We start from the raw sequence: 115,343 nt of genomic DNA on the forward strand, positions 1-115,343 counted from the left end.
GGATACTTTTTTTGTATCCGTAGAGCGACTCCAAGACCGCAAATTGGAGCATCGTCCTATACTGGTAGGCGGTGTTAGCGACAGGGGGGTTGTTGCCGCATGCAGTTACGAGACCAGGGGATTTGGAGTGCATTCCGGCATGCCCATGAAAATGGCCAAGGCGCTATGTCCGGAAGCTATAATCATCAAAGGAAATGCAGGCACTTACAGTAAGCATTCCGATATTGTTACCGATATTATCAAAGAACAGGTACCCGTCTTTGAGAAGTCGAGTATAGATGAATTTTACGCCGATCTTACGGGAATGGACCGTTTTTTTGGTTGTCATCAATTCTCTTCCGAACTACGCCATAAAATTATCAAGGAAACCGGACTCCCCATTTCTTTCGGCCTATCGGTAAACAAGGTGGTGTCCAAGGTAGCCACCAATGAGGCCAAGCCCAACAACGAATTAAAGATAGATATAGGCACTGAGAAACCTTTTTTAGCGCCCCTATCCATTAAAAAAATCCCCATGGTGGGCGACAAAACCTATCAGACCCTTAGAAATTTGGGGTTGCGGCAAATAAAGACAATTCAAGAAATGCCCATGGATATGATGCAACGGGTATTGGGTGCCAACGGAGCTGTAATTTGGAAACGGGCCAACGGCATAGACAATAGCCCGGTTATCCCTTTTTCGGAACGCAAATCCATTTCCACCGAACGTACTTTTGACCGGGATACCATAGATGTTATAAAACTACGGGGAATCCTTATTGCCATGACCGAGAATCTGGCCTATCAATTACGAAGGGGAAAAAAACTCACCGCATGTATTGCCGTTAAAATTCGGTATTCGGACTTTAATACCTACTCCAAACAACTAAAGGTACCATACACCAGTGCAGACCACATTCTAATTCCCAAGATATTGGAACTGTTCAATACCCTATACAACAAAAGACTGTTGATCCGTCTAATTGGTATTCGCTTCAGTCATTTGGTACAGGGACATTATCAGATAGACCTATTTGATGATACCGAAGAAATCCTAAGCCTGTACAACGCTTTGGATAAGATCAGGGAACGTTATGGGGACAAAAGTGTTATAAGAGCCTCTGGAATGGGAGCCAAGACCATTGGCAGAATGCAAAATCCGTTCAACGGACAGCCTCCCTCTGTATTGGCACATCGGAAACAATGAACAATTAACAGTTAACAATAAACAATTAGCAATAAACAGTGATCAGGTTTCAGTAAACAGTAAACAATAATAAGTGGTCAGTGGACAGGTTTCAGTGAACAGTAATAAGTAATAAGTGAACAGTGAACAGTTTGTTAGTTTAACAATTATAATTAACGTCTTTGCGAGCTTGTCTGCCGTGAGGTAGGCAAAGCGCGGCAATCTGTTTATTGAATGGTGAGATTGCTTCGTCGCAAAAGCTCCCTGCCCGAAGTCAGGCGGGATCGCAATGACGTATCCCCATACCCCATAACAAAAAAGTGAGACCTCTCGTCGTCCCAAAAAAGGACTCTGTCGAGGTGACAAAAGAAGCATGTGGTGTGTACAGGTTTCAGTTGTAAGTGAACAGTAAACAGTAATAAGTGGTCAGTTATCAGTGGACAGGTTTCAGTAAACAGTAATAAGTAATAAGTGAACAGTGAACAGTTTGTTAGTTTAACAATTATAATTAACGTCTTTGCGAGCTTGTCGGCCGTGAGGTAGACAAAGCGCGGCAATCTGTTTATTGAATGGTGAGATTGCTTCTTCGCAAATGCTCCCTACCTTTGGTAGGCAGACCTGCCCTGCCGTCAGGCGGGTGATTTTATGAAGCGCAGCGGAATAAAATTGTATCGAGAAGCAGAAGGGCTGTCAAAGCTCGGCAATCTACTCTCTATAAGTGCATTCAACAAAATGACCACGGCCTTCCCCTAAGGAATATTCAAATATTTATGGGTCTGCAAGGACACCTTCCACTTGGGGTTCTGCATCACATAGTCCACGATCATTGGAGTAACCTTGTCCCTAACACTCCATTCTGGCTGTAGGTACAAAATGCAATCCTTATTGGTCTTGGCCGCCTGCTCCTCGGCAAAGATCAAATCGTGTTTGTTGTAGACAATCATCTTTAGTTCATGTGCCTTGTCATAGATAATCCCTTCCGGTAGTTTATTTTTTTTGGGGGACAAACAGATCCAATCCCAGCTTCCAGACAAGGTATAGGCCCCAGAGGTTTCAATATGCGTCTTTAGGTTCTTAGCCTTCAAGGCCGCCGTAAGTGGCCCCATATCCCAGGTGAGAGGTTCTCCCCCGGTGACAACTATGGTATCCGAATATTTTGCCGCATTGTCCACAATATGCTCTATTCCCGTTGGGGGATGTGTCTCCGCATTCCAACTCTCCTTTACATCGCACCAATGGCATCCCACATCACAACCGCCCACACGAATAAAATAGGCAGCAGTTCCCTTGTGGAACCCCTCGCCCTGAATTGTGTAAAACTCCTCCATCAAGGGTAGCATCAACCCCTGATCTACCAATGCCAAAACTTCTTCTTTTACCATGGGGCAAAGATAGAAAATACCCTGCTCTGCCCCTACTAATTAAGAAAAAGATATTCCGCCTCCCATTATCATAAAAAATTGTAATTTAATCCCTTGTAAATGCAGCTACCCATTTCCCGTTACCCCTACAACAGGGATAGGGAAGTGGAATTTATAAGGAACAGTCCCCCCAAAGTTCCTAGGATAACAACACCAAAACAGTTAAATAGATTTCATAAAAAACCGAGCAACAGCAAATACCTATGCGCAAAAACCACTACCACCCCTCACCAGAAACACATCCCCTAAAATTTACCTGTCCACTTAAGCTTGTCCCCAACTCTATTTTCCTCCTCGTCTTGGGGCTTTGGTTTGGACACAGCTTTGGACAAACCCTTAACAACACTAAAATAGACGGCTATAAGGGCATTTGGTTTGAGTTGAACCAGAAGTACGAATACGGCGATAAATATTCCGGCGCATTGGGCACCTATACCGCCAAGCACCTTCCGTTGGCCATCTATGCGCCTGAGGTAGAAAAAACATTTTTTGTTTATGGGGGCACCACTGCCGTAGACAAAAGACACCTCCTCTGTATGATTGGGGAGTACGACCACCGCAAGGGAATGGTTTCCAAACCCACTGTGGTATATGATAAGAATGGGGTGGACGACCCCCATGACAATCCTTCCCTTATGATAGATGACCAAGGCTATATATGGGTATTTATAAGCGGACGGGGAAGCAGAAGACCGGGCTTTAAGTACAAGAGCAAACTCCCCTACTCCATTGAGCAGTTTGAAGAAATTACCAAAGAGGAAATGACCTATCCACAACCTAGGAACACCAATTTTGGATTCTTTCATTTTTTTACCAAATACACAGGGGTACGCCAACTCTATTTTGAAACCAGCAAGGATGGTATTAATTGGTCCCAAGACCAATTGATGGCCGCCATTGCCGAAAAAAAAGGCGAAAAATCAGGACACTACCAAACCAGTGGCGTTTTTAACGGAAAAGTAATGGGGACATTTTTTAACCGACACCCCAATGGCAATGTGGACAAAAGGACCGACCTGTACTATTTGCAGTCGGCCGACTTTGGCCGCAACTGGACCAACGTAAAGGGGACAGCGGTCAAACTGCCCTTGCTGGAAGTTGCGCATCCTGCCAGGGCGGTTGACTATGCCGCGCTGGACAAGAATGTATACCTAAAGGACATGGGTTTTGATGCCCAGAGAAATCCCGTCTGCCTCTACATACGGAGCAATGGCCACGAGCCGGGGCCAAAAAGTGCCCCCTATGAATGGTGTATTACCAAATGGAACGGCCATGAATGGCAGACCCAACAGATCACCAGCTCGGACCATAACTATGATATGGGCAGCCTTTATATAGAAAAAGACCATTGGAAAGTAGTGGGCCCTACGGAAAAAGGTGCCCAGGCTTGGGGCGTTGGCGGGGAACTGGCCATCTGGGAATCTACAGATAAAGGGGAAACATGGAATAAGCTAAGCACACTTACCCATAACAGCCCCTCAAGCCATTCTTATGTACGCCGACCGCTGAACTATAGCCCTCCATTTTCTTTTTTCTGGGCAGATGGCCATTCACACGAATTTGGCAAATCCCAATTGTATTTTGGAGATTTTGATGGAGCGCTATACCAATTGCCCTATACCATGACAGATGATTATGAAAGACCTATTAGGGTCAAGAAATAATTCCCCAAACCCGTATAAAACCACCCACAATTAAAATAATTGTAGTACTTTTCTCCTTTAAAAATATGCACATAGTATACGTATAATATGCGGTTGTATTAGGAGATGGATGAAGTAAAATTTTTAAATAATAGTGACTATATAGTTATGTTACAGCCAATTTTAAGAAATGAACTGTAAGCAATGAAACATGAATGAAATTGAAAAAATAACAACTGATTTACTACCTGATAAAACCAAACGAAGAGTCTACCTTGAGATTCTTTGCGAAATTATTAGTTATGCCGATTCGTTTGGTTCTGAAAAATGGGGATTAAGCATAAAAAGTGACGGGATAAGGGTTAAAATCGGAAATCTGATTACGACAACAATTCACGAAAATTCACTTTGGCTTGCTTTAGACAAGGAACTAATTGAAAACAACACATCAGAGATTAAAAGGATATTAGAATCTGATTGGGATTCTGGAGAATGGGCTGAATATTCAGCAATAAAAACTCGGAATTATTTCTATCGCGACAATTCAAAAGAAAAATGGAAAAAGATTAAACATCTTCATTTTGGAACGATTAAAAAAGCTTCTAACAAATATTTTCAGCTACGGACCGATAGTCAAAAAAACACGTCTTTTCAACTACTTGAATATTTAACAAAAAACATTTCGAGTAATTTGCCCTTTCCTAAATATAAGGAAACACTAAATTTAGGTGATGCTAAATTTAATTACACAGGTTATTGGATTTTCTTTTGTAACCCCAAATATTGGCAGATTGACGAATTTCTTGAAACTGACGAGATTAATTCAACATGGAGAGTAACTGATTGGCAAAGTGCACATTTCCAAAAAGGACAGTTTGCTGTTATTCGAGTTGGAAAAGATTCAAGAACAAAAAAAGAATTAGCCGGAAAAGAAAAATTGCAAGCAGGGATTTATGGAATAATTGAGATTATGAGTCAAGCACAACCAATGCTTGATTCTGATGGACAATTTTGGTTAAATCAAAATAAATACGGCGAAAAGCGTTTAAGAGTAAAAATTCGATATATAAAAAAACTACTCGACAATCCGATACTTTTAAGAGACTTACAAAATCTGACTGATTTTCAAAATGAGAAAGCCCTACTAAATGGTCGGCAAGCTTCGTCGTGGTCTATTAAGAAAGATACATTTGACAAAATTCTTGAACATGCGGAAAGTAATATTGCAGTGGTAAGCGAAGTAAAAACTACAGAACTAAATGACTATGCTGATTTACAAAAATTCGAAGCAAAATATTTTAATGCAACACCAAGAGTAAAAGCAATAGTCAACAGAAGAATTGAACGTGGTGATATTTCTAAAGCAGTAAAAAAAATCAATAACTATGAATGTCTAGTTTGTAAAACTTTAGGACTAAATCCACATGGATTCAAAAAAAGAAATGGAGAATTTTATGTTGAGACACATCATATAATCCCAGTATCTGAATTACAACAAGGTTCTCTTGGGACTTTAAACCTTCTGACAGTTTGTGCTAATCACCACAGACAATTGCATTATGGAAACGTAAAACTGATTGAAAACAATGATAAATATTTCGAATTTACGATTGATAACCAGCAGATTCGGATTGATAAAATAAAAGTTGACAAAAACTAGGCATAAACACTATATATGGTCCGCTGATAGTACAAGCCTACTTACGAAAATCATTCTTCCCCAAGAAGTGTGGCAGGTCGAATTTTCTATTCAGTTTGTATTTGCTAAATTAGGCGCTTGAACATTGCGATTAATTAGATACAAACAGGTCTGTAAACTAAAAAAATTCACCGCACGTTCATGCACTTCCTCACCACCACCCGAATAAAATAATTGATATTAATTATTGAAACCTCAAAATGTTTTTATAAATTTGGACAATATTTGTCTAAAATAATTTTGACCAATGAAAACATTAGGTGAAACTTTGAAATCTGCAAGAGAGGAAAAAGAATTAATTCTGCGAAAAGTTGCGGCTGAAGTAGATATTGATCAATCTCTGATTAGCAAGTTTGAAAAAAACGAGAGAAAACCTACAATGGAACAACTCGTTAGACTTGCAAAATTTTACGGACTTTCTGAAAAAAAACTAACAATCAATTGGTATTCAGAAAAAATTGCAGAAGAATTGAAATACACAGAATCAACTTCTGAAATACTCAAAGTAGCAGAAGAAAAAATCAAATATTATAAAACCCAAGCAAATGGAAAATAAGACATTAAAAGTAGCAGAGTTATTTGCAGGAGTCGGTGGTTTCCGTCTTGGACTTGAAAAAAGTAATTTTAAAGTTGTGTGGAGCAATCAATGGGAACCTTCAACAAAAATGCAACACGCCTCAATGGTATATGAAGCAAGATTTGGAAAGGAAAACCATTTAAATCAAGACATTGCAACTGTTCCAACAGGTGAAATTCCAGACCATGATTTACTTTGTGGGGGATTTCCTTGTCAAGATTATTCTGTAGCAACAACCTTGAACAATTCAAAAGGCTTAAAAGGAAAAAAAGGAGTTCTCTGGTGGTCAATTCATAGAATTTTAGAGGAGAAAAAAAACAAACCGAAATATCTTTTTCTAGAAAATGTTGATAGACTTTTAAAATCACCAGCAAAGCAAAGAGGTAGAGATTTTGCGGTTATGTTGCAAAGTTTAAACGAACTTGGATATGCTGTAGAATGGCGAGTTATAAATGCTGCTGAATATGGAATGCCTCAAAGGAGAAGAAGAGTATTCTTTATTGGTTATCATAAATCTACAGAAATATACAAACGACTACAAAACTCTGACAAAATTGATTGGTTAACGGAAGAAGGAACAATTGCAAAAGCTTTTCCCGTATCTAAAACAAATTCAATTCAAGAAATTGACTTAAAAGGTGATTTAGTTGAAATAACAAATAATTTTAACAAAACAGGGAAATTATCACCTTTCCAAAATACAGGATTACTTATAAAGGGAAAAGTCTATACTCAAAAAACTGAACCAAATTATGACGGCAAAAGAATTGTTTTAGGAGATATTCTAGAAAATGGTGAAGTAACTCCTGAATATTACATTAACGAAAATGACAAACCAAAATGGGAATACTTAAAAGGTTCTAAAAAAGAAAAAAGAAAATCAAAAGACGGCTTTGAGTACAATTATAGTGAAGGCGGAATGATTTATCCAGATTCTCTTGATAATGCTTCAAGAACAATTATTACAGGTGAAGGCGGAAAATCACCTTCAAGGTTTAAACACGTAGTCCCTTCTGATAGAGGCCTAAGAAGACTAACCCCAATTGAATTGGAGAGATTAAATATGTTTCCAGACAATCATACACAACTTGAAGGAATTACAGATTCAAAACGCGCGTTTTTTATGGGAAATGCTTTGGTTGTTGGTGTAATTGAAAAAATAGGACAAGAACTTTACAAACAAATAGACCAATTTGAATATGTTTGATATTACTTCAGCAGATTCTATAATTAAGTTTGCTAAAAAATTAAAAGGACAAACTTTAAGACTAGCTTGTGGAGAAGAAATAGAAAAACATGGTTATAAAGGAAAAGGAAATTTTGGTCAAATATTAGAAAAGTTCTATTTCGGCTATGAGCCTAATTCAGATTCCGAGCCTGACTTTAAAGAGGCCGGGATTGAATTAAAATCAACTCCGTTAAAAACGTTAAAAAACGGAGAATATCGCTCAAAAGAAAGGCTCGTTTTAAATATTATCAACTATTTAGAAGTTCATCAAGAAGACTTTGAAAATAGTTCATTTTGGAAAAAAAATGCTCATTTACTCTTAGTGTTTTATCTACACGATAAAGATATAGAGATACTTGACTATTTAATAAAATTGGTTGACGCATGGCAATATCCAAGTGAAGATTTAAAAATCATTAAGCACGATTGGGAAAGCATAAACCAAAAAATAAAAGACGGAAAAGCCCACGAATTATCAGAAGGAGACACTTTTTATCTTGGCGCTTGTACTAAAGGATCTACAGCTTTAAAATCATATCGTAATCAACCATTTAATAAAGCAAAAGCAAAGCAAAGAGCATATTCTTTAAAGCAGGGCTATGTTAATCATATAATTGCAAATATAGCTCAAGAAGAAACTGCTGTTTATGGAAAAATAATTGAGCGACCTGAAATTTTAGAACAAGTTCGTACCATTGAAGAAATAGTAATTCTGAAATTTCATCCATTTTATGGAAAATCCGCAGAACAAATCGAACAAGAATTAGGTTTACAACTAAATCAAAATGCTAAAAGTTATTTTGCCAACCTAACAAATGCAATTCTTGGACTTGAACTAGGTCAAAAAATTGAAGAGTTTGAAAAAGCAGATATTCAAGTAAAAACAATTCGACTTAAAGAAAATAATATACCAAAAGAAGACATTTCATTTCCAACATTTGAATATCGAGAACTCATTGAAACAGATTGGGAAGATTCGGATTTTAAAAACATTTTAGAAAGCAAATTTTTCTTTGTATTTTATCAATTTGAGGGTAAGAATTTGATTTTACGAAAAGTGAAGTTTTGGAATATGCCTTATTCAGATATTATTGAAGCAAAGAATGTTTGGGTAGAAATTGTAAAAACAGTTTCAAATGGAAAAATCGTAAAAGAAGTTACTAAAAAAGGTGTAAGAAAAACATATTTCCCAAAGAAAACCGAAAATAGAGTAAGTCACGTTAGACCGCACGCAAAAAATGCAGCAGATACTCATGAATTACCCATTGCTGATAAATTGACTGGATTAACTGAATACACAAAACATTGTTTTTGGTTAAACGCAAGTTATGTGAAAGACGAAATATATTTGAAATAGCAAAGCGAAATGCCATACACATTTGCAATTCGCACCAGCCGACACACAAGCCAAAAATTGCAAAAGAGTATGTCTTTGCCAACGCTGATAAAAACGAGTTGAATGAAAAAAAGCCAGCGTACAACATTGTATCCTATGAAAAGCACTTGTCCAGTTCTCTAAACCTAATATTTTATTCTTTAACTATATCCCTCTCCCCCGAGACCACCTATCCTATCACCTAGGCATCTTGCTCTTGCCACAACTATAACTACTCCACACAGTAGCTATGGAAGGCTGGGCCTTTGTGTTCTGTGCTGATGTTGGTATTATGCCCGTTTTTTTTGAATGCCCTACCCCCCTAAACCCACAGCATGGACACTTTTACGAAGTACGCAAGGATTGCCTACAACTACCCTTCTTTTCTTTCACAAAAGCATTAACTCGTACTCTAGGGCAAACATCAAACTGCCGTCCCAAATACAACCTTGCTGGAAAAAATCAATAAATAATTTGCGAAACCGATTGGTTGCACTTATATTTGCAACCGAATGATTGCGCAATTTGATTTCAGTTTTTATGAAAAGAGATGTTTTTCAGGCCATTGCAGACCCAACAAGACGGGCTATTTTATTGCTAATCGCTACACAGGCCCTAACTCCCAACACGCTGGCCGAAGAATTTGATATTAGCAGACAAGCCGTCTCAAAACATATTAAAATCCTTAACGAGTGCGAATTGTTGGAACAGCAAAAAGTGGGTAGGGAAATATTCTATCAATTAAAAATTGATAAAATGAAAGAAATAGACCAATGGCTGGAACAGTTTAGGCAACTATGGGAGGACCGTTTCAACCAGCTGGATGAACTTTTAATAACCATAAAAAACAAGCAACATGGAAAGTAAGACAAAGACCAACTTTATAGTTGATAAGAAAAAGAACACCCTGACCATTAAAAGAAATTTTAATGCCAAGCGCCAATTGGTTTGGGACTGTTACACCAAGAGTGAATTTCTTGAAAAATGGTTTGCACCAAAACCACTGACCGCCAAAACCAAGGAAATGGATTTTAAAGTAGGTGGACATTGGTTATACGCAATGATAGAACCTAATGGCACCGAACATTGGGGACGAACCGATTTTACTGAAATACAACCAATAGACTATTACAAATCCTTGGACGGATTTTGTGATGAGAACGGTAAACTAAACCCAGATATGCCCAGGGCCAAATGGCATGTAACATTTAAGGACTTAAACCAACAATCACAGGTAGAGACCGTAGTCACCTATAATTCCTTACAAGACTTAGAAACCGTCATTCAAATGGGAATGGAAGCCGGACTCAATTCCACCTTGGAAAGATTGGACGAATTATTGGCTTCACTAACTAAATAATCACCTAAGATGCTCACAAAAACGGGGCACAACAACTGAGACTTGCTGTTTTTGGTACTGTCTGTTCCCGGGCCATAACCATAACTACTACCCAACATTAGGAAGCGAGATAAAAAAACAAGACCCTGTGTTGTCATTTCACCAGATGAGATGAACAAATACCTGAAAACGATTGTCCTTGCCCCTATGACTACAAACCTCAACAATATCCAACAAGGGTAGCAGTTAAACACAATAAGAAAAAGGGAATGATTGCGATTGACCAAATTTGGACAGTAGACATCATTAGGGTTATCCGAGTTTTTAACAGGCTAACCAAATTAGAAATTGAAAAATGTAAAGAAGTTATAAAAGAAACCTTTGTTGATTGAAAAATGAGTGCTCCCCTCCCTCCAGCCTGCCAAGGCTGTTAAGTAGAAATCTTGCTACTACCATAATAATAACTATTTGCCAACAAGCAGCTACCTTATTAACCAATATTGGAATGGCTTAGCATTTGTATCCTGCCAGGTTGCCGGTTTAACTCATTTCTTTTTAAAAGCACCAAAAAATCATCCCTAAACCCACAGCATAGACACTTTTACGAAGTACGCAAGGATTGCCATTAACTACCCTTCTTTTCTTTCACAAGACCCTTGTTTATAAACAATAAATAGAGAAAATCCCAAATTTTTTAAGAATACAAAAAGCTATTATCCCGGGTTTGCTTTCATAAAGCGAAAAGGAAAAAGATGAAAAATTGGTCGCGTCAAAATTTTTATAAACCTTGCGGCCAAATTAAATTATAAATACCTCAATACCAGCATGGCAAAATTATTTTTAGCAATATTATTGTTTACTGTACCAGCTACTTTATTTCCACAAAATACGGTTCAAGTAGATTCTTTAGAGCAGCCATTATACAGGCCATTGATAGAAAGATATATCCTGGATGAGATAAAAAGTTTACGACAGGAGAATCAGAGTTTGAGGGCAGAGGTTACCAAACAGGTTGCTGAGGCCAAATTAGAGTCGTCCGATAGATCAATTGATTATACCACAAGCACCATAAACAACATTTTTTACATCATCACTGCAGCGGCATCACTGTTGGTGCTTTTAGGATGGCGCTCCTTGAACGATATAAAAAAGAGTCTAAAGATTGATATGGCGAAGAAAATACAAACGCTTACGTCCGACTATGAGAATCGTCTACAACAGATAGAGGAGAAAATGACAGAGCGTTCCAAGGTCATCATAGAAACACAAAAAAATATAACAGACACCAATTCCATTCACTCGTTATGGATGCGGGTCGGGCTGGAAAAAAGTGAGGAGGATAAGATTTCGGTATATGATGAAATTTTAGATATAAAACCGGATGATATAGAAGCCATGACCTATAAGGCCGATGCTCTATTGGAAATAGGAGAAGTACGTTGGGCATTGAATCTTTCAAATAATGCTATTGAGCTGGACAATGAGTATTCCCTGGCCTACTGGCAGCGTGCCTGTGCCTATTCCAAACTGGATAAGCAAACGGAAGCATTAAGAGATATAAAAAGGGCACTCGAATTGTCGGACACCCTGGAAGACGAATTGCTGAATGAAAAACATTTTGAAAATTTACATGATAATAAATTATTTAAAATGTTAATTCCCAAGCCAGAATCCTTATAAAATTCAAACGGTCATTCATAAAAAAACCGCATACAATAACATAATCTTGCTATGACCAAAACTGTTGGCTAGCGCGAGCTTACCTATCCTTAGCATGGCAATAAGGTAATTGCCTACTTACGGGTGGACGTTTATGGGAGTAATGTATAGCCTCAAAACCACGCAAAAATCCAAACTAGCTGGCCATACCTTTTTATTTTGGACAATCTCTATTTCTTCTCCATTTGCGTAAATTGATAATAATGAATAAATTGGAAAAGCCGTTTGTTATGGTTTCCTAGCTTTTGTTTATATGCCATGGCTGATATACTGAACCGACTGCCTTTGCAGTGCCTATTACCAATAGCATGGAATTAATTTAAAAACCATGAATTGATTAATTAATAACATAGACGATGAATAAAAGATTGGAAGACATTAATTCTTTTAAGCTCGTAGACACCAAGCCAGATCAAGAACTAGATGAAATTACCCAACTTGCATCGATAATTTGTAATACCCCTATATCCTTAATTACAATACTTGAAGGTAAGCGACAGTGGTTTAAATCCAATAAGGGGCTTCATTTAAATGAAACCAAAATTGAAGATTCATTTTGCCAGCATGCTATGCATAAACCAAATGAAGTCCTAGTAGTGACCGATGCTACAAAAGACCCTAGGTTTATTGATAATAAATTGGTTTTAGGGTATCCAAATATTCGATTTTATGCTGGAGCACCCCTGGTTACCAAAGAAAATAAGGTCTTGGGCACCTTATGTATTATCGATAATAAACCAAGAGAGTTTTCAAAAGACCATGAAAAAGCGCTGCAGATTCTTGCCAAGAAGGCAATGGAAAAAATAGAATCGTCCAAAATGATTAATGGTCTTATCAAAACTATAGAATTTGGTACGGACAGACTGATTAAGCTCACGGAGAATCTTCCTATTGGCCTCTTTGAAATGACAATGGATACGGCAAAGGTTCCCAAGTTTTCTTTTCTCAGTGATGGTATGAAAAAACTTCACCCCAACACTAATATTGAAGAATGGATTGAAAACCCCAACATAGGATTTTCTCTAATACATCCTGATGATGTAAAAGGTCTACAAAGTGCTTTAGACTACTGTGTTGAAAATGAAGAACCACTTTATTTTGAATATCGCGTAAAAAAGGACACAGGGTATAGCTGGCACGCAATAAATGGAAGTCCGGTTAAACTAGAAAGCGGTGAAACTGTGATTTAAGCTCCTTCACAGATGTATCACACCATTTTGAATACCAAGCTGCTTTGGAACAAATCTCATATGATATTTCTCACGTTTTACGACGACCAGTAACAACCATGCTTGGCTTAAACAATTTAATTCAATCTGATAAAGATCTAACCAAAAAGAAATTTATGGAATATGCTGATCTTATAAATTCTATTACGATAGAATTAGAAGCATTCACCCGTAAACTAAACAAGATATATCAAGAAAAAAAACAGAATATAACGGGCCGCAATAGCTATGATTCATAGTTACTTCTCCTGATCTGATATTTTTGTTTTAACCAGGGTTAATTCCTAGGCCACTACATCTAAATGGAATTGTCACTTCAAGATTATATTCCCCGCTGCTGCGAGCCTGCCTATACAGCCAGACAGACACCTTACTGCTACCATAGCAATAAGTACAAAACCTGCTGTGATAGGTACTAACATTCCCCAAAAGATCCTTAATTTTACCCTTATAGAGACACCCATACAAAAACAGCATTAAACCAACAGAAATCCATATTGTTCCCAAACTACCACATCCTATAAGACTCCAAGAGTACGGTGTGGGTATTTTTGATGCCGTTTCTACAAAATCCGCCCTAAAAAAAGCCCTTAAGAAACAGTATATTCGGGTAAATGAGGATGTGGCCAGTTCGGCTACCTATATAAGGGGTGGTGAACGCATAAGTCTATCTATTTTAGAAGAAGTCACTCCCAAGAAAAAACTGCAGCTTACACTTAAAGTATTATTTGAGGACGATTACTTAGCGGCAATTCATAAACCTGCCGGAATATTGGTCAGTGGCAATAGCTTTAAAACCATTGCCAACGCCCTGGCCCAGAACCTACAAAAAAGTCCGCTCCCTGATGCAACCACAGCACATCCTGTTCACCGTTTGGATTATGCTACAACCGGTATTTTATTGATAGGAAAAACCCGCAGTAGCATACGGGCCTTAAATAAAATATTTGAAAACAGGGAGGTTAAAAAAACCTACTATGCCATAACCATTGGTGAAATGAAGGCTGTTGGGCCCATCACCTCCGAAATTGATGGCAAAAAATCCCAGTCCAATTTTACACTTTGCGAATCTGTAACTTCAGAAAGATTTGGAAAGCTCAACCTGGTACAATTAGAGCCCCTAACGGGAAGAAGGCATCAATTGCGCAAACATCTGGCACAAATTGGAAACCCCATATTGGGAGATAAAGATTATGGGATGGAGAACCTAATCCTAAAGGGTAAGGGCCTATACCTACATGCCTATTCTTTACAATTTACACATCCCTTTACCAAGAAAGAAATCTATCTAAAAGATGAACTTCCCAAAAGGTTTAAAAAGATTTTTGATCACCTAAAATAACGTACACAATGCCCTAAATACACTTTGGTCCAAATCTATGTATATGACGATAGTTTATAATGCCAAAATTCCATGGGATTCCTTAGAAACCATAATGATAGGGTTGGACTATAGAAAAATGTTCAAACTTTAAATTTGCCCCTTGGTCGTATGTAAATAACTATTTTACAATCCACAAGGGCACTTCCAGATCCTCATTAAAGAGCTCCTCGGTTACACTGCCTACAAGCAAGGAGGAAAAGGTATTCTTGCCTTTATCCCCAACTATAATAAGATCTACATTGGAGGATTTGGCTTTGACCCTCAATTTTTCTGCAACCCCCGTATCCCTCCCAGGTATTATTTCTGTTGTTAAATCCCCTTTATACCCAATCCTTTTAATGAATTTCCCACTTTTTTCCTTAAGGTGGCCTTCAATCTTAACATCCAGGTGTTCTTTGGGTATATAGGGAGAAAATTGAACAGGAACATTGTAAACGTGTACCGCCTTAACCTTGGCTCCCGTAATTCCCTGTAAAGTTTCCGCCACTGAAAATACCTTTTTGGAAGCAGATGAAAAATCGGTGCCGGCCCAGATATTGGAAATAAGCGGTTGCGCATTTTTAGGAACCGACAGAATATTGCATTTAAGCAACCGTAACAATTTTCCACTGACCACTCCAGTACCTTTCGACCTGTTTTTGTTTCCGATCAACGCAAGCTGTACCTCATATTTATTTACAATATAATTGATGAGCGATTCAGAATAGGGATCTTCTGAAATAAGTACCTCCCATTCGGATGAAGCTGTAAACTTCTCGCTCACTTTTTCATTTAGTTCATCACCAATAATTTCGTCCATGTTTAGATCTCTTAATTGTTCTTCAAATAATTCTGAAATTTCATATTTTTTAATATTGTGCACAAAATACACTTTCTTAACCTTGAGGGACTCGGCGATAAATGAAGCATAATCAATTAAGGTATTATCAATATCGGAAAGGTCCAGGGCCACTAAGATGTTATTAATTTCAGTCATTATAAAGATTATTTAATGTTCTTTTGCTGATTTACATTTCGTTTTTTTACGATAGCGGATATTATTTCCTCGTAATTCTCAAGTTCTTTTTGGGTCTCCCGCTTTTTTAGTTTTTTCAGGTCCTCGCTTAGACCTTTGTATAGCGAGAAGCACATGATAATGAGAATAACGGCAAAGGGCAATCCCGTAACTATGGTAGCCGTTTGCAGCGCTTGGAGTCCCCCGCCCAATAACAGCACTGCTGCAACACTTCCCTCCCCTATGGCCCAAAAGATCCTTTGGCCTACTGGAGCATCTATTTTACCCCCAGAGGTTAAATTATCCACTACCAAAGATCCGGAGTCGGAGGAAGTAACAAAAAAACCTGCAATTAAGACGATGGCAATAATATTCAATACGAAGGCAAATGGATAATCTTCCAGAAACACAAAAAGCGCGGTGGCAACATTATCGTTAACGGCATCCACAATTGTATTATCTCCAAGAAGCGCCTGATGCACCGCAGTACTCCCAAAAGCAGATATCCAAAAAAAAGTGACGATAGAAGGCACTATCAACACCCCTAGAATAAATTCACGAACGGTTCGTCCTTTGGATATACGGGCAATAAACATTCCCACAAAAGAAGACCAGGCAATCCACCATCCCCAATAAAAAATGGTCCAAGTATTTTGCCAATTGGAATCGCTGTAACTTTCTGTCCAGGTGGCAATTTCAAGAAAACCTGATAGGTAATTCCCAGTGTTTTGTACAAAGGATTTAAAAATAAAAATAGTAGGTCCCAATATCAATACCACCAATAGGAACAGTACCGCTATTCTCATATTCCATTCACTCAAAACCCGCACCCCTTTATCCACTCCCAAAACCACGGAAATGGTCGCAACCAAGGTTATTCCAATAATTAATATAATCTGCGTCTGTACCCCGCTATCTATTCCAAAAAGGTGAAACAATCCTGCCGAAATTTGTTGAACGCCCATACCTAAGGATGTTGCAAGACCAAACAAGGTGGCAAGTACGGCAAAGATGTCTATGGCATCGCCAATTTTCCCGTAGATCCTATCCCCTAAAAATGGATAAAATATAGATCTAATGGTGAGTGGAAGACCCCGTGAATAGGTAAAATATGCCAAGGACAAGCCTACCAGTGCATAAATGGCCCAGGCGTGAAAACCCCAGTGTAAAAAAGTAAATTTCATGGCTTCGTTGGCTGCTTCGGCAGTTCCGCCATCTGCCATTGGCGGACTCATAAAATGATAAATAGGTTCCGAAATACTCCAAAACAACAGCCCAATTCCCATACCGGCACTAAACAGCATGGCAAACCAAGAAATCGTTTTAAATTCGGGTTTTGCACTTTGCCCACCAATTCTTAACTGCCCATATTTACTAAAGGCCAGATAAATCATAAATATTAAAAAAACATTAGCGCTCAATACAAAAAACCAACCCGATTTTCTTGCAACATAATCCTGGATGGCGGTAAAATATTGCTCGGCGCTCTCCTTGTACATCAGGGTCAATGTTATAATGATGATGATGGTAATGGCCGAAGTAAAAAATACCGGACCATTCACATCCAATCCAAATATGGATTGTTTCTCATCACTCCTAATAATCTTCTTAGCCATAAAATATGTAGTTTTTAATGTAATTTCTAAATGCGTAAAAAATATGTATAAAAGCTAAAAATAGTAGCCAATATTAATGTTGAACCTTGCTTCCCATTTGGCATCCAGATTGCCTACAGAGAAATCGTCCACAAAATTTCCGCCCAACCAGGAATGATTATATCCTGCGGCATAGTCAAAATAAGTATAAACATTTCCGGCAGAAACCAAAAATCCGGTTACGTTCATATATGAATCGGTGAATCCGGAAGCTTTTTTCTGCATAAAGCCAAAATCATTATAAAACTGTAAATTGGTAATCGGCCCCCATGCTACGCCAACATTTTTAGTAATTGCCAAAGAATACATGTTAAAATCGGAAGCCACTTTATAAGGTGTCCCATAAGCCGCCATGGTAATGGCATCCCTGGACGTCCCCTCTGCATTCTCAGGATTGTGCGAAGCCACTATAAATTGGGCCTTCCCATTCCATGTTCCATGCGTAATTTCATAGTGGGCGGCAAATGCAGCATGATCTCCCATTTCTTGGGTATCTAAGTTATACAGTCCGCCATATTCCAAGGAAAAACCCAATCTACTGGCAGCTTCCTCTCCAAATTTGTAGATAAATTTTCCGTTGAACTGATTTACTTCTTTGTTCCTACCTGTGATATCATAGGAATAGCGGTTGGGGGAAGTTTCAGTATTGTTGCCGAATCTCAATTCCTCCGCATTTTTGAAAAATGCCAGCTGATATTCAAACTTTTCCCCTGTATGCAAGTACTTCACCCCCATATCGTGGTCATCTTCCATTCCTACATAATAGGATAGGTTAAAAAACCAGTTATGGGAATTGTACTGTTGAATTCCAAAAGGAACCTGTGTTAAGCCAATATGAATTTGATCTACTTCATTGAAATTGTATCCTACCCACCCCTGCTTTAGAAATCCCCCTCCAAACCCTTCTGCATATAATCTGTATTCGGCATTAAGAAACACTTCCTTATAAGCTGCTTCAGCATTAATCCGAAACATATCATAACCAAAATCCCCACCGCGATTTTTCTGACCTTCCTTCCATGAAGAGAGATTATAATTAAAACGTAAGGCCCCTCCAATTTTGAGTTCCGGACTGTCCTGCGCCTTTACAGCTGAAGTCAGTAGAAATACCAAGGACACAAGACCAAAAGCCGAAGAAAACCGTAAACAAGTAATTTTTTGAATCATAGATGCAATTTTGACAATCTAATAATTTTTTAATAACACAAAAATCTGCGGTCCTAAAAATATCCTTATACCAAGTCACTGATACCTCCTTGAAAATGCGACGCTCCATTACATCGGAAAAAAATCCATGGAGCAACTAAAAATCACTCCTGTCTCCATTTTGGACGCCCGCCTGATCAGCAAGGGCAGACCTGCCCATGAGGTATAAAATATGAGCAATCCTTTTTGTTGGCGTATAAATACCCCCCACTAAACCCTAGCATTCCAAAAGGTCCCTGACCAAATGCCCAGAACTTTTACAAAGGTGCAGCATAAATATTCTCCATTACAATTTATTAGGACTGCTTTACCACACCTAGCAGTCCTGTGAAACGAATGGACATCGTTAGTTTTACAAACCCCATAAGAAACTGCATACAGCTATAAAAAAATTAATGTAACTTTAGCTTAATTATTCCCCCCATTGTTATTGGCCAAGTATTACACTCTTAGTGCGAGCCCCTAAACGGACATGCCCCAAACAGTACCAATTATTAGAAAATAAGTAAAAATGAGGACATTTATGTATTCGGCAGTATTCTTTTTTGTTTTGGCATCGGTCAGCTGCCAGTCAACTCCCGACTTTATTAAAGTGGAGGAATCTAAATTGGATATGGATAAAATTACATCCATAAAGCAATTGGGCCATGAGATACTCACCGCCCAAAAAAATAATGGTCATTATAGTTTAACAAAAAAACAAGCTACTACCCAAATGGTAGAAGGGCTGAACGAGTCCGTTCAAAAAGCATCCTATAAAAAAATTAAAAGTCTTTTTGGCGACTATAGAGACCTTCAATTTAAATCCCTGCTGCGCGGCCTTAGTGGCGAAAAATATTTGATTTACAGGTTTAAGGGATATTTTGAGACCGATACGGACATTGAAGTGCGAATGGTATTCACTGAAGAGGAAAAATTAGCGGGATTTTTTATAAAACCCTGGAATGAAAGCCTATAAGTATGCACTCCTTAAGCCACCGCATCCTTTTCCGATGTTGGTCTACTCACATAAATGGCAACCCTAAGCATTGGATTAAATGAACTGTTCCCTTTACAAACCACACCTGATTTTTTTACCCAGTATTCCCATTATTCTGACTTATGGAGCGTTACTGGGCAACGAGGTTTGGGACCTTAATATTTACGATACCTATTATGTTATTCGGTATACCGATCTATCCTATATGCTGTCCTTCCTGTTCGGCTGCATTGGACTGGGGTATTGGATCATGGAAAAATACAACAAAAAGCTATCTACATGGCTGAGCATCATTCACACAGCTTTGAGCATTGGCGGAATTTTACTTGTAATGTTTTTGGCTCAATTTTATAGGGGACCTATAAGGGAGTATGAGTTCAACAGCCTGCTTAGCTCACTTATTTCCGTGATTTGCTTTATTATCATTTTAGCCCAAGTTATTTTTCCGATCAATATACTATACGGACTTACCAAAAATAAAAACCATAATAGTAGCTGATAACTGCAGTAGGTACATGACAAATGTAAAGACAATTACATCCCCTAAGAAAAGCAAAAACAGCTCCCGCCCGATTATTGGGGGCATCAACCAAGAACAACAGCCTACAACCTTCCTTAAAATAAAATATAACATTCTTTAATAACGCAAGTCCAAACCCTAATTCCCGTTTGATTGATGAGGGCATTTGAGCTTATGGGATAGAAGAAATTATAAACCCCATTAGGAAACAAGTCAAGTGTTTGGATAAGATGGTCATTGAATTGGCAAAAGACCGAAAAATGGAATAAATTTTAAGGCATACCTAAAAGTCTGTAGGGCAAAAAAGTTAGGAAGCATTTGTACTGCCCGATCATATATTAAACAAAAATACAAGGGTATTGTTTAGCAGCTCCAAGGCCACCTATAAGTGAATTGCCTTATAAAATAACACTTTTCGTTACTTTCAGCCCTCCGATTGCCAAATAATTCTTAAATCATTTTGCCGTTTCAAAGCAACTGCTTAGTTTTGTTGCGTAGTTTAGAAGCAATGGCTAGAAAAAAACAATATAATGAACAAGAAGTAATAGACAAGGCCATGGCCCTTTTCTGGAGAAATGGCTATGAGGCCACTTCTGTTCGTATGTTGGAAAAGGAAATGGGCATTAACCAATTTTCCATCTATGCTAGTTTTGGCAGCAAGCACGGGGTATTTCTAGAAAGCATCAATACCTATAAAAAAAGGATAAAATGCATTACCGATAAATTGCAGGCATCCCAAAACGGGAAAGAAGGAATTAAACAGTACTTCTATGACTTTCTAAAATTTGCCCGTGAAAATAATGTAAACAAAGGCTGTCTGGTTACCAATACCGTAAATGAAATTAAGAAGGAATCAGATCCAGTTTTAATGGAAGAATTATCAAAATTTGCGGATGGCATCAAACAACTGTTCCTTAACAACCTATTGCAGGACCCAAACAAAAACCCCCAATTGGCAAAAAAACAGGCCAACTACCTTATGAACTGCATTTTGGGCATATCGGTAGCCTCCAAGGTTTTTAAGCAAAGTGAGCTAGACGATATAATCGAAATTACCTTTATGAACATCTAACATTTTTTTTAACCCTAAACTAAGCAGTTGCTTAGATATATTTTAAATTAATCCTTAAATACAATAACGATGAGTACATTAACAAATCACAGCATTGAATCTGCACCGGCAGAAAGCAAGCCCCTATTGGAGAGTTCCCTTAAAGCTTGGGGCAGTATCCCTAACCTTCACGGTGTATTGGCCGGATCCCCAGGCCTATTGAAAGCCTATCAGGACTTACACCAACTATTCCAAAATACTTCCTTTGACGCGGAAGAACTTACGGTAGTTTGGCAAACCATTAATGTGGAGCACGAATGCCACTACTGTGTTCCCGCACATACTGCCATTGCCAAAATGATGAAAGTAGACGATAGCATTACAGAGGCCTTGCGCAACAAAAAGCCAATGCCTACAAGCAAATTGCAGGCCTTGCACCAAACTACCCTTTCTATAGTTCGGAACAGGGGCAATATAAAAGAAGAGGACATACAGGCGTTTTACGCCGCTGGATATGGAGAGCGACAATTGCTTGAAATTATCCTAGGACTTTCACAAAAAGTAATAAGCAACTACGTAAACCATATTGCCAAAACCCCTGTGGACAAACCCTTTGAAAAGTACGCCTGGAATGGCCAAGAAGTGGCTGCGCAATAAGCAAAGCTCTAAAGGAACGCTAAAAAACCTCCTGCCGCTTGGCAGGAGGTTTTTTATGGAAAAATATTAAAATCCATCATATATATGGATCAACAGACAACGTAAGCTACGTAAGTACATTACAAATTAAGATGACGTGATAACGGCAACCAGTTACTGAATGGTAAGGCTATCATAGCAACATTCTTATAGCACAATGCCCAAAAAAGTGTAATTGTTATCCCATTACACACTGGACTCCAAAAAAATTAACACTTAACATTCCATTTAGTTAGGATTCCTTACTATATTTGTATGGCAATAGTGCAATAACCTAAAAATATAAACAATGAAAAAATCGGTTTTTTATCACGCTGGCTGTCCTGTTTGTGTCAGTGCAGAACATGACATCCTGGAACTTATCGGAGAACAAAATGTAGAGATTGTACATTTTGGAAACAACAAATCACGAATCCCAGAGGCAGAAAAAGCTGGGGTTAAATCTGTTCCTGCCCTAGTTACCCCAAACGGCAATGTATTGCACATTAATTATGGTGCTTCCATGGCCGATGTAAAAGCTTAACTTTTTTTATTTTATCTTGTTAGGACTCCTAATTTTTAAGGTCCCGGATTACACCAATACACTAAGGCAGGAAAAAATGCCTTACCTATAATTAGGATTACTAACTTTGCCTGTCGGGCAAATCCCGACAGGCTTTTATATGAACAAGAGTATTTTTAACCCAGAACATCAAGAATCGGACATTTCCAGTAAAATTGTTGCAGGTCTCCAACGGATATCGGAAGCGTTCAAGGTATTGTTATGGGACAAAGCAAAAAACCTGGGATTGAGCCCCATCCAGATACAGATCCTACTATTTGTGGCTTATCACAAATCAGATCTTTGTAACGTAAGTCACCTTGCCAAGGAATTTAATGTTACCAAACCTACCATTAGTGATGCCATAAGGGTTATGGACAAAAAAGGCTTGATCAGCAAACAATACTCCTCCAGTGATAGTAGGAGTTATTCCATAGGCCTGTCCCCACAAGGCCAACGTATAATTGATGAAACTGCCGATTTTGCCAATCCCCTACAGACTCAGCTCCAAACCACCAATCAAGAGGAATTGGAACTGCTCTTTGGCACCTTGAGCAAGCTTATCTACCAATTGAACAGAAGTGGTATTCTAAACGTACAACGCAGTTGTTATGGTTGTAAATTCTACAGCAAGCAGGGAGATCAAGACTTTTGCAAGCTGCTCAACAAGGAATTGCTAAATACGGATATTCGATTGGACTGCCCGGAATTTGAAGAAAGGAAAACCAGCTAAGCCAACCCGCTACCACAGCGCTTGCCTAAAAATAATTTTTTACCATACCCTAAAACAGCTGTATCTAATCCTGTATAAGGTTGTGATATTTACACAGAATTAGGATATTTACCCTTTCCTTTCTTTCTTAGAAAACGGGAATACCTAAGGCTATTAGCATATTAATAAAAGAACATGAAGAACATTTGGCTATTGTGCGGCACCATACTATTGTGCCTTACCTCCTCCCTTGCCCAGCAGGGAAACAAATCTAACTTATCTATCAAAGAAATTATGCAGGGTCCCAACTTTGTTGGTCACCTGCCTTCAAATCCCCAATGGTCCTTGGACAGCCAAACCCTATATTTTGATTGGAACCCTGAACAGGCACATAGCGACTCCCTATACGCCTACCCTCTAAAATTGGCCAAGACAATAAAGACCAATTTTAAGACGTCCTATTCCCTACCAAATCCCAACGGAGTATATAACCAGGACAGAACATTAAAAATATATGCCAAAAGGGGAGACATCTATATGGTGAACCTTAAGACCCACCGCATCACCCAGATTACCCATACCGAAGCATACGAAAGTGCCCCCCATTTTACGGACAACGGCAGCAAAGTAGCCTATCAGAAAGACAATAACCTTTATACCTGGGACATTGCCACCGGAAGTACGGTACAGCTCACTAAAATTAAATTGGACAAAACCGATAAGAAAAAAAGTCCCAAAAACGAATGGCTATACCAAGACCAATTAGGTTTATTTAACGTACTGCGTAGCCGAAAAGAAAAAAAAGACGCTACTGCGGAAATGAAGAAACGATTGGAAAATATGGGTCCATTGCCCATTGATCCCAAGGGCACATCTATTTCCAACCTAAGCATTGGCCCCAATGGAAAATACATTACCTACCTAAGTACAAAGTCGCCCAAAGCTAAGGAGGGCACCATTGTACCCCACTACGTTACAAAATCTGGTTATACCGAAAATCAACAAACCCGATCCAAGGTAGGCAACGAACCCAATGAATACAAAATGTTTGTTTATGACGTACATAACAAAAAGGTGTATCCAGTGGTCTTGGACAGTTTGGAAGGCCTGGATTACGTTCCGGAATATACCAAGGACTACCCGGACAAAACCTATGAAAATAAAAACAGACTAGGCTATATTAACGGCCCCATGTGGAGTGAGGACGGGAAATATGCCGTATTGGACATCAATAGCAACGATTACAAGGACCGATGGATAGTACTCTTTGACCCTGAGAGCGGTACGGTTTCTACCTTGGACCGGCAGCATGACGAAGCTTGGATTGCGGGTCCCGGCATTGGCGGTTATAGAGGGGGTGAAATGGGTTGGATGCCCGATGGAAAAAGCATTTGGTACCAATCTGAAAAAACGGGATATTCACATTTGTACCTACAGGATGTAATGACCAAAAAAACCAAAGCACTTACATCTGGTGAATTTGAGATCTACAATCCGCAAATCTCCAAGGATAAGAAACGTTGGTATTTCACGGCCAATAAAAATCATCCTGGTGACCGACAGTTTTATAGTATGCCCCTTGGCGGTGGAAAAATGCAACAGCTGACCCAGATGACAGGGGGTAACGAGGTTACCCTTTCTCCTGACGAACGTAAAATGGCCATACTGCATTCGTACAGTAACAAACCAACAGAGCTTTACCTTCAGGACAATCCCATATGGAAGAAATCCAAAGCCGTTGCGAAGCAAATTACCTATTCCACAACAAAAGAATTTAAGAACTATCCATGGCGCGATCCGGAATATATCACCTTTAAAGCCCAGGATGGCAAAGCGGTACATGCACGACTCTATCAACCCAGTACCGCAGTAAAAAATAAGGCGGCCGTAATATTTGTACATGGTGCCGGATACTTGCAAAATGCCCATAAGTGGTGGAGCACCTATTTTAGGGAATATATGTTTCACAACCTCCTAGTAGACAATGGCTATACCGTACTGGATATAGATTATAGGGGCAGTGCCGGCTACGGAAGGGATTGGCGTACAGGTATCTACAGACATATGGGAGGAAAAGACCTTTCCGATCAGGTAGACGGAGCGGCCTATCTAGTAAAGGAATTGGGAATAAACCCAGATAAAATAGGTATCTATGGGGGCTCCTATGGCGGGTTTATTACCCTCATGGGCATGTTTACGGCACCTGAAACCTTTAAAGCAGGTGCTGCCATCCGGTCGGTGGGCGACTGGGCAGCCTATAACCATGGCTATACCGCACGGATATTAAATACCCCGGTCACCGACAGCCTGGCCTACCGCAGAAGTTCTCCCATATATTTTGCAGACGGACTCAAAGGAGATTTGTTGATCCTGCACGGCATGGTAGATGACAACGTGCATTTTCAGGACATGGTACGCTTGTCCCAACGCCTGATAGAACTGGAAAAACACAATTGGGAAATGGCCGTGTACCCCGTAGAAAGACATGGGTTTGTAGAACCCAGTAGTTGGACAGATGAATACACCCGTATCTTTAAACTGTTCCAGCAAAGTTTGCTGGATAAAAGGTATTAAACCTCAGGGCAAGCCCTGAACCCAATAATAGGAATCGACCCTAGGGTCGAGGTATTGAACCTAGATCCCGCCGAAAAAGGCGGGAATGGTTCAACTTTCAATTTTCAGTGCGCCTTACTGAATTCTCAAAATTGAGTTTCACTAATAAAAAGTAGGGTTTCCCTTAGATTACCATTACTCAGTTATGGACCACTGGGACCATTGCCCCCTAAATACGACTGCGGGGCAATACAGATAATAACATCATATACCCCTTATCCAAGTAGGTCCCCGTAATGACCAGCCAAAAGTATAGGAGCTTTTTGTACCATATGGTTTGGAACTATTGATACACCCTTACATAATCAACCTCCATGGAGGAAGTCTTAAAATTAGGGTCAACTCCAAACCAGTCACCGCCCATGGCCACATTTAAAATTAAAAACTGATCCCTTGTAAATGGCCAGGTATCACTGTTTTTAATAGCCGGGTTATAGGTGTAAACATGCTCCCCATCTATTATAAAATTAAGAGCCTCCTTAGTCCATTCTACGGCATAAACATGAAACTCCGTATCATAGTCGGCAATTATTGTGGTGCCCACTGATGTATCCGGGCAACCCCCTGAACAGGATGGCGTATGGGTAGCACTGGATATTTTCCCCGCTTCATGCCCCCAATGCTCCATAATATCTATTTCCCCACATGCAGGCCAACCTACTGTTTCTATGTTGGACCCCAACATCCATATGGCCGGCCATGTACCATGACCCTTGGGAAGCTTGGCCCTTACCTCTACCCTGCCATAAGTGAAGCTAAAAAGCGAATTTAATCTGGCAGATGTGTATTCCTTGGTAGTCCCCTGCGTGGTGAATTCCTCCTTTTTTGCAACAATCTTTAGGGTCCCTTCCGAAACATAGGCATTGTCCAGCCTATTGGTATAGTGCTGTAATTCCCCATTCCACCAACTACCGTTATTGGGTGCAAAGGTTTCCAACTTCCAGTTTTCCTTGGAGACTGCACCCTCCACATCAAACTCATCGGACCATACCAGCTGGGCCTCATAACTGTCCACAAATACCCTCACCGTTTTGGTGAGCTCAATTGAATGGCCGGTACCGGAATAGGCCATGACCCTTAAATTGTGATCATGGCTGCCCTCCTCTTTAAATATATAACTAAACTTACCATCTGCAGCTATTATCTCATTGGTACCACCATCTACAACAAGACCATATGTCACGGCATCACTTGCCGTGGCAATAATCTGTACCTCTCCGGTACCAAAGCCATTGGGATTATCTTCATCACTCCCCATAACCTCAACCGATACACTAAGGTCTGAGGGCAGAACCATCTCCTTGTCCATATCGGTATACGAAAAAGTATCCGCTTCATTATTGCCTCCACATGAGATGGAGGTGATTATCAAAAGTCCTATTATCCAATGCATCATTTGTATTTTCAAATTAATTGTAATTCTTTATGAGTCTTAAACAAAAAGCCTTGCCAACATTAACCTAATATCGGCAAGGCATTAAAGAAACTAAACTAACCAACTGAAACAAGCTTGTTTTGTACATCTGATCGTACAAAATGAGATGATGTCCTTGTTAGCTGTACTATTTTCCAAAGTAGCTTGGTTACACCACTTCTCTTAGTGCAACTACATTATCCCACAAGAATCTAGACTCATTCGGCAAATTATTCCGGTCTAAAAATCCATGTCCAACCGGTACCCCCGTCATTATTGTCCAAATAAAGCACCAATTCATCTTCCGTCAACGAAATAATAGTATATAGTCCGTCTGGATTTCCCCTAGGGGATTCGGCTCCCAAAATATTGGAATTATTGATCTTTAGGGTCTGATTTGCAACATCCAATACAAAACTCCCCGTTTCCGGTGTTGCATCAGGACTGGAGTAGTAGGTGAAATTTGCGCCTCCATCCAGATCAAATTTCATTTTTCCACTAGCATCCGCGGGAGGACAGCAATCTCCTGCCGCATTCCACCACGCAGTGGTCCAGGACGCAGGATCGTTGGGGGGCGACATATACCACCATCTTCCACCATCAGGTGAGGGCCCTCCATTAAAAACCCAGGTTTTACCTGCTGACGTATCCTCGCTCACCAGATCATACCAATCCTGATCCAAGGCACTGTCCAACTGATCGATCTGTACATCTATGGTCTTGGTAAAAAATTCCGCTCCAAGGGTTCCGGTAAAGGTAAAGGTAGCGGTACCGGGAATAGGATATACAAATTCCACCTTATCCGTGAAAGCCCTGCCCAGATTATAATCCCAATAACCTGTGACCCCGGGGGTGGCCATATTGAGTTCAATTTTGTTACCACCGGCTGTACTTTGTGTGGCCACCAACTCTACTCCGGCAACATCTGTGGAATTCTCCAAATAATCCCTATCCTCTATAGGCTCACAACTTGCCGTAACCAGGAATAGCGAAGCTATGACCCATCCTAAAATTATTATTCTATTATTTTTCATATGTCTATGTTTTTTTGAATTCAATTATACTACCAGCCCGGGTTTTGTTCGTATACGCCACCAGACAATCTAATCTCTGTTTCTGGAACGGGCACCAAACCTTTGGTTTCCGGACGATAGTTTACTTTGTATACGCCATCAATACCAGAATTGTTAACATTGATACTATCATCAAAGGCGGTTTCTACATCTCCCCATCTAACCAAATCGAACCACCGCAATCCTTCAAAAGCAAATTCGTGCAAACGCTCTTCCTTTAAAGCTTCCAGTGAGTATCCTATTTCCCCTAGACCGGCCCTTACACGAACCCTGTTTAGACCAGTAGCTGTTCCCGAAATTTCGGAATGCATCAATAAAACATCGGCAAAACGCATTAGGATAAAATCTTGGGCGGCCCACAGCTGCATAGGATCCCCGTTGTTCATATCATATAAAAAGTAAAACATACCCTTTACCCCATCCACACCATCTGGGTCTTCATGTTGTACCGTAGTGTACTTCTTATTAAAAAAGCCGGTCTCATGGTCTCCTTTGTCCCCTTCGTACCCATCGGTTCCTTGATCGGCATTGCCAAGTTCCAAAATAGATCCCTGCTTTCTTTCATCTGCGTCGTCCCATTGGTTCCAAAGCTTTGGGTTTACCGTACCCCAGCCCCAACCTTGTCCGAAAGGAACCATTGAGTTGTCCCTAATTCCAAAAAACAAGGGCATTCTGTTATTATATTTTTGGCCTTCACCCCAACTGGTGGTAGAATATCTCAGTGCAAACATAGTTTCGGTATTTCCCGTTCCAAAAGTGGGGGAATGACCGTCTTGTCCCACCCAGGACAAACCTTCTGTTTCTGCCCAAGGCAGCACAGTGGTTCCCGCGCTCTGGTTTACATAGGAATAAGGCCATAGATTCCTGAAATCCGCTGCCAACCCATAACCACTATTATTGATACAATCATCCAAATAGGCAAGAATATTGTTTTGGGACAGGGAGCCTCCATCAGCCAAAGGCAGATCGGAAGTGGACTGCCCCTCTATATTGCTCATATATCCCGTATAGAACAGGTAAGCCTTAGCTATATAGGCCTCTGCCACCCATTTATTGGCATGACCATATCTGGATGTTGGGATATTATTAAAATTGGTAGATGGCATGGTCTCTATTGCCACTTTAAAATCTGAGGCAATTTGGGCAAAGGTTTCCGTAAAAGAAGCCCTTGGTGCGTCCCTTGGATCATTTATGGCAAGTATCAAAGGCATGCCACCAAAGAATTTAGCCGCCCGAAAATAGAAGAACCCCCTCATAAAATAAGCCTCCCCAATGGTCTGGGCCTTAAAAGCCACTGCCTCCTCAGGGGTATCAAAGAAGGCGCTAAAATCTACCTCCTCAACCTTCTCTATAATGGTATTTGCCCTGGTAACCCCATTATAGGTTTCTACCCAAAGATCACGATAGGTATCTTCTTCAGGGTCCTGAAAATTATCCACATTTTTGGCCGACTTATCATCGGGACCACCTCCTGCCAACATCATGTCGGACAACAAGTTTGCCGCAATGCCCTCATCACTGTGTACACCATCTGTATACAAGGCATTATATACCCCAGACATGGCCTCTTCAATATCCTGTGGACTTGAGTAGAAATTGTCTAAACTTTTTTCGTATAGGTTTTCCGTGTCCAAAAAATTCTCGCTGCAACTGCTAGTAAGCACTAAAGCTGCAATGCATATATTATATACTAGTTTTTTCATCATCTACTTTTTTTTATTAAAAATCAACGCTAAATCCAAACATTACAGTTCTAGGCAAGGGGTACAGACCAAGGTCTATACCGGAAGCCCAACCCGCATCATGACCAAAAGAAACCTCAGGATCCATACCTTGGAAATTGGTAAAGGTGTATAGGTTGTTGATTGCTCCGTAAATTTTAATATCCGAGATAAATTTAAGGTCCTTAATATACTCGCCCAATTTAAATCCAACCGTTAAATTGTTGATCCTTAAATAGTCTGCATCCTGCATATAGATATCAGAAATCCAATTGGTATTCCTATTGGAAACAGAACTTAATCTGGGCAGGGTATTGGAAGTTCCAGCACCATGCCAGCGACCAAATATTTCTGTGGTATAGTTTTGATCAAAGCGGTCTGCAAAAGACCTGTAAGACTGCATCACCTGCATTCCGTACTTACCGGATAGGGTAACATTGGCATAGAATCCCTTATACTCCGCATTAAGCTGAATACCCAATTCGAAATCCGGATTGGGGTTCCCCAACATTTTTTTATCGTTCTCATCTATAACACCATCTGCATTCTGGTCTACAAACCTAACATCACCTGGACGTTGATCGCTAAAGTATGGGGTACCATCCGTTGGCTTTACATAGGCGTCCACCTCTTCCTGGGTCTGTAAGATTCCATCGGTTTCATAGCCATAAAAGAAGCCTATAGCTTTTCCTACTTCCGCTCTGGAAACCGAAGCGGTACCCTGTGACAATACTGAACTTGGCCCCTGAATTATACCATCAGAATTGGCAATTTTGGTGATTTCGTTCTTATTAAAGGCCCCACTTATGGTAGCTCCATATTTAAAATCGCCAATATCATCGTTCCAGGACAGCATTAACTCGTAACCGGTATTCTCTATATCACCTCCGTTTATGTAAGGCGCTCCTGCTCCGGATGTACCTTGTATAGGCGCTACCACTAACCAGTCTTTGGTAATTTTCTTATACCAGTCTGCGGTAAAATTAAGTCTGGAGTTAAAGAACCTAGTGTCCAAACCAAAATTTAATTGTTCCGAGGTTTCCCAAGTTACATCAGGATTGGTAACCCTTGCTGGTACAGCAGTGGGTCCGGAAATAGGTTTGGTATCTCCAAAATAATAGCCAGGATTAAGGTAGGCTATATTGGAACTGTATATAAAATTGTCAATGGACTGGTTTCCGTTCTGTCCCCAACTTGCCCTTAACTTGGCAAAGTCCAACACACCATTTCCTTCTCCCATAAAATCCTCTTGGGTAAGGATCCATCCTGCAGATACAGATGGGAAATACCCCCACCTATTGCCTTCTGCAAAATTGGAAGAACCATCGGCCCTCATGGTAGCAGACAACAGGTACTTCTCCTTGTAGTCATATTGTGCTCTTGCAATATAGGATAACAATCCACCTCCACCAGCGGCCCAATCCACACCATAGGTATCAATAGAGTTTACGTCGGTCTTGTCCACATTGTTCAAAAAAGCATATTCCGGCAATCCAAATCTAGAATTGGCCATACTACCCCCTACCGAATTGTTGATCTGATTTTTAAAGACCTCATTACCAATCAAGGCATTTATCTTATGATCGCCAAAAACACGCTCATAGGATAAGGTATTGGTCCAGGTTAAATTGGCCCCTAAATATTGGTATTGGGACACCCCATCATTGGCATTGCTAAACAAGACGCCCAAGGCGTAGGTAGGAGTCCATGACCGCCCATGGCCAAACCATGAATCCAATCCGTAGGACGACCTAAATTTTAAGTCCTTTACCGGCTCCAATTCCAAATAAACATTTCCTACAATAGAATTGTCCTTGTTCCCCAAATTACTGTAGTTATGTCTGTAGAACATCACCGCTAGCGGATTGGTCTGATCGTTGGCCAAACCGTCCAAAGTTGGGGTAAAGCCATTTGCATCCGGGGATTTGTCCCAATAAGCGGGCATTAACGGATTTTGAACCAAGGCATTGTGAAGGTCGTTCCAGTAAATATTCCCTGTTGCCACACTTCTGTTTTCCTTGTTGGTATAGGTAAAGTTCTCACCTACGGTCAATATACTATGGTCCTCATTTTTAAACAGCACAAACTCGGTGTTCATCCGGGCGGTAAGCCTTTTAAAACCGGCATCGGTAATATTGCCTCCTATTATCCCTGTCTGGTCCAAATAAGAAACACCAAAGGAAAAGGTACTGTTTTCTCCACCTCCTGTAATATTAACGGAGTGACTTGAAATGGGGGCGTTTTTGGTCGTCATTTCATCTATCCAATTGGTACCTTCCCAACCATTTTGCAGCATATTCCAAATGTCCGTACCCAATTCAGTGCCCAAATTGTTAGGGTAATTGTTGTTGAGCCAATTGTTATTTTGCAATATAGCCTGCCAATCGTTTGGCTCCAATCCGTCATTTACCCTACCCTCGTCCATGATATACATGTACTCTTGGGCATTTAAAGGGCTTACGTTCTTGTATATATTTTGAAATCCATAATAGGTATCGTATTGCACCCTGGCAGGACTTCCTTTTCTTCCCTTATGGGTAGTCACCAACACCACCCCATTGGCAGCCCTGGAACCATAGATCGCCGCCGAGGCGGCATCCTTTAGGACATCGATCGATTCAATATCCGAACCGTTTAAATAATCAATATTGCCCACGGCCACACCATCTACAATGTAGAGCGGACTGGAATTACCTATAGTCCCCAGACCACGGATAGTAACCTTGGTACCAGCACCCGGCTGCCCGTTGTTCCTAGTTATACTTACCCCTGGCGCCACTCCTTGCAGTGCCTCCATGGCCGTTGAAGTGTTGAGTTCGGCAATATCTTCTCCCTTTACGTTAAGGTTGGCTCCAGTAGTCAAAGCCTTTTTTTGAACCCCATACCCTACTACTACAACCTCTTCCAAAGACTCATAAGACTCCTCTAGGTTTACATTGATAGTGGTTTGCTGTCCTACGGTGACGGTTTGGCTAACCATTCCTATATAGGTAAAAACCAAACGATCCTCCGGTCCCACATTTCCAATGGAATAATTCCCATCAAAATCCGTGGTGGTCCCATTAACGGTACCTTTAACAACTACCGTTACCCCAGGCAATGGTAAGCCCGACTCATCGGAGACCAGTCCGCTTATGGTCTTGGTTTGCGCAAAGGCATCCTGCGCACAAACCATTACCAAAGTAATAATCAAAAATTTAAACTTTAGCATCATATAAAATAGTTTAGGTTAATTAATCCAGTTTTCATTAGTATAAAATTTTATGTTCCCAGCGCTACCCCATAAGGTTCACGCCACTTGTCTTTTTTAAAGAATAAAAAGGATGACAAAGACCAATAAGCCTACGATGGCTATCAGTAGCAGAATCTCTATCAACTGCCTCCATTTGCACTTTGAATTTTTCATTTCCATTGTGTCAAATGTTAAATAATTATTAAATTACTTCTGGCATTTATCGTGCATCAAATAGAAATTTTGCTGCAACATTCCCTTTAAACATGGGCTATGCAACATCTGTTCTACTGCTTGCAACATTTATTGCAGACAGTCATTAAGATTAATTGAAGATTGCGTTAAAGTTTCCCAACATTATGGAGGGCCTATATCAAAAAAGATTTCTTTTTCAGGAAGATTACACATCTAATCGTGAAAATATATTGTAGATAAGTACCCAATAGAATTTTCCTAAACCTACCACTTCTTCTTTGGTCGTTCCCTCCTTCGTCGGTCGGGCTCTTGGCTAAATCCCTTGCGCTGCGGCGGGGATACCGCCGTGATCCCTAACGCAAGCCATAACCTTAAATAAGATATAATTGGATAGTTCTACCCTGTATTAGGGCGTACTGGAATAAAAAGGAAAAAATTGTGGTCTAACCTTTACTTCTCAAAGTATATTGGGAGAATCCTATAGGGTAAGGCCCAAGTAACATAACGTAGATCTTGGGCAATAAGTTTTTGTAGGTTATATAACCAAACAGTCAGTTGGCAGTTTTACAAAAAGTGCGATCATAGTTTTCTGCATATTTCAACACAGTATTCCCATAGAAGGCCGCTCAAGACCCGGTAGTCCTCCTATCTATATACCCCTGAAAAAGGCCTATGCTAAAGGCTACTATGTCTTAGCGGAATTTACCTCCGTGGGAAGAATTCCAAAATGCGCCTTAAAACATTTGGTAAAATAAGACGGAGAAGAGAATCCTACCTTATAACATACCTCACTAATATTGGTATTGCCCATTTCAATTATCTGCTTTGCCCTTTCTATTCTTATATTTCTAAGAAATTCGTTGGCCGTCTGATTGGTCAGTGCCTTTATCTTCCTATAAAACTGACTCCTACTTAAATTTAAATGCGAGGCCAAAGCTTCCACACTTAAATCCGGGTCATCTATATTCTTATTTATAAAGTTAAGTACCTTCTCTATAAAGTCCTTGTCCAGGGAGGTGGTGTTCTTGTTTATGGGAACCTCACTTATTACACTAAAATATTTATTAAAAATTAACTGCCTACTGGTGACAAGTTGGGATAACCGCAGCCGCAACAGTCTCAAATCAAAAGGTTTAACCATATAGGCATCCGCTCCCAGTCCAATTCCTTCCATCCTATCATCTATTCTAGCCTTGGCCGTAAGCATTAGCAGCGGTATATGACTGGTTCTTAAATCCTCCTTTATATTTTTACAAAATTCAAATCCATCCATTTCGGGCATAATTACATCAGTTATGATGATATCTGGAAGTGCCTCCTTGGCCAATTGCAAGCCCTCATTTCCATTTTTTGCCAATAGCACCTTGTACTGATTTCTAAGTTCGTTCTTTAAATAGTTTCTAAGTTCCCCATTGTCCTCAACAATTAGGAGGGTGTAGGCATTATTGGCCTCAGTCAATTCTGTTTCAGTTTCCTGCTCCAAAGTGTTGATAATAGCGTTTTCACGTGCATTCTTGGAATCGGGCTCCCTAACGTCTTTTAAAATTTCATTGGTTCCAAAGTGTTCGTTGCCTTTAGGTAATATGATCCTAAAAGTGGTGCCACTTCCCACCTCACTACTAACCTCTATCTTCCCCTTGTGCAAGTCCACAAAACCTTGCACCACTTCCAAACCAATACCGGTGCCACCATAATAGGTCTTGTTCAAATTCTCTACCTGATAGAACCTTTCAAAAATGCGTTCGGCCTCCTCCTGTTCCAGACCCGGTCCGGTGTCCGATATAACGATCTCTATTCCCTTTGTTGGATTGTTTTTATCAACCAAAGGCAAGGAGTAAAACTCATCCTTTGATAACAGTTCTATAGTAATGGCCCCTCCATCCGGAGTAACTTTAAATGCATTGGAAAGAATATTGAAGATAATTTTTTCCAACATGCTTTCATCTGCCCATAGGGCAATGTCTTCGTTATCAGAATCCAAGCTAAGGTGAATGTTCCTTTCTATAGCCTCCTCCCTAAAGTGGCCAACAACTTCCTTGGTCAGCTTATGCAGGTTAAGCACATTGGCCCTTACGCCAACCTTGTTCAACTCCAACTTCCTAAAATCAAGCAATTCATTTACCAACCTGTAAAGCCGGTCTGTATTTTTATATATGGTTTTGTGCTTATCCCTTATACGTGGGGGCAAATTTAAACTCTTGTCCTGTAGAATATCCCTTAGGGGATTAATGATCAAAGTCAGCGGAGTCCTAAACTCGTGAGATATATTGGTGAAAAATTGAAATTTTTTCTCATCCAAGTCCTTCTCCTGCAGCCTCTTCTCCCGCTCTGTATGGATAATCTGCTTTTCCCGTATTCTCGCCTGGGTCAATTTATTTAGAAGGTACACCCCAAATAGAAACAAGGCTATGTACATACCCAGGGCCCATGTGGTCTTCCACCAAGGTGACAATACGGTTATGGATAAGGTCAACGGTGTGTCATTCCATAGTCCGTCATTATTGGCAGCCTTCAATTTAAATGTATAATTGCCCGGGTCCAGATTGGTATAGGTGGCGCTTCGCTTTTTACCAACATAGTTCCATGATTCCTCATAACCTTCCAGATAGTAGGCAAATTCGTTTTTTTCGGGCCGGGTAAAATTAATCCCCGAGTATTCAAGGGTAAAAACAGACTGGTCGTGGGACAACACTATACTATCGGTTTCAGAGATTACCTTTTTCAGAGGGGATCCTTCCTGGGTTGGCAATACCTTTTCATTAAATAACCTGAAATCGGACAAATACAAGGAGGTCTTGTTAGTATTGGTAATTACCTTGGAAGGGTTAAAATAATTTACGCCCTGATAGCTGCCAAAATAAATATTTCCTTGCTCATCCCTAAAGCTGGCATTGATATTAAAATCGTTGGAAAGAAGTCCGTCATCTGTAGAATAGCTTGTGAACACCTCTTTTTCCCGGTCAAACTTGGAGAGTCCCGCATTGCCCCCAACCCAAATATTGCCGTCCAGACTTTGGGTGATACTACAAACATTTTCCTCTTCCAAGCCTTTCAACCTATCATACCAAACAAGTGAATCCGTTTCAGGTATATATTTACAAAGGCCCGCTCCTTTGGTACCTATCCATATAGAATGGTCCTTACTCTCGTATAGTGACAAAATATAATTTGAGGCCGTATTATTTGCTGATTCCTGGGACATCCGTTCCACCATGGAAACTACCGAAAATTCCTGGCCTTCCTCCTTAATTATCTTGTACAAGCCTTCGGTGGTCCCCATCCACAAATTATCCTGAAAATCCACCAGTACCTTATACACGCTATTCCCATTGATGCCCATCTCTGTAAATGGCTTGGAATCATAGTGCTTAAAGCGTTCCGTCTTGGGGTCAAAGGAATGTAGGGAACTGTTATAGGTTCCTATCCATATAGTACCTTCGCTGTCCTCGTCAAAAGTCATTACGATATTGGACTGCAATCCTCCCTGGGTATTTTCTGTATTGTAATTAATGAACTTTTTAGATCCTTTTTTTAAAAAGTAGATTCCCTTATTCCAACTACCTGCCCAGATATTCTCTTTACTATCAATAAAAACCGCCTGTATATAATCACTGGTCAGTCCGGAATATTCCCCATTGTTATTTCTATTTATATGGGTATACTTGTTTTCTTCCAAATCAAGTATATCTATACCCCCTCCGTCCATGCCCAACCAGAGCATACCTTTCTTATCCTTTACTATGGAGGTAACAGAACTTATCTGCAATGATTTTGGGTTGTTATACAAACTTTCTATGTCCTTAAATTTGTCATACAACTTATCATATACCGCTACGCCTTTGTTGTAATACCCAAGCCATATTTTTTGGTCATTATCCAAATACAGTGTCCATATAGAATTGGACAAAAGGCTCTTCTCATCCTTTTTGTTGCTCAGGTAATGATGCAAGACTTCACCATTATTGTCTATATGGAACAATCCATCGTTTTCTGTCCCACACATTAGGGTTCCATCTGGCAGGGCCATTAATGTAAAAAAGGGATGGGTAGAAAAAGTGTATTTATAAAAAAGCAATGGTCCGCCTGATGATGAATTGCCTATACCAATCTTATACAGACCATCACTGAACGTTCCCACCCAGATGGTATCATTATCGTCTATTAGCAAAGACCTAACGGCTACCTCAACAGTTTTCTTCTCACCCCTACTCCATCGCACTAAGGGCTTTAGCTGCTCGCCGTTCTTATCCATTTCGTAGAGGCCTAAGTTGGTACCGGCATAAATTTTTCCGGAGGAATCCACTTGAATGGCTCGTACCATAAATGACTCCCCATTATTGATCTCTTGGACCTTTACCCTTTCCACCTCAAAATCATCAAGACTCATTTTAAACATTCCCAATCTAAACGAACCAATAAGCAAGTTGCCTTGGCTATCCTCCTCCAAGGCGCTTATGGGCAGTATTGGTTGGTTTTCCTCAACAGAATCCAAAACGGGTATCCTCCTAAACTGATCCATTTCACGGTCATAGAGGTTTAAACCTACCTCTGTCCCTACCCATAACCTGTTTCTACTATCCAGATAGGTGCAGTTTATTTGGCTACTACTTATAGAGGTTGAATCGTTTATTATGTGCTTGTAAGACTTATAATCCAAGCCGTCATAACGGTATAATCCGGATCCGTTGGTGCCTATCCAAATAAAACCATAATGGTCCTGCAGTATGGAATATACGCCAACCTTGGACATACCTTCCTTTATATTCACAAAATTTAGCTTGGGATAAGCCTGTTGGGACCAGGAGTTAGGGATGGCAAGACATAAGACAATAAAAAAAATACAGATTCTTCTAAAATCTATAGTCATGTAATTTCAGTTTAATTTGAGTGTTTCAAAAACCATGAAAATAGGAATAAAATTCCAATTTCATAGCAAATACTTTTAAAGGGAGTTTTGCAATTGGGCTCCAAGGACTGCATACCGCCATTAATGATGTGCCCAAAAAATATAAAAGGTATAGAAACAACTATAATCCTACACTTTTCTTTTGACCAAAATTAGTCTATTTTTATCAAAAATTAACACAATGGGGACCAAGGACGAATTCTTTGCACATATAGAAAAAGGGTATACTACCAAGGGTGAATTTATTACAATGGGTGCGGCCATGCTCAATGGGGAAACCATCACCGACGCCCATATCAAAATACCGTTAAAAACCCTGAACCGTCACGGCCTTATTGCCGGGGCCACCGGTACGGGAAAGACCAAGACCCTACAAGTGATGGCCGAGAATTTGTCCAACAAGGGTATCCCCGTATTGCTAATGGACCTAAAGGGAGACCTTAGTGGCCTTGCACAACCAAGCCCCGGCCATCCAAAAATAGATGAACGTCACAGCAAGATTGGCCTGCCATTTACCCCATCGGACTTTCCGGTAGAAATATTATCCCTCTCAGAACAAGATGGCGTAAAATTACGGGCCACGGTATCAGAATTTGGACCTATACTATTGTCCCGTATCCTAGACCTATCAGAAACCCAAGAGGGTATTGTTGCAGTAGTTTTTAAATACTGTGATGACAATAAGCTACCACTGTTAGATCTAAAGGACTTTAAAAAGATACTGCAATATGCTACCGAAGAGGGCAAAGAAGAGTTTAGGGAAGCCTATGGCCGAATCTCCACAAGCTCTACCGGAACCATATTGCGAAAAATAATAGAGTTGGAACAACAGGGTGCCGATCTGTTTTTTGGTGAAAAATCCTTCGACGTTGAAGACCTTACCAGAATAGATGAAAATGGCAGGGGTTATATCAACATTATTCGCCTGACCGATATTCAGGACCGCCCTAAATTGTTTTCTACCTTTATGCTCAGCCTACTGGCAGAAATTTACGCTACCTTCCCAGAGCAAGGTGATAGTGGCAGGCCAGAGTTGGTCCTTTTCATAGACGAAGCCCACTTAATCTTTAAAGAAGCGTCCAAGGCGCTTCTAAATCAGATAGAAAACATAGTAAAATTAATTCGCTCCAAAGGCGTAGGGCTTTATTTTGTTACCCAAAACCCTACAGATGTCCCAGACGCCGTTTTATCCCAATTGGGACTTAAGGTGCAGCATGCCTTGCGCGCTTTTACGGCCAAGGACAGGAAAGCCATAAAGCTCACCGCTGAAAACTACCCTATTTCCGAATATTATGACACTAAGGAAGTGCTAACCGCCCTGGGGATAGGGGAAGCCCTCATCTCTGCCTTGGACGAAAAAGGAAGACCTACACCATTGGCCGCCACCATGTTACGGGCGCCAATGAGCAGAATGGACGTATTGTCCAAAACAGAATTGAAAGCACTAATAGATGGCTCCAAATTGGTAAAAAAATACAATGAGGTAATTGATAGGGAAAGTGCTTACGAAATTTTGAACGAAAAGATAGAACGGGCGGAAAAACTAGCAGAAAAAGAAGAAGAGAAATCTAGCAAAACCGTCACACGTAGCAGAAAAAGAACCAGTACACGGCAAAACCCTGTGATAAAAGTATTGACCAGTGCTACATTTATTAGGGGAGTTTTGGGAATATTAAAGAAAGTTATGCGATAATATTCGTTCCTTTGCCCAGTATAAAAGATATAAACTCAATTTCAAAGATTACCATTACCATCAAAATGATAAAAAAATCACTTTTTGCCGTGGCGCTATCGTCACTATTGTTCATCAAATGCAACACCAATACCGATTTTTTAATTACCAAGGACCAAGTGGGCAAACTACAGCGATCCAATACAATTGATGAACTGGAAACGGTTTTTGCCACGGATTCCATAGTAAAAGATTCCGTACAAACCAGAATTGGAAGCCGAACAACTAAAATTGACGTCTTTGAAAAAGGAGGCAAACAATTACTCACCCTAACCCCCAACACGGATAGTATTCCTAAAGTTGGGATTATACGCATCCATGACCCTAGGTTCGTAACCCAGGAAGGGGTTGGCCTTAATAGCACCTTTAAGGATATTAAAGAAAAGCATACCATAAAGAAGATTAGTACGGCCCTGAACAATGTGGTTATCTTTTTAAAGGATTCTGACGCATACTTTACCATTGCCAAGACCGAACTTCCCAGCAGTCTACAATATGGGAACAATACAAATATTGAGGCCGTACAAATTCCGGATGCCGCTAAAATAAAATACCTTATGGTTGGCTGGGAATAGCTTGGACATGCCATGCAGAAAATTATATACCGTGCTTTAGCACTATCCTATGGTGCCTATTTTAATTCCACCGCTTTTTTTTCGGAAAAGGAGGCTGGCAGAAAGGCTTTTGGACTTTTTAGTACCCCAAGAAAAGGAAGGGTGCTCCCTACCCAGGAAGCCTTCCTACAAAAGCACTTGGCCCAAAGGCCCATTATTAATGAGCTGGCACTACAAACCTATCATTGGCCGGGCCCAGGGGAAACCGTACTGTTGCTACACGGCTGGGAAAGCAATACTTTTAGATGGCGAAACCTTATTGAGAAATTACAGGAAAGGGAATTCAACATCATAGCTTTTGACGCCCCTGGTCATGGATACTCTGAGGGTACAAGCCTAAATGTGGTAACCTATGCGGAACAGGCCCAACATCTTATTGATATGTACTCCCCAAAATATATTATAGGACATTCCATGGGGGGACTTGCCACTATTCACAACCATTACCAATACCCAAATTCATCCATAGAAAAAATAGTGGCTCTGGGAGCTCCTGCGGAACTGTCCGAATTAATGGACCACTACCAAAAACTATTGCGGTTCAATAACAAAGTGTTGAAAGGACTGGACAAGCATATACTGGAAAATTTTAATCATAGGATTACAGATATTTCAACCCCTACATTTGCCAAGTCCTTTTCCAAACCCGGCCTTATTATCCACGACGAGTTGGACACTATAACCCCCTTTAGTGCCTCTACCCGATTGCACGAAAATTGGAAAAACAGCCAGCTGATCACAACCACTGGACTGGGACACTCCCTACAGCAAGAAGAGCTTTACCTTTGCATTGTGGATTTCCTAAATTCCTAGACGTTAAATCTTATTCGTTGGGCAAACGCTTACCCAAAAATGTTTATTTTTAAGCCGCAGTTAGCTGCCCCACACAATTGTAATATATCTATTTTACCATGCAAGAAATAACCCCTTTCCACATTGCTATTCCCGTTCATAATTTGGCCGAATGCCGTACGTTTTACGGTGAAGTATTAAACTGTGAGGAAGGGAGAAGCAGTGATCATTGGGTAGATTTTAATTTGTTCGGACATCAATTGGTCATCCATTACAAACCAAAGCCGGAGAACCAAGTTTTACACGCCAATCCGGTAGACGGCAAAAATGTTCCTGTTCCGCATTACGGGGTAGTGCTCCCATGGGAGACTTTTAAAACCTTTTCCGAAGCGCTTATTGCCAAAGGGGTATCATTTGTAATTGAACCCTACATACGCTTTAAGGGCGAAGTTGGTGAACAGGCCACGATGTTTTTTTTAGACCCGGCAGGCAATGCCCTAGAATTTAAGGCCTTCAAGGATATGGGACAGCTATTTGCCAAATAACTGCACCACAATAAAACTTTTCAACTCCTTTATGCAAAGAGATTAAATTAAATCCCCTACAAATTCTTCATAAACTTCATGTTGTGCTCCATACTTTCAAATGGTGTACTACTGTACTCTTCCTGTTCTATAAAGATATATTTAAGGCCAGACTGTTTTTTGTGCTTTAGCATTAAGGGGATATCCAAGCCTCCCTTACCAAACTCGGTACTTTCCTTTTTTTCCATGTCCATGTCCTTTAGGTGCCACAAAGGAAACCTTCCCTGGTAACGCTCAAAATAATCCAAAGGATCCTTACCGGCCACTACCACCCATCCCAGATCCAATTCCATATAGACCAGGTCTGGCTGGGTATTGTTCAACAAAATATCATAAAAGACCTCCCCATTTTCCGATTCAAACTCGTATTCGTGATTGTGGTACCCAAATTTTATATTTCTGCGCTTACATTCTTCTCCCGCCTTATTAAAGGCTTCCGCTACGGCCTTATAGTTATCTGCCGTTTGTCCGTTTGATGGCAAAGAGGAGCAGATTAAGTATTCCTGACCCGATTCTTGGGCCAGATCCATGGTTTTCTCCCAATCCGCATCCAAAGCCACATGTCCACTCCTGAGGGTCATGCCCAAATCCTCACAGATACCCTTCATCTCCTTGGGCTTTAAGCCGTAATAAAGTCCCTCTGCACTTCTGGCAGATTCAATTTGCTTTATACCCAAAGCGGCTATTTTCTTTAAGGTCCCAACGGCATCTGCTGCCATTTCCTCCCTAAAGGTATATAATTGAACCCCCAAATTCTTTTTGGGGTTTTTAGGTGGTATACTAAAGGAAGGTAGTAGCACTACACCAGCCGTTAACATGCCGGTCTTTACCAAAAATTCTTTTCGTGTTGTCATCTTCATTTTGTTTATTACTGCGACCAGGAGGTTGGCTTTCTATCCCACCTGTGATCCTTTAATTCTTGGTACAGCTTTAAAGGCAGGCCATTTCCATCGCTCAATGCCGTATTCATCAGGACATTTCTTTTCTTTCTCATCCCGGGAATTATAGTACTTACCGTTTTGTTCATGGTGATAAATCTGAGGGCCATTTCTGCCATGGTCATTCCGTCGGGCACAACAGGCCTCAATAAATCCGCTTTTTCCGCGCTGGCCTTTAAATTCTCTGGCACAAAATACGTCCCACGCCAATCCCCTTCCGCAAAGGTAGTTTCCTTGGTGATATTCCCCGTCAAGGTACCCTCATCAAAAGGAACACGGGCTATTACAGCTATATCCAGTTCCGCACATAAAGGAAACAGTACATCCTCCGGGGCTTGGTCAAAAATATTGTAGATTACTTGCACGGCATCCAAAAGACCTGTTTTCAGGGCTTTTATTCCATTTTCCGGCTCCCATCGGTTTACACTGATGCCCATAGCGCTGACCTTTCCCGACTTTTTCAAGTCCTCTACAGTGCGTTTCCATTCATCTCGGTCCGTCCAACTGTCATCCCATGTATGAAACTGCATAAGGTCTATTTGCTCCACCCCTAGATTTCTCAACGTCTTTTCTGTATATTCCAAAATATGCGAAGCGGGGTAGGATTCCTCCAAAGTATATTCCGGTTTGGCCGGCCATGTAAAATTTTTCGCAGGAATTTTACTAGCGGTATAGAGTTTCTTATGGGAGTGTCTCCTCAGTAAATCTCCCAATAACGCCTCGCTTTTCCCATGGCCATAGGCCCAGGCCGTATCAAAAAAATTCACCCCATTCTCTACCGCCAAATCCAAGGATTTAACCGATAACAGATCCTCTGAAGCGGTCCAATGGCCCATCCCCCACATGCCGTAGCCAATCTCACTGACTTCCCACTCCAATCTACCAAACCTTCTTTTGATCATACCTTTTTTTAATACTTTTCACTCTTAAAAATTAATAGCTCATATCCTATATAAAGATCAATATTGATGAAATGCATCGGAAACAAATTCCAAAACTACGGGGAGGGATTCCCTCCAATAGGTCCAGCTATGGCGTCCTTCCCTAACCCTGTATTCATGTGACACTCCTTTCTTTTTTAAGGCAATATGTACCAAACTGTTCCCTTCGTACAGAAAATCATCATCCCCACAATCTATAAACCAGCGTACCGAACTCATCTCTTCCTCTGGCAGATTCTGAATTAAGGACAGAGCGTTATGGTTTTCGTAATAGGCTTTGACCAGGCTGTCATCAAACTCCTCATTGTTGTTTTTGAGTCGCGCCTTAAAATCGTCCAAACTCAATGCCCCTATATAGGCACTCAGAGGACAGGCCGAAGAAAACAATTCTGGATGGCGAAGGGCATACATAAAGGTACCTCCACCTCCCATTGACAATCCGGAAATAGCCCTAAAGCGTTTTTCTGATTTAATGCGATACTTTTTTTCTACATGAGGCATAAATTCCTCAAAAAAGAAATCTTCATACCGCCAATCCCCATTAACCGAATTAAAATACCCTCTTTTTCCGGTGTTGGCATCGGGCATTATAATTACCATGGGAGTGGCCTTTCCCTCTTTGATGGCCTTATCGGTTATACGCAATACTTCTCCAAATTGTACCCACCCCGTTTGATCATCCCCAGCTCCATGCAAGAGATAAAGAACCGGATAGCTCCTATTGGAAGACTCGTAATCCGGTGGCAGGTATACAGCATATTTGCGTTCTCCATTTAAAATATTGCTCTTCATGGAAAGAGCATCAAACACCTTTCCACTATGGCCCTGCCCCATTAGCGGTATTACAAAAAATAGCGCCACTATCCATACAATATGATCTTTCATTATATCGGGATTTGTATTACTTTTTAGTTAGGTAGTAACATAAGCAACTACCCAATGCCGCAGCTAATTGGGGACATCACGGCCCTGCAATAGCCTAGCCACCATTTAAAACGCCTATAGCTTTTTGGATCCGACCTACTGTAAACCGGGGATTTCAACAATTTCGTTTACATCCTCATCATAATCCACTCCGTCTACTTTAAACCCAAACAAGTTGAAGAAATCCTTCTCATATCCCTTAAGGTCTCCTATTTCTGGCAAAGTCTCGGAGGTAGCCTCGGCCCAAAGCTCCGATACACGTGCCTGTACATCTTCCCTCATCTCCCAATCGTCTATACGTATTCTTCCTTGTTCATCGGTTGGGGTATTTTCCACATACAAACGGTCCTGGAACAGGCGTTGGATCTGTTCTATACAACCCTCATGTATCCCCTTCTCTTTCATCACCTTGTACAACAGGGATATATAAAGTGGAATAACCGGTATGGCAGAACTGGCTTGGGTAACCAAGGCCTTGTTTACCGATACGTATGCCTTGCCATCCACAGCTTTTAAACTGTCTGAAATGGTAAAGGCAGTAGCCTCCAGGTGATCTTTGGCTCGCCCTATGGTCCCTTTTCTATATACCGCTTCTGTAAGTGAAGGCCCTATATATGAATAGGCTATGGTTGTGAACCCATCGGCAAGAAGACCTTCTTTCTGCAACTGGTCTATCCACATTTTCCAATCTTCACCTCCCATTACGGCTACAGTATTTTCTATATCATCCCCTTGTGCCGGTTCTATAGATACATTGGAAACCTTGCCAGTATGGAAATCAACCGTCTTATTCTCAAATTTCCCGCCAATCGGTTTTAGAACCGATTTATAACGGACTCCCGTATCAGGATGTGTCCGTACCGGTGAGGCCAAACTATAAATAACCATGTCTATCTGACCCAAATCGGCTTTGATCAAATCCAAGGTCTGTTGCTTTATCTCATTGGAAAAAGCATCTCCATTGATACTTTTCGCATACAATCCCTCTTTATGGGCTTCCTTTTCAAATGCTGCCGTATTATACCATCCCGGGGACGCAGGCCGCTTCTCAGAGGGCGGTTTTTCAAAATATACCCCAATGGTAGCAGCTCCTGAACCAAAGGCACTGGTAATCCTGGATGCCAATCCAAATCCTGTGGAAGCACCAATAACCAACACTTTTTTTGCTCCGTCTATGGCTCCTTTAGATTTAACATATTCTATCTGGTCCATAACATTCTTTTCACATCCCTTTGGGTGAGCGGTTAGGCATATAAATCCACGAGTTCTTGGTTCTATTATCATTGTAAAATTATTTTATTGCACAGCCCCACAACAACTATGGACAGCAGTACTTATTATTTGTTTTTTCCGAATTATCGAAGATATGTAAAAGATTCAAAAGACAAGTTGGTAGTAGAAAAAATTACTGTTTCACATTCCGAATTCAGCCTATTTTTCAACAAAATCCTATGTACAATGAGCCTGGTCCTACCAATAATATGAATGATGTAATACTTTTTAGCTCCCCTTGGGCAATTGCTCCAAAAGAAAACGTTTTACATTCTCCCCCATAATAGCCCGTATCTCCAACTCTGTAAACCCTTGGTTCATCAATTCCTGTACTATATATGGCAAACCGGTAACATCTATCGGCGTAGTTGCCGCACCATCAAAATCCGATCCCAAGGCCACATGTTCTACCCCTACCAGATCCTTCACATACTTCATGGCTTCTACAATATGTTTAACCTCTCCCTTTATTGCTCCTTTAAAAAAACCAATACCGATGAGTCCCCCAGATTTGGCAATTCTTTTTATATGATGATCCGATAAATTCCGGGGACTATCCTTAGTCCCTTTTACCCCTGTATGTGAAACCAACACAGGTCTGGTGGACCTGTCCAATACCTCATCTATCATTTTAGGCGACACATGTGCCAAATCAATAATCATCCCCATCCTATTCATCTCATCTATTACCTTCCTTCCAAAATTTGTTAAGCCTTCGCCAGAGATTCCATGTGCCGATCCGCCCAACTCATTATCAAAAAAATGGGTAGGGGCCATCATCCTCACCCCCTCATCGTATAAATTTTGCAGATTTTCCAAATTGCCCTCCAAGCAATGCGCCCCTTCCACTCCCAGAAAACCACCTATTACAGTGGAATCGTTCTGCCTAAACCGAATCAGTTTCCGCAAATCTTCTTGAGACTTCACCAGTATAAATTTCCCATCAGATTTCTTGGTATACCGCTGTAAATCCTTGGCCTGGTATACCGCTCGCTTGTACAAACTAAACCACTTGTCCGGGAATCTGCCCTGGGCAATATTTAATAAGGTAATTTTGTCCGGTGCATCCGCACTATTGCGTTTAAAGTTTTGTCCCTTAGGCGATTTGGTAACAATAGTAAATGCCTGCAAGCTCATATTGGCCTCCCGCATACGCGGAAAATCTAAATGGGCATAGTCTAGCCGTTGGGACAAATCCCTATCCCACAACAAGGCATCGCAGTGTAGATCCGCTATAAAATCCAAAGACCGGTACAATTCCTTCGCCTTGGACCCCAATATCCTGGGATCCTCATATTCCACCAGGTTCATTTGTTTATCCAATATAGGCGAAACGGTAAATGTTGCTAACCCATAAAGTATGAGCACAATGGCCAAGCTGTACCTTAAGATTTTTTTCATCTAATAATTGCGTATTTATTCACTGGCTACAACAACAGATTTGCCACGGCAGCTTTTCATTATTTAGCGCCACTGTCATACAGCCTAAAATTTATAAAAGCAAAACAAGGCAAAGATCAAGATGGTTTGACCAAAATCCCTGATTATCAACAAAACAAATATGAAATTAAAACGTTATAAAAGCAAATTGACTTTAGACATACACCTACTAATCTCTGAACTCATGAAAAAAACTGGCATTTTTATAGCAATTCTATTGGGTCTTATCACGGTAAATGGATGCACCAACGATGAAAATGACGAAAAAATTGATATCATAACTCCAAACGATGATACCGAAACATCATTAAATATTGTAAAAAAGGATTCGCTACTGTAGCAGAGAACATTCTTTTTACAGATTTTTTTCAATCAATGCCTTCGCTTTCGTCTAGGACGATACTTTGTGTGCATCTATAAAGTAGATACCTATTGTTCCTTTATTTAAAGGTGATGACAAAAGTGGTCCCTTTATTCACCTCACTATCAACTGAAATTGTACCGCCAAGGCTCCTTACGTGATTGTTTACCAAATAGAGCCCCACACCCTTACTATCGCCATGTTGATGAAACTTTTGGTTTAACCCAAAAATCCTATCCCCTATTTTCTCCAGGTCCAAGCCAATACCATTGTCGGTATACACCAATTTTTTAGTCCCATTTTCTATTGTAGTGCGTATCTTAATATGGGGAGGAACATCGGGCTTGGCATATTTTATGGAATTTGTTAAAAGATTCAAAAAAATACTATCCATATAGTTCTCACAATAGGTCACCGACCCTAATTCCGAAAAATCTACCTCAAAGGTGACCTTGGCATTTTCCAATAGAGAGTTAATAGAGCGCCTCACATGATGGAACACCTTTTCAAAATCAATATCCTCCAATTTCACCTCTATAGCCTCTTTACTACTTAAAAGATCAACATATTTATCAAGTGAATTATGCAGCCCTTCCGTGGCCATTTTCATATACTTTAATGTCTCCAACACTTCAGCATCCTCAATCTTGCTTAAATCCAAGAAGCTAAAAATGGACAAAAGATTATTTACCGGAGACCTTAGGTCATGTGAAGTAGTGTAATTTAAATTTTTAAGATCCTGATTAATCTTTACCAAGGTCTGGAGATGGTCCATACGTTCCTCGTCCAACCGTTTCTTATGGGTAATATTTTTTGCAATTGCATACACCAATTCTTCCTCCTCCAGAGGAATAGAGGTCCAATGCAACCAGACTATCTCCCCTGACTTGCAACGATACCTATTTTCATAATTGACCAAGGGCACATTTTTTAAAATATTCTCCCTGTAGCGGGCGGTAAGATCCCTATCGTCTTCATGAATAAACTCGCGTATGGGCCTGGAAAACAACTCTGCCTCGGTATACCCTAAAAGCTCAACAAAAGCAGGGTTTATTTTTTTAAAATACCCATCATAACCAGCAATGCACAACAAATCCAAAGACAGGTTAAAAAATGGTTCTAGACTCAGTTTGTTTTGGTCAATCATGATGGCATTTAGTAGTTGGGAATATAGCTTATAATTCTATATCCCAGAAATTTTATTTTGCAAAAAAATATTGACACACTTTTATTCAACCCAATAACCTCTTAGGCTATCCTTACAATGGAAATTCAAATAAAACTATCCTAAAAATAAAAAGCCGCAAACTAGAATAGCTGCGGCTTTTTAAATTATTTTTTACTTCTGTGGCGCTCCCTTGCCAGCAATGTATTCTTAAGCAACATAGCAATGGTCATAGGGCCAACGCCGCCAGGTACGGGAGTAATATAAGAGGCCTTTTTACTAACATTTTCAAAATCCACGTCCCCGGTAATATAGTAGCCTTTTTCTTTGGTTTCATCCGGAACCCTGGTGATTCCCACATCTATAATAACCGCATCGTCCTTCACCATTTCTGCCTTTAAGAAATTAGGTACCCCAAGGGCCGAAATAACAATATCTGCCTGCGAAATAATCTGGGTGATATTCTTGGTATGGCTATGGGTCAAGGTTACCGTTGAGTTTCCTGGCCATCCTTTTCTTCCCATTAGAATACTCATGGGCCTACCAACAATATGGCTACGGCCAATAACCACGGTATGTTTTCCTTTGGTCTCTACCTTATATCTTTCTAAAAGCTCCAAAATCCCAAATGGGGTTGCCGGTATAAAAGTACTCATATCCAAGGCCATCTTACCAAAGTTGGTAGGATGAAATCCGTCTACATCCTTATCAGGATCTACCGCCAATAGCACCCTTTGGGTATCTATTTGTTCTGGCAATGGCAATTGCACTATAAACCCATCTATATCATCATCCTGGTTAAGCTCTTCTATCTTATTAAGTAATTCCTGCTCGGAGATGGTACTTGGTAATTGAACCAATGTAGATTCAAACCCTACCCTCTCACAAGATCTAACCTTGCTTCCTACGTAGGTAAGACTGGCCCCATCGTTCCCAACGATAACCGCTGCCAAATGTGGAACCTTTTCTCCACTTTCCTTCATTTTGGCTACCTCTACCGCAATTTCCTCCTTAATTTGATTCGATACTTTTTTACCGTCTAATATTTCCATTTTAAAGTAATCAGTTTCCCGTGACAAGCTTGGGATTATGCGCTCCACTTGCCAGGGCCATTAAATATATATATTGTACAATCTACTTATTCCTCTATTTATTACCGGAACCTATCTGTTCTCCTTTTAGCAATTATCATGTAAAACAAGCCAATATACTCCAATCAACAGTATAGAAATGTCTTAGATTCCTTTTTTCTACAGTACTTAGAATAATTGCAGACTTTCCATGCCGCTTTTGGAACCTATCTCATTCCTTTCATGCCCCCCATCATCTGCATCATTTTCTTACCGCCACCACCTTGCATCATTTTCATCATTTTGCTCATTTGATTAAACTGCTTCAACAGTTGATTTATCTCCTGAATACTGGTTCCACTGCCCTTAGCTATACGTTTTTTACGACTGGCATTTAATTTTGAAGGGTTAGAACGCTCATCTGGGGTCATGGAATGTATAATGGCTTCAATATGCTTAAACGCATCGTCATCTATATCCAATCCTTTCAATGCCTTTCCTGCCCCTGGTATCATTCCCATCAGGTCTTTTAGGCTACCCATCTTTTTAATCTGCTGTATCTGACTGAGGAAATCGTCAAAACCAAATTTATTCTTCGCAATTTTTTTCTGTATTTTCCTAGCCTCCTCTTCATCAAACTGTTCTTGTGCCCGCTCTACCAAGGAAACAACATCCCCCATTCCTAGGATACGCTCGGCCATACGCGAAGGATAGAATACATCAATGGCATCCATCTTTTCCCCAGTACCAATAAACTTAATGGGCTTATCAACTACCGATTTAATGGAAATAGCGGCTCCACCACGGGTGTCCCCATCCAACTTGGTAAGTATAACCCCGTCAAAGTTAAGCACATCATTAAATGCCTTGGCCGTATTAACAGCATCCTGCCCTGTCATGGAATCTACTACAAACAAGGTTTCCTGTGGTTGTATGGCTTTGTGGATATTGGAAATTTCGGTCATCATCTGCTCATCTACCGCCAATCTACCAGCGGTATCAATGATCACCACATTAAACCCATTGGCTTTCGCATGAGCAATACCGGCCTTTGATATGGCCACGGGATCTGTATTCCCCTTGTCCGAAAACACTTCTACACCTATTTGCTCACCTACAACGTGAAGCTGATCTATCGCAGCTGGCCTGTACACATCACAAGCTACCAACAACGGATTCTTCGTCTTCTTGGTCTTAAGGTAGTTGGCCAATTTACCGGAAAAAGTAGTTTTACCAGAACCTTGCAGTCCAGACATCAGTATAACCGACGGCGCTCCGGAAAGATTGATCCCTTCGGCATCACCCCCCATAAGTTGGGTAAGCTCATCCTTTACCAGCTTCACCATTAGTTGACCGGGCTGAAGGGACGTCAATACATCCTGCCCCAGTGCTTTTTCTTTGACTTTATTGGTAAATTCCTTTGCTATCTTAAAGTTGACATCCGCATCCAATAAAGCTCTTCGCACCTCTTTTAAGGTCTCCGCAACATTAATCTCCGTAATTTGTCCATGCCCTTTTAGAACATGTAACGCCTTATCTAACTTTTCACTTAAATTATCGAACATAGTCTTACTGTATTATCAGGAAGCGCAAATTTAAGAATAACTGCGGTAAGTGTGAAGTTTGTAAGGAAAAATATAAAAGCAAAAAAAAAGAGCAGCTTCACAATGAAGCCACCCTTTTCCAAAAATTGGGGCAAATTTATTATTTCTTTTCAAAGACCAGTATTTCCACACTGTTCTCATTAACCATCTTAAGCTCTATACGATCAGTGGTTGCCGAAACAATTTTCCAGTCGTCCATCAACACCTGCATAGCTGTGGCCAAACCAAAATTCAGATAGCATTTCAATTCTCCTTCACTATCCCTGATGATCCTCCAAAGCCCAGGGTAGCTGGGTCCGGTTTCACCAGTAGTAACACTAACGGAAAGTTGGGCCTGGAAGGCAAAAGTAAATGCGGCATAATTCTGGGTCTCATCATTATCTCCCTCTGTATATTTAGCAACCAACCATTCGCCGCCCATCATAATATTTCTAATTTCGGCAACATCATCATCATCGCTATTATCATCACAAACCCTTTCTAGGATAAGCTCGTACTGGCTGTCTTCTATATTAAATTTTAAACGCTTATCCCTAAGATCCGACAATAACCACTCAAAACTAACCCCTGGCTCATCGCCCATGGTAATGGCCATCACCAAACGTCCTTGAGCATTGGTTGTTATGGCCCATTCGCCTTCAGAAATATTGGATTCATTGCTTAGAGTAACCACACCTTCCGCATGAAAATTAAATTCATAACCTAATAGTCGGTCTACATCATCACCATTCAGTTTTACCTTTTTAATGACCCAGCTACATTCCTTCAATATCTCCCTGAGGGTATCCGGTTCATTGTCTACAATGTCACAGGCCTTATGCATAATTATACGCTCTCCTTCACCTGCGTAGAGCTTAATCTTACCGTTTTCCAAGTCATACACAAACCACTCCAAATTAAAGTCGGCCAATGCCTCAAACTCCAGTTTCAACAACACCCTGTAATCATTCACCCTTGTACTCCAAGTACCCGTAAGGCTATTCCCTATCCTATCCTTCATCACCACTTTACCATCTTCGGTAAAATTCATTACATAGTCAAAATACTGATCTGTATTGTCTACGCTTGCCCTGAACACCTCGTTCACCAACCAAGGACAAGAAACCAAATATGCCTCCAAACGCTCTTGGGTAAAATCGTCATCGTGATAATCGTTGTCATCATCCTCATCACACGCATCTTTGGCAGATTCAATAGCGTTGGCCAATTCAGCATTATTGCTAACACTAATTTTTGTATCATCATACAATTCCAAGGTAATTGGAAAATCAAAACTCAACAGGTCATCATCATCCAATTCCTTAAAATAGCGTCTTAGTTCCATATCACTATTTACGGTAATATTCCCGGTCTGTTGTAGGTTAAGATCAAAGGAATATACCACCAATGGGTAAACAAAATCTATACATTCTATATCGTCATCGTCCCCACCTTCACGGCACTCCTGGGCAAGCTCTTGTAATTCAGCTCTGGAATTCACCTGAATTTCGGTATAATCAGACAAGGTAATGGTCACAGGAAAGATTATTTCCAAAATATCATCATCTACCTCTACCTCCGCAAAAATGCTCTTGATCAACTTTAAATCCTCCACGGCATCTATATTGACTTCCAACCCATTAACATTTACAACATAAGGGAAATTAATGGCAAAGCAACTGGCGCCATCAACAATATTATCATATGAACCGTCCTTTGAAGACGTTTGCTCTATTAAATTAGCGGTACTGGAGCTTGCCGAGATAGCTTCCTGACTATCCTCTCCTGGAAGCTCCTCAAATTCTTCCTGACAAGAAGTGAAGTTTAATGCCACCAAGAACAGGCCTGCATACATTAAATAAGACATCAACTTTTTCATAACGATTTGGTTTTTATTTGTTCGTATACTATTGAAACAACTTACTTTTAAATTACCCTACCCTAATTTTTATTTTTTTTAAAATATCTTTGAAAAAAATAAAAAAAGAAGGGTTGAAAGCTACGAACGAAGAACATGTGTGCAAGGATGAAGTATATGCCTCGATCTTTAGCAACTATTCTAAAACGGTATTTAACTATATATATTATAAGTTTGGCAATGAAGAAAAAGCCTATGATGTTGTACAGGAGGCCTTTATAAAATTATGGGAAAACTGTTCCAAGGTATCTCCCGAGAAAGCCAAATCATATGTCTATACCATTGCAAACAATCTATACTTAAATGTTATCAAGGCAGAAAAAGTAAGACTTAAGTACGCCCCTGAAAGCAATCCTGTGGTTAATGAGTCCCCAGATTTCTTAATGGAAGAACAAGAATATAAGGATAAGCTGGAACGGGCCTTGCAAGCATTGCCCGAAAACCAACGAACCACCTTTTTATTAAATAGGATAGACGGTAAAAAGTATGCCGAAATAGCAGATATGGAAGGAGTCAGTGTAAAAGCCATAGAAAAAAGAATGCACTTGGCCTTAAAGTCGCTCAGGGAACAAATTGAAGGTATTTAAGGTAAGAAAGAATTAAGAATTATAAGCACAATCCTAAATAATGCCAAATATTTTGTTCAGACAAGTAGGGTATTATACTTCTTAATTGTTATAATGATATAAAGCTCAGAACCATGCAAGAAAATTATTTGGCAAAATGGCTCAACAACGAACTCCCCGAAGAGGAAGTTGCACAATTTAAAGAGTCCAAGGAGTACGCATCGTACAAGAAACTCAGGGATGTTACCGATAGGCTAACTGCCCCTGAATTTGACATGGACAAAGCATGGAACAACCTCAACAACCGCAAGTCTTTACAGGAGTCCAAGGTAATTAAACTGAACCCCTTTAAGAAATACCTGAGCATTGCCGCCGCCGTTGTACTGGTCTTTACAGCCTCCTATTTTTATTATGCCAACCTAAATGAAAAGGTGTATACACAATACGCCGAACGTGCTGAAGTTGTGCTGCCCGATGCCTCGGAAATTCAATTAAATGCCGGCTCCAAAATTTCATACAGCAAAAAGAAATGGGATAGTAAAAGAGATGTTGCCTTGGATGGGGAAGCTTTTTTTAAGGTGGCCAAAGGCAAACGCTTTACCGTTACTACTGACAATGGAACGGTTACCGTACTGGGAACACAATTTAACGTTGAAAACAGAAAAGATTATTTTGAAGTGGCCTGTTATGAGGGATTGGTAAGTGTACAACACAATAATGAGGAGATTAAACTTCCGGCTGGTAATGCGCTAATAGTGGTCAAGGGCGAAATGCGGACTATGGAAATTCCTAAAAATGGAGAACCATCTTGGCTAAGTAATGAAAGTAGTTTTAAGAGCATCCCTTTAAAATTTGTCTTGGACGAATTTAAAAGACAGTTTAATATGGAAATTTCTACCCAAAATATAGACACCGATCAATTGTTTACCGGATCCTTTAGCAATACCGATAGAGATTTAGCGTTGAAAAGTATTAGTGCTCCTTCACAAATTAAGTTTAAATTAGAAGGTAAAACCGTGCTATTCTATGCTGAAGCACCATAAATACGTTGTATTTTTATTTTTATTGCCACTGTTCTTCTTGCCATTTTATGGAATGGCCCAGGAAGAGACCGCCCAAAAGGTAGCGGTGAGTACTTATTTGGAAAAGCTGGAAAAAGAGTTCAATATTAAATTCTCATATGTAGACGAGGACCTAAAAAACCTAGAGTTCCAAATCCCCAAAAGCAGCTCGCTAGCAGACATACTAGCTGCCATCCGCATCCAAACTCCTTTAAGGATCACCAAATTAAATGACCGATACTACGCTATTTCCAAGAACAAGCTAGTGGATATATGCGCCAAGGTATTGGACAATTATGAGAACAGTACCATCATGAACGCCACCATTGAAGTATTGGGGAGCAATATTACCCAAATTACGGATATGGAAGGAAGGTTTCAACTACAGGACGTCCCAATAAATGCCAGTATCGCCATTAAACACATTGGATTTAAAACCAAGTTTATAACCGCCCAAGAACTTACTGGCTACAGTCCGTGCAAGTCTATCTTACTCTCTCCCAGCTATCAGCAGCTAAACGAGGTAGTGGTGTACCAGTTTCTTACCACAGGAATAACCAAACAACAGGATGCCAGCATAACACTGGATATAGAAAAATTTGGAATTCTCCCCGGTCTTATTGAGCCCGATGTACTGCAAACTATTCAGGCATTACCGGGTATAAAGAGTGTAGACGAAACCGTTTCCGACATCAATGTTAGAGGCGGCACCAATGATCAAAATCTAGTTCTTTGGGACGGTATTAAAATGTACCATTCCGGACATTTCTTCGGACTTATTTCTGCATTCAACCCCTATTTGATAGACAAGGTAACCATCATTAAAAATGGCACCAGTGCAGCCTATGGTGATGGAGTAAGCAGTGTCATTAACATACAGACCCAAAATAAAATAAACGACTCCTTTATTGGCGGGGCAGGTTTTAACCTTCTTAGTGGTGATATATACGGACAACTTCCGCTTTCAAAAAAGGTTTCGGTACAATTTTCCGCAAGACGCTCCTCTACCGATTTTATAAATACCCCCACCTATAATCGTTTTTTTGAAAAGGTTTTTCAAGACAGTGAGGTCAAAGAGAAAAAGGAACCCAATGATTCCGGGGAAATAGAAAGAAACGAAGATTTTTATTTTTATGATTTTTCTGGTAAAATACTCTATGACGTTAATGACAACCAAAAAGTACGGCTGAGCTTTATAAACACCAATAACAATCTAAATTATTCCGAAAAAACCGAAGACAGTAATAATAAGAGCTTATTGCAGCAGACCAACCTGTCTTTTGGAGGCAGTCTGGAAAGCACTTGGAGCAAAAAATGGAACACGCATTTAAACCTGTATTATACCAGGTATAATTTGGACTCCCAAAACATCCCATCGGAAACCCAACAACTCTTTCAAAGCAACCAAGTTTTGGAAAAGGCCCTAAAAGCTAGTGCCAGTTATAAATTGGGCAGCAGCCTCAATTGGCTTAATGGCTATCAGTTAAATGAAGTGGGCATCACCAATTTCACCCAAGTTAGTCAACCTGCATATAAAAGCAATATTAAAAGTGTAATACTTACACATTCCCTTTTTAGCGAGTTAGGCTATGAATCACTGAACAAGAAATTCATTGCCAGAGGGGGACTCAGATTAAATTACATCAAAAATCTGAAAACCTTTAGCACTTTTGATGAAATTATTCTGGAACCAAGAATAAACCTCAACTATTCCCTGACCAACGAAATAAAAGCAGAGCTACTGGGTGAATTTAAAAGTCAGACTACCAATCAAATTATAGATCTGGAACAAAATTTCCTGGGAGTAGAAAAAAGACGTTGGATTTTATCTGATGACGATCTACTGCCCATTACAAAAAGTAAACAGTTATCCTTGGGCTTCAATTATGACAAGAATGGCCTTTATATTGGGGCGGAAGGGTTTTATAAAAAAGTAGATGGCTTAAGCACCTCCACCCAAGGCTTTCAGAACCAAGATCAATTCAATGGTGAGATAGGTAGTTACCAAGTTTCGGGAGCAGAATTCCTGATCAATAAAAAAGCAGCTAACTACAGCAGTTGGTTTAGTTACGCCTACAATGTTAACGATTACTTCTTTGCGGATATAACCCCTAACAAATTCCCCAATAATCTGGACATAAGGCACACTATCACATTTGCAGGGACCTATACCTATAAAAATTTCAGGATGGGCATTGGCGCCAATTATCACACTGGCAAGCCCTATACCAAGCCGCAAGAAGGTAACAATGCTATTCTTCTCAATGTATTTCCCAACAGAATAAATTATGAGGACCCCAATAGCAGTAGGCTTCCAGACTACCTTAGGACAGACGCCTCCGTAATTTACAATTTTAAAATGGGAAGAGCCGTCAAAGCTTCAGTAGGAGCCTCTGTACTAAATGTATTGAACAAAAAGAATATCCTGAACACTTATTATAGGCTAAATGACCAAAACGAAATTGAGACCGTAGAAAGGGTTTCATTGGGCATTACCCCCAATGTCAGTTTCCGAATGAGCTTTTAATTAGCGTTTAATTTATTCCACCTTTATATTTTTTTCTACAAAAAAAGCCGGAAGCTTTGTGATAGAACCTATCCAAAACTCCCGGCCGACTTCAATAATAAATCAAATTATTTACTCAAATCCTTTATCCTGATATTTCTAAAAGCTAATTCGGCACCATGACCCAAAAAGCCAATATGACCGGAATTACGATTTAAACCTGGATGATCTTTATGATCTGCAGTTCCGTTCTTTGAAGCTTCCTTATAATCCCCGTCAAGGATTACAGTTCCATTCAAAGTAATCTTTATATGGCTACCCTTTACGATCACTTCCTGGGAGTTCCATTCCCCAACTGGGTTTAGCGCACCCCTTTTGGCTGGAATAATCCCATAAACCGATCCGTGATACTGGTAAGGCTTTAGATTGGCATAAATGTCTGCCGTATTATCCAAAATCTGCAATTCCTTGCCCAAGTATGCAGCATCACCTTTCAAGGGGGCATGTATCCCCAAACCATTATTGGCTCCTGGTGTTAATTTAAAGTCAAATCTGAATATAAAATCCGAATATTCCTCAGCAGTATACAGGTTGCCATGCCCGCCGCTTTTTGGGCGAACCAACAACTCATTTCCTTCCATTACATAGTCGGTCTTATTACCTACCCAATGATCCAGATCCTTCCCGTTCAATAAGGACTTAAAACCTTCTTTCCTTTCCGCCTCGGTCAATTTCTCGTCACCAGAACTAATTTCCCTTACGTAAATATTTCTAAAACCAAGGTCTTCACCATGAGCTTGCAATTCAATAGCCTCTTTTGCAAAAATGGCTTGCTTACGGTCCCAATAGTTCTCCAGAATTACATTATCGGTTACCAATACACCGTTTAAATGTACGGTTACCCTTTCACCAACCATTTTGATCCTAAAGGTATTCCATTCATCAATAGGGTTATCGGCCACTACCAACGGTTTGCTCTGGTGCTTCTGATTATTGTATAGTCCGCCAGACCCTACTTGGGCACCAACATCAACCCTTGCAGTATCCCATATTTGTACTTGGGGAGTACCCCTGAGGTATATGCCGCTATCCCCACCTTTAGTAATCTTCCAATCAACCAGCATTTCAAAATCCCCGTAATCCTTAATGGTACAGATATTGTTATAACCTTCGCCTTTAAAACCAATAACCCCGTCTTTTATAAACCAATCCCTCATCATCTGCTCATTGGCCTTGGCTTGTTCTATTGCCAATTTTTTTGACGACATTTTAGAACGTGCAATAGGGTTCTTAACCAAACCTTCCCAGCCTGTAAAATCCTTGCCGTTGAAAATTGGAACAAAGCCTTTTCCCTTGGGCATTTTATCTAGAAACTCCTTTACATCAATCTTGATATACTGACTATCGGGACCTGAAAGATTATCGATACTCTTGGTAACAATTTCCCTAACAACTTCACCACTCAAACCATTCTCTTTACCTGGTGTAGGCAACGCTATAGCTATTGCTGCATTTGAAGCCGTAGTCAAAAGTTCCGAGTCGTCCAAATACTCGGACACAAACACTAAGGACAAGAAGGTCTTTACTCGTTTAGCCGCATTAAGTACCTTTTTCTTCTCTGCTATATTTTTGGTCTCCGGCATTAACTTCCTAACCAATAACAATTTCTGATCTGCCGGATAATCCGATTTTCTTACTTTGGCAAGATAGTTATCAAATGCACTCTTCCTCAATGCCTCATCTGTTGTAGACTGAACCGTTTGGAACAAATATGGCAGGGCATCGTTGTTTTTCCAATTGGACAGGGCATCCAAAGCAATGATTTTCTCGCTATCGCTTCCAGTGGATAGGCGTTTAGCTACTAATTTCAAGGCTTTCCTACTGCTCAAAGATGCCAGTACGGGCAACAGCTTAGACTTATCGTTTGCCTTTTTATAAGCTGCAAAGATCTCTTCTGTAAATTTGCCATTATTGCTTTCCACGATGTCCAAAACCGCTTTTTGCACACTTTGTACATTCTGGGATTTTTCGGTTTTGTCCAAGAGTGTAATCAAGGTAGAGAAATCCCTATCTGTAGAAACTGATGGCAGTGCGGTATAGACTGCATTGCTAACATTTTCATCCTTGCTGTCAATATAGCTTAATAGGGTACTAAACTGCTCCGTGGCATTTCTAGCTGCCAAGACGTTTATCAACACTTCTTTACCATCTGCGTTTACCTTGGAAAGTTGTCCGGCCAACAAGCCAGCGTCCTTTGACCCACACAACCGCAACAATGTCTCTTCTATAGCAGTAAATTCAACAGGAGCAACAGCGGTTGCCAAGCTTTTGAACAACACTGGTACGGCTATGTCTTTATCCTGATAGGTGAGTGCTTTAATTCCAGCCACGCGCACATCAGTATCTTCGTCCTCTACAGCTTTTAAAACAACCTTTTCCATAACCACTTGCTCATCCCTTTCTTGCAGTAATCTTATGATTAACGGCTTATTGATTGCAGAGGCCTTTTTATATTGCTTAGCCCATAAGGATACTTCATTGGCCGACAATTCGGAACCAGCAGCATCCAATACGGCACCAACGTAGTTCTTGTCTCCTTTTTTAGATTCCTTCAACAAGGTCTTGGTAAAAGATTCCCCCTTATTTTCACTTAACATATGTACACCTGCCGATCTAAAATGCAATTGCTCATCTGCCTTACAATTTTTTAACAACGCATTGGCAACCGTATTGCTAAGCTCAATATTACCCTCTTCTTGTAGCCTATTGCCATAATGTATAAAGGCTAAAATACTTTTTCTCTCGTCCAAGCGGTAATTGGAATCATCTACCCACTCCTCCAAGACATCATATGAGGTTGGACTGGCTATTTCGGCAAGTGCCATTAAAGTTTCCCGCTGTACCAATGTTGAGGAAGAATTAAGCAATCCAATCAATATTTCTTCGGCAGGGGCAAACTGTAGTTTCCCCAATGCATCTATCAAAGCAGCTTGTTTTTTGGGCTCCCCTACTTTGGTAGCCTCCAATATAGCTATAGATGCCTCGGTTGTACCTATGGCAGTCAAAGCAGCAAGTGCAGGCTTAAACAAATCATTATTGGAGAGGTAACTGTTCAAAGCAGGAACACTTGCATCTGTACCTACAAAGATCAAACGGTCCATTAAGAAGGTTTTAACCTCCTTATCCGTGGCCGATGCCAAGGCTTTTAAAAGCGAATTCTCTACTACATTGTTTTCAATTTTACTATGCTTTCCGCCACTGTACACTGCCACACTTTGGATAGCGTAACGCGCCTTGGTATCGTTACCCGTACCCAAAGGCACAAGCATGTCGGTAAATTTCAATATACCAGGTTCTCCAAGCGCAATGATCTCTTTCATCAATCGATCTGCATGCTCTAAGTCCTCGGTAGGCAATTGCATCAAAATATCTGCAACCTTGGTATCAAGTGTTCTGTTATCTTGAGCATTTATGGAAAGTGTACCCATAAAAAGTAATAGTACACCTATTGTTCTATATATAGTATTCATGATAATATCTCTAAAATTGTTGGTTAATATGCCCAAGAGGACCTCATGGGTTGATCTATTAATCTATTGGCTTCCTCATCATTGATAAACTCCTGCTTTACAGGGTCAAACTCGAGGGTACGCCCCAATCGAAGCGCTATAATCCCCATATTCACCACGGTCGCGGAACGATGTCCGTTTTCCTCGTTCAAGGCAAACTTTTGTCGGGTTTTTACCGATTCTGTAAACTGGGTAATCTGCTCCTCCGGGTCCGGAATACTATCAATTAGACCTTCTATATTAGGAATGGTAGATTTAAAACCATTGTATATTTTCCCATTGGGCCCTTCTATATAAGCGGCATTCTTATCTTTATTTTCGCCATCCAATATAATTTGACACCCATCGGCATAGGTATATACAATTTTTCGCCAAGTCCCAATAGCATCATAGTGTTGCTCAGGAGCGTCCACTTCCACTTTTACGGGACTGGTATTATCCTTCCCCAAGAAATACTGTACTGGATCTATATAGTGTTGTCCCATATCCCCAAGACCTCCACCATCATAATCCCAATACCCTCTAAAGGTACCGTGTACTCTATGTGGATGATATGGCTTTTCTGGCGCAGGGCCTAACCACATATTATAATCCAACTCGGAAGGCACGGGCTGAGGCGTAAGGTTCTCCTTACCTACCCAGTAAAATTTCCAATTGAATCCTGTTACACCACTAATCGTAACTTTTAACGGCCATCCCAAGGCACCGCTATCCACAACTTTCTTCAATTTCCTAACCGGTGTTCCCATTCCGTAAAAATTATCCTTAAAACGGAACCAGGTATTTAATCGGAACATTTTACCATGAAGTTTCATGGCCTCCACTACCTTTTTACCTTCTCCTATGGTTCTGGTCATAGGTTTCTCACACCATACGTCCTTACCTGCCTCGGCCGCCATGATAGACATTAGACCGTGCCAATGGGGTGGGGTCGCAATATGAACAATATCTACATCCGGTCTTTGAAGTACCTCCCTAAAATCCCGATACCCCTTTACGCTGCCGCCAACTTTTTGTAGTGTATTGGCCAAATGATTGGCATCCGCGTCACATATGGCCAACAACTTTGTACCCTCATAGGTGAGATGTCCTTGCCCCATACCCCCTACTCCTATTACGGCCTTGGTCAATTGATCACTGGGTGGGATAAAATTGGCCCCTCCCATAACATGTCTGGGAATAATGCTGATTCCCGCAGCTGCCACAAGTGATTTTCTTACAAAATCCCTTCGGCTAGTAGATTTTTTCTCCATTTATACCTATTCTATTGTTTAATTGCAATTTTGACATTCAAAGCAACAAAGAAAGAGTATAATGCGTAAAAAAAGGGGTAATATTTGGGGTAATAAAGTAGAAAAAAGGTAACTACACCACTTTTTTTTAGCTTCCTACTGGTTCTCTGAGGAATTATTTATTACCATCTCCTCAAATCTTAGGGCGTACGATTCACCATAAATCTTTTCATAAAGCTTAACAAAATTATCGTAAACGGTACGGGCAAGACTTAATTTACCCTGCCCAATCAGAATCTGAAGCTTTATCTGCAAAGCATTTTCATTTAAATCATCGTAGATATACATAACAGAAGCCAGGTCGTATAACAATACACTATGTGCATCCGCGTCCAACTTATTGGATAGCTCCCAACACAATTCAATAATACTATTGCTCATTTTTTCCACAAAGGGATCCAACCAAGAATCGCTCATATTTGCCAAAAACCGACCTTCTTTTAAAATAGCCAACAGTTTTGGCAAACGAAACTCCAAAAAAGACCTAGTCCTATCTTCCGAGCCTAGTTCGTGCTTAAGGTCCAATACCTCCTGATAATCACAATAGCAGTTAGTGCCCAATTCCAAAAACCAATTTTTATCCTTAAAGGTCAAATTAATTTCATTGGAAGCCGACAATATTGCCCGAAGATTCTGAATATTGGTACCTCTGGTATTTTTGGCATTCTTGGGCTCTACTCCGGGCCAAAGAGATTCCGTAAGCTTCTTTGTACTGATGCCCTTTTTGTCCCCTATACTATGCAATAGTACTATAACAAACAGCTGCTTTAATTTGGGTGACAATCTCTTTGCTATATCCTGGCCGTCCTCGGTAAGTATCCTTAAGGAGCCGAAACACAATATTTTTTCGGGATAGCTTTCTTGTGTACCTATTCCATGGGAAGATCTTTCCTTCTTGGGCAACCTAGACAACACCAACTTATTATTACTACCTAGCTTATTTCTGCTCCATAACCACCACAGCATAAATACCAATACCACGGCACCCAAAATTAACCAAACAACTATCGTATTAGACTGCCATTCGGGCACCTTACCTACCAACCCTTGGTACTCCTTCCTAATTTCATTCGCATTAAGTTCTCGCTCCCATATTTTAATGCTCCCCAAATAGCCGTTAAAAAACTCCTGCCACAGATTACTACCTATTAAAATGTTGTAATCTGACGTATCATAATCTTCTATAAGCTTAATATTATCCGTTGGCTGACCGTTGACAAAAAACAGCAGCTCATTATTTACCTTGGAATGAACTAGGGCCACGTGGGTCCATTTACCCAATGGCACAGGTGATGCTTTGGAAATATAATCTTTAACCCCGGCCATGGTGAAGGTCAACAACCCATTGTGAAGCTTAAGAACAAAATTCTCCCCTTTGCCCAAAATACTATTGTTTTCGTTTAACACCGTTGGTTTAACCCAGGCCGATATGGTAAAACTACCCTGAAGGGCGTTCCTACTATCCAATCCTGCATCCAAATAGGCGCCATTGCTAAAGAAACCCACCTTGGCATGCAAAGGATCTTCTTTTATAGCAATGTTATTGGCTATCAATTCCCTATTATTCTTGCGCGCAATATTCCTAATATCCGTCCCAAAAACAAAATAATCGGTTAACCCATACTCAAAATCCAATGGAAAACCTGTAAATTCCTTAAGGTTATCCCGATTTTCGGGGGTAGTAAATATTATATCAGGAGAAAAATAATAACCTGCCTTATGGGGAACAAAAACTGGCAAACTCGCCTTAAGATCTATTGGCATACTAAAATAGCCATTGGCCACGAGGTTTTTAGGTCTTTTAAAATACACCTCGGCCAATAAACCGTCTTTAGACCTAACAGCACCAAACACTTTGCTCCTCGTATTAAGTTTAACAATTATGCTATCTGCCCTCCCAATGAATTCCGGATCAACTTTAATAAAATTGGGCATCCTGGCCGATTTCCTCCAAATATCCATAAAAATACTGTCGGCTACCATTTCCTCATTAGGTAGGTAGAGCGCTCCCAACTCTTTAAGTTTTTTAAACTTTATTTCTTCACTCTCCTTGTGCAAGGAGTTGAACTTTAAGACTTCAACATCCTGCAAAGAAATTTTTGGCACCCAAATATCTTCCGGCCATTTAAGGTCTAACTCGTCATCGGTTAAAATAACGACTGAATCCTTTTTAGTAAGTAATTGTTGTAATAAAGGCTGCTGAATCTCTTTGTAACCGGAGATGAGCACTGCCAAAGGAGATGTACTGTTTAACAAAGAAGGTAAATTGGTAGGGGTAACCTGATCAAAATCCACCAATATTCGTGATTGAAGACGAACTTTCCATTTATCCTCCTCTGAAAGTTGGCGGTATTCTTGAGCTGTTCCCGTTCTTAAGAAAAGAAACAAGAACAACAAACCAATTTTTAATACTATACTTCTTCCCTGCAAAATTTACACAATCAACCCCATTCGGGAATTCTATTTATCCCCGCAATTTACTAAGAATAAATAGAATTATATCTATACAGAATTAGCTGAAGTATATCGATATAGCAAAACAGGAAAACCATCCTTAATTACTATATACATAACAAAAAACCTTAAAAAAACTACATCCTATCCGGAACTTTAATACCCAATAAACCAAATGCCGATTTAATGACCTCAGCCACCTTATTGGCTAACTGAATCCTGAATATTTTCTTATTATCGTCCTGCTCTCCTAAAATGGAAACATTCTGATAAAAAGAATTAAATTCTTTGACCAGGTCATAGGTGTAATTGGCAATCAGGGCCGGACTATAATTGTCTGCAGCCAATTGAACGGTATCCGGAAACAACTGTAGCTGCTTTAACAATTCCTTCTCCTTATCATGCAATTCTACCAAAGCCTGCTCCGCACTAAGGTCTTCCCCTAGCTCCTCTGCCTTTCTTAGAATAGATTGTATTCTGGCATAGGTATACTGAATAAATGGCCCAGTATTACCCTGGAAGTCCACCGATTCTTCAGGGTTGAACAAGATTCTTTTTTTGGGATCCACCTTAAGGATATAATATTTTAAGGCCCCCATTCCTATAATCTTATAAAGCTGCTGTTTTTCCTCATCGGAATAGTCTTCCAGTTTACCCAATTCCTCCGAAATTTCGGCAGCCGTTTGGGACATGGCTTCCATTAGCTCATCGGCATCAACCACTGTTCCTTCCCTACTTTTCATTTTACCACTAGGCAAGTCTACCATACCATAACTTAAATGATATAATTTTTCTGCCCAGGAAAATCCCAGTTTCTTCAGAATTAGGAACAACACCTTAAAATGGTAGTCCTGTTCATTCCCTACCGTATAGACCATACCTCCAACATCTGGATTGTCCTTAACCCGTTGTATGGCCGTTCCTATATCCTGGGTCATATATACTGCCGTTCCGTCTGACCGTAGCACTATTTTCTCATCCAGCCCTTCATCTGTCAGATCTATCCATACACTACCATCTTCCTTCTTATAAAAAACCCCTCTTTGCAAACCATCCTCAACAAAATCCTTGCCCAACAAATAAGTATTGCTTTCATAGTACAGCTGATCAAAGTCTACCCCCATATTATCATAGGTCACTGCAAAACCGTCGTACACCCATTGGTTCATAGTCTTCCAAAGCCCTACGACTTCTTCGTCTCCTGCCTCCCATTTTCTAAGCATATCCTGGGCCTCCAATAGTATTGGCGCTTCCTTTTCGGCTACTTTGGCATCCATCCCTTCCGCAACCATTGCCGAAACTTCTTCTTTATAAGCCTTATCAAAGGCCACATAGTAGTTCCCCACCAACTTATCACCCTTTAATCCGGTGCTTTGTGGCGTCTCTCCATTCCCATATCGCAACCAGGCCAACATGCTTTTACAAATATGAATCCCCCTATCGTTTATAATTTGGGTCTTGTATACCTTTTTTCCAGATGCCTTAAGAATTTCCGATACCGAATATCCCAACAAATTATTACGCACATGCCCCAAATGAAGGGGTTTGTTGGTATTGGGCGAAGAGTATTCTACCATAACTGCATTGTTCTCCGAACCGGATACAAAACCATAGTCCTGCAGACCCCTTATTTCATTGAAGAATTTTAGATAGTACCCATCGCTAATAGTAATATTTAGAAAACCCTTAACCACATTATAGTCCTGTACTTCCGAAACCTCATTCTTTAAGTACTGCCCTATCTCTTCCCCGATCTGTACCGGATTGCCCTTGACATATCGCAACATTGGAAAAATTACGGCTGTAATATCGCCTGCAAAATCCTTACGTGTAGGTTGAAATTCTACCATGGGCAAGTTTACGTTATAAACGGAGGCAATTGCTTCTTTTACCTTTTGAGTAAGGACTTCTTGTATGTTCATTAATAATTGTGCTTTAGGCCTGCAAAATTAAACATTTTTTATTCTTTTGCCTTGATCTAACGTAGAAGTAGGCCGCAAAGAGAGCAGAATTAGTTAACTTTATAAGTCCATAGATAGGGAATTTGCCCTAATAGAGCCGAAATCACAAGAAACTATGCTTTTAAACGTCTCGTATAACAATAAAGAAATTACAAATAAAATTGACAGGGAATTGGGAAAGCCGTTTACCATGAAAGAGCGTTTTGCCATGAACGGCATAGGGTGTCCAAAATTGTTTATCATGGACTGCAGTAAGGAGATCAAGAACTTATTGATATTGGACAACAACACCAATTACTGCAACATAGAATTACGGCCCAAAGGCATTATAATACGTTTTCGGTCGCTTCTGGAAACGTACGGACTAATCATACCTTATTACAAATTTACCCTATACAAAACCGATTTTGGAGTATACACCTTATACCGGGACAACTATTTTATAAAAGTAAAATCTGACACCAAGGCCATTCAAAAGTTCTTTACAAAATTATTGGGCTATAGGGCAGACAATGCACCTACGAACATTGAGGACTTATGATAGGCTAGCTACATACTATCAGAGAACAGGCCTGTAAAAAAAATATAGATAAGCCTCTTTCCTTTTTCAATTTGAAAAACACTAAACGCAACATCATTACAACATTTAAAAAGCTTTACAAAAACCAACTACTCTCCATATCCCTTGGGTTGCTATCCTTTTTAACCCTGATGGTATATATTTCCACCAAAACCATATACAATACTATAGAGTGGATATCCCTGTGGGTAAGGAATCACTTCGGCTATTTCTACCTCTATTTAGGTTTGGGCTGTGTTCTTTTTTTGCTGGGAATTGCATTATCGCCACTGGGCAAAATAAAACTGGGAAAAAAGAACCAGAAGCCAGAGTACGGCATTTGGGCCTGGACAGCAATGTTATACAGCGCAGGCATGGGGGCCGGTATACTACTAAGGGCCGTACAAGAGCCGGTATACATGCAGCAAAATATACCCTATGCATCCCATTTAACTGCAGATATCCAGGCCTTGGAGTATACCTTTTACCAATGGGGTTTTACTGCATGGGCGTTTTATGGACTATTTGCCATGGTTATAGGATACCATTTATACGTACGAAATAAAAAGGTACTGATCAGTTCTACCATAGAAGACGTAGTTCAACACAAGACCTCTAGAACAGCCATTGACATCCTCACTATTATGACCACCGTATTTGGCTTGGTTGCAGCAATAGGCCTGGGCACCACACAAATAAACGGGGGAATAAACCATCTTCTTTCAGAATCTTTTGGCCTAACCGCTACCCTACTATTAACAACACTTATTTCCTGTCTGGCTTTCTTCTCTGCTTACAAAGGAATAAACAAAGGGATACAGGTACTATCAAAAATCAATATCCTCGTAACATTGACATTATTGATCTTCACTTTTATCAATAGCAACGGCATGGAAATATTGGGCAACTTCACCAATGCAACCCTTCAATACCTAATGGATTTTATCCCTTTAAGCCTAGCTTATGGCTCTTATGACCCCGGATTGGACTTCCTAACGGATTGGACTTTTTACTATTGGGCCTTTTGGTTGGCTTGGGCCCCGTTTACTGGGATATTTATTGCACGGATCTCCAAAGGGCGCACTCTAAGGCAGCTGCTTTTGGGAGTATTGATTATTCCATCTTTGGGAACTTTTTTTTGGTTTTCCGTGTTTGGCACTTCTGCATTTAATCTTATTGCGGAATGGGGAAGCTACAACCATGAATTTAGCGGAGTATTTTCCTCTATTTTTATTTTCTTTGAAAACTACCCTTATGCAACCTTATTAAATTGCATTACCATTCTTTTATTGATAGGTTTTTTAGTAACCTCTGTAGACTCGGCCGTTTTTGTATTGAGCATGTTTACAGACCAGGGCAAAAAAGAACCAAGTAAACAACATCGTTTAATTTGGTCACTTTTTATTTTTTTGGCCACGGTGGCACTAATCTTATTAGGGCATGCCAAGCCTGAGGTAAACACTTTGATAGCAGCTCAAAAGTTGCTTATCATAACATCGCTACCCTTTGCATTTTTTATAGTCTTCATGGCGATTATATTTATAAAGGAAGTAATTCAATATCGAAATAAATGGTCCCGAAAAGACCGAAAAGGGATTTTGTAGTAGTCATTGCCAAACGTAACTATATACCTGGACATAGAATTACGATGGCCTACATAAAACACCTATTACAAAATTTTGTTTTCGTAACTACTTAGTACTCTATTGACACTAAGTCACCAACATATCATCCCATTATTTAGCAAACAACCTTTAAACCAGAGCAACATTCACTTTATCCATTTTGATGTGATAATCCCCTTACAACAACTATATTTGAATTAATTTTCCTTACCGAGTTAATTGTAATAAAATGAGGCGACAAAAATACTTACTATATACCACCATTGTTTTAGTGGTGCTTGTAGGACTTTATTTTTTTAGAATTTCCTTAAGCCCCAATAATTACATACCCAAATCAGCTACTGTTTATCTTCAAAAAACTGCAGAAGGCTTTCAGCTGATCAGAAAAGGAAAACCCTTCAAAATTAAAGGAGCCTCAGGAAATTCCTATCTTGAGGAATTGTCCAAAATTGGAGGAAACACTATTCGGGTATATGACACTCTTAATTTATCCACTGTTTTAAACCAGGCACATAGAAATGGTTTGGCAGTCATAGTAGATATCCCTATCCCCCGATACCACAAAAAATATAATGTATACCTGTCCGAGGCCCACAATACGCAATTAAAAGAAGAAGTAAGGCTTTTAGTTAGAAAATATGGTTCCCACCCAGCCTTATTAATGTGGAATCTTGGCAATGAAGTAGAGTACCCCTTGGTATTCTTTAAAAACAGCTTTATAAAAACATTTAACGAATTAATAGACATTATTCACAAGGAGGATCCAAATCACCCCGTAAGCACAACCATTCCCTCTGTAACTAAGAAACAAATTACAAGCATCTATTATCATTCCCCAAACATCGATTTATTGTCCTATAACATATTTGGAAACCTAAAGAATTTAAATCACGACCTAACTAAGTTATCCTACGTTTTTGGCAAAAGGCCGTATTATATAAGTGAATGGGGGCATGATGGACCTTGGGAGCACAGTTATACTTCTTGGAGCGCACCTATAGAACCTACTAGTACAAAAAAAGCAGAACAATTAAAGGAGAGACATAAAACGTTAATTCAAAATATGGACGATAATTGTCTTGGATCCCTTGTTTTCTACTGGGGCGAAAAACATGAACGCACCCATACTTGGTTCAGCTTATTTATTGGGAAATATGGTAAATCTGAACTTGTAGAAGAAATAAAACATTTATGGAAAGGATCCTATTCCCATGCGCCTTCCATTGGTTTGGAGTATATGTTGGTAGACAAAAAGGGAGCACAGAGCAACCTTATATTTGCTCCCAACCAAATTAAAGACGCTAAGATAAAATTTAACCATCCCCAACATGATGGCACGCATATTAGCTGGGAGATATATCCTGAAGCATGGCAGTACAAAGCAAATGACAAAGAAAAGAAACCCATCCCCTTAACTGGCTCCATTTTAAAAAGTAATGGAGAAAAAGCCACTTTTGTAACACCAACCGAAGAAGGCCCTTATCGCATTTTTGCCTATATCTCGGATAATGAAGGAAATTTTGCAACAACAAACACTCCATTTTACGTTTTAAACCCCAGTACCCAAAAATGATCAACACCCCTACCCCTAAAGAGAAATTAACACTTCGGATATTAATTGTTCTAGGGTTGATTAGTATTCTAAACTTCCTCTATTGGTTTGTGCAACCACAACTCATAGGGGATCAATTATTATTTGGGTTACTTATAGTCCCAATAGTTTTTGATAGTTTACGTATGGTTTATATATGGTACCATTACTGGGACATTTCCGTTCCAAAAAAACCCACCCTTACCAAAACCTTGACCGCCGACGTTTTCACTACCTATTTCCCAGGCGAACCTTATGATATGGTGCAGGAAACATTATTGGCCATTCAAAGGATAAAATATCCCCATACGACCTATTTATGTGATGAGGCCAATGATCCAATACTCAAGGAATTTTGCTTAAAACATAATATAATCCATGTTACGAGGAACAACAGAATAGATGCCAAGGCCGGGAACATTAACAATGCACTGCGACAAGCAAGCGGTGACATATGCCTAATATTGGATCCCGACCATGTTCCCCGTGAAAATTTTTTAGATGAAATAGTACCTTATTTTGAGGATGACTCCATAGGCTTTGTTCAATCCGTTCAGGCCTACTATAATATTGAAGAATCCTTAGTAGCCAGGGGTGCAGCCGAACAAACCTTCCATTTTTACGGTCCGGTTATGATGACAATGAATTCCTATGGCACCGTAAATGCCATAGGAGCCAACTGTGTATTTAGGCGAAAAGCCCTAGATTCCATTGGAGGGCATGCTGCCGGCCTTTCCGAGGATATGCACACTGCCATGCAGCTACACGCAAAAGGTTGGAAATCTATATACGTCCCAGAGGTATTTAGCAAAGGATTGGTACCAGCCTCCTTAACCGCTTACTACAAACAACAGTTAAAATGGTCCCGGGGCACCATGGAGCTACTAGTTTCGGTTTATCCAAAATTGTTTAAAAACTTTACTTGGCGCCAAAAAGTACATTACGGGGTATTACCCTTCCATTATCTGTCTGGATTTATATATATGATCAGTTTCCTGATTCCAATTATCTCACTATTCAAGGCAGCTACTCCCTGGAACGGGAATGTAATAAATTTTGGATTACTCTTCCTACCCATTTTTGCCTGTATCCTTGGAATAAGGTTTTATGTCCAACGCTGGGTAATGTATAAAAGTGAACGAGGCATACATCTCGTGGGCGGACTCTTACTTACCGCTACCTGGTGGGTATTCATTATTGGTTGTATATATACTTTTATTAGAAAAAAAGTACCCTACTTACCTACTCCAAAAGAAGACAAGGAACGTAGCAGTTGGAAAATCTTGGTTCCTAATTTAGTAGTCGCCATTATATCCGTGGGCGCAGCTATATACGGACTATCTATAGATTTCACTCCGTTTTCCATGTTCATGGCCGGATTTGCACTTCTAAACGCCCTATTTATGTCATACACCTTGGTTTTCGCCTACGAAAAGCAGAAGCCTATAAAACAACTAACCCAGCCAGTTACAGAAAGTAAGTCACTATTTAATTCTATAAAAAGCAACAGTTTTAAACTTTGGAGAAAAGCGGCACTTCCCGTTGTAGCTGTGTTTTTTTTAGTTAGTGGATTCCAATTTTATTACAATGATTACATAAAATGGGAAGGCTCCACTGCCGAAATCCAGGATAAGCCAAAATTCAACTACCTAGGAATATTCTTGCCTAAAAAGGACAATGGTATAAGTAACTTAAAAGCTATTTCCTCTATTTCAAATGAAATTGACAAAAACTTCGATATCATTTCCCTTTATTTGGCTTGGGATCAGGATATGGATAAAGGCTTTCCAAAAACCTTGTTGGACTCTATTTATGAACAAAAATCAATTCCCATGCTTACTTGGGAACCTTGGCTAACCAACTTTGATACCGCCACAACCAAAAACAAACACGTTTTCTCCCTGATAAAAGAGGGCTATTTTGATTATTACCTCAAGGACTTTGCCCTTCGCTTAAAAAGATTAGAACGACCCGTTTTCATAAGGTTTGCACATGAGTTTGACAACCCCTTCTATCCATGGTATAGCAAGGAGGAACATGCGAACACTCAATTTAAAGATGCTTGGCGATATGTTTATGAAATATTTAAGCAGCAACAAGCCAACAATGTAATATGGGTTTGGAACCCATGGACTCCTGATAATGTTGCCACTTTTTATCCCGGTAAGGAATATGTTGATTGGATTGGAGTGAATATCCTAAACTACTACCATCACAACTCTAGCGATACCCCCACCGACTTTAAGGACTTATACCAACCTTTTCATGAAGAATTCAAAGGTTTGACTGAAACACCGGTTATGATTTCAGAGTTTGGGTGCCTCAACCACAACAGGGAATATCAAAATAACTGGTTCAACAAAGCCTATCGGGACATTAAAGCTGAATTCCAAGAAATAAGATCTTTGGTCTATTTTAACAGCAATGTGGATGATAATTGGCCAAGCAATTCTCAAGGTGAAGGGTATTTAGACTGGACAATAGCCAACAATAAGCTCATGAAAAACAGTCTGGGTCAAAAAAAGGCCCCTGATTACATACTGGGACCCCTTCCACCATTGACCACCAATAAGCAGCCGGAACAGAACATGCAAATGGCGCTAAAAAACATAAAAGGAATTAACTTAAAGAAAGGACATGACTGGAATAAAGATTATCATATATTAGATCGCAGGAATTTGTTATGGGATTTTGACCAGTTTATATCTCTAGGAATAAATACTATTAAATATATTGATAACAACATCTATGACTATAATGTTTTAACGATAAGTAAAGAAAAGAAACTTAATATTTCATACGGATTTTGGATTCCTGAAAACCTCGATTTTGTAAACGATTCAGTAGGAAAGGCTAAATTAGCGAAACATATCTTACGCAAGATAGAGAAACACAAACACCAGGACCACATAGTTAGCTGGAACCTCTTAAACGACGTCCTGTACCGCCAAGGCACCTATTTCAATAAACCCGAAAGCCTATATCAAAAAAAGGCTTATATAATTTGGCTAAAACAATTGGTCAAGGACATTAAAAATACTGATAACCAAAGACCCTTAACCATAGATTTGGAGGTAAATGGGCTCGCATATGAAAATATAAAATTATTGACAGATCTTGTCCCTAATTGGGATGGTCTGGGATTGGTTATTAAAGAAGATCACTTTTTGACTACCTTAACAAGCTATCTGAAAAAAAACAATATACCGTACATCTATAGCGATATAAGTGTTGAAGAGCTTTCACAATTCAAGGACATCCCAGAGAAAGTACCATATTTTATTACTGCTTGGCAAGATCAACACCAAAGCAATAAGGTGAATTTTCAGGGACTGATTGATAGAAAGAAAAAACATAAAGCTGATTTTTATAAATTACGGCAAATCATCAAAAAAACAAAAGAAGTAATACCGCAGAAAAAAGTTGCCATTTTAAAACCGGCTAACCTACTCTATGACCATCAAACCCAAAACTACCAAGCCATGGTGTACGACAGTATTAAAGGATGGACACCTGGCCAACAGCTAAATAATCTAAAATTTGAATGGGCATTGGTTAAATGTGACTCCTACGGAAATTTCCTTTCTATAAAAGAAGTTGGGGACGGCCCTGAGCTTTCACTGGAAATACCAGAGAAACACGAGCTTTATAGGCTACATCTAGCAATGATCCATGACAATAAGATTAGCAGCAGCATCACAGAGCTCCATACACCTCTACTGCAGGATAAAAACATAAAAACCGACCAAATAACACACTATAAAAATCTAAAAGAGTAATATATTTTTATATAGGTTCTGTAATACACAGTTACCTCCCAATGATGGTTTTTTAATGCGGCATTCAGATTAAAACCCTCCTGTATTTTATCCTTTTGGCAAGAATACTTCTGCCATCATACAACGTGCACTCCCCCCTCCACAAGTTTCAATGGTATCCAAGGAACTATGGACAATTTCGCAATGGGCTTTCAATTTTTCCAACTGCACCTGCGATAGACTGTCATGAGCCGCTGTGCTCATGGCCAAATAGCGTCTGTCACCCATTCCCATTACTTGAAGCATATTGCCTGCAAAATGGTGCATTTGCTGCTCCGTAATAGCTATTATCTCCTTCCCGTCTTGCTTTAGATGGGAAACTACATTCTTTTTTTCTTTCTTATCGTCTATGCTATCCAAACAAATTACCGCAAAAGCCTCACCCAAACACATCATTACATTGGTATGATATATGGGTTGCCTACCACCTGCAACCGATTGATTTGCAGTAAATACCACAGGGGTATATTCAAAGTCTTCACAAAACTCAATAAACAATTCTTCATCAGCCCTCGCTGACAAGGCACAATACGCTTTTTCATTGACCCTATCCAAGACAATACTCCCCGTACCCTCCAAGTAGAACCCCTCTTCCTCAGCAGAGGTATAGTCCATAATATTTTCTATAATATACCCTCTCTGTTCCAAAAGATCCAGAATATCCTCCCTTCTCTCCCGTCTTCTATTTTCTGCAAACATTGGATACAGGCCTACCGTACCATCTTCATGGAAAGAAACCCAATTATTTGGAAAAATGGAATCTGGAGCCTCCAATTCTTTCCTGTCGTCCACAACAATAACATTAACCCCCTTTTCCCTTAAAACCGTAACAAAAGCATCAAATTCCTGTTGGGCCTTCTCATTAATTTCTTGATTTTTTAAATCCAGATCCTCTTGAAAATAATTGTTGACTGCGGTTTGTTCGTTCATTCTAAAATTCACGGGACGCACCATTAAAATAGTATTGGCAATTTGCATATTAGCTTTCATTTTTCAAGATAAGGGCCAACAAAGACCACTTATTAAATTTGCACAAAATTAGTGTATTTAAACTAGGACAACCGTTTCCCATGCTTAAAAAAGAAGGAAAAAAAACCTTAATTGATAGAAAACATACCCTTCAAAGGCTACCTAAATGGCAATAGTAAAGATACCGACATAAGGAGAATTCGGGTTAAAATCAAAAGTAAACAACTAACAAGACACATAATGATATCTATTGAAGAGTACTGCTGCCAGAAGGCTTTTGACACTTGTATATTTAAGCTAAGACTTACTCTTCAGCCTTATTGCAGAATGCAAGCTTCTTCTGCCAAAAATATCTTAGCGGAACACCTATAATTTAAAATGTATGACATTAAAATTAACAACGGCAGGTCATCTTAATCCCTGACTAGAGGCAAGGTACTACAACGCAATAGCCCTTCTTGTTTACTAATTTCGGCATAGGGTATTTCCTCTACAATAAATTCCCTTTCCCTTAGCCAATTGTTAAGTCTGGTAAATTTGCGCTCCGAGACCACTACTTTAGGGGAGATTGAAAAAACATTGCTCATCATTTGATACATCTCTTCTTTGTTGATTTCAAAAACTTGGTCCTTGCCAAAAAAATCTAATAACCAATAGTACTCCTCTTCCTTTAAAAACCCATTCTTATGTAATATGGCCATATTCTTTCCAATGGGTTGAAAGCAACAATCCAGATGCAGTGCATTTTCCTTGGCATTAGTATTGGATTTACGAAGTTCAAAGGCCTTCACCTTTTTATGGGGAAATGTTTGGGCAATAAACCGAACTGCTTCCTTATTGGTACGGGCTGTTATATAATCTGCATAGTCGGTACCCGTATAGGTTCCCATAAAAATATATTCTCCCCAAGGCATAACGTCACCACCCTCTATATGTACCTGTTGAGGCGGATGTATTATCTGATCCTCATCTATTTTATTAAGCACGTATTTTATGGCCTCAAACTCCTTTTCCCTATCGGGCAAAATATTTGCCTTCACCAATTTGTCTTCTATAACAAAAGCAATGTCCCTAGTAAATATCTGATTACAGTCCTTTAACACCCTTGGCCTAAAAACCTGTACATCATATTTGGCGAACACCTTGGCAAAGGCGTCCATTTCCTTCACCATGTCCTCTTCTTTCGGATAGGTCCCAGCCAATATATGCTCCATTGATTTAGGATCATAAGCCTCCTCAAGTTTTGGAATCGGACCGCAACTTTTGGCCGTTCCCAATACCACTGATCTCAAGCGCGAGGTTTCATCCTGTATATTCAACTTTAGCATAAATGATTTTTATGTAAAGATAGAAATACTAATGACGATAAATAAAAAACTGCCCTAAGTATAAAATATACCAAGGACAGTTTTACATATAATTATGCTATTTATCTTTTATCCAATGGAACAAAGGATCTTATAGCTTCGCCAACATAAACCTGTCGCGGCCTACCAATTGGCTCATTCTTCAATCTCATTTCCCTCCATTGTGCTATCCACCCTGGAAGACGCCCTAAGGCAAACATTACGGTAAACATTTCCGTAGGAATGCCCAAGGCCCTATATATTATACCTGAATAAAAATCTACGTTGGGATACAATTTACGATCTACAAAATACTTATCCTCCAAAGCTTCTTGAGCCAAACCTTTGGCTATATCCAAAATAGGGTCTTCAATACCCAAATCACCCAAAACCTCTTCCGCAGCTTTTTTAATAATTTTAGCCCTAGGATCAAAATTCTTATACACCCTATGTCCAAATCCCATTAAACGGAACGGATCACTCTTATCCTTAGCCTTAGCCATATATTTCTTTGTATCCCCACCATCTGCCTCTATAGCTTCAAGCATTTCCAATACCGCTTGGTTGGCTCCACCGTGCAAGGGACCCCAAAGTGCACAAATACCTGCGGATATGGAAGCAAAAAGTCCGGCATGTGAAGAGCCCACAATTCGAACAGTAGATGTAGAACAGTTCTGCTCATGGTCTGCATGCAGTATCAATAACTTGTCCAGGGCATCTATAACAACCTTGTTCTTCTTATACTCTTGATTGGGTTTCTTGAACATCATTTTATGAATATTCTCTACATAACCCAAGGTGTCGTCACCGTAGTCCAAAGGCAGGCCTTTTTTCTTTCTCAAGGTCCATGCTACCAGTACAGGGAATTTTGCCAATATTCTTACAATGGCCCAATACATCTCTTTTTCCGAAGTAACGTTGACCGAGGTTGGATTAAAAGCTATCAAGGCACTGGTAAGGCTGGAAAGAACCCCCATAGGATGAGCCGATTTTGGAAAGCCGTCCAAAATCTTCTTCATCTCCTCATCAACATGGGATTCCCCCTTTATATCCTGATGAAACTTGTCAAGTTGTTCTTGATTTGGTAATTCACCAAAAATCAATAAATAGGCAACCTCCAAAAAATCTGCCTTTTCCGCCAATTCCTCAATAGAATATCCACGATACCTTAACACCCCTTTCTCACCATCTAAAAACGTAATGGCACTTTCACAAGAGCCTGTATTTTTAAATCCTGGATCAATCGTTATCATTCCCGTGCTTGCACGCATGGTTTTGATATCTATTGCCAATTCATTTTCGGTACCTTTTATAACCGGAAACTCAAATTTCTTTCCGCTGAATTCTAATGTTGCGTTGTTCGACATTTCTAAACTTGCTATTTTTTCGATTGTCCGTAAAAATACTAAAAACCCCCAAGGTTAACAATGGAAGATTTTTTATTTATCCAATAATTACAAAATCTTCTTAAAAACTTAGATTTTTACGGATTTATGGAATATAGATATTTGTAATAATCATCCACCGATTTTTCCCAGGTGAACCTCATTTTTTTGGCGTTGGTCTGAATCTGTTTCCATTTAGCCTTATCATTTAAGTAAACATCCAAAGCCTGATCCAGTACTAGGACCATATTCTTTATCTTGTCATCATAGGTCTTACCATCAAAGCTAAAGCCTGTTTTCATATGTTCTACCGTATCCCGTAGACCACCGGTATTATGAACCAGACAAGGATTGCCATTTCTCATGGCCAACATTTGACTGATCCCGCAGGGTTCAAAGAGACTGGGCATAAAGTACAGATCGGTTTCCAGGTAAATAGAGTCGATCAAATCTTCGGATTGGCCATTGGTAAAGATGAAATTTTTGTGCTCGTAACTCATTTGCCGAAATAACTCCTCGTATTCCGGAGCACCTGTTCCTAACAGCATAAAAATACCATCCACTTTTTTTAACTTATCAAGTATCTCAATAAAGGCTTCTGGAGAACGTTTAAAAAAATAAAACTTTTGCTCTGTCAATCGCGCCACACTAGAGACAATAAACTTAGGCTTATCGGTAACGTACTCCATCACTTTTTCACCGGTATGAGCCAAAAATTCAGCCTTATACTTTTTGGATTCCTCCTGCAGCCATCTAAAAAGGGCTTTTACAATATTCCGGTATAACCTACCCTTTTTGGCCACCCTAATGTTTTTATAATTGGAACCGTTCAAAATCCCGAACAACCTGCCCTGGTTATCGGCTTCCTGCAGGTCCAATTCCAAACTCTCGCCACCTATAAATTCAGGAGGATTACTTGGCCTTAGCACATCTTCCTTATAAGAAGGGGAAACCGTGTGTACTGCATCTGCCAAACGGATACCTACAGCCATTAAATTTATACAGTCCTGGTACCTACGGTCCATTAGCCTTGTTGTATCTATAGCCACATGCGGGAACCAATTGTGCAAGGAAGAATAGTTATTGGCAAACGGTCGTATCCCCTGAATTGCCAGATTATGAATGGTATACACATAACGCATCTCTTTTAACACTTGATAATCTGGGTGATAAGTCTTCAAAAACAAAAGTAAACTGGAGTGCCAATCGTGCATATGAATGATATCCAATTTTCCAAAGACACCTATTTTTACCGCTTCTGCTACAGCTGTACAAAAAATAGTATACTTAATATTGTCCGTATAAAAAGGCTCTTCCGGGTCGTCATGATATATGTGCCCTATTTCCCCAGCAGTTATTTCCGAGTGGTGTATTACATAGTGATGTACATTGGGCTGTTCTTTTTTAGCCGCCACTTCAAACAACTCCGCAACATAGGTAGTGTTTCTTAAATTTAGATTAAGACCGGTTATAAACCTTCCTTTTTGATGTAATCTGGAATAGGAAGGGACAACTACATGCACTGTGTCACCCTTTTCCGAAATTTGTCGCGGTACATCCCGAACCACATCACCCATTCCACCCGCCTTGCAATTTGGTATACCGTCATTCTCAGCGGCTACAAATAGAAAGTTGTTCATTTAATCCTGAATTTGGTTATTTATTAAAAGTATTATAATATAATTATTTATTTCCGATAAGAAAACAAAGCAAGATGATAATTAATAAAAAAGGCCATTCTTATCAGAATGGCCTTTTATTATTACTTAATACAATTCGCTATTTTATTTTGAATGCATTTTCCTTAGGATAGTAGGCTACGCTACCCAACTCCTCTTCTATTCTTAGCAATTGGTTATATTTAGCCATCCTGTCAGATCTTGAAGCCGAACCTGTCTTAATTTGCCCGGTATTCAAAGCAACGGCCAAATCGGCAATGGTGTTATCCTCAGTTTCCCCAGAACGGTGAGACATTACAGAAGTATATCCAGCATTCTTGGCCATATTCACTGCAGCAATAGTCTCGGTCAAGGTTCCTATCTGATTAACCTTTATAAGGATAGAGTTGGCTATCCCTTCTTTAATCCCTTTAGACAAACGCTCCACGTTGGTCACGAACAAATCATCACCTACCAATTGCACCTTGTCACCAATTTTCTCAGTCAAGGTTTTCCAACCGGCCCAATCATTTTCATCCATTCCATCTTCGATAGAAATAATGGGATACTTGGCACTTAAATCGGCCAAATACTGAGCTTGCTCCTCAGATGTCCTCACCATTCCCTTATCACCTTCAAACTTGGTATAATCGTATTTACCATCCACATAAAATTCTGCAGAAGCACAATCCAAGGCAATCATAATTTCATCCCCTAATTTGTATCCTGCTTTCTCTACGGCTTTTGCAATAGTATCCAAGGCATCCTCTGTACCTCCGGCAAGATTGGGAGCAAAACCTCCCTCATCACCAACAGCTGTACTTAGACCCCTGTCATGTAATACCTTTTTTAGGTTATGGAATATTTCTGTTCCCATTTGCATGGCGTGGGAAAACGATTCTGCCTTTACCGGCATCACCATAAATTCCTGAAAAGCAATAGGAGCATCGGAATGCGAACCACCGTTGATAATGTTCATCATTGGCACCGGTAAGGTATTGGCACTTACCCCTCCAACATATCTAAACAAGGAAATCCCCAATTCGTTGGCAGCAGCCTTGGCTACGGCCAAAGAAACGCCCAAAATAGCGTTGGCTCCCAATTTTGACTTGTTTGGCGTACCATCCAATTCGATCATTGTTTGATCTACCAAGTTCTGCTCAAAAACAGACATGCCCAATATTTCCTCGGCAATTAATGTATTTACGTTATTAACAGCATTTCCTACACCTTTACCCATAAAGGATTTTCCTCCGTCACGAAGTTCTACGGCCTCATGTTCTCCTGTTGAAGCCCCGGAAGGAACAGCTGCCCTACCCATTACTCCATTTTCTGTAATTACGTCTACCTCTACCGTTGGATTACCTCTTGAATCCAAAATTTGTCGTGCATGAACACTTAGGATGATACTCATATGTCTTTCTTTAGAATTTTAGTTAAAGTAATATGCAAATATAGCAAAGCAAGTGCTTTTAACCCCACTATTATTAGCATTAATGAACGTTTAATAACAATAAAATAAAACTACAACGTTTTAGTTGACCGTAGATTGGATCATTTCGAAAAATTGGTCGAAAAGATAATCTGCATCATGTGGACCAGGGCTAGCCTCGGGATGATATTGAACAGAAAAAACATTCTTGTCCTTCATTTTTATTCCTGCTACCGTGTTGTCGTTTAGATGGAGATGTGTTATTTCCAAATCCGGGTTGGCCTCCGCTTCTTCCCTATTAATGGCGAAACCATGGTTTTGTGAAGTAATTTCACCCTTACCGGTAACCAAATTCATCACAGGATGGTTAATTCCCCTATGGCCATTGTGCATTTTGTATGTAGACACCCGATTGGCAAGTGCCAAAACCTGATGCCCCAAACAAATACCGAACAGGGGCTTATCTGACTTGATAATTTCCTTTGCCGAAGCAATGGCCTCATGTAAGGGATCTGGATCTCCAGGTCCATTGGAAATGAAATAACCGTCGGGATTCCAAGCACTCATTTCCTCAAAAGTGGTATTATAAGGGAATACCTTAATATAGGCATCACGTTTGGCCAAATTCCGCAATATATTCTTCTTGATCCCAATATCCAAAGCAGATATTTTATACTTTGCATTTTCATCACCAAAGAAATAGGGCTCTTTGGTAGAAACCTTGGAAGAGAGTTCCAAACCTTCCATGCTAGGTACTTCAGCAAGCTTCTTTTTTAATTCCTCTATATTATTTACATCTGTGGATATTACCGCATTCATGGCTCCATTATCCCTAATATAGCTCACCAAGGCCCTGGTATCCACATCTGAAATGGCCAAAAGGTTGTTTTTATCCAAAAATTCCTCTAGGCTTAAATCGGCATTAGGCCTGGAATAGTTATAACTAAAGTTTTTGCAAACCAAGCCAGATATTTTAACCGAATCAGATTCAACCTCCTCATCATTGGTTCCATAATTCCCAATATGGGCATTAGTGGTTACCATTATTTGTCCAAAATACGAAGGATCGGTAAAAATCTCTTGATAACCGGTCATTCCAGTGTTAAAACAAGCCTCTCCAAAGGCAGTTCCTTCCTTGTCCCCTACGGCTTTACCGTGAAAAATAGTCCCATCCGCTAGCAATAATATTGCTTTTTTTCTTGTTTGATACTTCATTATTGGTCTTACAATTATTCGTTTTGCAAAAATAACATAAAAAAAGGATAAGCTTTTAGGCTTATCCTTTTACAATTATTAATATTTAATAACAATTTTACTCTTTGGAATCATCAGCTTTTTTTTCAGCTTTTGGCTCTTCAACTTTAGGCTCTTCAACCTTTGGAGTTTCAGTGTTTGCTGCATCTTCAGCCACTGCAGGAGCCGCTTCGGATTTCTTACCTCTTCCCCTTCTGGTAGTTTTTTGTTTCTTAGGCTTACCAGCGTTGTAAGTTTCGTTAAAATCCACAAGCTCTATCATTGCCATATCAGCGTTATCCCCAAGTCGATTACCCAATTTAATGATTCGGGTATAACCTCCCGGTCTATCAGCTACTTTTTCGGCTACATTGCCAAAAAGTTCGGTTACAGCATATTTGTCCCTAAGGCTCTTAAATACAATACGTCTGTTATGCGTACCTTTCTCAACAGATTGATTATTTTCAGCTTTTGATTTGGTAATCAATGGCTCTACAAACTGCTTTAAGGCTTTTGCTTTAGCAACAGTGGTATTTATTCTCTTATGCTCTATTAAAGAACAGGCCATATTTGCCAACATAGACTTTCTATGGGCAGCCTTTCTTCCTAAATGATTAACTTTCTTACCGTGTCTCATTGTTCTTTTCTATATGCTTTCTTGGTCCTGGTATTCCCGATTCCTTAGAAAGTTCAATTAATCTTTATCCAATTTATATTTTGACAAATCCATTCCAAAGCTCAACCCTTTGTTGATCACCAATTCTTCCAATTCCGTTAAGGACTTTTTACCGAAGTTTCTAAACTTCATTAAATCGTTCTTATTGAAAGAAACCAAATCACCAAGTGTATCCACTTCTGCGGCTTTTAAACAGTTTAAAGCTCTTACGGAAAGATCCATATCCACCAACTTCGTTTTCAAAAGTTGACGCATGTGTAAAGATTCCTCGTCGTAAGTTTCGGTCTGAGCTATCTCATCCGCCTCCAAAGTAATGCGCTCATCCGAGAACAACATAAAATGGTGGATTAAAACTTTTGCCCCTTCGGTCAAAGCTTCTTTTGGATGAATTGAACCATCGGTTGCAATTTCAAAAACCAATTTTTCATAATCGGTCTTTTGCTCTACACGAAAGTTTTCAATACTGTACTTTACATTCTTTATAGGCGTAAAGATAGAATCTACCGCTATGGTACCTAAAGGAGCGTTGGACTTTTTATTTTCCTCTGCCGGCACATAACCCCTACCCTTATCTATAGTAACCTCCATGTTAATATTAACCTTGGGGTCCATGTTACAAATTACCAAATCCGGATTAAGAACTTGGTAACCAGAAATAAACTTTTGAAAATCACCCGCGGTCAATTGTTCCTTTCCACTAACAGAGATGGAAACAGTTTCGCTGTCCACGTCATCTATTTGTCTTTTAAAACGGACCTGTTTAAGATTTAGAATGATTTCGGTAACATCTTCCACAACACCGGAAATTACAGAGAACTCATGTTCTACCTTATCAATTCTAACAGAAGTGATAGCAAAACCTTCCAAGGACGAAAGCAAAACTCTTCTTAATGCGTTCCCAACAGTAAGGCCATAACCTGGTTCCAAAGGACGAAATTCGAATTTACCATCGAAATCGGAGGAATCAATCATTATAACTTTATCGGGCTTCTGAAAATTTAATAATGCCATAATTGGATCAGTGTTGTTTTTATTTGGAGTATAACTCGACTATTAATTGTTCTTTTATATTCTCTGGAATTTGAATTCTTTCAGGAACGGCCACAAAATTACCTTCCATTTTTTCTGAATTCCAGGTGATCCATTCGTACACACTGCTATTGGCAGAAAGTGCGTCACCGATCGCTTTTAAAGACTTGGACTTTTCCCTAACTCCTACAACATCACCTGGCTTTAAGGTATAAGAAGGTATGTTTACCAACTCTCCATTAACCGTAATATGCCTGTGGGAAACCAACTGTCTTGCTCCACTTCTGGAAGGAGAGATACCCATTCTGTAAACCACATTGTCTAAACGCGACTCACATAATTGAAGTAAAACCTCACCGGTTACTCCCTTACTTCTGTTAGCTTTCGCAAAAATGTTACGGAATTGCTTTTCCAAAATACCATAAGTGTATTTTGCCTTTTGCTTCTCCATTAACTGGATTGCATATTCAGACTTCTTACCACGACGTCTGTTGTTTCCGTGTTGTCCTGGAGGATAATTTCTTTTCTCAAAAGATTTATCATCTCCGAAAATCGCTTCACCGAATTTACGGGCGATCTTTGTTTTTGGTCCTGTATATCTTGCCATTTTCTTTTAATTTGGAAATGTGATCATGAATTAAGGCTTATCCTTCGATAATCGTAACTACATCTCCTTGAAAAACCCTTGTTGGGGCTATTGATTAATAATTATACTCTTCTTCTTTTTGGTGGTCTACAACCGTTGTGCGGCATTGGAGTCACATCAATGATTTCTGTAACCTCAATTCCTGAGTTATGTATAGAACGTATAGCGGATTCTCTTCCGTTACCAGGCCCTTTAACATAAACCTTAACCTTTCTTAAACCAGCTTCATGAGCCACCTTGGCACAATCCTCGGAAGCAATCTGGGCTGCATAAGGAGTATTCTTTTTAGAACCCCTAAAACCCATTTTTCCTGCTGATGACCAAGAGATTACATCTCCTTTTTTATTGGTTAAAGAAATAATAATATTATTAAAAGAAGCAGTCACGTGGGCTTCACCCACAGACTCTACTATAACCTTACGCTTCTTAGCCGCTTTTGCACTTGCCTTTGCCATAATATCTAACTATTATTTAGTTGCTTTCTTCTTGTTAGCAACTGTTTTCCTCTTACCTTTTCTTGTCCTAGAGTTGTTCTTGGTACGTTGACCTCTTAAAGGCAAACCAGATCTATGGCGTATACCTCTATAACAACCTATATCCATCAAACGCTTGATGTTCAATTGGTTTTCCGAACGCAATTCCCCTTCGATTGTCAAAGAAGAAACGGCATCACGGATACGACCAATTTCATCATCGTTCCAATCCGATACTTTGGTATCCTCACTTACTTGGGCTGTTGATAAAATCTCCTTAGCCCTACTTTTTCCTATACCAAAGATATAGGTCAGGGCTATTACCCCTCTTTTCTGTTTTGGTATATCTACACCTGCAATTCTTGCCATAATTACCCTTGTCTTTGTTTAAATCTAGGATTCTTTTTATTAATTACGTACAATCTGCCTTTTCTACGTACAATCTTGCACTCGGCACTTCTTTTCTTTATTGATGCTCTAACTTTCATCCTATTTGCTTAATATCTATATGTAATTCTTGCTTTACTTAAATCATAGGGGCTCATTTCAAGCTTTACCTTATCCCCTGGAAGCAACTTAATATAATGCATACGCATTTTTCCAGAGATATGTGCGGTTACCACGTGACCGTTTTCCAACTCCACGCGAAACATGGCATTTGACAATGCCTCAATTATGCTTCCATCTTGCTCTATTGCTGCCTGTTTAGCCATAATTTACGCTACTTTTCTATTTTTACCAGATTTCATTAAACCGTCATAATGCCTGTTCAACAAATAAGAATTTACTTGCTGCACAGTATCAATGGCCACACCTACCATAATCAATAAGGATGTTCCACCATAAAACAATGCCCACCCTGCCTGTACATCCATAAGTTTAACTATAACTGCAGGCAATACAGCCAGCAAAGCTAAGAAAACAGATCCAGGTAACGTAATTAAAGACATTATCTTATCCAAAAAATCACCGGTTTCTTTACCTGGTCTAATTCCAGGTATAAAACCGCCACTTCTTTTAAGGTCATCAGCCATCTTATTGGTAGGCACGGTAATCGCCGTATAAAAATAAGTAAAGACAATAATCAAGAACCCGAACAGGATGTTGTAAGCCAATCCAAATATATCTTGGAACTGTACTTCCATCCATTGCCCTAGTGCAGTATTATTAAATGTCTTACCCAACAATCCCGGGGCAAACATAATAGCCTGGGCGAAGATAATAGGCATTACACCAGAAGCATTTAACTTAAGAGGAATGTACTGTCTGGATCCCATAATGTTCTTCTCATACCCACCAGAAGCGGTTCTTCTTGCATATTGTACAGGTATCTGACGTGTTGCCATAACCAATAGTACACATAACAAGATAACGACAAACCAGATAATCACCTCGATGAGCATAAACATCAACCCACCATTGTTATTGGCCGTTCTTGAAATAAATTCCTGAACAAAACTTTGCGGCATAGTGGCAATGATACCAACCATGATCAATAAGGATATCCCGTTTCCGATTCCCTTGTCCGTAATTTTTTCACCCAACCACATAGCAAAAATGGTTCCAGCAACAAGAATTATAACCGAAGGAATAATAAAATCCAATCCCTTGCCAAATACAAAGGCACTTTCTGGAACACCCAGAGCTCCCAAACTGTACAAGTAAGCAGGAGCCTGAACAACACAGATACCAATAGTTAACCACCTAGTAATCTGATTGATTGTCTTTCTACCGCTCTCACCTTCCTTCTGCAACTTCTGAAGATAAGGGATGGCGATACCCATTAACTGCACTACAATGGATGCAGAAATATAAGGCATGATCCCTAACGCAAAAACCGAGGCGTTTGATAACGCTCCCCCGGTAAATGCATTTAAAATCCCTAAAATACCACTATCCGTACTGGAAGCCAATGCACCCAGTTGAGTAGAATCAATACCTGGAAGAACCACTTGAGCACCAAAACGATACACCAAAAGCAAACCAAGGGTAACAATAATTCTACCCTTTAGTTCGTCTATCTTCCAAATATTTGATAATGTCTCGAAAAATTTCTTCATAGTATTCTTTGCTTATAAACTTATAGCTTCACCACCGGCAGCTTCAATAGCAGCCTTCGCCGTAGCTGTAAATTTATGTACAGAAACTTTTAGGGAAGCTTTTAATTCACCACCACCAAGTATCTTAACCAAATCGTTCTTGCCAACCAATCCATTTTCCACAAGGATATCCAAGGTAACCACATCTTTAACAGCTCCCTTATCTACCAATTCCTGTAGGCTATCCAAATTGATCCCAGCGTAATCTTTTCTATTAATATTGGTGAAACCAAACTTTGGCACACGTCTCTGCAATGGCATTTGACCACCTTCGAAACCAATTTTCTTAGAATAACCAGACCTGGATTTAGCTCCTTTATGTCCTCTGGTAGCAGTACCTCCCTTTCCGGAGCCCTGACCTCTACCTACAACTTTACCGGCTGATTTAACAGATCCTTCCGCTGGTTTTAAATTACTTAAATTCATAACACTAAAATTATATTAAGCCTCCTCAGTGGAAACTAAGTGTTTAACTTTATTTATCATCCCAAGAATATTAGGGGTAGCATCATGCTCCACTACCTGCCCTATTCTACGTAAACCAAGAGCCTCTAAGGTCCTCTTTTGGTTTTGAGCTCTTTTTATACTGCTCTTTAGCTGTTTTACTTTTATCTTTCCCATTCTATTCTTGGTTTTATCCTTTAAAAACTTTTTCTAAAGAAATACCTCTTTGGTTTGCCACTGTCTTTGCTCCCCTTAGTTGTAACAAGGCGTCAAATGTAGCCTTAACAACGTTATGAGGATTTGAAGATCCCTGGGATTTTGACAATACATCGTGAACACCAACAGCCTCCAATACCGCCCTTACGGCACCACCGGCAATTACACCGGTACCATGGGATGCTGGTTGGATGTACACTCTTGCTCCACCAAATTTACCTTTTTGCTCATGTGGCAAGGTACCTTTGTTCAAAGGAATTCTAATAAGGTTCTTTTTAGCATCCTCAATAGCCTTAGCTATTGCAGTAGCAACTTCTTTAGACTTACCTAGACCGTGACCTACTACGCCATTTTCATCACCTACCACAACGATAGCGGAAAATCCGAAAGCCCTACCACCTTTTGTAACCTTGGTAACACGTTGTACGCCAACCAATCTATCTTTTAATTCTAAACCTCCCGGCTTAACAGTTTCTACGTTTTTGTATTTCTGATACATAATATTCTTAGAATTTTAATCCTGCTTCCCTAGCGCCTTCGGCTAATGATTTTACCCTACCATGGTATAAGTTACCACCTCTATCAAAAGCAACTGCTTCTATTCCAGCTTCCTTTGCCTTTTCGGCAATAGCCTTCCCTACTAGGTTAGCCACTTCTGTCTTAGTCCCTTTTACCTTGGACAACTCCTTATCCCTTGAGGAAGCAGCAACTAATGTTTTACCTGCCTCATCGTCAATAATTTGAGCGTATATTCCAGTATTACTTCTAAAAACAGCAAGTCTTGGCCTTTCTGCTGTACCTGAGGATATTTTTCTAATTCTCCTTCTGATACGTAGTCTTCTTTCAGTCTTCGTTAATCCCATAATGCTAATTATTAAGCCGATTTACCAGCTTTTCTTCTTAATTGTTCACCAACGAACTTAATTCCTTTTCCTTTGTAAGGCTCTGGCTTACGGAAAGATCTTATCTTAGCGGCAATCTGCCCCACTAATTGCTTATCATGCGAACTTAGCTTTATAATAGGATTCTTTCCTTTTTCGGATACGGTCTCCACTTTTACCTCGGGAGCCAAATCAAAAATTATATTGTGTGAAAACCCTATAGCTAGATCCAACGTTTGTCCTTGGTTACTGGCACGATATCCTACCCCAACCAATTCCAATTCCTTTACCCATCCTTTAGACACTCCATGGACCATGTTAAAGATCAAAGATCTATAAAGACCATGTTTTGCTTTATGTTCCTTGGAATCCGAAGGTCTTGTAACAAACACTTGACCGTCTTCAACCTTAACAGCAGCACCAGAAAATTCTTGGGAAAGTTCTCCCAACTTACCTTTTACAGTAATAACATCTTCCTTAACCTCTACGGTTACACCTTCTGGAATTGCTATTGGATTATTACCTGTTCTAGACATTGTTCTAAATCTTTATAGTATTAATAAACATAACATAATACTTCCCCACCTGCATTCTCAAGCTTGGCCTGCTTACTGGTCATTACACCATGGGAAGTAGAAATAATAGCAATACCAAGACCATTTAATACTCTTGGCAATTCATTTGCGCTAGCATATTTCCTAAGCCCTGGTGTACTCACTCGCTTAATTTTCTTTATAACCGGCTCTTTTGTGAACTTGTCATATTTCAAGGCTATCTTAATAGTCCCTTGAACCGAATTATCTTCAAATTTGTAACTTAAAATATATCCTTGATCGAATAATATTTTAGTAATTTCTTTCTTAAGATTAGAAGCAGGCACCTCTACCACTCTGTGGCCGGCGCTACTTGCATTTCTAATTCTTGTTAAATAATCCGAAATTGGATCTGTAAACATAATTATTGATTTACGGTAACGGTTTTTAACCTCTTGGCTAAACCTGAAACCAGTTTATATTCTTTATTACCAGCTAGCCTTCCTAACACCAGGTATAAGACCATTGTTGGCCATTTCCCTAAATGTAACCCTGGATATACCAAAAGTTCTCATGTACCCCTTTGGTCTACCTGTTAGCTTACAACGGTTGTGCAAACGTACAGGAGAGGCATTTTTTGGCAATTTTTGTAGCGCCTCATAGTCACCGGCCTCCTTTAAAGCCTTTCTCTTCTCGGCATACTTTGCGACAGTCTTAGCTCTTTTGACCTCACGGGCCTTCATAGATTCTTTAGCCATACTAATTCTTTTTAAAAGGTAGTCCTAATTCGGTTAATAATGATTTAGCCTCTTTATCTGTATCAGCAGAGGTTACAAATGTAATATCCATACCATTGATTCTATTAATTTTATCAATGTTTATTTCAGGAAATATGATCTGCTCCGTAATACCAAGATTGTAATTGCCCCTACCATCAAAACCAGTAGCCTTAATTCCTTGGAAATCCCTTACCCTAGGTAATGCAGTTGTAACCAATCTATCCAAGAATTCGTACATTCTCTCACCACGCAAGGTTACTTTTGCCCCAATTGGCATGCCTTTACGCAATTTAAATGCTGCAACATCCTTTTTAGACATGGTAGCAATTGCCTTTTGTCCAGTGATAGTAGTCAACTCATCAACCGCATGGTCTATAAGCTTCTTGTCTGCAACTGCAGCCCCTACCCCTCTACTAACGACAATTTTTTCTAATTTAGGAACCTGCATTACATTTTTGTAACCATACTCCTCTTTAAGAGCTTTTATCACTCTTTCTTTATATTCCTGTTTTAATCTTGGAACGTAAGCCATAACTAAATTACTTCTTTAGATTTCTTAGAAAACCTTACTTTCTTACCATCTCTTACTTCAAACCCCACTCTAGTGGTCTCCCCTGATTTTGGGTCGATCAATGATAGATTGGATATTTGCAAGGGAGCTTCTTTCTTAACAATTCCACCTTGTGGATTGCTCGCGCTGGGCTTTTCGTGTTTGGACACCATATTGGCACCTTCAACGATTGCCTTGTTCTTTTCACGGTCCACACTAACCACCTTACCTTCTACACCTTTATGGTCTCCGGCTATGATCCTTACGGTATCCCCTGATTTAATTTTTAATTTTCCCATTTTGCTATTTTTATTAAAGCACCTCTGGAGCCAATGATACAATTTTCATGAACTGCTTATCACGTAGTTCCCTGGCCACAGGACCAAAAACACGTGTTCCCCTCATTTCACCAGTTGGGTTCAAAAGCACACAGGCATTATCATCGAAACGAATATAAGAACCATCCGGTCTTCTAACTTCCTTTTTAGTCCTTACAACAACTGCTGTGGAAACTGCACCTTTTTTAATAGTTCCGTTTGGGGTAGCTTCCTTAACGGCCACTACAATTTTATCCCCTACAGAAGCATATCTTCTTTTTGTACCTCCCAACACACGAATGGTCAAAACTTCTTTTGCCCCCGTATTATCCGCTACTTTTAGTCTAGATTCTTGTTGTAACATAATTATTTAGCTCTTTCAATGATTTCCACTAATCTCCAACATTTGGTTTTACTCAATGGACGTGTCTCCATTATCTTAACCGTATCGCCAATATTGCAATCGTTCTTTTCATCGTGCGCAACATATTTCTTAGTTTTCAACACGAATTTACCGTACATAGGGTGCTTAACACGTTTAACTTCTGAAACCACTACCGATTTCTCCATTTTGTTGCTAGTTACAACGCCTATTCTCTCTTTTCTTAAATTCCTTTTTTCCATAAAGCAGAACCAATTATTGTAATTCCCTTTTAGTTAACTCAGTTGCCAATCTCGCCACAGTTCTTCTTACTTTTCTTATAAGTAAAGGGTTTTCCAATGGTGTCACAGAATGGGCCAATTTTAGGTCGGAATACTGTTTTTTAAATTCAGCACTCTTCTCTTTTAACCCTTCAACTGATAATTCTTTTATTTCTGATTGTTTCATGATTCCTTGCAATTATATTAAGCAGAATAGTCCCTAGCAATAATAAATTTTGTTCTTACTGGTAGTTTCTGTGCCGCAAGACGCAAAGCCTCTTTTGCAATATCAAGAGACACACCGGCAACCTCGAACATAACCCTTCCTGGCTTCACCACAGCAACAAAATACTCTGGAGCACCTTTACCTTTACCCATACGTACCTCCAATGGCTTCTTGGTAATTGGCTTGTCCGGGAATATTTTGATCCATAATTGGCCTTCTCTTTTCATGTATCTAGTTGCCGCAATACGAGCAGCTTCAATCTGGCGCGATGTTATAAAACAGGCATCCATTGACTTGATACCGAACATACCGTTAGAAAGCTGATGCCCCCTTCCGGAGAGTCCTTTCATACGACCTTTCTGCTGCTTACGGAACTTAGTTCTTTTTGGCTGTAACATTTCTTTACTTCTTTAAAAAATTACTTTCTACGACGTTGTTTCTTCGGTCCATCTTGCTTACCTCCTTTACCGGAAGACTGGTTTTTAGCCATACCTACCAATGGAGAAAGCTCTCTTTTCCCGTAAACCTCACCTTTCATGATCCACACCTTAATACCCAATCTACCATAAGTAGTATGCGCTTCGTGCAAAGCATAATCAATATCAGCTCTAAAGGTAGATAATGGTATACGCCCGTCTTTATAAGATTCGGACCTTGCCATTTCAGCCCCGTTCAAACGCCCAGAGATCTGTATCTTAATACCTTCGGCATTCATTCTCATCGCCGCTGCGATCGCCATTTTTATAGCCCTTCTAAAAGAAATTCTACTTTCAATCTGACGCGCAACACTGGCAGCTACAAGATTAGCATCCAATTCCGGTCTCTTGATCTCAAAAATATTGATCTGAACCTCCTTTTCCGTAATCTTCTTAAGCTCCTCTTTTAATTTATCTACCTCTTGTCCACCTTTTCCGATAATAATACCAGGCCTTGCAGTGGTTATGGTAACGGTAATCAACTTAAGAGTACGCTCTATAATAATTCTAGACACACTTGCCTTGGCCAAACGTGCATGAACATATTTTCTGATCTTATCGTCTTCGGCAAGTTTATCACCATAATCGTTTCCACCGTACCAGTTAGATTCCCATCCTCTGATAATTCCTAGACGATTTCCGATTGGATTTGTTTTCTGTCCCATACTAAATGTTCTAGCTTTGTGTGTTATTGTTAGATCCCAAAACCAAGGTAACGTGGTTGGAACGTTTTCTTATTCTATGTGCTCTTCCCTGTGGTGCCGGACGCAATCTTTTCAACATACTTCCGCTATCCACTCTAATCTCTTTTACAAAAAGTTCAGCCTCTTCAACACTGGCATCCTCATTCTTAGCTTGCCAGTTTGCTATTGCGGACAATAACAACTTTTCCAATCTACGAGAAGACTCCTTTTGGTTGAATTTTAAAATAGCAAGGGCTTTTTCTACCTGTACACCTCTTACCAAATCCGCAACTAAACGCATTTTTCTAGGAGAAGTAGGGCAATTATTCAATTTAGCAAATGCTATTTGCTGTTTTTCAGCCTTAATTCTTTCGGCCATTTGTTTTTTTCGAACTCCCATAGCTTACTACTTTTTACCTTTATTTTTTGCTCCTGCATGACCCCTAAAAGATCGCGTTGGAGAAAATTCACCTAATTTGTGCCCTACCATGTTTTCTGTTATAAAAACAGGAACAAATTGCTTTCCGTTGTGAACCGCTATTGTCTGACCTACAAAATCAGGAGTAATCATAGAAGCTCTAGACCATGTCTTAATGACTGCCTTTTTACCAGATTCAACATTTTGCTGGACTTTTTTATCCAGACTATAGTGAACGTAAGGTCCTTTCTTTAATGAACGTGCCATTTCTTTCTACTTTTTATTTCTTTCTACGTTCTAAAATATACTTGTTGGTACTCTTGGTCTTGGAACGGGTCCTGAATCCTTTAGCAGGAATTCCGTTTCTAGATCTAGGATGACCTCCAGAAGCTCTTCCTTCACCACCACCCATTGGATGATCTACAGGGTTCATAGCTACCGGCCTTGTTCTTGGCCTTCTTCCTAACCATCTGCTTCTACCAGCCTTACCTGATACCAATAACTGATGATCGGAATTGGATACCGCACCTATAGTCGCCATACAATCCGCCAAAACCAATCTAGTTTCACCTGAAGGCAATTTAATGGTCACGAATTTACCCTCCTTAGCCATTAACTGAGCAAAGGTACCGGCACTTCTCGCCATTACAGCTCCCTGTCCTGGACGCAATTCGATACCAGAAATAATAGTTCCCAATGGTATCTCCTTTAAAGGAAGAGCATTCCCGATCTCAGGAGCAACATTGGCACCTGAAGACACTTCCTGCCCTACCTGCAATCCATTTGGAGCAATAATATATCTCTTTTCACCATCAGCATACACCAATAGCGCTATAAAAGCTGTTCTGTTAGGATCGTACTGAATAGAATCTACGGTAGCCACAACATCTTGCTTATCCCTCTTAAAATCTATCACACGATACCTTCTCTTATGACCTCCACCTTTCTGGCGAATGGTCATCTTTCCTTGACTGTTTCTACCTCCGGACTTTTTTAACGGAGCAAGCAAGCTCTTCTCCGGCTTATCAGTAGTAATGGCGTCAAATCCATTTACTACTCTAAAACGCTGTCCTGGAGTGATTGGTTTTAATTTTCTAACTGACATTTTTTGTCTTTATAGATTACTGTAAAAATCAATAATATCCCCTTCTGCAACATCAACAATTGCCTTTTTAAAAGCGCTTGTCTTACCATGCTGCACACCGGTCTTAGTGTAACGCGATTTGCGGGAAGGACCGTAATTCATTGTACGTACCTTATCCACAGAAACACCATAAGCTGCTTCTACCGCTTCCTTTATCTGAATCTTGTTCGCTTTAGGATTAACAAGAAAACCATAACGATTGTGCAACTCGCTATCAGCAGTCATCTTTTCCGTAATAATTGGCTTTATCAACACACTCATGGTTCGCTTATTTAATTAAGTTCGACTCGATTCCTTCTAAAGAACCCTCCAACAACACAAGGTTGTTAGCATTTAAAATTTTGTAAGTGCTTAGTTCTGAGTTAGTTACAACTTCAGAGCGCTGTAAATTGCGTGAGGACAAATATACGTTATTATTTGAATCACCCAACACAATTAGGGATTTTTTATTCTCCAAGCCCAAAGACTTCAAAATTTGCTTAAATTCTTTTGTTTTTGGAGCCTCAAAGTTAAAATCCTCAACCACTACAATTGCATTCTCTTTGGACTTCAATGTCAAGGCCGACCTTCTGGCCAAACGCTTCACATTTTTGTTCAATTTTTGCTTATAATCTCTTGGCCTTGGTCCAAAAATACGTCCACCACCTCTAAAGATCGGTGATTTAATACTACCAGCACGGGCGGTACCTGTACCTTTTTGTTTTTTTATCTTTCTGGTACTACCAGCTATCTCCGCACGCTCCTTGGATTTGTGCGTACCTTGTCTTTGGTGCGCCAAATACTGTTTAACATCCAAGTATACAGCGTGATTATTTGGCTCTATTGCGAATACATCGTCGGAAAGTTCAACTTTCCTACCTGTTTCTTTTCCCTTAATATCTAAAACTGCTACCTTCATTACTTCTCAATAGTTACGTAAGCGTTCTTATGACCAGGAACACAACCTTTTACTACTAAAAGGTTCTTTTCTGGAACAATTTTTAATACCCTCAAGTTCTGAACGGTAACCTTATCGGTTCCCATCCTACCGGCCATCCTCATGCCCTTAAATACCCTTGCAGGATATGAGGCCGCACCGATGGAACCCGGAGCTCTTAACCTATTGTGCTGACCGTGGGTCGACTGCCCTACACCGCCGAAGCCATGTCTTTTAACCACCCCTTGAAAACCTTTACCTTTTGAGGTACCGATTACATCAACAAATTCTCCTTCTACAAAAAGATCTACTCCTAAAGTATCTCCCAATTTGTAAGCACCTTCTTCAAAATACCTGAATTCCATGACTTTTTTCTTGGGAGAAGCACCCGCTTTTTTAAAGTGACCTGTAGCCGCTTTATTAGCACGTTTTTCTGCCTTGTCATCGAAACCAAGCTGAAGGGCATTGTACCCGTCCACCTCTTCGGTTCTGACTTGGGTAACTACGCATGGTCCAGCTTCGATAACTGTACATGGAATGTTCTTTCCATTTTCATCGAAAATGCTGGTCATACCGATTTTTCTACCTATTAACCCAGACATATTTATAATTAATTAATTGATTACTATTTAACTTTCTGACAAAAAAACAGGGTCAAAAAACAATTCAACCCTGAATATATTTTTTTCCGTTTTTCCTTCGCGAAACGCTCCGGACATGTCCCTTCCCGAACTATCGGGAAATTTTATCTTTCACCCATCAATGTAGATAGGATTCCCACCATAATAGGAATATAACTACACCTTGATCTCCACCTCAACACCAGAAGGAAGCTCAAGCTTCATAAGGGCATCGATGGTTTTTGATGAAGAGCTATAAATATCCAATAGTCTTTTGTAAGAACTTAATTGGAACTGCTCCCTGGATTTTTTATTTACGTGAGGCGAACGCAACACGGTAAATATCTTTTTATGTGTTGGCAAAGGAATAGGCCCAGTTACAACCGCACCAGTAGTCTTTACCGTTTTAACGATCTTCTCAGCAGATTTATCTACCAAGTTATGGTCGTATGACTTTAATTTAATTCTAATTTTCTGACTCATCTTAGTACGATTTAAGCTGTTAATCCTTTTGCTTTCTTAATCACCTCTTCCGAAATATTGGACGGTGTTTCAGCATAATGTGAAAATTCCATTGTAGAAGTAGCCCTACCAGAAGACAATGTCCTCAGAGAAGTAACATAACCAAACATTTCCGCAAGAGGCACTTCACCTTTTATCACCTTGGATCCTGCCCTATCGTCCATATTGGTAACCACACCTCTTCTTCGGTTTAAATCACCTACAATGTCACCCATGTTTTCTTCAGGAGTCAACACTTCCAACTTCATTATCGGTTCCATTACTACAGCTCCCGCAGCCTTACCTGCAGCCTTATAACCAAGTTTGGCAGCCAATTCAAAGGAAAGTGCGTCAGAATCCACAGGGTGGAAAGAACCATCCTTAAGAACAACCTTCATCCTATCCATTTCATAACCGGCCAAAGGACCGTTCTTCATAGCAGCCTGGAAACCTTTTTCAACAGGTCCTATAAATTCCTTAGGAATACGACCACCTTTGATCTCATCAATAAACTGTAACCCAGCTCCTTCAAAATCATCATCAGCAGGTCCCATTTCAAATACGATATCACCAAATTTACCACGACCACCAGATTGTTTCTTATAAACCTCTCTATGTGCAGCAGTTTTGGTCAACGCTTCCTTGTATTCTACCTGAGGCTCACCTTGACTTACTTCAACCTTAAACTCACGTTTTAAACGGTCTACAATAATATCCAAGTGAAGCTCACCCATACCAGAAATAATGGTTTGACCTGAAGCCTCATCCGTTCTCACAGTAAAGGTTGGATCCTCCTCAGCCAATTTACCCAAAGCCATTCCTAACTTATCTACATCAGCTTTGGTTTTAGGCTCAACAGCTATACCAATTACTGGATCTGGAAAATCCATACTCTCCAAGACAATAGGATTCTTTTCATCAGACATGGTATCACCGGTCTTGATATCCTTAAACCCTACAGCAGCCCCTATATCACCAGCCTCAATATAATCAATAGCATTCTGCTTATTGGAGTGCATTTGATAAATACGGGAAATACGTTCTTTCTTACCCGATCTATTGTTCAAAATATATGAACCAGCATCCAAACGACCAGAATAAGCTCTAAAGAATGCCAATCGCCCTACAAAAGGATCGGTAGCAATCTTAAATGCCAAAGCAGCAAATGGTTCTTTAGGATCCGGCTTACGTGTAACAGCCTCTCCGGTATTTGGATCAGTTCCTACAATATCATCCTTATCTATAGGGGACGGCAAGTACCTACATACCGCATCCAATAAAAACTGAACACCTTTATTCTTAAAGGACGAACCACAAACCATTGGTATAATAGCCCTATCCATTACAGCAGCCCTTAAAGCAGCATGCACTTCCTCTTCCGATATAGAATCTTCATCCTCGAAGAATTTCTCCATCAATGCCTCATCATATTCTGCAACAGCCTCTATCAAAGCAGCTCTATACTCCTTCACCTCGGCCTTCATCTCTTCAGGGATATCAACAACATCAAATGTTGCCCCAAAGTTTTCATCATGCCAAACTATAGCCCTATTCTTGGCCAAGTCAACAATACCTCTAAAATCAGCCTCATCACCTATTGGCAAAACAATTGGCACCGCATTGGATCCCAACATTGTTTTTACCTGGTTACAAACCTTTAAGAAGTTAGACCCTTGACGGTCCATTTTGTTAACAAAACCTATACGAGGCACTTTATAATTATCGGCCAATCTCCAGTTAGTTTCGGACTGAGGCTCAACACCATCCACCGCACTAAACAAGAATACCAAGCCATCCAACACACGTAAAGATCTATTTACCTCAACGGTAAAATCAACGTGGCCGGGAGTATCAATAATATTAAAATGATAATCTTTCGCATCTTTGGTAGGCTGACCATTTTCCTTTGGAAACTGCCAAGTACAGGTTGTTGCAGCAGAAGTAATGGTAATACCCCTTTCCTGCTCTTGCTCCATCCAGTCCATAGTAGCAGCACCATCATGCACCTCCCCTATCTTGTGACTAACACCTGTATAGAACAATATACGCTCTGTAGTTGTTGTTTTTCCAGCATCAATATGCGCCGCAATACCTATATTTCTAGTATATTTTAAATCTCTTCCCATTACTAATTAGAATCTAAAATGTGAGAATGCCTTATTTGCTTCAGCCATCTTGTGCGTATCCACTCTTTTCTTAACCGCAGCACCTTCTTCTTTGGATGCAGCCAAAATTTCACCGGCCAATTTTTGAGACATAGCCTTTTCGTTTCTCTTACGAGCATAACTAATAAGCCACTTCATAGCGGTTGAAATTTTACGGTCTGGCCTAATCTGCATAGGAATCTGAAAGGTAGCCCCTCCAACCCTTCTACTTCTTACCTCAACATGAGGCATTACATTGGACAATGCATCTTTCCACAACTCCAATGCCGACTTCTCTTCGTCTGTCTTTTTTTCTTCCACGATGTCAATTGCATCATAGAACACCTTAAAGGCAACCGACTTCTTCCCGTCCCACATCATCATGTTAACAAAACGGGTCACCAATTGGTCATTAAACCTTGGATCCGGTAAAAGTGGTCTCTTTTTTGCCTGCTTTTTTCTCATTTCTTCTTTTTGAGTTAACGGTTAACAGCTAACTGATACGAACGCTAGCGCCCCACAATTAACTTTTAACTAATTTTTTACTTCTTAGGGCGTTTTGCTCCGTACTTAGATCTACGTTGAGTCCTTCCAGCAACACCTGCTGTATCCAAAGCACCTCTAACGATATGATACCTAACACCTGGCAAATCCTTTACCCTTCCGCCTCTTACTAATACTATCGAGTGCTCTTGCAAATTGTGACCCTCACCTGGTATATACGCGTTAACTTCCTTTCCATTGGTCAACCTAACCCTTGCAACTTTACGCATTGCTGAGTTCGGTTTCTTAGGAGTGGTAGTATAAACACGTGTACATACACCTCTTCTTTGAGGACACGAATCCAAAGCAGCCGATTTACTCTTCTTAGTAATCGTGACTCTTCCTTTTCGTACTAATTGTGAAATTGTTGGCATACTATATTTTGTATAATAAAACTTAACCCCCTCTTTTAAGGGCTGGCAAATGTAGTAATTATTCGCAATAATTCAAACCCTAAACAACTTATTTTCAATATTTTTTTAATGCAACAGATTCACAAGCTTATAATTAGGTTATTCAACAAACCACACCATATATAAATACAACTCAAAATTACACCACAACAAAACCTCCCGATACCTTTATAAGGATTTAAACAGAACTCAAACAACACCACAACACAATCCTACATTTTATTGCGATTTTCACAAACAAAACCTGAATTCCAAGATAAAATCGCACACAAATACACAAAAACACCATAAATTTTACCATTATTATGATATTGTCATTTTTTTAACTTTTATGATGCAAAAAAATCCTACAAGCAGTTTTATAATTGTTGCAAATGTAAATTATAACCCCCTTTATGTGTAAAAAAAACTAAACAACCGCTCTAAAGATCTATATTTAACAGGATTTTATTATGCAAGCATAAGAATTGTGGCTAAAAAGTTGCTTTATTAACATGAATTTAGGATTTTTGCAACTGCTAATTCAAATAAAATTAAAATGAAAACAAAGTTAAGTGGAATCCTAACGCTGTTTCTAGCGTTGATTGTGCAAGTTACTTTTGCACAAGAAAAAACGATTTCAGGTACGGTTACGGACCAAGATGGCCTACCGCTCCCTGGAGTGAACATCCTAGTAGAGGGAACTACTACCGGTACCCAATCTGATTTTGATGGACTATACACCATTGATGCAGAGGTTGGGCAGGTTTTAGTATTTTCCTACATAGGACAAAAAAATGCTAGAATGACTGTAGGCGCCAGCAATACGATAAACGTGCAAATGGAAGAGTCAGCACAAGCATTGGAAGAAGTGGTGGTAACAGCATTAGGTATTAAGAGGAATCCAAGGTCTTTAGGATACTCTGTCAAGTCTGTAGAAGCCGAATCTATCACTGAAAACTCTGAACCGGATCTTATTAGATCTCTTAACGGTAAGGTTCCAGGGGTCAACGTAAATGTATCTACCGGTGTTGCAGGTGCTTCCAACAAAATTAGTATTAGGGGTACTACTTCCTTTCAAGGCGGGAACCAACCTCTATTTGTTGTAGATGGGACCCCCTATAGCAATGACGAGATAGAAACTTCTAGCCAAATAACCGGTGGTGGTGGTTATGAAACCGGTATCTCTTCTTTGGACCCCAATGATATTGCCAATGTAGAAGTTCTTAAAGGAGCGGTAGCTGCGGCACTTTACGGTTCCAGGGCAGTCAATGGTGTTATAATTATTACCACCAAAGCGGGACAATCTGGAGGATTATCCAACAAAAAATTTGAAGTATCCCTTAACTCTGGGATTTATTTTGAAACCATTGCCAATCTTCCTGAATATCAGAATACATACGGTAACGGAACAAATTTCAATTACAACAACGCCAACGGTTCTTGGGGTGCAAGGTTTGATTCAAGGGAAACCATCCCAACCTGGCCAAATTTACTAAATGCCTTCCCTGATCAGTTTGGACCTACTGTTCCTTATGTAGCACAACCAAATAACGTTAAAGACCTGTTTAAAACAGGATTCGTTGCGGACAATTCCATAAACGTTAGATCTGCAAACGAAAATTCCAATTTCAGTTTAACCATTTCCAATATGGACCAACAAGGGTATATTCCTTTTAACTCTTACAAAAGGACCAATATATCTACAGGTGGTAATTTTCAATTGGACAATGGCCTTAAGGTTGGAGCTAACCTAAGTTATTCAGATGGTTACCAAGTTGGTCCCTTTCTAGGTGAAAACCAATATGCAGGTGCCGCTTCTTCTTTTGCAAGAACTTTAGTCTTGGGAAGAACTTGGGATTTAAGTCTTCCATACGAAGATGCTAGTGGGGCGCCTGTAATTCCTAATGGTGGCTGGGATCACCCTTTATGGTCATGGGAACACAACCAAATTAGAACGGCTACCAACAGAACGGTTGCCAACGTAAATTTTGCCTATGATTTTAATGAGCATATCAACGCAAGATATCAATTAGGTATAAACAAATACGAACTTGGGCGTGTTGAAATAACCGACAAAGGATCAAGAGGTGCTTCCGGTACAGGAAGGGTTGTGACGGACGATTACGATAGCGAGGAAATTGAATCTACCTTTGTGGTAACCTTTAATTATGACTTGACCAGTGATTTGAATATGAACTTTCTGGTTGGAAACAATGTTAACCAAATTTCAACCCACCGAGTTGGATATACTGGAACAAATCTTATTGCCGATGACATCTTTACTGTAAAAAATACGGCCAACGTAGTTGCCGATGTAGATGATACAACCAGAAAAAGAATTGTTGGGGTTTTTGGAGACCTAGGTTTGGGGTATAAGGACTATTTGTTCTTAAATGCCACAGCAAGAAACGACTGGTCCTCTACACTACCTAAAACAGATAATAGCTTTCTTTATCCTTCCGTTTCTTCTTCCTTCATATTTACCGAAGCTTTCGGAATAAATAACGATATCCTTAGCTATGGTAAGATTAGAGGTGGTTGGGCCAACGTAAGCCGGGATGCCGATCCTTACCAAATAAATAAGATTTTTGGCGTTGGGGATGTATATGCAGGACAACCTTCTGTATTTGTTCCTACAACACTAGGAAATCCTTCTTTGAGTCCAGAAAACACCGAAGAATATGAAATAGGTCTGGATTTGGAATTATTTAAGAAAAGAGCCATTTTAGACTTTACATGGTATAAAAAAACAACCACAGATCTTATCTCTGAGGTTAATGTTCCTACCTCTTCCGGTTACACTTCCTTTCTTACCAACATAGGTGAAATGGAAAATACAGGTATAGAAATAGGTCTAACCTTAATTCCTATTAGAACAGAGAACTTTAAGTGGTCTACGTTTACTTCATTTACCAAGAACGATAATGTTGTTAACGAATTAATAGAAGGATTGGACAGATTTCCACTTAACGTGAACGAAATTGCTTTCGTAGACGAAGGGGAACCCTTTGGAGTATTCTACGGAACTGCCTTTGCCCGTGACGATGAAGGTAATTACCTAATCGAAGAAGGTGGTGGTGGTATTTTACAGGCCGCTGAAAATAAGGTAGTAGGTGACCCCAATGCAGACTTTAAAATAGGTTTTACCAATACTTTCAAATATAAAACTTTAAGCCTTCAGGCTCAGTTTGACTGGAAAGAGGGGGGAGACGTAGCTTCCACGACCGTAGCCTCATTATTAGGTAGAGGGGTAACCAAAGACACAGAAGACAGGGAGCGTACTTTTATTATACCTGGTGTATACGGCGACCCAATAACGGGAGAAGCTATTTTGGACAATGCCGGAAACAAAATTCCGAATACGACTCAGATAACCATGAACAACTTATATTTCTCTCCTACCACCAATAGTAATACTTTTGGTATCAATTCTGTAGATGAGGCTACCATATATGACGGTACTGTTTTTAGGTTAAGGGAGATTGCCTTGGCCTACGAAGTTCCAAGGAAGTTTTTGGACAAAACCTTTATTGGTTCCATGACATTTTCTGTGGTAGGGAACAACCTTTGGTATTTTGCACCAAACGTTCCCAAGTATACCAATTTTGATCCAGATGTTACAGCTTATGGATCTGGAAACCTACAAGGGATTGAAACTCAATCTGCCCCTAGTTCCAAAAGGTTTGGGTTTAAACTTAACGTAACATTTTAATAAAAAGAACTATGAAAAATATATTCAAAATAAATCTTAAAAGCCGCACAATGTTCGCTGTAGCATTGGTGTCTTTACTTTTCTACAATTGTAGTGACTATTTGGATGTGAACACAGATCCAAACAATCCTACAACAGCACCGCTAGATCAACTTTTGACCGACGCGGAGACGAATTTTAACCTAATCACGGAATTTAGGGTTTATATGGCGGAAGAACTTTCTGCCTATGTACACCAGTTCACTTTTCGTGAAGAACAGGATCAATATGGTACCCAGCCCGATAATGCAGATATTCAAAATTCTTGGGATGTAGCCTATTCGGTAATAACTGCAACAGACATTATTATTGAACAAGGTACTGAGGAAAATGAATTGATTATGGTAGGTATGGCACAAGTTATAAAAGGCTATACTGCTACAATTATTGCAGATATTTGGGGGGATGCTCCTTTTTCAGAGGCATCCAACCTAGCAAATGGGGTTGTTAGCCCAGTCTTTGATAGTCAAACATCAATCTATGAAAACGCCTTGGCCTTAATTGATACTGGTCTAGCCAATATTAATAGTGGTGAGGGAACAAATCCAGGCACACAAGATTTATTTTACGATGGTAACATAACCAAATGGAATAAATTTGTAAACACTCTTAAATTAAAATTGTACAATGAAATTAGATTGTCATCATTATTTGATGCCGGCAAATTAAATGCATTAATTTCAGCAGATAATTTTATGACTAGCAATAGTGATGACTTCCAATTCCCTTACTCTACTACCCAATCTCCTGCAGAGGAAAGAAATCCACTTTATAGAGCTTCCTATTTAACTGGACAAACTTCTCACTATGCCAGTCCTTGGTTTTATGAAATCCTAAAAGGATGGAACCCTAATATCCATAACGGACTTGAGGATCCACGACTTCCCTACTATTTCTTTAACCAGTTGACCCCGGGTGAATTACCTCCAGATGTTGGGGATCCAACCACAGGTGACCCCAAGGCAGATTATTGGGATAGAAACACAGGTTTTCACACTATTAGATTCGGTAGCATAAGCGCCAATAGGGATTTTGCCTCTAGGGAATCATCCACTTATCCAGGAATATATCCTGCCGGAGGTAGATATGATGATGGCGAAGGAGGGGATGCCGATGTAGATGCCGGAACTGGTGCAGCTCCACATAGGTTATTGACTTTTCATGAATATCTTTTTATCAAAGCTGAATTAATTCAGGCGGGTGTAATTTCTGGTGATGCAAGAACTACTCTTGAAGAAGCAATTACTGCTGCATTTAAGAAAGTAGATGATGTTGTGGCAAATTCAGAAACCGATCAAACAGTTCCAACTCTAGACGGTACTACAGCTGTTCAAGAGTTTATAGATGGTATTTTGGCAGAATATGATGCTGCTTCGGATGACAAGAAAATGGAAATCATTATGACTCAAAAATGGGTATCAACCTTTGGTGACCCATTTGACCAATACAATGATTACAGAAGAACCGGATACCCGGTATTGGCGGATCCTAATGGACCATCTCCAGAATATCAGTTGGACAATGGCGACGACTGGCCATTGGATGATAGCGAGACAACGTTAAACAGACCATACCAGGTTTCCCTATTCTGGCCACAAGCCGAATTGAACGTTAATGAAAATGCACCTGCCCAAAAAGATGCAACTACGTATAAAATATTTTGGGATAACTAATACATAAAATTCATAACATGAAAAACATATATATATTAAGTCTCTTTTTAGCCTTATTTGCGCTAAATACGTCATGTGATGATGACGGAGGCACTTCAGTCATTCCTTTGAAAACAGGAGCTCTTCCAGATTTTGCAGTGGTGGAGGGAAGTCCAGCTTTTATAGACCTTACCGGATTAGACAATCTGAATTTACAGTTTACTGTGGGGGTTGGAGTTGGAACACCAACATCTTTTGATTTGAAAGCTTTTTACGCTACTGTTGATGGCGATTTATACGGACCGGTAATATTGGATACGGGAGTAACCACCTTTCCCAAAGAATATTCTTTAACCAGCTCCGACATTGTCAGTGCGTTTACTGAGTTAAATAGCACTGATGATATTCAACTTGGTGATATGTTCAAGCTTTATACTTCCTATACTTTTGATGATGGATCTCAATTAGAAGTTTTAAATAGTGAAGCCGAGCCCAATTACTACGCCGCCGATTTTAATCAAATTTCAGATTTTAAAATAAATTTGGATTATATCGTATCTTGTCCTTCCGATTTAGGTGGGGATTACAGCGTGGTTAGTAATGGTACTTCTACAGACGGAGCACCTGTTAACAATCCATTGGTAGACTTTGCTTACAATGTTACTCTGACAGACAATGGGGGTGGTAATTACACCATTTCTGACGGAGTTGCCGGTGTATACCAAGATTGGTACTGTACTCCTTATGGGTATTGTTTTGAAACGGCTGGTACCATGACCGACATCTGTGGAGACCTATCTGGGTCTTGGACCGAATCCTTTGGATGTGAAATTACCCTCACAGGGACAGTAAATGCAGACGGAACATTGTCAATAGAATGGGAAAATTGCTTCGGTGATTCTGCTACAGCAGTTTATACCCCTTTATAAATATATTACAGACCCCTTTCAATTGATAGGGTATACGATTAAAGCATGAAGAGGCTGCCCTTTTTTTAGGCAGTCTCTTTTTTTTTCTAAATAACGGAGTAAAAGTAGTTTTAACACAATGCAATGAATTATTATAGCCTTGCAACCACAAATGCGCTCATATATGTAACATATTTTCTACCTTTACCCCATGAAAAACACCCAGCAAATTTACGGCATTAGAGCAGTCATTGAAGCCATAAAATCCAATGAGCCCATAGACAAGGTTTTTATCCAAAAGGGACTAAAGGGAGATCTCTCCAAGGATATGGAAACCTTGATCCGTAAAAACGGTATTAGCGCTTCCTATGTACCAATTGAGAAATTAAACCGACTTACCAAGAACAACCATCAAGGTGTGGTAGCCAACATATCCCCAGTCGCATTTTTAACCGTGGAAGAATTGGTAGAAAATGTATTGGATCAAAACAAGACACCTCTTTTCTTATTATTGGACCAACTATCGGACGTACGTAATTTTGGGGCCATTATTAGAACCGCCGAATGTACCGGTGTGGATGGTATCATCATCCAAAAAAAAGGAGCCGCCCCTGTTACGGCCGATACCATTAAAACATCTGCCGGTGCCGCCTTTCGTGTTCCCATTGCCAAGGTAGACCACATAAAGGACGCCGTCTTCTACTTACAGGCTTCCAACATACAGGTAGTTGCTGCCACCGAGAAAACTGAAAACACCATTTACGATGTATCCTTTAAAGAACCCTGCGCCATTATCATGGGATCTGAAGACGTGGGCATATCCCCGTCTATATTAAAGGCTGCAGATCATATGGCCAAACTACCACTATTGGGAGAAATAGGTTCTTTAAATGTTTCCGTAGCCTGTGGCGTATTCCTTTATGAAGTGGTAAGACAACGACAAGAGTTGCTGAAATAGGCATTCCCTATCCACTTAGCTTCAACACTCACTAGTTTTGGGAAGATAAACGCTGTCCAATGTGGGTTTTGTACTTTTATTCCAAAGAAGAATGAAAGAGCTTTGCCCTGTCTAATCATCTTCCTTCCCTTCTCCAGAATCCTTTTTAAAATGATACTTAATCACAATATCATCATCCAAAGAGGCAGACTCAGGAGGCTTGCTTTCTATAAAATTTCCATCTTCGTCAAAATGTTTTAGAAACTCGTCCTCTTCCTCATTATAGTCCTCCCGCTCCCATTCATATTTCCTAGGCTTTGGCAAAGGTGCTTTTATAACAAATGCCAGAAACAGTCCCGTAACAAATCCGCCTAAATGACCCTCCCAGGATATACCCTCCTCAACTGGAAAAATATACCACAGTAAACTTCCATAGATAAAAACCACCACAAGGGACAAGGCTACCAACCTATAATACTTGGACAAAATACCTTTAAAAAAAACAAAACTGACCAATACATAGATCAGCCCACTGGCCCCTATATGATAAGAAGGCCTACCTATAAGCCAGGTGATTACTCCTGACAGTAAAACACCCCATAGCAGTACCCTAAATACTATTTCCCTATAGAAATAAGCCAAAGATGCGGTAAGCACCGCAAGGGGTATGGTATTATTGTACAAATGCTCTACAGAAGAATGTATAAAGGGACTTAGCACAATCCCCCTCAGTCCTTTTAAAGTTCTTGGATATACCCCATAATGATTAAAATTGACCTGATACCTAATTTCAAACCAATAAACTGTCCATATAGAAAGCACAGCCATCATGGGCAATAAGACCACTAAATTGGTAAATTTAAAATAGCTACTTTCTCTCATAAGCCGAAATATAACTATTCCTACAATATTGAAACCAAAAAAGTAAAAACGGCTAAATTGTCATAATCATTCATATACACTTTAAAAGTATGGATTAGGAGCAATCCTCTTCCAACTTTGTTTTATTTTTACATTATGAACGAGCCATTAGCAGAAAGAGTACGCCCAAAAACATTGGAAGATTATATAAGCCAGAACCATTTGGTGGGAGAAAAAGGATCATTGACCCATCAAATAAAGAAAGGCATCTTGCCATCATTGATTCTTTGGGGCCCTCCTGGCACAGGGAAAACCACCTTGGCCAATATTATAGCCCATGAAAGTGGTCGCCCCTTTTATACCTTGAGTGCCATAAGCAGTGGCGTTAAGGATGTAAGGGAGGTGATAGAGAAGGCAAAACAGAGTGGAGGATTGTTCACCACCAAAAATCCCATACTATTTATAGATGAAATTCATCGCTTTAGCAAATCCCAACAAGATTCCTTATTGGGAGCCGTGGAAAAGGGCTGGGTGACCCTTATAGGAGCCACAACGGAAAATCCTAGCTTCGAAGTAATTCCTGCACTGTTATCAAGATGTCAGGTATACATCCTAAATCCCTTTGGTAAGGAAGACCTAGAAGCCTTGCTCCACAGGGCCATGGAACGGGACAGCTTATTACAAAAGAAAAAAATAACCCTTAAGGAAACCGAAGCACTATTGCGCCTTTCCGGAGGTGACGGCAGGAAATTGCTGAATATATTTGAACTTATCATTAATTCGGAAGATACGGATACCGTTGTTGTCACGGACGAATTAGTCCTAAGCAAAATACAGAAGAACACCGTTCTATACGACAAAACCGGGGAGCAACATTACGATATTATTTCGGCCTTTATAAAATCGATCAGGGGAAGCGATCCCAATGCCGCAGTTTACTGGCTGGCAAGGATGATTGAGGGGGGAGAAGATGTAAAATTTATAGCAAGACGCTTACTTATATTAGCCTCTGAAGATATTGGCAATGCCAATCCAACTGCCTTGGTCATGGCCAATACCACATTTCAGTCGGTTACCACCATAGGCTATCCAGAAGCGCGTATAATCTTAAGTCAGTGTGTTATTTACTTGGCCACCTCACCTAAAAGCAATGCCAGTTATATGGCCATCAACAAGGCTCAGCAAACTGTTAAACAAACTGGCGACCTTTCTGTTCCCTTGGCACTGCGCAATGCGCCTACCAAACTAATGAAAGATCTGGGATATGGGGAGGAGTACAAATATGCACACGATTATGAGAATAATTTTATAGCCGAAGAGTTTATGCCCAAGGAGGTAGCCAACACAAGCTTTTACCGTCCAGGAAAAAATCAACGGGAAAATGCCATCAAAGAATTTTTAAAAAAACGTTGGAAAGACAAGTATGAACTTTAGAATTTAATATTCAGTTCCTGTCCCATTAACTTATCACCTTCGTAATATTCAAAATACCACTTATCCCCTTTTTTAAGAACAAGGCCGTTACCCACATCCCCGTTTGCAATAAACACATTGGCCTGGGAGGTTTTATAAATCTTTAAGGTGATTTTTGGAGTACTGTCTACCAATTGATACCCATTGGCAATTGCCTGGGCGTACAAAACACCTGTTCCTTCAGTCTGGTATTTTACATTCGGTAATTCCATGGAAGGCATATTTTCTGCCTTGGTAATATTGGACTGAACCGGTTCCTTGCTTTTGTAGGACTGCTCCTCCAAGGTGGCTTTTTGTTGCACGACCTTCTGTAGGTTAGATTCGGCTCTATCCTCAGCCCTATCTGCAAATCTTATGTCTTTATCCTCTTCAGTAACGTTTTCCAACTGTTTAACATCATTTTTAAAACTTACGGTCGTGGGTGCGGTATCCCCACTGGGCTCATATTTATACCCCACCCCTGTTAAGGTTTGAAAGCATTCCTTTATGGCCTCGGTATAGGCCGCTTTGTATTCCTTTTCCTTACTAATACCCTCTTTGGTGGTATAAACCTCATTGGATAAGCAGTCTTTGAGAACAAGCGTTACCTTGGTAGTAAACAAGGAGGAATCGTCCTTCAATTCCAATAATAGTCCAAGGCACCTGTCACCCAGTAGATCTATCGGCAGAGCATTGTCATAAACCGCATTAAAACCGTTCTCTACAAGCATGTATTTGATCAATGTACTGGTCTGATGCTGATTGGCTTTTTTAAAGGCTTCAAATTTCGTAGGCACTATTATGTATTTGTAATTGTTTAATTGTGACTGCGCCATTCCTTTATACCCAAATATGGCACACAATGCTAATAAAATAATTTTTTTCATTTGTTTATGTTTCTTTGTTCTAAGGGAAATTCTGGTTCTTATAGCCACAAGGCTCCCACAAATGGAGAATATGGTTGGCACTACCGGTAAAATGGTAGTTTTATATACAACATTTGCCCCTTCTTTTTATAATTATGTGACGGTAATTATGTTACAAAAATGATACCAAGCTCGACAAATGCGTAGACAGCTCGCTTGTAATTGAACCTTATTTCTTTCCCCAAGATATGATATTTAATCCTATTTGAAAAGAAGAATAATGAGTATCCGCCAGGTTGCTATAAGCCAATAAGTTATCGGCCATGGCGTAAATATTTACCGGCCCTGCCTGTATGTTTAACCCTAAACCAACATTGGAAAAAGAAAACTTATCCACCGTATAGGTTCCTTTTAGGGCCAGTGCCCTACCAAATCTATGTAAGTAAAAGGCCGTAAGAGCTGCCTGTGGTCCCTTAGGGCGATTAATTACATACAATTGTCCCCCAAGCCCATTTGCATACTTGGTGTAATCCCTTCTTTTTGACACCATATAATTGCAGTCGCAATCCATATTGGTCTTTGTAATTTTTCCAAAATTATAACGTATGGAGCCATAGAGCTTAGTAGGTCTAAAATAAATATAACTATTGTTATTGGTTCCATGGGGAACCAGCGCATCCACTTCATCAACAAGATCTTGCCAAAAATCGGTATTGGAATTGGAAAAGGCATCTGGAAGAATCACCTCAATGCCTTCTACAGTAGCACTACCCTTAACGGTAAAGTTTTTTACATCGGTGGAACTATACACAAACCCCAGGTCCAGGACACTACCGGTAATTACGGTCTGTTTGTTTAGCTTATAGGTGAATCCCAGGTCCAGACCAACACCCAAATCCCCTCCAAAGAACATTCTTTTTGTTATTATCCCTGGCAAAAGGGAACTGTCGTTATCCAAAGCATCCTCAATTTCATTGACGCCCGATGACCTTAATTCCAAATCCGCATTCAAGGTATTGGCAAATATATTATTTTGCCCCTCTGTGGTAACAAAATACCCCTTATTTCTTGTAGACGAAAAATTAAAAACACTGGAGTATAATTTGGCCCTGGCTCCCAAGGTCCATTTATTATCCACTCGCTTATTAAGACCAAAATGAAAGACATTTACCATTTCCCCTCTGGTACTTAGGTGACTTATATCAAACTTTCTGTCCAACTGATCTGCATTACCTTCAAATGCCAGAATAGCATAGTCCTTTAACCAATAGCCTATGGCATCCCCTTCACTATAGATTCCGAAAGAATAAAAATTATCGGGGTTTTTACCTCTAAACCCCCCGCTCAATAATTCTACCTGATAGGTACCACTAAGTTCATCGCGTGGACTCATCCCATATATGGCACGGTCCCTAACCTTGGTGTTAAAGTCCAATCCGTCATCCGCAAAAAGATCGCTTACACTTAGCCCGCTACTCCCCGCTTGCACAGAGATACCCGATAAGGCTGGTATACCGGCAAACCATTGAAAATCTGTAGACATGCCTGGATTGACCATTAAGGCCTGAGGTATTTCCGTAAAATCGTACAGTATTTGTTTGTTTTGCCCAACCATAAAGCTGCACCCCAGAAACCAGGCCAATAAAATAAGTTTACAATTTCTCATTTTAATCGGAGCCTAAATTTCCCACTAGACCTAAAAATAATCTTTGGATCTGGCAGATTGGATACACTACTGTTATCGCCCAAGTTCTGGACATTTATCCTTATCCCGGAAGTATTTTTTATGATTTCTATGCTTTTCCCGCTACCTGTTCCATAAGCCACTTGGATCTGGGTAAGAGGCGTTGGGGCCGGATCGATATGAAAATACTGGTCGTCCAAAACATTTCCCTGCTCATCCAAAAATTCAACCGTAGCCTCCAACTCCTTGCTGGTGGTGTTCTCTATCTCATAAAACATATAGCCATCCAAGACCCTGTCCGCAAAAGCATCTTCGGAAAAAGCATCAAAATTAAAAACTTGGGAATAAAAATTTTGCCCTGGTGATTCGTTTATTATTCTTTCAGGGGATTCTACATACAATATACTGGCCTCTACAGTTGGAGTAATCTCCAATTCATCATATTGATCAAAATTCAGTTTTTCTACACATGAATTTAGCCCTAACAATAATAGAAGCGTAAAAAATACTCTATATCTCATACCAAAACATCCTATAACTACAATTAATATTTTGTTGTTATTGTCTTACCCCAAAATAATAACTCTATAAATAGGATTTTATTTCACTGAGCTCATGAATCATATCACAGATATCGTGTTTTGGTCCATTATTGGTATTAAAATGCAAGGTATGTAGACCCACTGCCTTTGCCCCTATAATATCGGCCTCCAAACTATCCCCAATCATCATGCATGTATTGGGCAAAGCATTGGCTTTGCTAAGGGCAAGTTTAAAAATCACAGGGTCAGGTTTTTTAACCCCGGCCATTTCAGAGTTGATAACCTGGTTAAAATAAGTATCTATTTTGGAGTTCCTTAGCTTTTTATGCTGTACTTCATGAAACCCATTGGTAATGATATGCAAGTTATACTTAGGTCTTAAATAGTTTAAAATTTCAATCGTATTGGGAAAAAGATGGTTATAGGTGGATAAATATTGGATATACTGCTCGGACAACCTATTTATCAATCCATTGGAAACCTCAAAGCCAAGCCTGTCAAATGTTTTTTTAAGACGCTGAAACCTAAGATCCTCCTTTGATATTTTGCCTTCCCTATAGTATTTCCAGAATTCAAAATTTATAGGGATATAGACCCTTAAAAAATCTTCCAAATCAACATCAACACAATTTTCATGCAGTATCCTTTGAAAGGTAAGCGCAGAATTCCTTTCAAAATCCCAAAGGGTATGATCCAAATCAAAAAAAACATCCGTCACTACATTCTTAAACATGTACACGTTTTAAAATACTACTATACAAATTTTTCCAGTTCAACTTACTTTCCCCTCCAATGAGCTCATTGGAAAATACGGTAATAAATTTCCCTTTCACCCTTTTGGTTTCCAAATAGAGCTTCTCAACAGCAGAAAAGGCCTCTTTCCTATTCCTATATTTCAACAATCCGTAGTCATGTACGGCAAAAGGATGGATTTTTATGGGCTGTTGCACTTCCAACGGAATATCATAAAAATAAAATGGCGTACAGGTACCTGCTCTATAACCAATTTCATGGGTATACCCCATGGTATAGTCATCGGTAAAACCTGCTTCTATTAAATTCCTATAGGTCTCCGGAATATCTACCCTGTTATAACGCATCCGGGAACTGCTTACCGATCTGTGTATGACATCCGATAGGTTCTTTTTCTCTTCCTTTAGGAGCCCTATGTCGTTAAAGGAGCTATAGGAACAGGAAAGGGAGACCTTATCGTAGTCTGCGACCGACTTAATAAGATATTTAAATTTATTGTTATTAGGCGATACGTTTTTGTCATAGGTGGAATATTCTGCAAATTGGAAAAAGAACATACCTCTCACCTTATTTTGTTTGTGCAGCTCTACCAGTTCCAAGAAATTGTCGTACGGATCCCTTTTTAATTTTGCCCATACCGAAATTCTATCCACTACCCGTCCCAATTTAAGGGAGCCCACGTCATACAGCAAGCCCGAAATACCTCTTAAAAAACCACGGTACGCAAAACAGTGTGATGACGAAACATCTACTATAGAGGTATATTGATAGTTTCTAGGCTTGTGCTCCAAATCTTCAAATTTCTCCTTTAATAGAAATAATAGTTTTTGAGCCCAAATATCTACAACCGGCTTATCCAAGAAACCATTTTGAAAGGCCAAACTTTCCTTGGGCGGGAACCTTCCGTGCATATCCTTTACATGGGGCAGATACTCTTCATACCTGCTGAGTAAATAAAAACTGGCCGAAAAAATATCGAAGGGAAGATTGCTCCTTTCCCCGGTAGAGAAGAAACAGGGGCTCCCTTCCCAATCCGAAATATGAATCTGCAAATCGTTTATTCCCTGCTCAAATAGCAGGTCATTACTCCTAACAAAAAACTCGTTTTGAAGTGGCTGCTTCGTATAGGTAATCTTAGGCCCCGTATGTTTTATAAAATCCTCTACCTTGGTGGTATAGGACACCTCTATCCCCAGGATAGTGGTAAACATGTGACGCATTATATAACTAAAGCGGTGGGTTATTTTATGGGTATAGATTAGCAGCATAATTACCTACTCCTTTTATTATATTTTTCAATTATTAGTACAATACCTGACATGGAATACCCGGTTTAGAGTATATTTTCATCTGCAAAACTAAAGTATTCTTTTTGGGTGATAATAAGGTGGTCCAAAACTTTTATATCCAACGCTAGGGATGCCAGTTTTAATTTTTGGGTTATTTGCTTATCCGCTTCACTGGGCCTCAACGTTCCGGAAGGATGATTGTGGGCCAATATGAGACCTACGGCCCCCAGTTCCAAGGCTTGTTTTAAAACCAAGCGAACGTCTACCAAGGTTCCTGTTATGCCTCCTTTGCTAAGCTGACCAGCCTGTAATACACTATTGGAGTTATTAAGAAATACAATCCAAAATTCCTCATGTGGCAACTCTCCCATAATAGGTTGCAATAATTCAAAAACATTTTTACTACTGCTAATTTTGGTAATTTTACGGCCCTCTTCACCTCTGCGCCTACGACCTACCTCCAGGGCGGCAGCAATAGACACTGCCTTGGCTTCCCCTATGCCCTTAAATTGCTGAAGTTGGTTTATGGAAAGTTTACCCAATTCATTTAGATTATTGCCTACAGATGCCAATATTTTTTTTGATAGCTCTACGGCACTTTCATTGCGACTGCCCGACCCGATAAGAATGGCAATCAATTCGGCATCCGAG

The 115,343-nt window shown here is 39.9% G+C and carries 103 protein-coding genes and 1 pseudogene (2 of these 104 only partly in view); 37 read left to right on the forward strand and 67 right to left on the reverse strand.

Features of this window, described 5'->3' with window-relative positions; all coding sequences use genetic code 11:
- A protein-coding gene (locus EHW67_RS13920; protein ID WP_126162999.1) for a DNA polymerase Y family protein crosses the window boundary here: on the forward strand, positions 1-1,186 show its 3' portion. Its footprint begins 29 nt before the window's first position; only the last 1,186 of its 1,215 coding nucleotides appear in the window; its start codon lies off the left edge, out of view; the stop codon is at positions 1,184-1,186.
- Positions 1,187-1,914: 728 nt separating this feature from the next.
- On the opposite strand, the gene EHW67_RS13925 is transcribed toward EHW67_RS13920, so the two are convergent.
- The gene (locus EHW67_RS13925; protein ID WP_126163000.1) at positions 1,915-2,547 is read right to left on the reverse strand and encodes a 7-carboxy-7-deazaguanine synthase QueE; all 633 of its coding nucleotides are present in this window, start codon (positions 2,545-2,547) and stop codon (positions 1,915-1,917) included.
- A 242-nt stretch (positions 2,548-2,789) separates the two neighbouring features.
- On the opposite strand from EHW67_RS13925, the gene EHW67_RS13930 reads away from it, so the two are divergent.
- The 11 genes and pseudogenes from EHW67_RS13930 (at position 2,790) to EHW67_RS13985 (ending at position 14,737) form a co-directional block, all read left to right on the forward strand.
- Positions 2,790-4,250, forward strand: coding sequence for a BNR-4 repeat-containing protein (locus EHW67_RS13930; RefSeq protein WP_126163001.1), 1,461 nt, complete (start codon positions 2,790-2,792; stop codon positions 4,248-4,250).
- Between the two features lie 190 nt (positions 4,251-4,440).
- Positions 4,441-5,889: an EVE domain-containing protein gene (locus EHW67_RS13935; protein WP_126163002.1), complete on the forward strand. Its 1,449-nt coding sequence runs from the start codon at positions 4,441-4,443 to the stop codon at positions 5,887-5,889.
- A 286-nt stretch (positions 5,890-6,175) separates the two neighbouring features.
- The gene (locus EHW67_RS13940; protein ID WP_126163003.1) at positions 6,176-6,484 is read left to right on the forward strand and encodes a helix-turn-helix domain-containing protein; all 309 of its coding nucleotides are present in this window, start codon (positions 6,176-6,178) and stop codon (positions 6,482-6,484) included.
- Complete coding sequence (gene dcm / locus EHW67_RS13945; protein ID WP_126163004.1) at positions 6,474-7,712, forward strand: DNA (cytosine-5-)-methyltransferase; 1,239 nt, start codon at positions 6,474-6,476, stop codon at positions 7,710-7,712. The genes EHW67_RS13940 and dcm overlap by 11 nt, the downstream gene beginning before the upstream one ends.
- On the forward strand, positions 7,705-9,090 hold the full coding sequence (locus tag EHW67_RS13950) for a Sau3AI family type II restriction endonuclease (RefSeq protein WP_126163005.1): 1,386 nt from the start codon (positions 7,705-7,707) through the stop codon (positions 9,088-9,090). The genes dcm and EHW67_RS13950 overlap by 8 nt, the downstream gene beginning before the upstream one ends.
- A gap of 558 nt (positions 9,091-9,648) precedes the next feature.
- Positions 9,649-9,975, forward strand: coding sequence for an ArsR/SmtB family transcription factor (locus EHW67_RS13960; protein WP_126163007.1), 327 nt, complete (start codon positions 9,649-9,651; stop codon positions 9,973-9,975).
- A complete protein-coding gene (locus EHW67_RS13965) occupies positions 9,965-10,468 on the forward strand; it encodes an SRPBCC family protein (protein WP_126163008.1) in 504 nt (167 codons plus the stop codon). The genes EHW67_RS13960 and EHW67_RS13965 overlap by 11 nt, the downstream gene beginning before the upstream one ends.
- Positions 10,469-10,529: 61 nt before the next feature.
- Positions 10,530-10,839, forward strand: a pseudogene (locus EHW67_RS20935) (type II toxin-antitoxin system PemK/MazF family toxin).
- Positions 10,840-11,272: 433 nt separating this feature from the next.
- Positions 11,273-12,127 carry a tetratricopeptide repeat protein gene (locus tag EHW67_RS13975; protein WP_126163009.1) on the forward strand — a complete coding sequence of 285 codons (855 nt, stop codon included), beginning with the start codon at positions 11,273-11,275 and terminating at the stop codon, positions 12,125-12,127.
- A gap of 395 nt (positions 12,128-12,522) precedes the next feature.
- Complete coding sequence (locus EHW67_RS13980; protein ID WP_126163010.1) at positions 12,523-13,356, forward strand: GAF domain-containing protein; 834 nt, start codon at positions 12,523-12,525, stop codon at positions 13,354-13,356.
- A 580-nt stretch (positions 13,357-13,936) separates the two neighbouring features.
- Positions 13,937-14,737 carry an RluA family pseudouridine synthase gene (locus EHW67_RS13985; RefSeq protein ID WP_126163011.1) on the forward strand — a complete coding sequence of 267 codons (801 nt, stop codon included), beginning with the start codon at positions 13,937-13,939 and terminating at the stop codon, positions 14,735-14,737.
- A 160-nt stretch (positions 14,738-14,897) separates the two neighbouring features.
- On the opposite strand, the gene EHW67_RS13990 is transcribed toward EHW67_RS13985, so the two are convergent.
- The 3 genes from EHW67_RS13990 to EHW67_RS14000 are packed head-to-tail and all read right to left on the reverse strand — an operon-like array spanning position 14,898 to position 18,595.
- The gene (locus EHW67_RS13990) at positions 14,898-15,755 is read right to left on the reverse strand and encodes a universal stress protein (RefSeq protein ID WP_126163012.1); all 858 of its coding nucleotides are present in this window, start codon (positions 15,753-15,755) and stop codon (positions 14,898-14,900) included.
- An 8-nt stretch (positions 15,756-15,763) separates the two neighbouring features.
- Positions 15,764-17,389 (reverse strand): BCCT family transporter, encoded by a 1,626-nt coding sequence (locus EHW67_RS13995; protein WP_126163013.1) that lies wholly within the window; start codon positions 17,387-17,389, stop codon positions 15,764-15,766.
- A 54-nt stretch (positions 17,390-17,443) separates the two neighbouring features.
- Positions 17,444-18,595, reverse strand: coding sequence for a hypothetical protein (locus tag EHW67_RS14000; RefSeq protein WP_126163014.1), 1,152 nt, complete (start codon positions 18,593-18,595; stop codon positions 17,444-17,446).
- Positions 18,596-19,145: 550 nt separating this feature from the next.
- Between EHW67_RS14000 and EHW67_RS14005 the strand changes: the two genes are divergently transcribed.
- The 8 genes from EHW67_RS14005 (at position 19,146) to EHW67_RS14040 (ending at position 25,707) form a co-directional block, all read left to right on the forward strand.
- Positions 19,146-19,592 carry a hypothetical protein gene (locus EHW67_RS14005; protein WP_126163015.1) on the forward strand — a complete coding sequence of 149 codons (447 nt, stop codon included), beginning with the start codon at positions 19,146-19,148 and terminating at the stop codon, positions 19,590-19,592.
- A gap of 79 nt (positions 19,593-19,671) precedes the next feature.
- Entirely contained in the window at positions 19,672-20,112 is a 441-nt protein-coding gene (locus EHW67_RS14010) for a hypothetical protein (protein WP_126163016.1), read from the forward strand.
- A 200-nt stretch (positions 20,113-20,312) separates the two neighbouring features.
- The gene (locus EHW67_RS21020; protein WP_126163192.1) at positions 20,313-20,402 is read left to right on the forward strand and encodes a DUF2200 family protein; all 90 of its coding nucleotides are present in this window, start codon (positions 20,313-20,315) and stop codon (positions 20,400-20,402) included.
- 239 nt (positions 20,403-20,641) lie between these two features.
- Positions 20,642-21,205: a TetR/AcrR family transcriptional regulator gene (locus tag EHW67_RS14020; protein WP_126163017.1), complete on the forward strand. Its 564-nt coding sequence runs from the start codon at positions 20,642-20,644 to the stop codon at positions 21,203-21,205.
- Between the two features lie 69 nt (positions 21,206-21,274).
- Positions 21,275-21,841, forward strand: coding sequence for a carboxymuconolactone decarboxylase family protein (locus tag EHW67_RS14025; protein ID WP_126163018.1), 567 nt, complete (start codon positions 21,275-21,277; stop codon positions 21,839-21,841).
- A 328-nt stretch (positions 21,842-22,169) separates the two neighbouring features.
- Positions 22,170-22,403, forward strand: coding sequence for a thioredoxin domain-containing protein (locus EHW67_RS14030; protein WP_126163019.1), 234 nt, complete (start codon positions 22,170-22,172; stop codon positions 22,401-22,403).
- Between the two features lie 139 nt (positions 22,404-22,542).
- Positions 22,543-23,154, forward strand: coding sequence for a MarR family winged helix-turn-helix transcriptional regulator (locus EHW67_RS14035; RefSeq protein ID WP_126163020.1), 612 nt, complete (start codon positions 22,543-22,545; stop codon positions 23,152-23,154).
- Positions 23,155-23,328: 174 nt separating this feature from the next.
- Entirely contained in the window at positions 23,329-25,707 is a 2,379-nt protein-coding gene (locus EHW67_RS14040) for a prolyl oligopeptidase family serine peptidase (RefSeq protein ID WP_126163021.1), read from the forward strand.
- 322 nt (positions 25,708-26,029) lie between these two features.
- Here EHW67_RS14040 and EHW67_RS14045 read toward each other — a convergent pair whose 3' ends face one another.
- The 5 genes from EHW67_RS14045 to EHW67_RS14065 form a co-directional block, all read right to left on the reverse strand.
- A complete protein-coding gene (locus tag EHW67_RS14045; RefSeq protein ID WP_126163022.1) occupies positions 26,030-27,142 on the reverse strand; it encodes a glycoside hydrolase family 16 protein in 1,113 nt (370 codons plus the stop codon).
- A gap of 248 nt (positions 27,143-27,390) precedes the next feature.
- Positions 27,391-28,194 carry a hypothetical protein gene (locus tag EHW67_RS14050; RefSeq protein ID WP_126163023.1) on the reverse strand — a complete coding sequence of 268 codons (804 nt, stop codon included), beginning with the start codon at positions 28,192-28,194 and terminating at the stop codon, positions 27,391-27,393.
- A 29-nt stretch (positions 28,195-28,223) separates the two neighbouring features.
- On the reverse strand, positions 28,224-29,939 hold the full coding sequence (locus EHW67_RS14055) for a RagB/SusD family nutrient uptake outer membrane protein (protein ID WP_238389947.1): 1,716 nt from the start codon (positions 29,937-29,939) through the stop codon (positions 28,224-28,226).
- Positions 29,940-29,952: 13 nt separating this feature from the next.
- Positions 29,953-33,168 carry a SusC/RagA family TonB-linked outer membrane protein gene (locus tag EHW67_RS14060; protein WP_126163024.1) on the reverse strand — a complete coding sequence of 1,072 codons (3,216 nt, stop codon included), beginning with the start codon at positions 33,166-33,168 and terminating at the stop codon, positions 29,953-29,955.
- A gap of 898 nt (positions 33,169-34,066) precedes the next feature.
- On the reverse strand, positions 34,067-38,248 hold the full coding sequence (locus tag EHW67_RS14065; protein WP_126163025.1) for a hybrid sensor histidine kinase/response regulator transcription factor: 4,182 nt from the start codon (positions 38,246-38,248) through the stop codon (positions 34,067-34,069).
- 220 nt (positions 38,249-38,468) lie between these two features.
- On the opposite strand from EHW67_RS14065, the gene EHW67_RS14070 reads away from it, so the two are divergent.
- The 4 genes from EHW67_RS14070 to EHW67_RS20395 all read left to right on the forward strand — a co-directional run bounded on the left by EHW67_RS14070 (position 38,469) and on the right by EHW67_RS20395 (position 41,970).
- Positions 38,469-39,980, forward strand: a complete 1,512-nt coding sequence (locus EHW67_RS14070) for a helicase HerA-like domain-containing protein (protein ID WP_126163026.1) — start codon at positions 38,469-38,471, stop codon at positions 39,978-39,980.
- 65 nt (positions 39,981-40,045) lie between these two features.
- Positions 40,046-40,594, forward strand: coding sequence for a hypothetical protein (locus EHW67_RS14075; protein WP_126163027.1), 549 nt, complete (start codon positions 40,046-40,048; stop codon positions 40,592-40,594).
- 12 nt (positions 40,595-40,606) lie between these two features.
- On the forward strand, positions 40,607-41,446 hold the full coding sequence (locus tag EHW67_RS14080) for an alpha/beta fold hydrolase (RefSeq protein ID WP_126163028.1): 840 nt from the start codon (positions 40,607-40,609) through the stop codon (positions 41,444-41,446).
- A gap of 98 nt (positions 41,447-41,544) precedes the next feature.
- Positions 41,545-41,970, forward strand: coding sequence for a VOC family protein (locus tag EHW67_RS20395; protein WP_158285130.1), 426 nt, complete (start codon positions 41,545-41,547; stop codon positions 41,968-41,970).
- A gap of 56 nt (positions 41,971-42,026) precedes the next feature.
- On the opposite strand, the gene EHW67_RS14090 is transcribed toward EHW67_RS20395, so the two are convergent.
- The 5 genes from EHW67_RS14090 to EHW67_RS14110 form a co-directional block, all read right to left on the reverse strand.
- Positions 42,027-42,863 carry a sugar phosphate isomerase/epimerase family protein gene (locus EHW67_RS14090; RefSeq protein WP_126163029.1) on the reverse strand — a complete coding sequence of 279 codons (837 nt, stop codon included), beginning with the start codon at positions 42,861-42,863 and terminating at the stop codon, positions 42,027-42,029.
- Positions 42,864-42,877: 14 nt separating this feature from the next.
- Positions 42,878-43,849, reverse strand: coding sequence for an aldo/keto reductase (locus tag EHW67_RS14095; RefSeq protein ID WP_126163030.1), 972 nt, complete (start codon positions 43,847-43,849; stop codon positions 42,878-42,880).
- A gap of 57 nt (positions 43,850-43,906) precedes the next feature.
- Positions 43,907-44,773 (reverse strand): alpha/beta hydrolase, encoded by an 867-nt coding sequence (locus EHW67_RS14100; RefSeq protein ID WP_126163031.1) that lies wholly within the window; start codon positions 44,771-44,773, stop codon positions 43,907-43,909.
- A gap of 135 nt (positions 44,774-44,908) precedes the next feature.
- Complete coding sequence (gene fabV, locus EHW67_RS14105) at positions 44,909-46,096, reverse strand: enoyl-ACP reductase FabV (protein WP_126163032.1); 1,188 nt, start codon at positions 46,094-46,096, stop codon at positions 44,909-44,911.
- 216 nt (positions 46,097-46,312) lie between these two features.
- Positions 46,313-47,485: a dipeptidase gene (locus EHW67_RS14110; protein ID WP_126163033.1), complete on the reverse strand. Its 1,173-nt coding sequence runs from the start codon at positions 47,483-47,485 to the stop codon at positions 46,313-46,315.
- A gap of 223 nt (positions 47,486-47,708) precedes the next feature.
- Between EHW67_RS14110 and EHW67_RS20400 the strand changes: the two genes are divergently transcribed.
- Positions 47,709-47,864, forward strand: coding sequence for a hypothetical protein (locus EHW67_RS20400; protein ID WP_158285131.1), 156 nt, complete (start codon positions 47,709-47,711; stop codon positions 47,862-47,864).
- A 100-nt stretch (positions 47,865-47,964) separates the two neighbouring features.
- Here EHW67_RS20400 and EHW67_RS14115 read toward each other — a convergent pair whose 3' ends face one another.
- The 4 genes from EHW67_RS14115 to EHW67_RS14130 all read right to left on the reverse strand — a co-directional run bounded on the left by EHW67_RS14115 (position 47,965) and on the right by EHW67_RS14130 (position 53,582).
- Complete coding sequence (locus EHW67_RS14115) at positions 47,965-49,032, reverse strand: sensor histidine kinase (RefSeq protein ID WP_126163034.1); 1,068 nt, start codon at positions 49,030-49,032, stop codon at positions 47,965-47,967.
- A gap of 185 nt (positions 49,033-49,217) precedes the next feature.
- Positions 49,218-50,102: a bifunctional 5,10-methylenetetrahydrofolate dehydrogenase/5,10-methenyltetrahydrofolate cyclohydrolase gene (locus tag EHW67_RS14120; RefSeq protein ID WP_126163035.1), complete on the reverse strand. Its 885-nt coding sequence runs from the start codon at positions 50,100-50,102 to the stop codon at positions 49,218-49,220.
- Between the two features lie 245 nt (positions 50,103-50,347).
- Positions 50,348-51,685, reverse strand: a complete 1,338-nt coding sequence (ffh, locus tag EHW67_RS14125) for a signal recognition particle protein (protein ID WP_126163036.1) — start codon at positions 51,683-51,685, stop codon at positions 50,348-50,350.
- Between the two features lie 139 nt (positions 51,686-51,824).
- Positions 51,825-53,582 (reverse strand): hypothetical protein, encoded by a 1,758-nt coding sequence (locus tag EHW67_RS14130; protein WP_126163037.1) that lies wholly within the window; start codon positions 53,580-53,582, stop codon positions 51,825-51,827.
- Positions 53,583-53,695: 113 nt separating this feature from the next.
- On the opposite strand from EHW67_RS14130, the gene EHW67_RS14135 reads away from it, so the two are divergent.
- The 3 genes from EHW67_RS14135 to EHW67_RS14145 all read left to right on the forward strand — a co-directional run bounded on the left by EHW67_RS14135 (position 53,696) and on the right by EHW67_RS14145 (position 57,775).
- Complete coding sequence (locus EHW67_RS14135) at positions 53,696-54,208, forward strand: RNA polymerase sigma factor (RefSeq protein ID WP_126163194.1); 513 nt, start codon at positions 53,696-53,698, stop codon at positions 54,206-54,208.
- A 113-nt stretch (positions 54,209-54,321) separates the two neighbouring features.
- Positions 54,322-55,230, forward strand: a complete 909-nt coding sequence (locus tag EHW67_RS14140; RefSeq protein WP_126163038.1) for a FecR family protein — start codon at positions 54,322-54,324, stop codon at positions 55,228-55,230.
- The gene (locus tag EHW67_RS14145) at positions 55,214-57,775 is read left to right on the forward strand and encodes a TonB-dependent receptor plug domain-containing protein (protein ID WP_126163039.1); all 2,562 of its coding nucleotides are present in this window, start codon (positions 55,214-55,216) and stop codon (positions 57,773-57,775) included. Before EHW67_RS14140 ends, EHW67_RS14145 begins: the two co-directional genes overlap by 17 nt.
- Before the next feature lie 107 nt (positions 57,776-57,882).
- Here EHW67_RS14145 and EHW67_RS14150 read toward each other — a convergent pair whose 3' ends face one another.
- The 4 genes from EHW67_RS14150 to argS form a co-directional block, all read right to left on the reverse strand.
- Positions 57,883-61,284: a DUF1080 domain-containing protein gene (locus EHW67_RS14150; protein WP_126163040.1), complete on the reverse strand. Its 3,402-nt coding sequence runs from the start codon at positions 61,282-61,284 to the stop codon at positions 57,883-57,885.
- 23 nt (positions 61,285-61,307) lie between these two features.
- Positions 61,308-62,576 carry a Gfo/Idh/MocA family oxidoreductase gene (locus EHW67_RS14155; protein ID WP_126163041.1) on the reverse strand — a complete coding sequence of 423 codons (1,269 nt, stop codon included), beginning with the start codon at positions 62,574-62,576 and terminating at the stop codon, positions 61,308-61,310.
- Positions 62,577-62,711: 135 nt separating this feature from the next.
- The gene (locus EHW67_RS14160) at positions 62,712-65,009 is read right to left on the reverse strand and encodes a LamG-like jellyroll fold domain-containing protein (protein ID WP_126163042.1); all 2,298 of its coding nucleotides are present in this window, start codon (positions 65,007-65,009) and stop codon (positions 62,712-62,714) included.
- Positions 65,010-65,206: 197 nt separating this feature from the next.
- On the reverse strand, positions 65,207-66,991 hold the full coding sequence (gene argS / locus EHW67_RS14165) for an arginine--tRNA ligase (protein ID WP_126163043.1): 1,785 nt from the start codon (positions 66,989-66,991) through the stop codon (positions 65,207-65,209).
- A 154-nt stretch (positions 66,992-67,145) separates the two neighbouring features.
- On the opposite strand from argS, the gene EHW67_RS14170 reads away from it, so the two are divergent.
- The 4 genes from EHW67_RS14170 to EHW67_RS14185 all read left to right on the forward strand — a co-directional run bounded on the left by EHW67_RS14170 (position 67,146) and on the right by EHW67_RS14185 (position 74,584).
- On the forward strand, positions 67,146-67,571 hold the full coding sequence (locus tag EHW67_RS14170; protein ID WP_126163044.1) for a hypothetical protein: 426 nt from the start codon (positions 67,146-67,148) through the stop codon (positions 67,569-67,571).
- A 71-nt stretch (positions 67,572-67,642) separates the two neighbouring features.
- A complete protein-coding gene (locus EHW67_RS14175; RefSeq protein ID WP_238389950.1) occupies positions 67,643-69,193 on the forward strand; it encodes a BCCT family transporter in 1,551 nt (516 codons plus the stop codon).
- Positions 69,194-69,443: 250 nt separating this feature from the next.
- Positions 69,444-70,787 (forward strand): glycoside hydrolase family 2 TIM barrel-domain containing protein, encoded by a 1,344-nt coding sequence (locus EHW67_RS14180; protein ID WP_126163045.1) that lies wholly within the window; start codon positions 69,444-69,446, stop codon positions 70,785-70,787.
- On the forward strand, positions 70,784-74,584 hold the full coding sequence (locus tag EHW67_RS14185; protein WP_126163046.1) for a glycosyltransferase family 2 protein: 3,801 nt from the start codon (positions 70,784-70,786) through the stop codon (positions 74,582-74,584). The genes EHW67_RS14180 and EHW67_RS14185 overlap by 4 nt, the downstream gene beginning before the upstream one ends.
- Positions 74,585-74,671: 87 nt before the next feature.
- On the opposite strand, the gene ctlX is transcribed toward EHW67_RS14185, so the two are convergent.
- The 38 genes from ctlX to rpsL all read right to left on the reverse strand — a co-directional run bounded on the left by ctlX (position 74,672) and on the right by rpsL (position 99,976).
- On the reverse strand, positions 74,672-75,601 hold the full coding sequence (gene ctlX / locus EHW67_RS14190; protein ID WP_126163196.1) for a citrulline utilization hydrolase CtlX: 930 nt from the start codon (positions 75,599-75,601) through the stop codon (positions 74,672-74,674).
- 404 nt (positions 75,602-76,005) lie between these two features.
- A complete protein-coding gene (locus tag EHW67_RS14195; protein WP_126163047.1) occupies positions 76,006-76,920 on the reverse strand; it encodes a dimethylarginine dimethylaminohydrolase family protein in 915 nt (304 codons plus the stop codon).
- A 101-nt stretch (positions 76,921-77,021) separates the two neighbouring features.
- Positions 77,022-78,305, reverse strand: coding sequence for a citrate synthase (locus EHW67_RS14200; protein ID WP_126163048.1), 1,284 nt, complete (start codon positions 78,303-78,305; stop codon positions 77,022-77,024).
- A gap of 116 nt (positions 78,306-78,421) precedes the next feature.
- Complete coding sequence (locus EHW67_RS14205) at positions 78,422-79,963, reverse strand: glycogen synthase (protein ID WP_126163049.1); 1,542 nt, start codon at positions 79,961-79,963, stop codon at positions 78,422-78,424.
- Positions 79,964-80,102: 139 nt separating this feature from the next.
- Positions 80,103-81,395, reverse strand: coding sequence for a phosphopyruvate hydratase (gene eno / locus EHW67_RS14210; RefSeq protein ID WP_126163050.1), 1,293 nt, complete (start codon positions 81,393-81,395; stop codon positions 80,103-80,105).
- Between the two features lie 120 nt (positions 81,396-81,515).
- The gene (gene carA, locus EHW67_RS14215; protein WP_126163051.1) at positions 81,516-82,628 is read right to left on the reverse strand and encodes a glutamine-hydrolyzing carbamoyl-phosphate synthase small subunit; all 1,113 of its coding nucleotides are present in this window, start codon (positions 82,626-82,628) and stop codon (positions 81,516-81,518) included.
- A gap of 97 nt (positions 82,629-82,725) precedes the next feature.
- Positions 82,726-83,283: a 50S ribosomal protein L17 gene (gene rplQ, locus EHW67_RS14220; protein ID WP_126163052.1), complete on the reverse strand. Its 558-nt coding sequence runs from the start codon at positions 83,281-83,283 to the stop codon at positions 82,726-82,728.
- A 57-nt stretch (positions 83,284-83,340) separates the two neighbouring features.
- Positions 83,341-84,333, reverse strand: a complete 993-nt coding sequence (locus tag EHW67_RS14225) for a DNA-directed RNA polymerase subunit alpha (RefSeq protein ID WP_126163053.1) — start codon at positions 84,331-84,333, stop codon at positions 83,341-83,343.
- Between the two features lie 19 nt (positions 84,334-84,352).
- Complete coding sequence (gene rpsD / locus EHW67_RS14230; protein WP_126163054.1) at positions 84,353-84,958, reverse strand: 30S ribosomal protein S4; 606 nt, start codon at positions 84,956-84,958, stop codon at positions 84,353-84,355.
- Between the two features lie 101 nt (positions 84,959-85,059).
- Positions 85,060-85,452, reverse strand: coding sequence for a 30S ribosomal protein S11 (gene rpsK / locus EHW67_RS14235; protein ID WP_103440698.1), 393 nt, complete (start codon positions 85,450-85,452; stop codon positions 85,060-85,062).
- A gap of 12 nt (positions 85,453-85,464) precedes the next feature.
- Positions 85,465-85,839 (reverse strand): 30S ribosomal protein S13, encoded by a 375-nt coding sequence (gene rpsM / locus EHW67_RS14240; protein WP_126163055.1) that lies wholly within the window; start codon positions 85,837-85,839, stop codon positions 85,465-85,467.
- A gap of 2 nt (positions 85,840-85,841) precedes the next feature.
- Complete coding sequence (ykgO, locus tag EHW67_RS14245; RefSeq protein WP_013621733.1) at positions 85,842-85,958, reverse strand: type B 50S ribosomal protein L36; 117 nt, start codon at positions 85,956-85,958, stop codon at positions 85,842-85,844.
- A gap of 9 nt (positions 85,959-85,967) precedes the next feature.
- Positions 85,968-86,183 (reverse strand): translation initiation factor IF-1, encoded by a 216-nt coding sequence (infA, locus tag EHW67_RS14250; protein ID WP_013751343.1) that lies wholly within the window; start codon positions 86,181-86,183, stop codon positions 85,968-85,970.
- 3 nt (positions 86,184-86,186) lie between these two features.
- Entirely contained in the window at positions 86,187-87,530 is a 1,344-nt protein-coding gene (gene secY / locus EHW67_RS14255; RefSeq protein ID WP_126163056.1) for a preprotein translocase subunit SecY, read from the reverse strand.
- A 12-nt stretch (positions 87,531-87,542) separates the two neighbouring features.
- A complete protein-coding gene (gene rplO / locus EHW67_RS14260) occupies positions 87,543-87,995 on the reverse strand; it encodes a 50S ribosomal protein L15 (protein ID WP_126163057.1) in 453 nt (150 codons plus the stop codon).
- A 15-nt stretch (positions 87,996-88,010) separates the two neighbouring features.
- Entirely contained in the window at positions 88,011-88,190 is a 180-nt protein-coding gene (gene rpmD / locus EHW67_RS14265) for a 50S ribosomal protein L30 (protein WP_126163058.1), read from the reverse strand.
- A 13-nt stretch (positions 88,191-88,203) separates the two neighbouring features.
- The gene (rpsE, locus tag EHW67_RS14270; RefSeq protein WP_031445099.1) at positions 88,204-88,728 is read right to left on the reverse strand and encodes a 30S ribosomal protein S5; all 525 of its coding nucleotides are present in this window, start codon (positions 88,726-88,728) and stop codon (positions 88,204-88,206) included.
- 7 nt (positions 88,729-88,735) lie between these two features.
- Complete coding sequence (rplR, locus tag EHW67_RS14275) at positions 88,736-89,092, reverse strand: 50S ribosomal protein L18 (protein ID WP_126163059.1); 357 nt, start codon at positions 89,090-89,092, stop codon at positions 88,736-88,738.
- An 11-nt stretch (positions 89,093-89,103) separates the two neighbouring features.
- Positions 89,104-89,646, reverse strand: coding sequence for a 50S ribosomal protein L6 (gene rplF / locus EHW67_RS14280; protein WP_126163060.1), 543 nt, complete (start codon positions 89,644-89,646; stop codon positions 89,104-89,106).
- 20 nt (positions 89,647-89,666) lie between these two features.
- The gene (gene rpsH / locus EHW67_RS14285; RefSeq protein ID WP_126163061.1) at positions 89,667-90,065 is read right to left on the reverse strand and encodes a 30S ribosomal protein S8; all 399 of its coding nucleotides are present in this window, start codon (positions 90,063-90,065) and stop codon (positions 89,667-89,669) included.
- Between the two features lie 66 nt (positions 90,066-90,131).
- A complete protein-coding gene (gene rpsN / locus EHW67_RS14290; RefSeq protein ID WP_126163062.1) occupies positions 90,132-90,401 on the reverse strand; it encodes a 30S ribosomal protein S14 in 270 nt (89 codons plus the stop codon).
- A gap of 1 nt (position 90,402) precedes the next feature.
- Positions 90,403-90,954, reverse strand: a complete 552-nt coding sequence (gene rplE, locus EHW67_RS14295; protein ID WP_126163063.1) for a 50S ribosomal protein L5 — start codon at positions 90,952-90,954, stop codon at positions 90,403-90,405.
- Between the two features lie 2 nt (positions 90,955-90,956).
- Positions 90,957-91,271 carry a 50S ribosomal protein L24 gene (rplX, locus tag EHW67_RS14300; RefSeq protein ID WP_126163064.1) on the reverse strand — a complete coding sequence of 105 codons (315 nt, stop codon included), beginning with the start codon at positions 91,269-91,271 and terminating at the stop codon, positions 90,957-90,959.
- 13 nt (positions 91,272-91,284) lie between these two features.
- Positions 91,285-91,653: a 50S ribosomal protein L14 gene (gene rplN, locus EHW67_RS14305; protein ID WP_126163065.1), complete on the reverse strand. Its 369-nt coding sequence runs from the start codon at positions 91,651-91,653 to the stop codon at positions 91,285-91,287.
- Between the two features lie 2 nt (positions 91,654-91,655).
- Positions 91,656-91,913 carry a 30S ribosomal protein S17 gene (gene rpsQ / locus EHW67_RS14310; protein WP_031445107.1) on the reverse strand — a complete coding sequence of 86 codons (258 nt, stop codon included), beginning with the start codon at positions 91,911-91,913 and terminating at the stop codon, positions 91,656-91,658.
- 13 nt (positions 91,914-91,926) lie between these two features.
- Complete coding sequence (rpmC, locus tag EHW67_RS14315; RefSeq protein ID WP_031445108.1) at positions 91,927-92,118, reverse strand: 50S ribosomal protein L29; 192 nt, start codon at positions 92,116-92,118, stop codon at positions 91,927-91,929.
- A 17-nt stretch (positions 92,119-92,135) separates the two neighbouring features.
- Entirely contained in the window at positions 92,136-92,555 is a 420-nt protein-coding gene (rplP, locus tag EHW67_RS14320; protein ID WP_126163066.1) for a 50S ribosomal protein L16, read from the reverse strand.
- Between the two features lie 20 nt (positions 92,556-92,575).
- On the reverse strand, positions 92,576-93,298 hold the full coding sequence (gene rpsC / locus EHW67_RS14325; protein WP_126163067.1) for a 30S ribosomal protein S3: 723 nt from the start codon (positions 93,296-93,298) through the stop codon (positions 92,576-92,578).
- A 10-nt stretch (positions 93,299-93,308) separates the two neighbouring features.
- Complete coding sequence (rplV, locus tag EHW67_RS14330; protein ID WP_126163068.1) at positions 93,309-93,716, reverse strand: 50S ribosomal protein L22; 408 nt, start codon at positions 93,714-93,716, stop codon at positions 93,309-93,311.
- A 6-nt stretch (positions 93,717-93,722) separates the two neighbouring features.
- Entirely contained in the window at positions 93,723-94,001 is a 279-nt protein-coding gene (gene rpsS / locus EHW67_RS14335) for a 30S ribosomal protein S19 (RefSeq protein WP_110357443.1), read from the reverse strand.
- A 13-nt stretch (positions 94,002-94,014) separates the two neighbouring features.
- Entirely contained in the window at positions 94,015-94,839 is an 825-nt protein-coding gene (rplB, locus tag EHW67_RS14340; RefSeq protein WP_126163069.1) for a 50S ribosomal protein L2, read from the reverse strand.
- Positions 94,840-94,848: 9 nt separating this feature from the next.
- Entirely contained in the window at positions 94,849-95,139 is a 291-nt protein-coding gene (rplW, locus tag EHW67_RS14345; RefSeq protein WP_126163070.1) for a 50S ribosomal protein L23, read from the reverse strand.
- Positions 95,140-95,146: 7 nt separating this feature from the next.
- The gene (gene rplD / locus EHW67_RS14350; protein WP_126163071.1) at positions 95,147-95,776 is read right to left on the reverse strand and encodes a 50S ribosomal protein L4; all 630 of its coding nucleotides are present in this window, start codon (positions 95,774-95,776) and stop codon (positions 95,147-95,149) included.
- Positions 95,776-96,396: a 50S ribosomal protein L3 gene (rplC, locus tag EHW67_RS14355; RefSeq protein ID WP_126163072.1), complete on the reverse strand. Its 621-nt coding sequence runs from the start codon at positions 96,394-96,396 to the stop codon at positions 95,776-95,778. The genes rplD and rplC overlap by 1 nt, the downstream gene beginning before the upstream one ends.
- Before the next feature lie 195 nt (positions 96,397-96,591).
- Complete coding sequence (rpsJ, locus tag EHW67_RS14360) at positions 96,592-96,897, reverse strand: 30S ribosomal protein S10 (RefSeq protein WP_007094989.1); 306 nt, start codon at positions 96,895-96,897, stop codon at positions 96,592-96,594.
- Between the two features lie 11 nt (positions 96,898-96,908).
- Complete coding sequence (fusA, locus tag EHW67_RS14365; RefSeq protein WP_126163073.1) at positions 96,909-99,041, reverse strand: elongation factor G; 2,133 nt, start codon at positions 99,039-99,041, stop codon at positions 96,909-96,911.
- A gap of 6 nt (positions 99,042-99,047) precedes the next feature.
- A complete protein-coding gene (gene rpsG / locus EHW67_RS14370; protein WP_126163074.1) occupies positions 99,048-99,524 on the reverse strand; it encodes a 30S ribosomal protein S7 in 477 nt (158 codons plus the stop codon).
- Positions 99,525-99,601: 77 nt separating this feature from the next.
- Complete coding sequence (gene rpsL / locus EHW67_RS14375) at positions 99,602-99,976, reverse strand: 30S ribosomal protein S12 (protein ID WP_031445118.1); 375 nt, start codon at positions 99,974-99,976, stop codon at positions 99,602-99,604.
- Between the two features lie 577 nt (positions 99,977-100,553).
- Here rpsL and EHW67_RS14380 point away from each other — a divergent pair.
- The 4 genes from EHW67_RS14380 (at position 100,554) to rlmB (ending at position 107,266) form a co-directional block, all read left to right on the forward strand.
- The gene (locus EHW67_RS14380) at positions 100,554-103,709 is read left to right on the forward strand and encodes a SusC/RagA family TonB-linked outer membrane protein (RefSeq protein WP_126163075.1); all 3,156 of its coding nucleotides are present in this window, start codon (positions 100,554-100,556) and stop codon (positions 103,707-103,709) included.
- Between the two features lie 11 nt (positions 103,710-103,720).
- Positions 103,721-105,421, forward strand: coding sequence for a SusD/RagB family nutrient-binding outer membrane lipoprotein (locus EHW67_RS14385; protein ID WP_126163076.1), 1,701 nt, complete (start codon positions 103,721-103,723; stop codon positions 105,419-105,421).
- 17 nt (positions 105,422-105,438) lie between these two features.
- A complete protein-coding gene (locus EHW67_RS14390) occupies positions 105,439-106,329 on the forward strand; it encodes a hypothetical protein (RefSeq protein WP_126163077.1) in 891 nt (296 codons plus the stop codon).
- 190 nt (positions 106,330-106,519) lie between these two features.
- Positions 106,520-107,266 carry a 23S rRNA (guanosine(2251)-2'-O)-methyltransferase RlmB gene (gene rlmB, locus EHW67_RS14395; protein WP_126163078.1) on the forward strand — a complete coding sequence of 249 codons (747 nt, stop codon included), beginning with the start codon at positions 106,520-106,522 and terminating at the stop codon, positions 107,264-107,266.
- Positions 107,267-107,377: 111 nt separating this feature from the next.
- Here rlmB and EHW67_RS14400 read toward each other — a convergent pair whose 3' ends face one another.
- Positions 107,378-108,127, reverse strand: coding sequence for a rhomboid family intramembrane serine protease (locus EHW67_RS14400; protein ID WP_126163079.1), 750 nt, complete (start codon positions 108,125-108,127; stop codon positions 107,378-107,380).
- A 135-nt stretch (positions 108,128-108,262) separates the two neighbouring features.
- Between EHW67_RS14400 and EHW67_RS14405 the strand changes: the two genes are divergently transcribed.
- Positions 108,263-109,540 (forward strand): replication-associated recombination protein A, encoded by a 1,278-nt coding sequence (locus EHW67_RS14405; protein WP_126163080.1) that lies wholly within the window; start codon positions 108,263-108,265, stop codon positions 109,538-109,540.
- Here the strand turns inward: EHW67_RS14405 and EHW67_RS14410 are convergent.
- The 6 genes from EHW67_RS14410 to radC all read right to left on the reverse strand — a co-directional run.
- Positions 109,537-110,445, reverse strand: coding sequence for a hypothetical protein (locus tag EHW67_RS14410; RefSeq protein ID WP_126163081.1), 909 nt, complete (start codon positions 110,443-110,445; stop codon positions 109,537-109,539). The genes EHW67_RS14405 and EHW67_RS14410 overlap by 4 nt on opposite strands.
- A gap of 208 nt (positions 110,446-110,653) precedes the next feature.
- Entirely contained in the window at positions 110,654-112,090 is a 1,437-nt protein-coding gene (locus tag EHW67_RS14415) for a DUF5723 family protein (RefSeq protein WP_126163082.1), read from the reverse strand.
- Complete coding sequence (locus EHW67_RS14420; protein ID WP_126163083.1) at positions 112,087-112,629, reverse strand: hypothetical protein; 543 nt, start codon at positions 112,627-112,629, stop codon at positions 112,087-112,089. The genes EHW67_RS14415 and EHW67_RS14420 overlap by 4 nt, the downstream gene beginning before the upstream one ends.
- A gap of 64 nt (positions 112,630-112,693) precedes the next feature.
- A complete protein-coding gene (locus EHW67_RS14425; protein ID WP_126163084.1) occupies positions 112,694-113,383 on the reverse strand; it encodes a YjjG family noncanonical pyrimidine nucleotidase in 690 nt (229 codons plus the stop codon).
- Positions 113,376-114,614: a polysaccharide deacetylase family protein gene (locus EHW67_RS14430; RefSeq protein ID WP_394343592.1), complete on the reverse strand. Its 1,239-nt coding sequence runs from the start codon at positions 114,612-114,614 to the stop codon at positions 113,376-113,378. The genes EHW67_RS14425 and EHW67_RS14430 overlap by 8 nt, the downstream gene beginning before the upstream one ends.
- A 122-nt stretch (positions 114,615-114,736) precedes the next feature.
- Positions 114,737-115,343 carry the 3' portion of a RadC family protein gene (gene radC / locus EHW67_RS14435; RefSeq protein WP_126163086.1) on the reverse strand. The gene runs 92 nt beyond the window's last position, so 607 of the gene's 699 nt are visible here — the last part of the coding sequence; the start codon falls outside the window, past its right edge; its stop codon occupies positions 114,737-114,739.

The organism is Arenibacter aquaticus, assembly GCF_003957295.1.
Classification (GTDB): domain Bacteria; phylum Bacteroidota; class Bacteroidia; order Flavobacteriales; family Flavobacteriaceae; genus Arenibacter; species Arenibacter aquaticus.

Coding starts and splice junctions, on each gene's coding strand:
- EHW67_RS14110 (WP_126163033.1), bottom strand. CDS start 47,485: ATGAAAAAAATCTTAAGGTACAGCTTGGCCATTGTGCTCATACTTTAT.
- rplF (WP_126163060.1), bottom strand. CDS start 89,646: ATGTCTAGAACAGGTAATAATCCAATAGCAATTCCAGAAGGTGTAACC.
- EHW67_RS20395 (WP_158285130.1), top strand. CDS start 41,545: ATGCAAGAAATAACCCCTTTCCACATTGCTATTCCCGTTCATAATTTG.
- EHW67_RS13940 (WP_126163003.1), top strand. CDS start 6,176: ATGAAAACATTAGGTGAAACTTTGAAATCTGCAAGAGAGGAAAAAGAA.
- EHW67_RS14045 (WP_126163022.1), bottom strand. CDS start 27,142: ATGATGCATTGGATAATAGGACTTTTGATAATCACCTCCATCTCATGT.
- rplQ (WP_126163052.1), bottom strand. CDS start 83,283: ATGAGACACGGTAAGAAAGTTAATCATTTAGGAAGAAAGGCTGCCCAT.
- EHW67_RS14225 (WP_126163053.1), bottom strand. CDS start 84,333: ATGGCATTATTAAATTTTCAGAAGCCCGATAAAGTTATAATGATTGAT.
- EHW67_RS14385 (WP_126163076.1), top strand. CDS start 103,721: ATGAAAAATATATTCAAAATAAATCTTAAAAGCCGCACAATGTTCGCT.
- EHW67_RS14040 (WP_126163021.1), top strand. CDS start 23,329: ATGAAGAACATTTGGCTATTGTGCGGCACCATACTATTGTGCCTTACC.
- EHW67_RS14145 (WP_126163039.1), top strand. CDS start 55,214: ATGCTGAAGCACCATAAATACGTTGTATTTTTATTTTTATTGCCACTG.
- rpmC (WP_031445108.1), bottom strand. CDS start 92,118: ATGAAACAATCAGAAATAAAAGAATTATCAGTTGAAGGGTTAAAAGAG.
- EHW67_RS14065 (WP_126163025.1), bottom strand. CDS start 38,248: ATGACTATAGATTTTAGAAGAATCTGTATTTTTTTTATTGTCTTATGT.
- EHW67_RS14030 (WP_126163019.1), top strand. CDS start 22,170: ATGAAAAAATCGGTTTTTTATCACGCTGGCTGTCCTGTTTGTGTCAGT.
- EHW67_RS14115 (WP_126163034.1), bottom strand. CDS start 49,032: ATGATTGACCAAAACAAACTGAGTCTAGAACCATTTTTTAACCTGTCT.
- rplW (WP_126163070.1), bottom strand. CDS start 95,139: ATGAGTGTGTTGATAAAGCCAATTATTACGGAAAAGATGACTGCTGAT.
- EHW67_RS14200 (WP_126163048.1), bottom strand. CDS start 78,305: ATGTCGAACAACGCAACATTAGAATTCAGCGGAAAGAAATTTGAGTTT.
- rplE (WP_126163063.1), bottom strand. CDS start 90,954: ATGGCTTACGTTCCAAGATTAAAACAGGAATATAAAGAAAGAGTGATA.
- EHW67_RS13950 (WP_126163005.1), top strand. CDS start 7,705: ATGTTTGATATTACTTCAGCAGATTCTATAATTAAGTTTGCTAAAAAA.
- EHW67_RS14100 (WP_126163031.1), bottom strand. CDS start 44,773: ATGAAAGATCATATTGTATGGATAGTGGCGCTATTTTTTGTAATACCG.
- eno (WP_126163050.1), bottom strand. CDS start 81,395: ATGAGTATCATCCTAAGTGTTCATGCACGACAAATTTTGGATTCAAGA.
- rplN (WP_126163065.1), bottom strand. CDS start 91,653: ATGTTACAACAAGAATCTAGACTAAAAGTAGCGGATAATACGGGGGCA.
- EHW67_RS14070 (WP_126163026.1), top strand. CDS start 38,469: ATGGGGACCAAGGACGAATTCTTTGCACATATAGAAAAAGGGTATACT.
- ffh (WP_126163036.1), bottom strand. CDS start 51,685: ATGTTCGATAATTTAAGTGAAAAGTTAGATAAGGCGTTACATGTTCTA.
- EHW67_RS20400 (WP_158285131.1), top strand. CDS start 47,709: ATGAAAAAAACTGGCATTTTTATAGCAATTCTATTGGGTCTTATCACG.
- rpsK (WP_103440698.1), bottom strand. CDS start 85,452: ATGGCAAAGGCAAGTGCAAAAGCGGCTAAGAAGCGTAAGGTTATAGTA.
- EHW67_RS13930 (WP_126163001.1), top strand. CDS start 2,790: ATGCGCAAAAACCACTACCACCCCTCACCAGAAACACATCCCCTAAAA.
- EHW67_RS14180 (WP_126163045.1), top strand. CDS start 69,444: ATGAGGCGACAAAAATACTTACTATATACCACCATTGTTTTAGTGGTG.
- EHW67_RS14120 (WP_126163035.1), bottom strand. CDS start 50,102: ATGGAAATATTAGACGGTAAAAAAGTATCGAATCAAATTAAGGAGGAA.
- EHW67_RS14090 (WP_126163029.1), bottom strand. CDS start 42,863: ATGACAACACGAAAAGAATTTTTGGTAAAGACCGGCATGTTAACGGCT.
- EHW67_RS14095 (WP_126163030.1), bottom strand. CDS start 43,849: ATGATCAAAAGAAGGTTTGGTAGATTGGAGTGGGAAGTCAGTGAGATT.
- EHW67_RS14035 (WP_126163020.1), top strand. CDS start 22,543: ATGAACAAGAGTATTTTTAACCCAGAACATCAAGAATCGGACATTTCC.
- EHW67_RS14130 (WP_126163037.1), bottom strand. CDS start 53,582: ATGAAAAAGTTGATGTCTTATTTAATGTATGCAGGCCTGTTCTTGGTG.
- rplR (WP_126163059.1), bottom strand. CDS start 89,092: ATGGGATTAACGAAGACTGAAAGAAGACTACGTATCAGAAGGAGAATT.
- EHW67_RS14000 (WP_126163014.1), bottom strand. CDS start 18,595: ATGATTCAAAAAATTACTTGTTTACGGTTTTCTTCGGCTTTTGGTCTT.
- EHW67_RS14050 (WP_126163023.1), bottom strand. CDS start 28,194: ATGAAAAATAATAGAATAATAATTTTAGGATGGGTCATAGCTTCGCTA.
- EHW67_RS14405 (WP_126163080.1), top strand. CDS start 108,263: ATGAACGAGCCATTAGCAGAAAGAGTACGCCCAAAAACATTGGAAGAT.
- EHW67_RS14010 (WP_126163016.1), top strand. CDS start 19,672: ATGAACTGTTCCCTTTACAAACCACACCTGATTTTTTTACCCAGTATT.
- rplB (WP_126163069.1), bottom strand. CDS start 94,839: ATGTCAGTTAGAAAATTAAAACCAATCACTCCAGGACAGCGTTTTAGA.
- EHW67_RS14425 (WP_126163084.1), bottom strand. CDS start 113,383: ATGTTTAAGAATGTAGTGACGGATGTTTTTTTTGATTTGGATCATACC.
- rpsN (WP_126163062.1), bottom strand. CDS start 90,401: ATGGCTAAAGAATCTATGAAGGCCCGTGAGGTCAAAAGAGCTAAGACT.
- EHW67_RS14380 (WP_126163075.1), top strand. CDS start 100,554: ATGAAAACAAAGTTAAGTGGAATCCTAACGCTGTTTCTAGCGTTGATT.
- EHW67_RS14080 (WP_126163028.1), top strand. CDS start 40,607: ATGCAGAAAATTATATACCGTGCTTTAGCACTATCCTATGGTGCCTAT.
- secY (WP_126163056.1), bottom strand. CDS start 87,530: ATGAAGAAATTTTTCGAGACATTATCAAATATTTGGAAGATAGACGAA.
- EHW67_RS14400 (WP_126163079.1), bottom strand. CDS start 108,127: ATGAGAGAAAGTAGCTATTTTAAATTTACCAATTTAGTGGTCTTATTG.
- rplP (WP_126163066.1), bottom strand. CDS start 92,555: ATGTTACAGCCAAAAAGAACTAAGTTCCGTAAGCAGCAGAAAGGTCGT.
- carA (WP_126163051.1), bottom strand. CDS start 82,628: ATGAAGTATCAAACAAGAAAAAAAGCAATATTATTGCTAGCGGATGGG.
- rpsE (WP_031445099.1), bottom strand. CDS start 88,728: ATGTATCAGAAATACAAAAACGTAGAAACTGTTAAGCCGGGAGGTTTA.
- EHW67_RS14055 (WP_238389947.1), bottom strand. CDS start 29,939: ATGATGAAAAAACTAGTATATAATATATGCATTGCAGCTTTAGTGCTT.
- EHW67_RS13935 (WP_126163002.1), top strand. CDS start 4,441: ATGAATGAAATTGAAAAAATAACAACTGATTTACTACCTGATAAAACC.
- EHW67_RS14060 (WP_126163024.1), bottom strand. CDS start 33,168: ATGATGCTAAAGTTTAAATTTTTGATTATTACTTTGGTAATGGTTTGT.
- infA (WP_013751343.1), bottom strand. CDS start 86,183: ATGGCTAAACAGGCAGCAATAGAGCAAGATGGAAGCATAATTGAGGCA.
- EHW67_RS14170 (WP_126163044.1), top strand. CDS start 67,146: ATGCTTTTAAACGTCTCGTATAACAATAAAGAAATTACAAATAAAATT.
- EHW67_RS14390 (WP_126163077.1), top strand. CDS start 105,439: ATGAAAAACATATATATATTAAGTCTCTTTTTAGCCTTATTTGCGCTA.
- EHW67_RS14005 (WP_126163015.1), top strand. CDS start 19,146: ATGAGGACATTTATGTATTCGGCAGTATTCTTTTTTGTTTTGGCATCG.
- EHW67_RS13995 (WP_126163013.1), bottom strand. CDS start 17,389: ATGGCTAAGAAGATTATTAGGAGTGATGAGAAACAATCCATATTTGGA.
- rlmB (WP_126163078.1), top strand. CDS start 106,520: ATGAAAAACACCCAGCAAATTTACGGCATTAGAGCAGTCATTGAAGCC.
- fabV (WP_126163032.1), bottom strand. CDS start 46,096: ATGATAATAGAACCAAGAACTCGTGGATTTATATGCCTAACCGCTCAC.
- EHW67_RS14020 (WP_126163017.1), top strand. CDS start 20,642: ATGGCTAGAAAAAAACAATATAATGAACAAGAAGTAATAGACAAGGCC.
- rpsQ (WP_031445107.1), bottom strand. CDS start 91,913: ATGGAAAAAAGGAATTTAAGAAAAGAGAGAATAGGCGTTGTAACTAGC.
- ctlX (WP_126163196.1), bottom strand. CDS start 75,601: ATGCAAATTGCCAATACTATTTTAATGGTGCGTCCCGTGAATTTTAGA.
- dcm (WP_126163004.1), top strand. CDS start 6,474: ATGGAAAATAAGACATTAAAAGTAGCAGAGTTATTTGCAGGAGTCGGT.
- rpsJ (WP_007094989.1), bottom strand. CDS start 96,897: ATGAGTCAGAAAATTAGAATTAAATTAAAGTCATACGACCATAACTTG.
- EHW67_RS14075 (WP_126163027.1), top strand. CDS start 40,046: ATGATAAAAAAATCACTTTTTGCCGTGGCGCTATCGTCACTATTGTTC.
- EHW67_RS14410 (WP_126163081.1), bottom strand. CDS start 110,445: ATGAAAAAAATTATTTTATTAGCATTGTGTGCCATATTTGGGTATAAA.
- ykgO (WP_013621733.1), bottom strand. CDS start 85,958: ATGAAAGTTAGAGCATCAATAAAGAAAAGAAGTGCCGAGTGCAAGATT.
- rplX (WP_126163064.1), bottom strand. CDS start 91,271: ATGGGAAAATTAAAAATTAAATCAGGGGATACCGTAAGGATCATAGCC.
- EHW67_RS13980 (WP_126163010.1), top strand. CDS start 12,523: ATGAATAAAAGATTGGAAGACATTAATTCTTTTAAGCTCGTAGACACC.
- EHW67_RS14415 (WP_126163082.1), bottom strand. CDS start 112,090: ATGAGAAATTGTAAACTTATTTTATTGGCCTGGTTTCTGGGGTGCAGC.
- rplO (WP_126163057.1), bottom strand. CDS start 87,995: ATGAATTTAAGTAATTTAAAACCAGCGGAAGGATCTGTTAAATCAGCC.
- rplC (WP_126163072.1), bottom strand. CDS start 96,396: ATGTCTGGGTTAATAGGTAGAAAAATCGGTATGACCAGCATTTTCGAT.
- EHW67_RS14185 (WP_126163046.1), top strand. CDS start 70,784: ATGATCAACACCCCTACCCCTAAAGAGAAATTAACACTTCGGATATTA.
- EHW67_RS13990 (WP_126163012.1), bottom strand. CDS start 15,755: ATGACTGAAATTAATAACATCTTAGTGGCCCTGGACCTTTCCGATATT.
- rplD (WP_126163071.1), bottom strand. CDS start 95,776: ATGAAGGTAGCAGTTTTAGATATTAAGGGAAAAGAAACAGGTAGGAAA.
- EHW67_RS14140 (WP_126163038.1), top strand. CDS start 54,322: ATGCAAGAAAATTATTTGGCAAAATGGCTCAACAACGAACTCCCCGAA.
- EHW67_RS14420 (WP_126163083.1), bottom strand. CDS start 112,629: ATGAGATATAGAGTATTTTTTACGCTTCTATTATTGTTAGGGCTAAAT.
- EHW67_RS13925 (WP_126163000.1), bottom strand. CDS start 2,547: ATGGTAAAAGAAGAAGTTTTGGCATTGGTAGATCAGGGGTTGATGCTA.
- EHW67_RS14430 (WP_394343592.1), bottom strand. CDS start 114,614: ATGTTTACCACTATCCTGGGGATAGAGGTGTCCTATACCACCAAGGTA.
- rpsL (WP_031445118.1), bottom strand. CDS start 99,976: ATGCCAACAATTTCACAATTAGTACGAAAAGGAAGAGTCACGATTACT.
- EHW67_RS13960 (WP_126163007.1), top strand. CDS start 9,649: ATGAAAAGAGATGTTTTTCAGGCCATTGCAGACCCAACAAGACGGGCT.
- rpsM (WP_126163055.1), bottom strand. CDS start 85,839: ATGGCAAGAATTGCAGGTGTAGATATACCAAAACAGAAAAGAGGGGTA.
- EHW67_RS13965 (WP_126163008.1), top strand. CDS start 9,965: ATGGAAAGTAAGACAAAGACCAACTTTATAGTTGATAAGAAAAAGAAC.
- rpsD (WP_126163054.1), bottom strand. CDS start 84,958: ATGGCAAGATATACAGGACCAAAAACAAAGATCGCCCGTAAATTCGGT.
- rpsH (WP_126163061.1), bottom strand. CDS start 90,065: ATGTTTACAGATCCAATTTCGGATTATTTAACAAGAATTAGAAATGCA.
- rpmD (WP_126163058.1), bottom strand. CDS start 88,190: ATGGGAAAGATAAAAGTAAAACAGCTAAAGAGCAGTATAAAAAGAGCT.
- EHW67_RS14025 (WP_126163018.1), top strand. CDS start 21,275: ATGAGTACATTAACAAATCACAGCATTGAATCTGCACCGGCAGAAAGC.
- EHW67_RS14205 (WP_126163049.1), bottom strand. CDS start 79,963: ATGAACAACTTTCTATTTGTAGCCGCTGAGAATGACGGTATACCAAAT.
- fusA (WP_126163073.1), bottom strand. CDS start 99,041: ATGGGAAGAGATTTAAAATATACTAGAAATATAGGTATTGCGGCGCAT.
- EHW67_RS14155 (WP_126163041.1), bottom strand. CDS start 62,576: ATGGAGAAAAAATCTACTAGCCGAAGGGATTTTGTAAGAAAATCACTT.
- EHW67_RS14195 (WP_126163047.1), bottom strand. CDS start 76,920: ATGCTAAAGTTGAATATACAGGATGAAACCTCGCGCTTGAGATCAGTG.
- rpsG (WP_126163074.1), bottom strand. CDS start 99,524: ATGAGAAAAAAGCAGGCAAAAAAGAGACCACTTTTACCGGATCCAAGG.
- rpsC (WP_126163067.1), bottom strand. CDS start 93,298: ATGGGACAGAAAACAAATCCAATCGGAAATCGTCTAGGAATTATCAGA.
- argS (WP_126163043.1), bottom strand. CDS start 66,991: ATGAACATACAAGAAGTCCTTACTCAAAAGGTAAAAGAAGCAATTGCC.
- EHW67_RS14150 (WP_126163040.1), bottom strand. CDS start 61,284: ATGAATACTATATATAGAACAATAGGTGTACTATTACTTTTTATGGGT.
- rpsS (WP_110357443.1), bottom strand. CDS start 94,001: ATGGCACGTTCATTAAAGAAAGGACCTTACGTTCACTATAGTCTGGAT.
- rplV (WP_126163068.1), bottom strand. CDS start 93,716: ATGGGAGTTCGAAAAAAACAAATGGCCGAAAGAATTAAGGCTGAAAAA.
- EHW67_RS13975 (WP_126163009.1), top strand. CDS start 11,273: ATGGCAAAATTATTTTTAGCAATATTATTGTTTACTGTACCAGCTACT.